Genomic DNA, 114,696 nt, shown 5'->3' with positions numbered 1-114,696 from the left:
TCGCTGACCGGTCGTGGATCTCCGAGCAGCTGCGGGCCTCACTCTTGACGGATCAAAGGGCCGATGAGAGCCTCACCGGAACCCGATGTTTACGTTAACAAGTGAGGTGCGTCGAGATGATGTTTACGCAACCATCGTCCGTATACCAGAGAAAACGGCTCGCTGACAGGGCCGGGGCGATCGTTCGGCGCCTCACGCTGGCGGCGGTCGCGCTGGTGACCGTTTCGGCCACCCTGGCGGTACCGGCCGACGGTGCTTCGACGGCGGTTTCCGGCTCCGACGCGGCCGGATCCGCGTCCGCCAGCCCGGCCAACACCCGCGAGTTCCGCGGCGTGAACTGGGCCGATCCGCGCGACAACTACGCGGCCGATGCCGTCGTACCGTCGGGTCTCAGCACCGCCGACAACTACGCGACCACCTTCCGCAAGTCGACCGGCATCCTGCTGGAGTTCCGCCACGAACTGAAGGCCAACACCGTTCGCCTGCCGATCAACCCGTCGAGCGTCGGAACCGACTGGTGGAAGTCGTACCAGGCCGCCATCGACGCGTCGATCGCCACCGGTTTCAAGGTGATCCTCAGCTACTGGGAGGCGAACAACGCCAAGGATGGCAAGGTCGACGACCCCGCGGCGTACGCCGCCATGTGGGACACCGTGATCAAGCGGTACGGCAAGAACCCGCGGGTCTACTTCGAGCCGATGAACGAGCCGTTCGGCTACACCCTGCCCGAGTGGGTTTCGCTGACTTCCGGCTGGCTGGCCCGGCACAGCCACGTTCCGCGCAAGCAGGTGGTCATCTCCGGCACCGGCTACAACGACAACGTGACCGGCGTCGGCGCCGCGCCCGAACTGAAGGGCACGCTGCTTTCCCTGCACTTCTACGGTTTCTGGGCCGCGCACACCACCGAGGCGCAGTGGCTGGCGAACCTGCTGCCGCGCATCGGCGAGTACGGCTGGCGCACGATCATCGACGAAGCCGGATCACCGATGACCACGGGGCTGAACTACGGCAATCACGAGGGCAACGTCTACACGTCGTACCTGGGCGCGTTGACCGAGACCGCGCGTGCGCAGGGCATGGGCATCGTCTACTGGCCGGGCCTGCGCAACGGTGACGCGTACTCGATGACCACGTTGGTCGGCGATGGTGACCTCGAAGTCAACAGCGAAAGCGGTCTCGCCCAGTTGCAGTGGGGCTGGGGCCTGCTCAAGAAGGAGCCGGTGAACGACCTTCCGCCGGCACCGCCCGGTGAGGTACTGCGCGGCGTGGCCAGCGGCCGCTGCGTCGACGTACCTGGCTTCTCCACAAGCAACGGCACCGCCTTGGACTTGTGGGATTGCAACGGCGGCGGCAACCAGGAGTGGAACTGGACGGCCAGCAAGCAGTTGACGGTCTACGGCAACAAGTGCATGACGGTCAACGGCACCACCGCGGGCAGCCCGGTCATCATCACCGACTGCACCGGCGCGGCCAACCAGGCTTGGGAACTCAAGCCCGACCTCTCGATCACCAGCGTCGGCCACCCCGGCCTCTGCCTCGCCGCGGCCGGCGGCGGCACCGGCAACGGAACAGCCGTCGACGTCTCGCAGTGCAACGGCGCCACGAACCAGCAATGGACCAGGTCCTGAGCGAATAAGGCACTACCCGGCGAAGTGGTCGTTTCTCTCGCGGAGACGGCCACTTCGCCGCTGTCGATAATCCGAACCGCCCGTAAGGAGATCACCGCCATGATCGATCGACGCAAGTTCCTGCTCGGCGCCGGCGCCGCCATCGCCGGCGCCGCCGCTGCGGCTCCCCCGGCCCACGCCCGCGCGCAGGCCTGGGAGACCGCCATCCCCACGACCACCTTTGGCAGCTACTCGGCTCTCGAATCCACTTGGAATTACCTTTATCCGTGGGGTTCTGACCACAACGGAACCGCCCGGATGTACGCGAGCCGGACCGACCACAATCACGTTTACCCTGAGTCCGGTGGCGTCTTGGTGTTGAAGGCGTCGCGGATCAGCTGGAATGAAGGCAACAGCAGCAAAGATCCGTTCTTGCCGATTCAGTACCACTCGGGAGCGATTCACTCGAAACTGCAGCTGACGGTCAACGACCGATACCCGAGCTGGGAGGTTCGTGGGGAATTCCAGGCGCCATCGGTACGTGGCACCTGGCCCGCGTTCTGGTTGACCGGGGCGAACAGCTGGCCGCCGGAGAGCGACATCCTGGAGTTCAAGGGTGACGCGCGGAACTGGTTCAACACCTACGACGGCGGCTGGGACAACACCATCGTCCCGGTGTCGAATCCCGGTGGCTGGCATGGATACCGCGCGTGGATCACGAAGGTGAACGCGACGGACGTTGATATCCACTACTACCTGGATGGCAAGTGGGTCGGCCAGCATCGCGGGTCGAACTTTGTGGGCAAGCCGATGCACCTGATCCTCAACCTGCAAATGGGCGGCGCGTCCGGAAGCCCGGGCCCATCCGGCGATACCTTCTACAAGGCCCGCAACGTCTACGTAGGCCGCACCAACAACGGCTGATCCATTACCCCGGGCTGGCCGTTCGTGAAGGTGGCTAGCCACGGGCACGGTGGGTTACCACCTCGGAATCCGGGGTGGTAACCCACCATCGCGTGGGCTAGCCCCTCGCAGGGCGAGTGAGTGGTCGGTTAGTTGCTGCGGGCTACCAGGAGCCAGCTGATTTGAATGTCGGGGGAACGGGTCGGGGCGATGGTGACGGTGATTTTGCCGTCGGCGCCGGCGGTGATGCCGGGGTACGAGGCGGCGGTGTTGGTGCCGGTGAAGAGGCGTTGCTGGTCGACTACCGAGCCGTTGACGGAGACCTGGGCGGCGCGGTTCGCCCAGGGCCAGGGGTCGAAGTAGCCCGCGTGCACGGTGTACGTGCCGGGTTCGAGGCCTTCGAAGGTGTAGACGAGCGGCTCGTGGTTCTTCGCGTAGCGCAGCGTGCTGTAGAGGTCGCCGGTCGCCGTACCGGCTGGAGCGCTTGCGCCGGTGTAGCCCCAGGTTTTGCCGGTCACGGGGTCGGTGCCCAGCGGTTGTTCCGGGCTGGAGTTGAGCAACGGACCTTCGGTTGCGGCCGCTTCGGCCATTCGCTTCCAGTCGGGCGTATTCGCGCCGCCCGCGTTGACGACGTACCGCAGGCCGTGCGGCACCACGACAACGGAGCGCGTGAAGGTGCGGCCGTCCGAGAGCGAGCCGCGGAGGTTCGCGGGTCCGGGCTGGGCGATCGTCGAGGCGTCCCACGTGACGTTCAGGCGGGTCGAACCCGTTGCTGTCTTGACGGATACCTGGCCCGGCAGAGTGCTGGTGTCGGCCAGCCATACGTGATCCGGCAGCACCGTGTCGACGGTCCAGCGCTGGTAGGGCTGGAGATCGCCGAGCTTCCACTCCTGGTCCGGCCCGATCGAGAGGGTTCCGCCTTCACCGAAGCGCAGCGGCAGCCACACGTACGGCGAACTCGCCAGGTCGTTCGGGGTCCAGCGGTCGCCCATGTAGATGAACTTGCCGGCCTTCGCGTCGTACGGGATCACCGAGGTGCTTTGCGAGCGGTAGGTGTTCGCCGCGCCGTCACCGCTGATCGGGTTCCCTCGGTCGGTCCACTGGCTGAGGATGCTCTGCGCGGTGGCGTACCGGGCCGGGTTCGGGTCCCAGCCGGTCGCGCCGGAGGTGATCAGGTAGTACGTGCCCTCGGTCTTGAACATCGCGGGCGCTTCGCGCTGGTTGCACGGCAGCGTACGGACGAAGTCCTTGCCCTGTACGGCGTCCTCGGGCTTCGCGGAAAGGTAGAGGTAGTCCGGCCGGAGCTTGGAGATGTACATCGTCCGGTTCTCCTCGGACGAGTAGATGATGTATCCCGAGCCGTCGTCGTCGACGAACAGGTTCATGTCGCGGGCCATCCCCCCGGCCGGGTCGAACGCCGAGGAAGTACCGCACCAGGGCACGGAATCACTCGGCACCCGGTTCAGCCGGTACGAGTCGATCCAGCGGAACGGGCCCTTCGGCGAGTTCGACACGGCCACGCCCGCTTCGGCTCGTGCGTAGGTGGAAGTGCTCGTCGGCGATGACGGACCGTCGGAGTGGACCCACATGACCCACTTGCCGGTTGCCTTGTTGTAGATCACCTTCGGACGCTCGAGGATGGACGGCTTCGCCCAGCCGTCGGTGCGCACGGCGTTCGTCGACAAGTCCCGCCAGACGATTTCCTTCTGCGCGGCGCTGTACCCCTTGTAGAGCTTGGCGAAGTACTTGTCCTGCTCGAACTGGTCCGGCGAGCTCATCGCCCGCAGCGCGAGGCCTTCGTCCTTCCAGTTGTAGAGGTCGTACGACGCGTACACATGCACGCCAGGGCTGTCGTAGTACCCCTTGCTGCGGTCTTCGCCGTACCAGTACCAGATCCGCCGGCCCTGGTCGTCGGTCGCCGGCACGAGCTGACCGCCGTGAGCCTGGATCAGCTTGCCGCTCGTATCGCGCCATTCCGCGCCGGGACGGAACGAGCTGTACGGCGCCTTGGTCTCCAAGCCGTCCGCGGCGTCACTCCCGGCCGGAGCGCCCGGCACGGCTACCTCGGGAGTCGCGACGGCGGGGGTTGTCGAGGGTGGCAGGGCGGAGGCGGTCAGCGCCGCGAGCAGTACGGCACCGCCCGCGACGAATTTTCTGAGCGGATGAGATCGGGTCGTAGGCATCTGGAGGTCCTCACGTTGCTGAACACGAGTCCGGCGATGATTACGTAAACATCGCCCGTGGTCCACAGCTCATGTTTGCGTGAACATTGATGTGACACAGGTCTCACTCAGGCGCGGCTGACCCGTCACCGCCCATAGGCCAGGCGGATCCGGTCGATCTGCGCACTGCCGTAGTTCGAGCTGTTCGCATAGAACGCGATCCCCGCGACAGCCGGCATCGCCGTGCGGAACTGCTGGTCATCCCCCACTTGAGCACCATCGATGAACAGGTCGTACCGCTGGTTCACGGTGTCCACCACCAGCCGTACGTCGTACCACCGGCCGAGTTCGTACGTCGCCACCGTGCGGGAGGAACCGCCTTCGGACGCGATGATGTTGCCCTTGTCGAAGGCGAGGCTGATCCCGGCGACCCCGGCTTCGTTGTAGAGGTACGGCAGCCCGAACCAGTTGCTTCCGGACACGTAGGGCTGGTCCCGCATCACGCGCGCCTCGATCGTCACCAGCCCGCGCAGCGGAGCCGCGAACACCTGCGCGATCCCGGTTCCGGCGGTACCTCCGGTGTTCGCCGAACGAGCGATCCGGACACTGCGATCCGCGGCCGAGGGAACTTCCACCACCTCCACGGCATTACCGAGGGCGTTGACCGTCCAGCCACCAGCGCCGTTCGGAAGCGCCCCCACGGGCTGGTCGTCGAACTCGTGCGCCTGCAACACCTCGCGTGGCCCGGCCAGCAGGAAGGCGCCCGCACTGCCAACACCCGCGGGCGGTACGACCAGGCCGGTCCGCTCGACCGGCTCACGGCCTTCGAGCCGCGCGACAACGGCGTACCCCGGTCCCATCGGTAGCCCCGGGACCCGGAAGCCACCATCCGCGCCAGACTCGGCCGTCGCCACGATCTGGCCATCGCGAAGTACGGAGACGGTGGCCCCAACCAGGGGCGCGGCCCGTTCGTTCAGCACTTGGCCGGCGAGGGACCCGTCAGTGTTCCGCAGTACGACGGTGAGGTCCCGGCGAGTGGTGTCGCCGTACCGGATCTGGACGGTGGAACCAGCCGAGTCGTATCCGCTCTTGGCCGCCGCCACCACTCCCGAACCGAACGGCACCTGCGAGATCCGGTAGAAGCCATCGGCTTGCGTCGTGGCTTGGTAGGTCCGGCCGCGCATCGTGAGAACGACGCTCACCCCTTCGACCGGATGGCCGAACTGGTTACGTACGAAGCCGTTCACCGACTCCCACGGCTGCTGCACCGGCGTTCGGTACTCGAAGGCGCCCACGTCGGGAAGGCCTCGGTAGAGCGTCGTACCGGCGTAGTCGCGACCGCCGTTGCCTTCGATCGCGAGGCCCGTTCCCACCGCGGCCGAGCCCGAACCCGGCCGGAGCGCGAGAGCTCGATCCAGCTGCGGCCCGGTGGTTTCGGTGCCGTACGGACCGGAGATGGCGCCGGCGAACAAGGGATCACCCCGGAGCGGATGCGTGTCCGGGATGGCCAATTCCGCACCGGCGTACAAGTTGTTGCTGTAGGCAATGGTTGGACTGGTGGTCAGCGAAGCGCCTGCCCGGGTGGAATAGAAGATGTTGTTCCGCAACTCGTACCGCGCTTGCAGAGAACTGCCGTAGCCGTAAACGAGGTGGTCGCTTCGATCGCTGTAGATGGTGTTGTTGTAGATCTGGGCGTTCGCCGCGCGATCCGAATGCAGGTAGATCTGATAGCGAGTGTTGGACGCGATGGTGTTGTAGCGAATCACCACATCACCGAAGGAGAACTGGCAGATCAGAATGCCGTCCCCGTTGTGATGTACGAAGTTGTACTGAACAACGATTCGCGTGGTGGCCTTGTCCGGGTCGATCGCGTTGGAGTCGGCACCACCGGCCTTCTGCTGTGTTTCGTAGACCTCGTTGTGCTGAATCACCACATCGTCGGCGTAATAGGCCTCGATTCCCGAGGTGCCCGCGCGGTACACCACGTTGCCCTCGACAAGCGCACCGCGTACGTCGGTGAGGTACATGCCGTTGCAGGCGTAGTCGCTGCCGTCCTGCTGGATGAAGTTGTTCCGGATCACCACGTTCGTGTGCGGCGTGAAGCGGACATCGCTCGCGTTGGCCCGCTCACCCCAGCCGGTCGGAACCGAGCCCGGGGTGGAGCCGGTGTGCTGCTTGATCGTGATACCGGCGAACGAGGTCCTCTTGACGGTGGAGTTCTCGATCACGATGTCGTTCAGCACGGTCGCCGCGCCAGGTGCCGCCGGATCGGCCACCGTGCCCCGGAAGACGATGCCACCGGTGTTCTTCGAACGGTCCCAGCCGGTTTTGAAGGTGACACCCGGCGCGTTGCCCGCGGGATCACCGCCGATCCAGTTCACCTCGCCGGTGACGTCATGCACGTCGACCCCGGAGATCCGGAAGTGATCCAGCCGCCCGCCCTGATCGCCGCTGACCTCGATCCCGCGCAGATCGCGCAGATTCGTTCCCGGTCCACCGGTGAGTGGATTGGCGTTGCTGATCTCGAGGTTGCGGATCTCCCAGTGCTGCTGGTTGAACAGGCGAACCGCCTCCGCCACCTGGCCACGTCCGTGCACCGCGGGTTTGGCGCCGGGCCCGTACCGATCCACAACGATCGGCCGGCCGGGCGCTCCCGAGCCCTTGGGCCACAGTTGCCCCGTCCAGGTTCGGCCCGACCGGAGCAGAATGCGGTCGCCGGGGCTGAACGTTGTCGCGTTCACCTTTTCCAGCGTGCGCCACGGCCGCGTCGGCGAGGTACCGGCGGCTTCGTCGGAACCGCGCTCGGCGTCGACGTAGTAGCTCAGCCCGGTCGTCACCGGTACCGCGACGGCCGTCGGCGCGACGAGATTGAGTGCGATCAGCGCCAGCATCAGCGCGATACCGCAGGATTTGATCCGCATCCGCCACCCCTTTTGGAAAGCCTTTTCCGTCTGGGTGGGAATCCTGCAACCGGCCCGCCCCGATGGCAATGGCCGAGGCAGAGCTGACCGGATGCGGTCAGCTCTCCGGGTCAGCGGGCGGCGGGGCGGTGCTGCTGCGGATGACGAGTTCGGTGCCGACGCTGACTGGGTCGTGGTGGTGTTCGCCGGCCTGGATCTCGTTGATCAGGGAGTCGACGCTGAGCCGGCCGACCTCCGCGAACTTCTGCCGGATCGTCGTCAGCGGTGGCCAGAAGTGGGCGGCCTCCTCGACGTCGTCGAAGCCGACCACGCTGATGTCCCCCGGCACCGCCCGCCCGGCTTCGTGCAGCGCGCGCAGCAACCCGAGCGCCATCTGGTCGTTGGCGGCGAACACCGCGGTCACTTCGGCGTCGGTGGCCAGCTTCCGCCCAGCGTCGTACCCGGAGCCCGCCGACCAGTCGCCGACCAGCGGCGGCGGCACCACACAGCCGCGATCGACGAGCGTCTGCTCCCAGGACTTGCGGCGCCGGGTCGCGGCGAAGGAGAACGGCGGACCACCGAGGTGCCACACCGTCTTATGGCCGAGGTCCAACAGGTGTTCCGTGGCAAGCCGAGCACCCTGCGCCTGATCGGTATCAACGACGGGATAGTCATAAAGCGCGCTCGAGTCGACGACCACGACCGGTAGACCCTCCGGCAACAGCACTTCGGCCTCGTCGAGCTTGTACGCCTCGATCAAGATGATGACGCCATCCACCGCTTGCTGGCCCAACCGGCTGAAGGCGTTCGAGACCGCACCCTGGGTGGCGTCGAGCACGGGCAGCAGGTTGACCGCGTAGCCCCTGATCGTGGCCGCCGCGGCAATGGCGTCGAGCGTGCGGGTGGTGCCGATGCTGGAGAGCTCGAAGACGATCACGCCGATGCTGCGGGACTGGCCGTTGCGCAGGGCCCGGGCGGCGCTGTTCGGCCGGTAACCGACCGAGCGCATCGCCGCGAGCACGCGGTCCCGGGTCGCCGCGTCCACGTTGCTGCGGTCGTTCGCGACCCGCGAAACCGTTTGACCGGACACCCCGGCCAGCCGCGCGACGTCGGCCATCGACGGGCCGCGGCGCCGTACCGGTCGCGGGATTTCGTCGCTTGCCATCGGAACTCCCCTGCACATCTTCGGACTGTGGACATGTTGACGTAAACACGCTACCGTCACCGGCGGGATGTTGACGTAAACATCGACGCGTCGCCCCGAACAGAAGGAGGTCGGCGGACCCCATGACCGAGTCCGTTGCGCTGCGCCGGCGGCGCGCGCGGTTCCGCACCGACGGCAAAGGGTGGATCTTTGTCGGTCCGTTCCTGGCCGTCTTCGCGCTGACCTTCCTGGCACCGATCGCCTATGCGATCTACCTGAGCCTCTTCCGCGATCAGGCCTTCTTCGGCGGCACGGTTTTTGTCGGCCTCGACAACTACGCCGACGTGCTCCGCGACGCGAAGTTCTGGGAGTCGTTCCTGCGGGTGCTGGCCTTCCTGGTCGTCCAGGTGCCGGTGATGCTGGTGCTGGCCCTGCTCGCCGCGCTCGCCATCGACAGCGCCCGGCTGCACGGTTCGAGCTTCTTCCGGATCGTGATCTTCCTGCCGTACGCCGTTCCCGGCGTGGTCGCCGTACTGATGTGGGGCTTCATCTACGGCAACAACTTCGGCCTGGCCGCGGACCTGAACGAACTGCTGGGCACAACCGCCGTGCAGCCGCTGAGCCAGCGCTGGATGTTGCCCTCGATCGCGAACATCGTGACCTGGGAGTTCGTCGGCTACAACATGCTGATCTTCTACTCGGCACTGCGCACCGTGCCCGGGGAGTTGTACGAGGCCGCGGCCATCGACGGCGCGGGCACGTTCCGCACCATCCGGGCGGTCAAGCTGCCCGCGCTGCGCGGCGCGATCGTGATCGCGACCATCTTCTCGATCATCGGCAGCTTCCAGCTCTTCAACGAGCCCAACATTCTTCGCACGCTGGCGCCGAACGTGATCACCACGTACTACACGCCGAACATGTACGCGTACAACCTGTCCTTCGCCGGACAGCAGTTCAACTACTCGGCCACCGTCGCCATCGTGATGGGCCTGATCACCGCGGTGATCGCCTACATCGTTCAGCTGCGCGGTTCGCGGGAGGCACTGTGAGCACGACCTCGCCCTTGACGCCCCGGCGTTCACCGCTGCTGACCGGGCTGATGGTGCTTTATCTCGTCTACACCCTGGTGCCGCTGATCTGGTTGTTGCTGAGCGCAACGAAGTCGCAGGAGGACCTGTTCTCCAGCCCGGGTCTGTGGTTCGGTGCCGAGTTCTCACTGTTCAGCAACATCCGGGACACGCTGACCTACGACAACGGCATTTTCGTGCGCTGGCTCGGCAACACCCTGCTGTACGTCGTGGTGGGTGCGGGTGGAGCCACCCTGCTCGCCACGGCGGCTGGTTACGGCCTGGCGAAGTACAAGTTCTACGGGCGGCGCGCGGTGTTCGCCGTACTGCTGGGCGCGGTCGCGATTCCCGGTACGGCGCTGGCGGTTCCGACGTTCCTGATGTTCTCGAACCTCGGGCTGACCAACACCATCTGGGCGATCATCATCCCGTCATTGATCAGCCCGTTCGGCCTCTACCTGATGTGGGTCTACGCCGCGGAGTCCGTACCGGCGGAACTGCTCGAGGCCGCGCGCATCGACGGCGCCAGCGAAGTCCGGATCTTCTTCACCGTCGCACTGCGATTGCTTGCCCCTGGCATCGTCACGGTGCTGCTGTTCGCGGTGGTGTCGACCTGGAACAACTACTTCCTGCCGCTGATCATGCTCAGCAAGCCGAATCTCTACCCGCTCACCGTCGGCCTCACCCAGTGGAGCAACCAGGCGACCGGCGTGGGCGCTCGCCCGATCTACAACCTGGTGATCACGGGGTCGTTGCTGACCATCGTTCCGCTGGTCATCGCCTTCCTTCTTCTTCAGCGGTTCTGGCAGTCGGGCCTCACCGCCGGCAGCGTCAAGTGACAGCAGTCAGTTCATGCGCTGCCAAATCAATGCAAGTGTCATTCAGTTAAAGGGGAACACGCCATGAAAAGCACTTCCCGGCGGGGCATCCGGCGTTTCGCCGTCACCGCCGCCGTCGTCACGGCCGCTTCGCTCGTGCTGGCCGCTTGCGGCGGCTCGGACGAACCCGGTGCCGGTGACCAGCCGCAGGGCTCGCCCGACGCCGTGAACGCCGCCCTGGAGAAGGGCGGCACGATCACCTATTGGAGCTGGACCCCGTCCGCGGAGGCTCAGGTCAAGGCGTTCCAGGCCGAATACCCGAACGTCAAGGTGAACTACGTCAACGCCGGTACCGGCAACGACCACTACACCAAGCTGCAGAACGCCATCAAGGCCGGTTCCGGTGCCCCCGATGTCGCGCAGATCGAGTACCAGGCGCTGCCGCAGTTCGCGCTGCCCGGTTCGCTGGTCGACCTTCGTCAGTATGGTTTCGACTCGCTCGAGTCCGCCTACACGCCGTCCACCTGGACCGCGGTGCACGCGGGCGAGGGCCTGTACGGCCTGCCGCAGGACTCGGGCCCCATGGCGCTGTTCTACAACAAGGAGGTCTTCGACAAGTACGGCCTGACCGTGCCGAAGACCTGGGACGAGTACGTTGCCGCAGGCAAGAAGCTGCACGCGGCCGACCCGAAGAAGTTCATCACCAACGATACCGGTGACGCCGGTTTCGCCACCTCGATGATCTGGCAGGCGGGCGGCAAGCCGTTCAAGACCGATGGCAAGAACATCACCATCGACCTGCAGGACGCCGGTACGCAGAAGTGGACCGGGGCCTGGAACCAGCTGGTTTCCGGTGGCCTGGTGGCGAGCATTCCCGGCTGGACCGACGAGTGGTTCAAGGCGCTCGGCGACGGCACCATCGCCACCCTGCCCACCGGTGCGTGGATGCCCGGCGTGATGGAGGCCTCGGTCAAGCCCGGCGCCGGTAAGTGGCGGGTCGCCCCGATGCCGACCTACGACGGCACCCCGGCGACGGCCGAGAACGGCGGCAGCACGCAGTCGGTGCTGAAGCAGAGCGCGAACCCGGCGCTGGCGGCGGCGTTCGTGCGCTGGCTGAACCACGACGGTGGCGTCAAGCCGTTCCTGGCCAGCGGCGGTTTCCCGTCCACCACCAAGGACCTGCAGGACCCGGCGTTCGTCGACAAGAAGAGCGCGTACTTCGGCGGCCAGCAGATCAACCAGGTCCTCACCGCGGCGGCCGGCCAGGTCGTCAAGGACTGGAGCTACCTGCCGTTCCAGCTGTACGCGAACAACATCTTCGGTGACAGCGTTGGCAAGTCCTACCAGGCCAAGTCCGATCTGAACGCCGGACTCAAGACGTGGCAGGAAGCACTGGTGGGCTACGGCAACCAGCAGGGCTTCCAGGTCAACGGCTGACGCCGGTTCCGGCAGAAAGAGACGCATGTCCGACTTCGTGATCGGTGAGTCCGATTTCCTTCTCGACGGCCGGCCGTTCCGGATCCTGTCCGGGGCCCTGCACTACTTCCGGGTGCACCCGGGGTCCTGGGCGGACCGGATCGAGAAGGCCCGGTTGATGGGGCTCAACACCATCGAGACCTACGTGCCGTGGAACGCGCACAGCCCACGCCGTGGCGTCTTCGATACCGAGGGCATGCTCGACCTGCAGGAGTTCCTGCGCCTGGTGGCGGAGGCCGGGCTGTACGCGATCGTGCGGCCCGGCCCCTACATCTGCGCCGAGTGGGACAACGGCGGCCTGCCGGCCTGGTTGTTCAGCCAGCCGGGCGTCGGCGTTCGGCGATACGAGAAGCAGTTCATGACGGCGGTCGAGGAATACCTGCACAACGTGCTGAGCATCGTGCGGCCGCTCCAGATCGATCAGGGTGGTCCCGTACTGCTCGTCCAGGTCGAGAACGAGTACGGCGCGTTCGGCGACGACCAGGTCTATCTGAAGTCGGTGGCCGAGATCATCCGGGCCGCCGGTATCACCGTGCCGCTGGTGACAGTGGACCAGCCGGTCGGCAACATGCTGGCCGCGGGCGGCCTGGACGGCGTACTGCGCACGGGCTCGTTCGGATCGCGGGCCACCGAGCGGTTCGCCACGCTGCGCGCCCACCAGCCAACCGGGCCCCTGATGTGCATGGAGTTCTGGGACGGCTGGTTCGACCATTGGGGCGGACCGCATCACACCACCAGCGTCGAAGAGGCCGCGGCGGAACTGGACGCGTTGCTCGCGTCCGGCGCCTCGGTCAACATCTACATGTTCCACGGCGGTACGAACTTCGGCCTCACGAGCGGCGCCAACGACAAGGGCGTCTATCGTCCGACGATCACGTCGTACGACTACGACGCGCCTTTGGACGAGGCTGGCAACCCGACGCCGAAGTACGACGCGTTCCGCGAGGTGATCGCCCGGTACGCGCCTGTGCCGGACGAGCGCCCTGCCCCGGCGGCACCGGCCCCGACGTACTCCGTCACGCTGGAGGAACCGATCCGCCTGCTGGCGAATCCCGGCCATTGGGGTGCCTGGAGCGACCACGCCTCGATGCCGACACTCGACGAACTCGACGCCCGGCTGGTGCTCTTCCGCACCGACATCGACGTCGAGGGACCGGCCCTGCTCACCGTCGGGGACGTTCGCGACCGGGCGATGGTGTTCCTGGACGGCCATCCGGTCGGCGTTCTCGATCGGGAGCAGCACGACAACGCGATCATGCTGCCGCGCGGACGAGGCCGGCTCGAACTCGTGGTGGAAGACCAGGGCCGGGTGAACTACGGCCCGCGGATCGGTGAGCCCAAGGGCTTGATCGGCTCGGTCCGGCTCGGTTCGCAGGTGTTGTCGAACTGGTCGGCGTGCACGATCGACCTGGACGCCGTACCGGGCTTGTGGGCAGCGGGATCAACCGATGCGCTCGGCGTGGGACCGACGGCCTGGCGCGCCTCGCTCGAGGTGGAACGGTCGGCGGATCTCTTCCTGCACACGGAAACGTGGGGCAAGGGCATCGCCTGGTTCAACGGGTTCTGCCTCGGGCGTTACTGGCGCCGGGGGCCGCAGGCGACGCTGTTCGTGCCCGGGCCGCTCGTACGGCCTGGGCTTAACGAGCTGGTCGTACTCGAGCTCGACGTGTTGGCGGATCCGACCGCCCGCTTCGGTCCTCGCCTGTCCTTGGGACCTGTTGAGCTTTAGTCCTGCTCGTGCTTTAGCCCTGCTCGTGCTTTAGTCCTGCTCGTGCTTTAGCCCTGCTCGTGCGGGTGCAGGAGAAGGCGGAGGAGTTCCACGGCGTCGCCGCGCTGGTTGCGATCGAGCGGCGCCAGGAACTGCTCATCCGCCGACAAGACCGCTTTCAGCGCCTTGTCGGCGATGTCGTTACCGGCCTTGGTCAGCGAGACTCGCACCCCGCGCCGGTCATGTTCGGCCGCCACGCGATCGACCAGGCCCGCCTCGACCAATCGGTCCAGGCGGGCGGTCATCGCCCCTGAAGTGACCAGTGATGCCGCGGCCAGTTCGGTCGGATTCGCCGGCACGGCCATCCGGCGCAACGTGTTCAGCACGTCGAAGTCGCCGAACGAAAGACCGAGCGGCTTCAGCGCGGCGACCAGGGCCCGCTCCAGGTGGCGCGCGCACAGCAGCAGCCGCCCGACCACCTCCAGCGGACTCACCTCCAACTCCGGATGGCTGCGCCGCCAGGCCTCGATCATTCGATCTACTGAATCCATGATTCGAGTGTACCTTGGTATTGAATAGTTCAACGCCAAGGGAGTTTGACGATGTTCCGCAATCTGTTCCTGGTACTGGTTCCCGACACCGACCCGGCCGCTCGCGTGGTGCATGCGGACGAGCTGTCCCATACGACGATCGTGCCGGTGTCGTCGGTGGATGAGGCGGTGGCCGTGCTGTCGTCGATCGGCCCGGTGGACCTGGTCGAGCTGTACGGCGGCCTTGGCATCGATGCGGCGGCCGCCTTGGCCAAGGCCGGCTCGGGCGCCGCGATCGGATTCGCCGGCGACGTACGGCCGGAGGTGGCGTCGGCCGTCCTGTTCGAGGACCCGAACGCCGATCCCGCCGTACATCGCTGGACCTTCGGCGGTACGACGGTGGTCGCCATCCCCTCCACGTCCGACGCATCCGCGGTGGCTGCGTCGCTGGTGGAGGCGGGCGCGAAGCGGATCGAGCTGTGCGGCGGGATGGGTCCGGTCCCGGCGGCGGCGGTTCGCGCCGCGGTCGACGTACCGGTCACCACCGTCCTGTTCGGCTTCGAGTCCATTCCGGCCGCGGCGGCCTATCGCGCGGCCTTCGAGCAGGCGGTGTCGGTCGGCGAGTAAGCCTTGAGCCACCGACGAGGTGGCCGGCCACGCACAGGACACCGCGACAGGGATCCGGCGCGGACGCCGACGGGACGCCGGTCGGAGCACTCGCGGCCGCAGGGCGGGGTGTCGAGACATGCCCCCTGCCGGGCTACCGCGCGAACAGCGGGTTGTTGCGCGGATGCCAGGTTTTAGCCCGGCCGCTGCCGGGTTGTTGGCCCACTACCCGGTTGCAGCCAGGTAGCCGTACGAAAACCCGGCAGCCGCACCGAGACCCAGCACCGCCCCGCGACAACCACCGCATTCCGCGTCCGACCGTGAGAAAGGATCCACCCGCACCACCCACCAACGACGCCACCCACCAACAAAGCCGGCCACCCAGTCGACCGACACGACGGCACGGCGGCATCGCGGCACGACGGCACGACGGCATGAAGCGCACACGTTGCCGTAAGGCGTGCGGACCACCCGCGCACCGGCATGCGGAACATCCGCGGGCCGGTCGGACCTCACCCGTCCACCTGCTGACCCACCGCACTTGGCCGGTTCGGCCGGTCGGGACAAGGTCACTCGTTTGACCGACTTTGATCGGATCAGTTCAGCCTCCGCGATCGGCTGCCTAGCGTGGTGCGTCCGAGGAACACCTGGACAGAGAGTGAACCGATGAGACTTCGACCGGCCCGGGCCGCCACCATCGCGTTGACGGCCTGCGCGGCGCTGACCCTGACCGCCCTGCAGGCCACGCCGGCCGGCGCGCGTGACCTCGCCGACACGACCACCTCGGCCGCGACGACCGAGACCAGCGCTACGAGCCGTACGGCCGGGACCACCACGACGAGCCGTACGGCGAACGCGGCGGGCAGCGGCGCGGCGGGGATGACGAGCGCGGCGGCGTACAGCTTTCTCAATCTGAGCTTCAACATCTGTGGCAACAAGTGCAACAACGGCAGGCTCGGGGTGGCCGATCACGTGGCGAACGCGATTCTGGACCGGCCGACCAGGCCCAGAACGGCCACCCTGCAGGAGATCTGCGCCGGCCAGGCCAACCGGATCGGCAACCGCCTGGCCGCCGCCGGATACGACGTGATCCACGTGCCGACCGCGCACCGCTGCGACGATGGTTCGGCGTACGGCATCGCGCTGGTGCATCGCGGTGAGCGCAGCTGGTACCGCGTCTGGGACCTGCCGAACCCGGGTGGTCACGAACCGCGCAAGATGATCTGCGCGAGGCTAGCGAACCCGGGCTTCGTGGCCTGCTCGACGCATATCGACTTCCACGGCGACGGTACGCGCGGCGCCCAGATCCGGCGGGTGGCCGGCATCCTGGCGGACTACGACGCGGCGGGTCATGCGGCGTTCGTGGCGGGCGACTTCAACGCGGAGGCCGGCGACGACCAGATGGACGTGATGTACCGGCCGGCCTATGGCGGTGGCGCGACCGGCACCCACACCGAGGGCAACGGCTGCTGCCGGCGCAGTGGTCCCGCGACCGCGGATGGTGGTCGCCAGATCGACTTCACCTTCATGCGGGCATCCCACTTCACGGCCAACTGGTCCGAGGCGGTCGCGACCTCCGTTTCGGACCACCACAAGTTGTGGGCCGGCATCACCCTGAACTGAGCTCCCCCGGCATCAGTTCAGCGCGACCCGGCGGCCGCGGTTCCCCAGACCGCGGCCGCCGGCTCTCCCCTTCCGGCCGGACCACGGGGCTGACCGGACCACGGGGCAGGTCAGACCACGGGGCAGGTCAGAATGCGGGGCAGGTCAGAATGCGGGTCAGCCGCGGGTGCGCTTGACCGTCTTGGGGTCGCCGGCGATCGTGTCGGCGACCTGCTGGGCACCCGCGCAGAACTCGTCGGCGGTGAGCCGGCCCGCGACGAGTTCGCCGATCCGGTCCGACAACGGCTTTTCCATCGTCGAGTACCAGCTGGTGAAGTAGGCGGTCCAGTTGGCATCGCCACCGGCCTTCACCAGCGCGGCGGACGAGGCCGCGCCCGGGGTCAGCTTCAACCCGTCGGCAGCACCCGGTACGACGGTCTGGGAGCCGGTGATCTCGGTGAACTTCGCGGCGGCTTCCTTCGACAACATGATCCGCAGGTATTCCAGGCCACCGGCCCGGTTCTTCGCGTTCCGCGGCACGATGAAGCCTTCGCTGGCGCTGATCTGGGTGCACTCGGCCGGCAACTTGGCGCCATCCAGCAACGGCGTGAAGGTGGCGGTCGCCTTGAAGTCCGCGGGCGCCACGGATTTCTGCTCGTTCTCCAGCCAGGATCCGCTCGGAATGAACGCCGCCTTGCGATGGCTCCAGGCCGTCTGCGACTGGATGTGGTCCAGGCCTTCAGTGCCTTGCATGATGTAGCCCTTGCCCTTGAGTTCGAGCAGGGCTTCGGCTGCCAGCTTGATCGACGGGTGTTTCCACGCGTTCGGCTCCAGGCCGTCGATCGCCTTGATGACTTCCGGACCACCGTGCTTCACCGCGAGATCGAGCAGGAACCAGCCGATGTACATCGGGAACTTGCCCTGGTGGGCCAACGGCGCGATGCCCGCCCGCTTGATCTGCTCGCACAAGGTGAGGAACTCCGGCCAGGTCTTCGCCGGTTTCCAGCCGTGCTTGTCGAACAACGTCTGGTCGTACCAGGTCGCCGTCACCGTCAGCACGTAGTTGAGAACCAGTGGTTTGCCCGAAAGCGCGGCCGCTTCGATGGCGATCGGCGCCACCAGATCCCGGACCTTCTTCGCCGGATCGTCGATGGCGGGCGCGTCGAACAACTCGGTCAGATCGGTCAGCTGGTCGTTCGCGGCCAGCGTTGAGGCGGGCATCGACTTCGCGCCGGAGTTGTCGATCACGTCCGGCGGATTACCGCCGTTGAACCGCGGCTGCAGTTGCGGCGAGATGTCGGTGATCCCGGCGTGCTGGATCTTTGCCTCGGCGAACTTCCGCTGGTAGAGCTGCTCGTGGAACTTGGCATAGTCGTCGCCGTAGCCGCCGCGGAAGATGACCACGTCGAGCGGGTCCGATGCCTTGACGCCAAAGGGATTCTCGGCCGTCTTCTCGCCACCTCCGCCCCCGCTGGACGGAGAATCACCGCCGCTGGCGCAGCCGGGCAGGATGGCGCTCGCGCCGAGGCCGAGAGCCGCGGCCATCGCAGCACGCTGCATGAACACCCTACGGGAAGTGGTCATGGGACTCCCTTTCTCGGGATCAGCGGTCGAGGCGGCCGACGAGAACTTCCCGTGACCAGTCATCGCCGGTGTGGCCGACGGCGTTCTCCCAGCCATGCAGGAGATGGCCGTACGACGCGGTGGCGAAGTACGTCTGCGTACCACTGATGTCCAGCACCGGGACCGGCGTACCGGCGATGTTGTTCCACAGCTCGTCGCGATGCCACGGCCCGTTGCCCGCGGAGTCCTGCCAACCGTGGATCAGCTCGCCGTTCACGCCGGTGACGAAGTACGTCAGCTTGAGCGCGGCGTCCTCGGACAATGCCGGATCACCCGCGACACGGTCGGCCAGTACGGCGGAGTGCCAGGGGCCCCGGCCGGGATCTCGCTGCCATCCGTGCAGCAGTTCGCCGCTGCCGAGCCGGACGAAGTACGTCATGCGGTCGTTGAGATCCTCGATCGCCTTCGGATTCCCGCTGACGCCGTCGGCCAGGTGGACCGGAGCCGACCAGCCGGTGCTCGTTTCCGTGCCGTGTTCGAGTCCGCCAGTGGCCGTTCGGGCGAAGTACGACAAGGCGCCGTTGGCGGCCCGGATCAACGCGGGATCACCGGCCACACCCGTCAGTACCGTGCTGGTCCGCCACCCCGTGGACGTCTGCCGCGCGATCAGCAGTCCACCGGCGGAGGTCCGGGCCGCGATGGCGAGCCGCCCGCCGGTGTCCACCGCCGTGGCCGGAACCGAAACGATGCCGTTGGCCACCACCGTCGAGGTCCAGCCGGTGGCGGTTCGCCGCCCGTGGTGCAAGGCGCCACCCGCCTTCAGCACGACGTACGACGATCCGTCGGCTGAGGTCACCGGATCGCTGACCGCCCCGGCGCCGATGGTGGTCGGCGTGGTGAAGGACCCAGGCCCGACTTGATCGGCCGCGATCAAGTCGCCGTTCGTCTTGCGGGCGATGTAGGTGAGGGCTTCGCCTTGAGTGAGTACCGCCGGTTTCCCTTCGATGCCGGAGGCAAGGATCGCCTGCTCGGTCCAGTCGCCACCAGGCTGGTGCTGCCAGCCGTGCCGCAGTTGACCCGAGGCAGTTCGGGCGAACCAGGTCAGGCGGCCTGACTTGTCCCGCAGCGCGACGGGATCACCGGTCACGTCACCACCCGTGGACTGCCAACCAGGCGCGCGGCCGAGAGCTCTGACCAGCGGTTCGAACCCCTGGTAGTTCGCGGCGGATTTCGGCGTACCCCAGACGACCTGGGCGAGCGAACGCAACGGCGCGAACAGGTTCGCCGCGATCTCCTCGTTGCTCTCGACCAGGCCGTCGTTCCAGACCGCGAAGCGCGCGCCTTGCAGCTTGGCCTTGGCCGGTCCGGTGACGTACACGTCGTCGCCGGCGAAATGGTCGACGGTGAACTCGTTGTAGACGATCGCCGGATCGATGTGCCGCCAGCCGTTGTCGTAGTACAGGTACTCGCTGTTGAAGTTGTAGACCTGATGTCCGGCTTCAGCGAACTGCTGCGGCGTGACCGGCGTTCGCCCGCCTGGTGTCACCCAGTGCTCGATGACGATGTCCGTGTTCAGCTGTACGACGTTGGTGGCCTCGAGTCCGTCGTTCCAGACCCGGGTGATTTTGCCGTGTGCCTTGACGATGTCGTTGACCCAGTTGATGAACCACTTGTACGCGTCTGGACCGGTCGCGCCGGGATTGCCGGTCTTCGCGCGCGCGAATGCGGCGAACTGGGGATAGCGGTTCCAGGCCGTCACGTCGCCCGGATAGCCGAGGAACTCGTCCGCGCCGGTGTGCCAGTAGGGGCCGTCGAACTTGTCGATGTACCGCTCGATCCACTGCTTGGCGTAGTCCAGCGCACCCGGCTTGGTGAAGTCGAACGCGGCATTGACCGGCGTCGGCCCACCTAGGTCCAGCGCGAGGTCGGGCCGCTCGGCGATCAACGTTTCCTCGGTCCACGACGGCATACCCAGCAGCGGGGTGATGTGGACGTGGTAAGCCCGGGCGACCTGATTGAGCTGGCTGATCTCGGCGTCGGTGAGCTTCCAGCCGAACAACATCAATTCGTTCAGCTTGAGGTAGGACAGGTCTTTGATCAGGTTCGTGAACCAGGCGACCGAAAAGTGCCGGGGCTTGTTGTCGATCAGAATGCCGCGCTCGGGATGTGCCGGCCAGTCGCGACCTGTGCCGGCTGGAATGGTGGTTGCCTGGCGCAACAGTTGCAGCACGCTGCGGGTGCCGTGGAAGACTCCGGTTTCCGTCCGTGCCGCAACTGTCAGCGCGGGGCCGCTGGTCAGCCGATAGCCCTGCGTTGCCAAAGCGGCGTCCGGGTCGCCCAAAATCAGCTGGATGTCGCCCGCGGCGGGTGCGCCAACGAGGACCTGCGGGCGCGTGCCAAGCAGCGCCTGGAGGTCGGTGGCGAGAGTACCGGCCGCGGTGCTGAGCGCGCTGGAACCGATCGCGATCCGGCTCGCGGGTCCGAACTCGTAGCTGCCGGATGCCGCGGTCCACTCGCGCAAGGCGGGCACTACGCTCGCCCGCACATCTACGATTCGCGCTTCGGTTCGGGCTTGGGCACTTTCTGCGTTGGCCGCTTGTGCTCCGGCCGCCGAAGGGCCGGTGGGCAGGGCCACGGCACAGAGGGCTAGAACCAGCGCGGTCATCGTTCGTCGTACAGCTGACATTGCCAACCTCCATGCGCTCAACTGCTCAGAGAATGGGCAGTACGAGCACTGAAGGTCAACCTTTACCGGGACCTATTCGACCACCGTGCAGTGGTCCCATCACTTCCAACGATGGACACCGTGCGGCGAGCACGACCTGCGCGGATAGGGTCAGAGGTCTATGGACGCTGAAGCGGGACCCGCGATGCTCGCTGTTCCGCCCGGTGTGGTGCTGTTGGCGGATCGGCGGACGCAACGCCGCTGGCCCGTCGGCCTCGCGCCGTACGAGCTAGCCGCGGTCCCGGTCACCCAGGCCTTCTATGCCGAGCTAACCGGGCAACGACCAAGTACGGCGACGGGCGATCGCCTACCGGTCGAGGGGATTTCCTGGCTCGACGCGGTTCGGTTCTGCAACACGTTGTCCGAGCGCTCGGGCCTCACGCCCGCGTATCACCTCGACGGCGAATCAGCCGAGTGGAACGAAACCTCCGACGGCTATCGCCTTCCCACCGAGGCCGAGTGGGAACACGCCTGCCGCGCCGGCACGACCGGTCCGCGGTACGGCGCCCTCGACGAGATCGCCTGGTATCGCGGCAATTCGCAGGAGCGGCTCCACGAGGTCGGCGGCAAGGAACCGAACGCCTGGGGCCTTTACGACATGCTCGGCAACGTCTGGGAATGGTGCTGGGACCTCTACGATCCCGTGGCCTACGGCAACTACCGGGTGCTGCGAGGCGGCGGCTGGTTCGACGAGCACTGGAGCTGCCGCGCCTCGGTACGCCGCCGCAGCCACCCGACCTACCGCATCGACGACGTAGGCCTACGCCTCGCCCGCACCCTCCGCTGACCTGCCGGGTCTTACGACTCGTCGTCAGGGCCTTCGGCCAACTGGGTGCGGACTGGTCACGGAGGTCTTCGCAACCGTACTGGACGTGGCATTGGGCACGGCGCGACCCGCTCGGGGGCTTCTTGCCGGTGAGGCGTGCCGCCGTGACCAGGGGCTCCGCAGTACCCGGCGAAGGCGGTGATGGCACCGGCCTATCCGGCCAAGGGACGCTCGGGCGCGTACGCCCGGCTTTCGCGATGTGCTGCTTGCCGAAGCCGCTCAGCGAGCGGGTCCGCACTCCGGGTAGTGGCGATCTTGGTAACCCTCGGCGAGGTGGTCAAACCTGGGCTTACGGCGGTTTGAAGTGGGTACTTGAACCGGACGAATCTGTCCGGTGGGTTAGGAATACAGCCCGGCGCCGGTCAGGACCACGAAGGCGATCCGCAGCCATGACAATCCAGGTTTCCAGACCCGATGTGATGTTCGGGCCGGCCACCGGCGTGCTGATGGAGTGGTTCGATCTCTCCCTCGAGCAAGCCGCGGCGGTACTGGCTCAGTGGGGCGAGCGACTCCAGGTCTCGGAGAGCGAACTCTCCACCGCCCTGCTGCACATCCACGCAGGCCATCAAGCCGGCTGCGAGGAGTCGCTCGTCCGCCGCTTGGAAGAACTGCTCCGCCACCTACCGGCCGAAACGTCCCCCAACCAGGTCTCCCGCGGCCTGTAGGCAGCCCAGGGCCGACGGCTAGCCGGCCCCGGACTGCTTGGTTTGAGGCTGTTATGTACCGGACCCGCTGCGGATGGCAGTGATGATGCCCTGCTGGGTCACGGTGTTGGAGCCGCGGTTGAAGAGGCCGAAGCCGTACTGGCCGTTGACGCCGTTGTCCCAGTAGACGGTTGCCGCGCCGTACTTCTTGGCGGTGGCGGTGACGGCCCGCGCGAAGTCGGCGCGGTACCGGTTGTTCGACGAATCGGCGAAGGTCTTGTCGATCGAGCCGTATTCGCCGACGACCACCGGGTAGCCCTGGACAACAAACCGGTCATACATCAGCTTCAGCTGCGAATCCAGGTAGTCCTCCTGGCCCCAGGTCGACTTCTTCGCCGGGTTGGTTGCCCCGCGCCCCCACTGCGTGATGTTGCCGTTCTCCTCGCCGGCGAAGTCCCACGGGCTGTAGTAGTGAACGGAGATCATGATGCGGCGCTCATTACTGGGAATGCTGGGCGATCGGTACTGGTCCGTCGGCACCACGAAGCCGTAGTTCCCGGCGGTGTAGTCGATGTTCGTGTTCCAGCCGGGAACGAGGAGCCAGCGCGAACTGTTCTGCCCACCGGCCCTCCGGACGGTGTCCACGAAGATCTGGTTGTAGGCGTTGATGTTCGAGTAGCACGGCTGGGTCGGGCGGCCGTACTGTCCGTCGAAGTTCTCGTTCATCGACTCGAGAATCAGGCGCTGGTCGTAGTTCTGGAACCGGGTGGCGATCTGCTGCCAGACCTTCTGGTACTTGGCCTTGATCGTGTTCTGATCTGCCGCGTCACAGATCAGCCAGGCGTAGGGAATGGACTTGTAGCCGTCGCCGTGCATGTTGATCATCACGTACAGACCGCGATGGTACGCATAGTCGACGACCTGCTGAATCCGGTTCAACCAGGCGGAATTGATCGTGTAGTTCGGCCCGGCGCCGATATGACGCAAATAGGAGACCGGGATCCGGATCGATTTGAATCCGGACGCTTTCACCTTGTCAATGAGCGCTTGCGTGACGGTCGGGTTGTTCCAGGCGGTTTCGCTGGGATATCCGTTCGAGTTGGCCTCGAGGGAGTTGCCGAGGTTCCAGCCGGCGCCCAAGTTGGCCACGATCTGCGCGGCGTTCGCCGCTGCCGTGGGGGCGGCCGACGCCTGATTCGCCATACCAGGCACGGCTACGGCGATTGTCAGCGCGGCGGCCGACAGCAGTGCCCTGATCTTTCCTGATTTCGCAGCCATATCTCTTGGCTCACTTCCTGCTCATGGGGGCGGAAACGCACGAGCCCAGGCAGAAGAACAGCCTGGGCCCGATTGTCGAATATCGATCGAAGCGCTTCGACGATGGGCGGTGAAACGGAATGGGTAATTCCGGGGCTTTGCGGGATCATAGACGCGCACCCGGTGACTAACAAGAGTGAAGATCACCTTCTCGCCAATTCGCCCGGCGCCACTTGCTTCCGGCAACTGAACCGCAACGCGAGCCACTGTCGGCCAGCACGACGGGCGCGACTGCGTGCCTGCAGGCAGGGGCGAGCAGCGCGGGGGTGCGCGCGGGCTGGTGACGCTCCTATGGAGGCCCACCGGCGACAACCGGGAGGGTGGTCAGACGTGATCGGCCGGCCCGCACGACGGCGCCGTGCATATTCGCGCACCAAGTCCCCGCCCGCCCACGCGCGGTAGCCCGTACGCGCCCGCCCACGCCCGTCCACGCGCCGTAGCCCGTCGACGCCGGTTCGTGCGCGATAGGCCGTCGACGGCGGTTCGTGCGCGGTAGGCCGTCGACGGCGGTGTGCGTGAGTGGTCGCGTGTGCACGCGGCTACTCGCGGGAGACGGGCAGGTCGGGATCGGATGTACTGCGCCGCCTTGCGGCGTTCCGGCTGGTGCGACGGGCCGCTGGACTGGGGACACGTTGTGAGGGCCGAGCGCCTCAAACGGTGTCTGAGCAGGGGTTACATCCCCTGCCAGGAAGCGGTTACCCCTGCTAGGCCTTGGTTTCCCCTTGCCCGGACCGCGAACCTAGGCCGCGGCGGCTAGGCGCGGCGACCCGCGCATCCGGCCTGCTGGATCGTCTTGGTGAGTCTGCTGGACATTTTTTCGGTCGCAGAAGTGTCCAGCAGGCTCACCAAGAAGGGCTAGTGTCCTGAGTCGGAAGTTCGTGCTTCAGCTCCGGTGTCCAGGTGCGTGCATCGCAAGGCGGAGAAGCGGTCGCGATGCTCTAGCATCGTGGCCGTTTCTCCAACGCCGCGAGGTGCGTGCCTGGGCGCCGGAGATGTGCACGAACTTCCGACTCAGGACACTAGGTACAAGGCAACGACGCGCCGAGCCAGCGGTCTGCGCCGGGTAGGCGGACGTCCGGGATAGGCGGGGCGGATAGGCGGGGCGGCCAGGCGAGCGAGGCGCAGGCGGGCATAAAGACGTGCGACGGCGCGGGCGGTGGATGGACGAGCAGGGGTGTGGGTGGGGAGACTCGGGCAAGTGGGGGAGATGCACTCGCCTCACCACTGTTAGTCGGCGTCGGGGCGAGGCTGGCCGGGGCGACGGCCCGGACGGGGGGAGTTTCGCGGCGACGCGATCGTGCGGCGGCTGGCGGCGACGCGACGCCCGCCGTGACCGGTCTCGCCGGTGGAGGTCACCGGCCGGGGCTCGACCGGATAGACGTCACGCACCGGGGTCGCGTCCTTGGCGGCCGGCGCCACCGGATCTGCCGCCTCCTTGGAAGACACAGCCCGCCAGCGGGTGGAGTCGAGCACGGCAAGAGTCGACTCGGCCTCGATCGGCGCGGGCGCGCTTTCCTTTACCTGCTGGGGCCGGTCGCGCTTGACCGCCCTCTCCCCCGGCAACTGTTCGTACAGTCCGGGCTTCCGCGGCGCAGCCTCAACTGGAGGCTTGCGCGGCTTCGGAGCCGGGAGTTTCGTGCGCAGGGTGAGACCGAGGGTGTGCGCGAGTTCGCGGATCACCGCGAGGTTCAGCGCGATGACCGGCACGCTGACCGCACTCATCAGCACGGCCTGACCACCAGCGGCCCAATCACCCGGGCCGGTTCGCCACATCGCGCCCAGCATCATCACCAGACTGATGTTGGTCAGACCGCCGGCCAACGTGGTGGCGACCGTCCACCACAGCACCGGCCCACTCAGGTCCATGTCGTCGGCGCCCGCGATCAGGCAGCCGATCAGGCCCGCCAGCAAGGGCAGGGTGTAGAGCGCGGCCAGGCCGAGCCCGGTTCCGCCCAGCACGTAGAGCGCGTCGAAGACGAGCGCCGTACCGGCCAGCGCTCCGGCGAAGCACACCACCATCGGGTGGAACGCCCGGATCAGGCTCAGCGCGTCCGCGCCGAGATTGCCAAGGGTCCGGACGATGTTGCTGGGCAAGAGGTCCTTTCCAAGAGGTCGAGGCAAAACCTGTGCACCTCAATACTGCCCCGTCCCAGCGTCGCATGGGCACATCGGCTCGGCACTCAGCGCCCGATTCATGTTACATTCTTGATGTCACATGACGAGTGGCGGATATCCGGTCAAGGAGGCAGGTATGTCCAGCACTGAGCAGGCGGTGGCCCGGCGATTGCTCGACTCGGCCGCCCAACTGTCGTACGACCCGCTGGTGGAGGTCGACTGGGACACCCCGGTGGATCCAGATCACTTCGGCATGAGTCCCGAGTGGTCCACCCTCTACGGCACTGCCTACTGGGCCGAGATGTCGCCTGCGCAACAGCGCGAGCTGACCCGGCACGAGTCTGCCTCGGTCGCCAGTACGGGCATCTGGTTCGAGATGATCCTGCAGCAGATGCTGTTGCGCGACATCTACCGGACTCCCCCGGCGGAGGCGGATTTCCAGTGGGCGCTGACCGAGATCGCCGACGAATGCCGGCACTCGATCATGTTCGCCCGGACCTGCGCGAAGCTCGGCACGCCGCCGTACCGGCCGACCCGGACCGTGCTCGAACTGGGCCGCGCCTTCAAGACACTCGCGTACGGCGAATCGGCGTACGCCTCGATCCTGGTCGCGGAGGAGGTGCTCGACGTGATGCAGCGCGACTGGATGCGTGACGAACGGGTGGCACCGTTCATCCGCACGGTCAACAACATCCACGTCGTGGAGGAATCCCGGCATATGAAGTTCGCCCGTGACGAGGCTCGCGAGCGGTTGCAGACGGCCAGCCCGTCGCGACGTCGCGCCAGCGCCTTCGTGGTGGCCGCCGCCTCATACTTCATCGTCACCAGCATGGTCAGCGACCAGGTCTACGCGAACGTCGGTCTCGACGCCCGCCGGGCGATCCGCGAGGCCCGGGCGAACGAACACCACAAGGCCTTGATGCGATCGAGTTGCGCCGGGCTGATGGACTTCCTCGGCTCGGTCGGCCTGCTCACGCGGCCCGCCATCCGGATCTACCAGCGCGCGAACCTGATCTAGATGACTTTCGCGATCACTCAGACGTGCTGCAGCGATGCCGCCTGCGTCTCGGTCTGCCCGGTCAACTGCATCCACCCAACGCCGGACGAACCGGACTTCGGCAAGACCGATCTGCTGTACGTCGATCCACGGGCTTGTATCGACTGTGGAGCCTGTGCGGACGCTTGCCCGGTTGACGCGATCTTCCCGGTGGAAGAACTTCCCGCGGCTCAAGCGTCGTACGCGGAGATCAACGCGTCGTACTACGAGGACAAGCCGGTGGTACCTGCAGCGCCTGGGCCTACCTTCCACACGTGGGGCCCGCCGTCGTTCGACCGGAACTTGCCGGCGGATTTCGCGCCCTTGCGGGTGGCGGTTGTTGGTACCGGTCCAGCGGGGATGTACGCGGCTGAAGACCTGCTGTTGCGTACGAATGCCCGGGTGACGCTGGTAGACCGCTTGCCACTTGGTGGCGGGTTGATCCGCTATGGGGTGGCGCCGGATCACCTGTCTACCAAGAGGATCGGTGAGACCTTCGAGAGGTTGTACCGGCACCCGCGGGCTCGGCTCATGCTGAACACGGAAGTCGGCAAGGACGTTAGTCACGCACAGCTGGCCTCTGACCACGATGCAGTCGTTTACGCCGTCGGGGCTACCACCGATCGCCGGTTAGGCATTCCGGGCGAAGAACTGCCCGGAAGTGTTGGGGCCAGCGAGATGGTGGCCTGGTACAACGATCATCCCGAGGCCGTCCCGATCACCTGCGACAGCGAGCGCGTTCTGGTGGTTGGCACGGGCAACGTCGCGTTGGACATCGCCCGAATCCTCCTGAGCGATCCAGCCGCCCTTGCCGGTACGAGCATCGCGCCGGCCGCCTTGCAGGCTCTAGGCGCGCTAGGCGCCGTACGCGAGGTTGCACTGCTGGGACGGCGTGGACCCGAGCATGCGGCGTACACCCCGTCTGAGTTGCTGGCGATGCGTCAACTCGCTGGAGTGGACCTAGTGGTCGACGATCACCACCCGTCTATCGGTACGGCGATCGAGGCCGGCGCGGGTAAGGCCGGACTACTGCGCGGAGTGGTTCGCGACGAGATCGACTGGTCGCAACCGCCCGAGCCGGGTCGACGGCTGGTACTGCGCTTCGGGTCCGTGCCGGAACGAGTCCTGGGGACGAACGCCGTTCAGGGCTTGGCCTTGGCCGATGGCGCGGAGATTCCGGCCGGCCTGCTGGTGCGGGCGATCGGATTCCGCGGTCGGCCGATCGCGGGACTGCCCTTCGACGATGCCACCGCGACGGTCCCGAACGAGGCGGGCCGGGTGACCGGCGTGCCAGGCACGTACGTCGCGGGCTGGATCAAGCGCGGGCCCACCGGCGGCATCGGCACCAACCGAACCTGCGCGAGCGAGACCGTCAGCACCTTGCTGGCCGACGCCATCGCCAAAGGTCAGCCCTCCGTCGCGAGGACCAAGCGCCGGAGCAAGTTGTTCAGCTGGTCCTGATCTTTGGCCGGCAGTTGGCGGATGAGGTCCTGCTCGATCTGCTGCTGGTCCTCGATGGTGCGTTCCCAGATGGCATGGCCTTCCTTGGTGAGCGTGACGAGCACCCGGCGGCGGTCGTCCCGATCGTGCTCGCGGCGTAGGTAACCCGCCCGCTCCATCGCGTCGAGCCGGGTCGTCAGCGTCGCCGGGGACAACCCGAGATGCCTGGCCAGCTCACCCGGAGTCGCCCGGTACGGCGAGCCGCCACGGCGCAGCATGTGCAGGGTCTTGAACCCCCAGTGCGGCAGCTCGTGGGCTTTGAGCGCCTCCTCGCGCCGCCGGTCGAGGTGGCGGACCAGCACCTGCATCCGGACCGCGATGCCTTCGACCCGTGGATCGATACCGGCCTGCTCATCGCGCCACAGCTCGATGTGATCGTCCACGAAGTCCTTCATAGACCGTACTTTTTACCACCTGAAGGTTAGTTGTCAAATATTTCGAGATCGAAATAACCTCAAGCCCTCGTTCACTGGCACGTCGCGAAGAGAGGCACTGAGATGGCGAAGCTCGGCATGGAGACGGTCACGACGGCGGCGGAGGGTTTGCTGCGCGGTGGCCAGTGGGAGGCGGCCCGACACCTTCTGGCGACTGCTGTGCCCGAAAACTCCGCGGAACGCCTGAAGCTCGCAAAAGCGCAGGCGGAACTCGCTGTCGACCAGGACTTCTTCCAGGGCACAGACACCGCTCCGGCCAAACTCGACGTACTAGCCGGTTTTGTCGATGCGGAGGACCAGTGGGACTTCGACCTGCTCCAACTCCGGTATGACTACTTCGACGCGCTGTTCCACCCCGACGAGCGCACGCCGGACACGGGCGACCTGCTGGCCGCAAGGGCGGCTGAGCTGCGCCAGACCGCCGTAGACGATCGACGTGCCGGAACGGTCTCGTTCTACTGCGGGCTCATTGAGGACAACCTGCGGGGTGATTCACCCAAGGCCTTCCCCTACTACAGCGAGGCCCTGGCGCTTGGGGAGAAGGCTGGAGACGATCTACTGGTTGGCTTCGCGCTTCGGCACCTTGGGGACCACGCGCACATGTCGGGAGACCTGGAGCTGGCTCGGACGCAATGGGAGCGGTCGACCGAAGTACGGCAGGCCGCCGGACACGTACTCGGCGTACTGGCCCAGCAGATCCTACTGGCGCGGCTGACCGTGGACGAGGGCGATCCAGCCGCTGCACGCGGCATTGCCACGGAGGTACGCCGGTGGGGCGCCGTACTGGAGATCGACTGGTTGGTCCGCCAGGCCGACGAACTGCTGGCCTAGGCCGCTTCTAGTGTTGGCAGTCGACACTAGGAGGACGTATGACCCCGCCGCCCCGCGATCTGAAGCAGCGCGTCCAGGACACGCTCGAGAGGCTGCAGCAAGAGGTGGATGCTTGGGTCGCGACAGCGTCGGCCGGGGACGACGTGCCCTACCTGACTCCACTGTCGTACCTGTGGGAAGACGGCACGCTGCTGCTCTCGACCGCCGGATCCACTCCGGCCGGGCGGAACCTCCTGGCCAACGGCAAGGTCCGCCTAGCGATCGGGCAGACCCGGGACGTCGTGCTGGTCCATGGGAGCACCGAGGCGATTCCGGCGGCGGAACTCGACGCCGCAACTGGGGACGCCTTCGCGGCGCGCACCGGGTTCGACCCGCGGACGCTGAGTACGCCGTACTTCTACTTCCGGGTCCGGCCGGATCGCATCCTCGCGTGGCGCGAGGAGAACGAACTGGCCGGACGGGTCGTCTTCCGCGACGGCGCCTGGCTCGCCGCCTGAGCCGTTGGCAGGGGTTGCCGGCCGGCGAGGTTGAGCCGGGCGGGAATTAGTTTGGGCTGTCGAGAAGGATCCGCGCCGCTGCGGGCAAGTGTGCATCGATCCGTCCGGTAGCGCCGCTGCCGCGGGACCCTCGGGCCCCGTCGACGGCTGAGGTAGGAGCTCGATGACCACCCTGATCGACGATCCCCCGGTCACCGGCACCGCCAGCGCCGAGGAGGCCGCCGCGGACGCCGAGGCGATCACGGCTTCGGTGCGGGACCCGGACCGCTTCACCCCGATCTTCGACCGGCACTTCGCGGCGATTCACGCGTACGTCGCACGGCGGCTGGGCGTGCAGGCCGCCGACGACCTCGCGGCCGAGACATTCCTGATCGCGTTCCGCCAGCGGCACCGGTTCGACCGGCGGCACGGCATCGCCCGCGGCTGGCTGTTCGGTATCGCCACCAACTTGATCCGGCGCTACCAGCGCGACCAGATCCGCGGCCGTCGCGCCGTCGCCCGGGTCGGGCCGCCGCCCACCGACGGCGCCCACGATGATCCCGTCGCCGCGAACGTGACCGCGCATCTGACCAGCGAACCCCTGAGCGACGCGCTCGCCCGGGTCAAACCCAAGGACCTCGAAGTCCTGCTGCTGGTCGCGTTCGCCGAACTGACCTACGAGGAGACCGCGGCCGCACTCGGTATCGCCTACGGCACCGTCTGTTCCCGCCTCTCCCGCGCCCGCCGCGTGATCCGCGACTCCCTCGGCCACGACGCCGACTCTGCTCCCGGCCCTGATGCCGACTCTGCTCAGAAGGACCTGTGATGACTGAACTGAACGATCTGCTCGCCGCCTCCCCCACGCCTGAGCCCGCCTCTCCGGACGTGGTTCGCGGCGCCCGCGGTGATCTCCAGAACCTGGTTCGCGAGGCCCGCGTCACCCCTCGCCGTACCTGGCTGACCGCGCACCGCCGCGGTCTGCTCACCGCCGGCGCCGCCACGGTCGCGATCGGCGCACTCGGCGGTTCCCTGCTGCTGTCCGGCGGGAACCCGGCCGACTCGGAACCGCCCACTCAGGCCGGACCGGCACCGGTGATCACGACGGATCGGGTTGAAACCAGCGGCCAACTGCTGCTCGCCGCGGCAACGCACGCCGAGATGCAGGCCACCTCGGGCAAGTACTTCCGGAACCGCCAGCTGAGCATCTTCCGCTCCCAGCGGGTCGGCCCCGACAAGGCGTCGTACCGGTTGGAGCAGCAAACCCTGATCGAGGACTGGACCGGCGCACCCGGCCAGAAGTCGTACTACTCCAACCGCCACCTCGGCGCGAAGCCCGCCACGGCCGCGGACCGCCAGAAGTGGCTCGCCGACGGCGCCCCGAAGCAGTGGAACCTCGGTCCGGCCGACACCGCCGAAGCGCGCGACGTGATCATCACGATGGGCCCGGGCAAGCCGCGATTCGGTGTGGCCGACGGCTCCGGCCGCTACTACCTGCTCGGCGACAAGGGCCAGACCGCCGAGGAGATCGCCCAACTGCCGACCGATCCGGCCGCCCTGCGCGCGCTCTTCCTCAAGACCAAGCCGGCCGGAGTGTCCGACGCCGGCTGGCTCGTGGGCATGACCCAGAACCTGCTGTTCTCCACGCCCGCGCCGCCCGCCGTTCGCGCCGCCGCCTTCCGCATGCTCGCGAACGTGCCCGGCCTCAAGGTCGAACCCGGCCTCCACGACCGCCTCGGCCGCGCCGGCACCGGCATCACCGTCAACGAGAACGGCGACCTCCGCCAACTCATCATCGAACCCACCACCGGCCGCCTCCTTTCCAGCCGCGCGAACAGCCAGAACCTCAAATTCGGCGAATCCCTCGCCCTCGAATCCGGCTGGACCAACGCCACCCCCAAGCCCTTGAGCACCACCGTCAAGTAGGACCTTCGGGTGCCCGAAGGCCGATCAGGCCTTCGGGCATTCACCTGCATCTGCCGCTTTAGGCGGGGCGGCGGGTTTCAGGGATGGTTGGGCGGCTTGGGTGGCCTCGGCGGCGGCCGTTGAGGAAGCGTTCGCCGGCAGCGGTGCCGGTGAAAGCGGTTTGGCGGGCCCAGTCGCGGCACTGGTCGAGCACCGGGCACTGGGTCAAGCAGATCTCGCGGGCCTTGCGCTGCTGCCGGGCGCTGGCGGTCTCGTCGTACGCGGGGGCTTGGCCGATACAGGCCGCCTGGGTCATCCAGCGGTCGGCGGGGTCGGCGATCACGGTCAGCATCGGTCTCACTGGGCAATAATCTCAACTGGATTACTGTACTTTGGCGTGCGTCTCAGCTCGCGGACTCTCGCAGCGGGCCGAAGCGGGTTATCCCGCGTGGGAATCAGGCTGAGCGGAGAGCGGTTGCCCCCTGCTGTACGTCCGTCTTTGTCTGAACAGCAGACTGGTGATCGTTTGGTTCGTCGTTCAGCCCTCACCCGCAGGAGACCTTGATGAGCTCAGCCGCTCCAGCCCAGATCGCCGTCACCGGCCTGGCCACGATGGGCCGCAACCTGGCCCGGAACCTCGCCCGCAACGGGTTCCGCGTGGCCGTGCACAACCGCAGCCAGGCCAAGACCGACGCGCTGATCGCGGAGTTCGCCGACGAGGGCGACTTCACGCCCGCGGCCGATCTGCCCGCACTGGTCGCCGCGCTGGAGTCGCCGCGCAAGGTCATCATCATGGTCAAGGCCGGGGCGCCGACCGACGCTGTCATCGACGAGCTGGTGCCGCTGCTGGACGAGGGTGACATCGTCGTCGACGCCGGCAATGCGCACTTCGCCGACACCCGCCGCCGGGAGAACGCGCTGCGCGAGAAGGGCCTGCACTTCGTCGGCGCCGGCGTTTCCGGTGGCGAAGAGGGCGCGCTGCTCGGGCCGAGCATCATGCCGGGTGGTTCGCCCGAGGCGTACGCGGCGCTCGAGCCGATGCTGACCAAGATCGCCGCCCACGTCGGCGACGAGGCCTGCTGCTCTCACGTCGGCCCCGACGGCGCGGGCCACTTCGTGAAGATGCTGCACAACGGCATCGAGTACGCCGACATGCAGCTGATCGCCGAGGCGTACGACCTGCTCCGCCGGGTCCTCGGTCTCAAGCCCGCCGAACTGGCCGAGGTCTTCCGCACCTGGAACTCTGGCGACCTGGAGTCGTTCCTGATCGAGATCACCGCCGAGGTACTGGACCAGGTCGACGAATCGAGCGGCGGTCCGTTCGTGGACGTCGTACTGGATCAGGCCGAGCAGAAGGGCACCGGCCGCTGGACCGTGCAGAGCGCCCTCGACCTCGGTATTCCCGTCAGCGGCATGGCCGAGGCCGTGTTCGCCCGTTCGCTGTCGGGAGACGTTCAGCGCCGCACGGCGGCCAGTGGTGTGCTCCCCGGGCCGGAGGACGTTCCGAGCGACGTCGACCGGGACAAGTTCATCGACGACGTACGGCACGCCTTGTACGCCTCGAAGCTCGTGGCCTACGCACAGGGCTTCGACGCGATCCGCGCGGCCAGCGACGAGTACGAGTGGAACATCGACCTGGGCGAGGTCTCCAAGCTCTGGCGAGCCGGCTGCATCATCCGCGCAAGCTTCCTCGATCGCATCAAGGAGGCCTACGACCGCGATGCGGACCTGCCATCGCTACTGGTCGACGACTACTTCAAGAACGCCGTCGGCGAGGCGCAGGACTCCTGGCGCCGCGTCGTCGCTACGGCGGCCACGGTCGGCGTACCGGCTCCGGGCTTCTCTGCCGCGTTGTCGTACTACGACGGCCTGCGCGCCGAGCGCCTGCCGGCCTCGCTGATCCAGGGCCTGCGCGATCTCTTCGGCGCGCACACGTACCGGCGAATCGACCGCGACGGCAGCTTCCACCTGGAGTGGGCCGGGGATCGCAAGGAGCACCAGACGGACTGAAGTGCTTTGAGCCGGCCGGATCCGTTCGGCCGGCATTGATTCAGCCGGCCAGGTGGCAGCTCGGGTTGAACGGGTGTTTCCAGGCGGCGGAGGCGTTGATTTCGCTTTTAGTCGAACGTGTGTTCTACTGTGAGCACAGCGCCTTCGTCGCTCCCCGTGCGGCGAAGCAGGTATGAGGAGTTCGCCGCAACCATGACTGTAGACACTCTCACCGCAGAGCCCGGTATCACCGACAGCGACACGCAGGTCACTCCGGAGTCCCAGGAGAGCGCGCCCGTGTCCGAAGCCGGTGCGTCCCAGCCCGCTGAGCCGAAGCCCGCTGCCTCCGAGGCGACCGCCGAGGTCGTGGAGAAGCCGAAGAAGCGCGCGACCGCCGGCAAGAAGACCAAGACCATGGAGCTCACGCTCACCGTCACCGGCACCGCCGATGGCGAGTGGACCGCCGAGCTGAAGCAGGGCAGCAGCTACCTGGCCCGTGGTCTCGCCGTCGCCGCCGCGGCCGTTTCGCGTGCGGCCAAGGAACTGCACGAGGACCTGTCCGGCCCGATCGACGAGGTCATCGACGCCGCCCGCGAGCAGCAGGCCGCCCGCGTGGCAGCACTGGAGGCCGAGCTCGAGGCCGCGCGCAGGACGCTCGCCGACCTCGCCGAGTAGTAGGCGGTGAGCTTGTTCGCCCGGTGATGTGGTGACGACACTCACAGTCACCGGGCGAGCCGCCTCCGCACGTCGTACGGTGTTTTCCCGGACGTCATTCGGTGTTTGCCCGGGCGGATCGCGGAGGCAGCAAATGACCACTGTCGAAGACCTTGACGGCTTGCTATTAGTGCGCGGCGCCGATGACCTCGAGCATGCCGGCGGCACTTTGTTCGTGCACCTTCACCGCGTCGCGCGGCGCTTGTCCGGCCTCGGCGCCTCCCAGGATCTTGTGCTGGCGGCGCTGGCCCATGCGGCCTACGGGACCGACGGATTCCCGTCGAGCCTGTTCGACTGGCAGACCGAGCGCGGGGTGCTGAGTTCGGTGATCGGTGCCGAGGCGGAACAACTCGTCTATCGCTATGGATGCTGCGCCCGCGAGGCCAGTTGGCCAGGGCTGGCCGAGCATCGAACCGTGCAGGACCGGTTCACCGGCGCCAGCTACGAGCTGACCGATGACGAGCTGCGGGACTTCGCGGACCTGAGCATCGTGAACGAGCTGGACGTGCTCGACCACGCGCCCGATCTCGAACCGCAATTGCACGGCTACCTCGCCGACCTGGTGCCGCGCTGGACCCACATCCTCTCGCCGGCCGTCCGCGACCACGCCCAGGAACGCCTCGGCATCCGCGCCGGCCTTACCCCCGAACCCAGCTAGCACCCTCTCCGCATTCGTCGGCCCGTCTCGGCTCTCCCCTGCCCACCAAAAGGGCGCAGGGATGAGTGCGCACTCCCGACGCCGCGACTGACGCCCAGAGGCAGCGGTGGGCACACCGGCCGCCCGAAGTGACCAACAGCCGTGTGGGAAGTGACGACCGGCCGCGCGTGCGGAGGTGGCGGCGGGCGGGTGAAGCGACGGATGGCTGGGTGGGCTGGGCAGCGGGTGGGGTGGGCGGTTAGCCGTGGGCGAAGCCGCGGGTGGCGCCTAGCCAGAGGGCGATCAGGGCGCCGCCGAGGCCTACGGCGGCACAGACCCAGATGGGCAGTGGGGTGGTGACGATCGGTACGGCGAAGGCGAGTGGGCCGCAGTAGATGCCGGCCAGTTGCGGGTTTTGCTTCGACCAGCGCAGTAGCGCGGACACGGGTGCGCCGAGCGGCGCGAGCAGGACCGCGACCACGATCGCGATTATCCAGCCGCGGCGCTCGTAGGCCAGCGCCGACAGCAACAGCCAGATCAGTGGACCGAAAACGCGCAGCCACCATGGCGGCTGCCAATCGGCGTTCCCAGTGTCAACCTGCACCACGAGCGGCGCCTCCTCCGCGCGAACCTGACCCGTCAGGAAAGAGTCTTGCAGGTGATCGGCGAAAACCTGGAAAACAGCCCCTCGCCGACAGATGATCGATACATGGCCCGCTACGAAGTCATCGCTCGCGCACAGGTCGGCCGGCAGTTGTCCCGGACCGACGCCATCGACCTCACCCTCAAGGGCCGCACGCTGCAGGAGGGAATGCGCTTCGAGCGCGTCGAGCCCCTGCCGAACGGCGAGATCGCCGTAGTGCTCAAGCGCAGCCTCAACGCCCGCAAGTCCGACCGCGCCCACGAACTCACCCAGCGCTCGTTGGCGGTCCTGGGTATTCCGGCGAGCCAGGTCAGCCGGATCGACGTACATCGACTCAGCCGGAAGAACGGCCGTGCCCTCGTTCGTTCCTGGTCAGGCCCTTCCGGCCCGACCGACCCCGGCACGGCAGGTGATCGCGAGCCACGCAACCCGCTGCCGTCCCCGCCGTATCTGCAAGCACGTCTCGACCTCCCCCGGGAGGCGTGACACCCGCTCCAACGACGGAAGCGGTTGGCGCTGACGTCTGGACGTCGGACAGGCCGGGCCGGATCATCGGAAGATGGCGCGGTACGACGTCGTCGTGCGGGTACGAACCGGCTGGCCTGTTTCAGCCTCCGGCCTTGCCCACGTGCGCCGGGTCGGCCGCCAACTGCCAGGCCGATGCCGTCTGCGCGGGATTCTCGTTTTCACCGAGGGGTTCGTCGAACTGACCTTCCGCATGCAGAGTCCGGGCCCGCAGGAGGCGATCCAGCAGGCCCGGCTACTGCTGCCCCGGTTCGACCTGCCGCGTCACACGTTGCGCCGCGTCGAGATCCGCCGCCCGCACCCTCTCCCCAGCCACCGGGCCCTCCTGGCGATCTGGCACCCGCGGCCAACTCCCACCACCCCAGGCCCACCAACCGGCACCCGAGCCGCCGCCTAAGCCCACGGGCGGCTAGTGTCCTGAGTCGGAAGTTCACTAGGACCAGCTGAGGTTGTAGAGCTCGAAGGGCGCGGCGAAGGTTGTGCCCAGCGCCGTACCGGTCTGGCGCGAGAGGCCTTCGAGGAACTCGGCCGGGTCGAAGTGTTCCCAGCCCAGGCCGTCGATGTAGGCCTTGTGCGCCTTGAGCGAGTCCACTCCGGCTTGGAAGGTGTCAGTGGTGTCGACGGCGTGACGGGCTTCGGGTGAGCCCGCGGCCCAGACCTGGCGTACGCCGCCCCAAGGCTCGCCACCTTCGCCCGGGAAGATCCAGCGGTTACCGGCATCGCGAACGGCATCCAGTACGGCGCGGCCGGTCGCGATGTGGTCCGCCTGGTTGAGGAATCCGCCCGGAAAGGTGTCGCGGAAGTTCCCGGTGATGACGATCTCCGGACGGTGCCGCCGGACCACGCCCGCGAGGATGCGCCGCAGGTCGACGCCGTACTCCAGAATGCCGTCGGGCAGACCGAGGAACTCGACCACGTCCACGCCGACGATCCGGGCCGACTCGATCTGCTCGGCCTCGCGAACCACCCGGGCCTCGTCCGGCGCGAGACCGTCGATACCGGCCTCGCCGGAGGTCACCATGCAGTAGGCGATCTCCTTGCCCTGACCGGTCCAGCGGGCGATCGCGGCGGCCGCGCCGAACTCCATATCGTCGGGATGGGCGACGATCGCAAGCGCGCGTTCCCAGTTCTCGTCCAGCGGTTCGAGCGGCTGCAGTGTCATGCCCGCAGGTTAGTCGCCGAAGACCTGCCGGGTGTAGGCGTTAGCGAACACCCGCTGCGGGTCTACCCGTTCGCGCACCGCCAGGAAGTCCCCGAACCGCGGGTAGCTGCGAGCGAGGTCGTCCGCCTTGAGCGTGTGCAGCTTGCCCCAGTGCGGACGCCCACCGACGGCCCGGGCGATCGCTTCGAAGGCGGCGAAGTACCGCTCGTGCGGCAGCCGGTGGTACTGGTGGATCGCGACGTACGCCGTCTCGCGGCCGTAGGCGGTCGACAGCCAGACGTCATCCGGCGCGGCCACCCGCACCTCGATCGGAAACGGGATGTGCTCGCCGGAGGCGTCGATCCACGCCCGCAGTTCGCGTACCACCCCGGGGAGTTCTGCCCGCGGTACGGCGTACTCGGACTCCTTGAAGCGCACGTTCCGTTCGGTGCAGAAAACCCGGTACGACGCGTCGACGTACTCGCGGGCGGTCAGGGCCCGGGAGGCGATCGCGTTGATCCGCGGTACGACGCTGGGTCGTAGCGCGCCGAGGCGGTTCGTCAGTTCGAAGACGCGGTTCGACAGCAGATCGTCGTCGAGCCAGCCGCGGAACCGCCCCACCGGCTTGGCGGCCACCTCAGGCCCGACCCGGTTGTTCCGTTTCGTCAGCGCGAGCGCGGTGTGCGGGAACCAGTAGAACTCGAAGTGGTCGTTGCCCTCGGCAAGTTCATCGAATCGGTCCAGCACGGCCGCCAGCGGCATGGGGCCTTCCTGCGCGCGCAGCAGGTACGCCGGTACACATTGCAAGGTGAGTGAGGCCAGTACGCCGAGTGCGCCAACCGAGATCCGGGCCGCGTGGAAGAGGTCCGGGTCCTCCGTAGCCGAGCACGACACCACCTCGCCGGTCGCGGTGACCAGGTTGAGGCCGACAACCTGCGTGGCGAGACCACCGAGGCGTGCGCCCGTACCGTGCGTGCCGGTGGAGATCGCGCCCGCAAGAGTCTGCTGATCGATATCGCCGAGGTTGGCCATGGCCAGGTCGAGCCCAGCGAGGCCCTGGTTGAGCTTGTGCAAGGGCGTTCCCGCGCCGACGACGACCCGGCCCGTTGCGCGGTCGGCCGCCTCGATCGACGCCAGACCGTCCAGCCGGACCATCACCTCGGCCGGTACGGCGCACCCGGTGAAGGAATGACCGGAGCCGACGGCCTTCAACCGCTTGCCCGAGGCGGCAGCGGCCCGCACGGCAGAGGCCAGTTCATCGACCGAGCCGGGCGTCAGCACCTCGGCCGGGGTGGCGGTCTCGGTCCCGGCCCAGTTGCTCCAGCGCGTCACCCGAAGTTCTTCCCTTCACCCCGGTAGGTCGGCAGCGGAGTCAGTTCGCCGTCCTCGATCGCGTACAACGTGTTGAACCGCTCGCACATCTCGCCGGCCTTGGCGTGACGCATCCAGACCCGATCGCCGATGCGCAGGCGGTCGGCCGCCTCACCGCGGAGCGGCGTCTGCACTTCACCCGCGCCTTCGGTGTTGACGAGCTTGAGACCGAGCGGCCAGCTGGGCGTGGGCAGCCGGTTCTTGCCGGCGGCGCCGCTGGCGATGTATCCGCCGCCGAACATGGTCGCGAACCCACGCCCCGGCCGACGTACGACGCTGAGGGCGAAGGCGACGGCGGGCTCGGGTTTGAAGACGTCGTACCGGTCGAAGAGGGTCGGGCCGAACAGGCCGGAACCAGCGGTGACCTCGGTGACCACCGGGTCCGCACTGCTGACCTCGAGGCTGCCACTGCCGCCGCTGTTGACCAGCGTGACGGAACCGATCTGCTTGACGGCGTCCACGACCGCGCCGCGCCGATCGGCCAGTTCCGCGACGGACCGGCGCTTCACCCAGCGCACCGCCGGGGAGGTGTCGGGCAGGCCGGCGATCTGGGCCTCGTAGAACATCACCCCGACCAGCTCGAATCGGTTGTCCTGGGCAACAAGCCGGGCGAGGGCCTGGACCTGCGCCGGCGTGCGCAACGGAGATCGCCGCACGCCGAGGTGCTGCCCGAGCAGTCGCAGCGAGGCATCCACGTCGAGGCATACCCGGATCCGGGCACCATCGGGAGCCGCCGAGCGGATCAGGTCGAGCTGCTCCTGGTCATCGACCATCAGGGTGATCCGGGCCGCGACCTCGGGATCGGCCGCCAGCTCGCGCAGCGCGGCCCGGTGCACGGTCGGATAGCCCATCAGGATGTCGTCGATACCGTTGCGGGCGAGCCAGATCGCCTCCGGCAGCGCATACGTCATCACGCCCTGGAAGCCCGGCCGGGCCAGCGCCTCGGCCAGCAGGGAACGGCAGCGCACCGATTTGGCGGCCACCCGGATCGGCGTACCTGCGGCGCGCCGGACCAGATCGTCCGCGTTCCGGCGAAAGGCCGCCATATCGACCACCGCGAACGGCGGATCGAGCTGGGCGGTCAGTGGTCCGTAGCTGCTGAAATCGGCCATGTTCGCAGTGTAGGCAGCAAGAACTGAAAGTTAATACAACTTCGACTACTTCTCCATCACAGCAGCTAATTCCTTGGCCGCTCGACGGCTCCACGCGAGGTCTGCCGCGGCCTCCCCGGTCGCACTCGCCAAGAGGCCGACGGACGAGCCCTGGACGACGGAGACCTCCATGAACGACTCGCCCCCGGCATACCGACGGATGGCAGCTGCGGCCGACTGCTCTTCCCACTGCGGCTGGACCGTGAGTTGGCCCTTGCCGCACGCGCGCATCCGCAGGCCGTAGCCCTGGAAGTACGCGGCGGCCTGTTCAGGCTTCCCGAACCGCAGCAGCAACGCGGTCGCCGGGGCACCTTTGGCGTTGCGATAGCTGCCTTGCAGGGCATGAGCGGGTACAGGCATCGCCGTGTCCGGGAGCGGCTGAGAACACCCAATAGGCAGCGCCTCGAATGCCGCCTGGTGCGGGTCTCTCCGCCGGGTCCAGGTCTTGTTGCCCTGGAATCCGACTTCCGCGCCGCCCGGGTCGTCGTACGTCTTCCAGCCACTACCAAGCGCCGTGGGCTTCGGGAGGTTCCCAGGCTTGACCGGACCCGCCGAAGCCGGTGGAGGTGCCGTGGCCTGCTCAGGCTTGTCCGGAGGCGTCGCCGCGTTAGTGGGAGTTGCCGAGGGTGCGGCGCTAGGAGTTGCCGAGGGCGAAGGCGATACCGCCGGCTCCTCAGAACAACCAGTGACAACAACTGCCAGCAGTACGGCGACAGCGCCCGCGGCCTTCATCATGGCTGGAAGTGCTGGTAGTCGGGATTACGCCACAGTGCGCCCCACACGTACGACTGAGCCAGCAGCGCCTTGGTGGGCGTACTCCCCCGGAAGAGCATGCCGGGACGGGCCGTACCGCGGTTGCGATAAGTGAGGCCGTTCTGCGGATACCAGACGCCGTTGGACGCGAGGTACGGGTTCTCGACCGTGTTGATGTCGATGGCATAGCCGTAGCTGTGCGGCGACAACGCATAGGGATTGCCCGTCACCTGGCGGCAGTTGAAGACCGAGGTGTTGTCGGCCTCCATCGCCTTGATGTCGCTACCGCCGAACACGTCGACCCGCTGCATGCGGCGAATCGGGAAGTGCGCGAGCAGACCGGCGTTCCATACCGTGATCATCTTCTGCACGGCGGCATCCCGCAGGATCAACTCGCCGCGATGCAGGCGGCCGTCGAATCCCCAGTGCGTGAGCACCAGCCGTCGCAGCTTCGACGGGCCCACCGGACAACCGGCACGGTAGGTCGACGGGATGTCCGCCGCGGTGATGGTCGAAACACGCGGGTTCAGGTAGGCGCGCACGTCGAAACTGGCCGCGCCCGAGTACTCGGCGGCGGACTCGACCGTCCGGGCCCGCACGGTCCACCGGCGCGGGTAGTTGTCCGGCACGGCGGCCCGGAAGTTGCCCTTGGCATCGATACTGACGGTGCGCAGCGCCCGCCAGGTACTACCGGCCGAGTAGTCGAGCACCACCTTGCGCCCAGCCTCGGCCGGAGTGACCTTGCCGGTGACGGCGACCCCGGTGAGGGCGACGTACGCCGGAGAAGGTCGGACCAATGCGATCGAGCGGTTGCTGATCGTGCCATAGCGAACGGGTGACAACGCGAGCGCGCCGGACCGGGACGCGCCGACGGCCGCCTGGAGCGTCGGCCGTCCGGGCGTTGGCCAGCTTCGGGTGATGCTGTACGCGCCGCCGGTGGTGGTACGGGTACTACCGCGCAAAACCCAACCGGAGCTGGTGTTCTGCCAGAGCGAGATGAACCAGCCGGACGCACCGCTGGACAACCGTCCGCGCAGCGTCACCGCCCGGTCCTCCCACTGGGCCGCGGGCTGGTCGAGCGTCAGCCCGAGCGCGACCGGCTCGACCGTCGGCTCGGGGTCCACCGGCTCGACAGGCTCAACCGGCGACGGCTCAGGCGTCGGCGAAGGCGTCGGCGAAGGCGTCGGCGATGGTCTCGGCTCCGGTGTTGGCGAGGTTGTCGGCGAGGGCGACACGACAGGCGTGGACGCAGGCGTTGAGCCAGCCGTTGATGAAGGCGTCACCGATGGTGCCGGCTCGTCCGTCAATGGTCCGGCGGCAGCCGGCGCTCCCCCGAGCAACACGATGAGCACGGTGGCAACACCGGCCGTTTTCCTGAGCATGCTCAGACCCTTCTCCCCCGGAGCCATGCGGCTCCACGCCTGTCACCTACACAGACGTTCCCCCGGCATCAAGATGTCACACGCGTTCGCGACATTTCGAAACCCCGCCTACTCCATAGACGCACGCCAGGGCCCAGAGGTTGGATCAACCGGCCAAACGTTTTGCCGCCGCGTCCACGCGCTCGTCGGTCCCGGTCAGCGCCACCCGCACGTGCCGCTCTCCCGCGGCACCGTAGAAGACGCCCGGCGCGACCAAAATCCCCAGTTCCGCCAGGGCCGCGACCGACCCGTAGGCGTCGTACGACGGGTGCGTGGCCCACAGGTACAGCCCGCCTTGCGACAGGCTGATCACCCAGCCTGCGGCGGTGAGCGCCTCGCGCAGCACCTCGCGGCGACGCAGGTATCGCCCGCGCTGCTCCTCGACATGCTCGTCATCGGCGAACGCGACGGCCATCGCGGCCTGAATCGGCGCGGGCACCATCAAACCGGCGTGCTTACGAACCGCCAGCAGTTCCGTGACCACCTGCTCGTCCCCGGCGACAAAGCCCGCGCGGTAGCCTGCCAGGTTCGAGCGCTTCGAGAGCGAGTGGACCGCCAGCAGGTTCGCGTGGCTGCCGCCGCAGATGTCCGGGTGCAGGACCGACGCGGGCTTCGCGTCCCACCCGAACTCGGCGTAGCACTCGTCGCTCACCAGTAGGACGTCGTTCGCCCGGGCCCACTCCACCGCCTGGCGGAGTTCCTCGGCGGAGGTGATCTCCCCACTCGGGTTGCGCGGCGAATTGAGGTACGCGATCCGCACGGGCCCCGCGTCGTACCCGATCGGCGTAGTCACCGGGAGGCTCGTCGCCCGGGCAAGCGCGGCACCGGCCTCGTACGTCGGGTAGGCCAGGTCAGGGATCAGAACGGTGTCACCCGCGCCAACGCCGAGCAGCGTCGGCAGCAACATGATCAGCTCCTTGGTACCGATCACGGGCAGTACGCCGCGCTGCGGGTCCACCCCGGGTACGCCGAGGCGCCGGGTCATCCAGTCCACCGCCGCCTGCCGCGCCACCGACGTCCCGAGAGTGGTCGGGTACGCCGGGGCGTCGGCCGCCTCAGCCAGCGCTGTCCGGATCAGTGGCGGGACCGGGTCCACCGGACTGCCGATGGAGAGGTCCACGATGCCGTCGGGATGAGCGGCCGCCTTCTCCTTGTAGGGGACGAGCTTGTCCCACGGGAAGTCGGGCAACCGGCTGGAGGTCTTTTCCGTCACCCCGGCATTGTCTCCCGGGCCGGCTCCGCCGCCGCCGCGACCGCCTGATCCGTGGACAGGAAGTCCGTCACCGACAGGACGACGAGCGGGTCGCGCAGGATCCGGTTGTGCCCGAGCCCTGCCGTGAGCTCGAGCCGGGCGCCCGGCCAGACCTTGGCGATCTGCTCGGAGCCCGTGTACGGCGTTTCGGCATCACCGCGGTCATGAATGGCCAGCAGCGACGGCAGATCCCGCTCCTCCACCAGCTCGTCGATGATGCGGACCACCTCGAACGTCTCCAGCGGCCGCCCGATCCGCCGGATGAACCGCCGCCTGAACCGCCGCTCGATCCGCGGGCCGAACCCGAGCATGCGCCGGAAGTGGCCGAGCGCGGTCGCGAAGTCCGTCGCGGCCGAAAGGTAGACGACCCGCCGCGCGCTCAACCCCTCCGCGAGCGCCAACGTGGTGGCCGCCGCGCCGAAGGAGTGCGCCACCACGCCGTACGCCGGACCGTGCGCGGCGATCATCGCGCGCAGGGCGTCGGCGAACTCCGGCATCGTCGAGGTACCAGGCCCGAACTCGCCGGGATCGGACGCGCCATGGCTCGGTACGTCGAACGCGATGACGCGGAATCCCGACTCGAGCAGCGGCGGAACGAACGCGGCCAGCTGCAAGGCCCAGCCACCCCAGCCGTGGAAGAGGTAGACCGTCGGCCCGGAGCCCCACGCCGTACCGCGAACGGTCCGGCCGTTCAGCGCGGCCTCGACCGGCGTCCCAGGTGGTAGCTCGACGCGAAGCCGCTGCACGTGTTCCGGCACCACCGGCAGGCGGAACCAGGCCCGGTCCAGCATTCGCGCGCCGACGCTGGGCGCGGCGTACTCCAGGGCGCGGAAGGTGGCTCGCAGGAGAATAAACCGACCGTTCGTGCTTTTCTTTGAACTCACGTCCGCGCTCCTCAGGATGGGGATCTTCAGGGGATGAGAGAGTGACAGGGGGTCAGGGCCGGCGGGCCTGGAGCAGTGCCTCGAAGGCGGCGCGGGCCCGGTCCTCGGCCTTGGGATCGGCCAGCAATCGGCTGGCCCGATGGTGGGCGAGCAGTACCCCCTCCAGATCGAAGGCGAACTGCTCGGGATCGGCGTCCGCAGCGAAGTGCCCCTCGCTGACCCCGGTGCGGAAAACCGCCGCCAGCGTGTCGATGTAGTCACGCTCGGTCTCGACCAGCCGGTCCCGGACCGCACTGGGTGTGTCGTCATCGAGCTCGGCGGAGGTCTTCATGAACAAACAGCCGCCCGGCAGGGAGAGATCTCCGGTGTCCCACCGCAGCAGCCGATCGAACAACGCGCGCAGGCGGGGCTCACCGCGCGGCACCTTGACGGCCGGCCGGACCACCACGTCGGCGAAGTAGTGGGCGCCGGCATCGAGCACGGCGACCTGGAGTTGCTCCTTGGAGCGGAAGTGCGCGAACAGGCCGCTCTTGGACATCCCGGTGCGATCCGCCAGCGTGCCGATGGTCAGGCCGCGAAAACCGACCGTGCTGGCCATCGCCATGGCCTCGCGCAGCACCGCCGTCCGGGTGGCCTCGCCTTTACTCACCCGCCCATAAAAGCACGACCGGTCGGTCGGCCGCTACCCCTTTGGCACGGTCGGGCAACTCTCCGCCGGGTCGACGCGCTCGAGAATCGCCTCGCCGATCTCCCGCAACTGGCTGATCTGCTCGGGCGTGAGGGCGTCGATCACGTATCCGCGGGCCGCCTCGACATGACCAGGCGCGCTCGCCGCGAGCTTGGCGAATCCCTCGTCGGTCAGCTCGGCCATGGTGATCCGGCCATCCTGGGCCGACGGTTTGCGCCGGATCCAGCCTCGCGTCTCCAACCGCTTCACCACGTGGGACAACCGGGACAGCGATCCGTTCGCGAACAAGGCGAGCCTGCTCATCGGCAGCATTCGCTCCGGCGCGTCGGAGAGCCCGGCAAGAACCAGATACTCGAAATGACTGAGGCCGGCGTCTCGCTGCAGCTGCACGTCAAGCGCGGACGGCAGCTTGATCAGCACCGCGGTCAGCGTCATCCACGCGCGCAGCTCATCGGGCGACAGCCAGTTCGGCGCGGCGATCTCGGATGACTCGGACATGCAGCCATCATAGCTGTCATGGTTGACGCTTCAAGTCAATCGCTCTACGCTCTGACTTGAAGCGTCAATTAATTCTCTCGCAGAAGCGGAAACGCCATGAATGTCGTGCTCTGGATCGCCGCCGGCCTGCTCGCCGCCATCTTCCTCATGGGGGGCTTGGTCAAGGCGACCCAGTCCAAGGAAAAGCTGGTCACCGACCCGAGAATGGGCTGGACCGTCGACTTCCCGGCCGGCCTGATCAAAACCATCGGGATACTCGAGGTGCTCGCAGCGATCGGCCTGATCCTGCCCGCCGTACTGGACATCGCGCCGATCCTGGTGCCGCTGGCCGCGACCGGGCTGGTGATCGTGATGATCGGCGCGATCGTCGTGCACGCGCGCCGCAAGGAATACCAGCCGGTGGTGATGAACGTGGTCCTGCTCGTACTGGCAGCCTTCGTCGCGATCTTCCGCTTCGGCCCGAACGCGTTCTGATCGCTCGGACCACCACGCCCGGGCTGCGTTGGTCAGCCCGGGTTCTCGGCGGCCTGGCGATGCCGGGCCTCCAGGTGGTCAGAGGTAGAGGCCGGTCTGGCCGTCTTCGAGGCGGCCGGCCGCGACCGCGTGCAGATCGCGTTCGCGCAGCAGCACGTAGTCGTCACCGCGGACCTCGACCTCAGCCCGGTCCTCCGGGTCGAACAGCACCCGGTCGTCGACCTCCACCGTGCGCACGTTGGCGCCGACCGCGACGACCTTGGCCCAGGCCAGCCGACGGCCCATCTGAGCGGTCGCCGGGATCAGAATGCCGGCGGAGGACTTTCGCTCGCCGCCTTCGGGATCGAGCGCGACCAGGACGCGGTCGTGCAGCATCCGGATCGGCAGCTTGTCGTCGTTCGCGCGCTTGCGAGTCGTCACCGGCGGCTCACCAGCTTGCGGATCAGCAGCAGGATGCCGATGACGCCCAGGGCGGCACCGCCCACCGCGACCAGCTTCTGGGTACGGAGATTGCCGTCGACGTCGAAGACCTGCGCCTTGGCCTGCTCGACCTGGCGCTTCGCGACGTTCTTGGGGTGGGCCTTGTCCATCAACTCGTCGACGGTCGCGGCCAGCCGGGCACGGGTGGCCGCGATGTCCGCCTCGATCTGCTCAGGGGTCCGAGCCGCTGTTGGTCTCGTGTCGCTGCTCATACCGTCATCCTCGCAGGTCGTTCCAGCACAGGTTCAATGAGCCGGGTCATGTCGGCTATGACTTCGGTCGCGATTCGCCGCTCAGGTCCACGACCACCTTGATGTCGTCCGGGCCCTTCTCCAGCGCCTCGGTCCACCGCTCCAGCGAAACCGTCCGGGTGATCAGCCTGCCGAGCCACTGCGGATCCGCCGCGGCCAGTACGTCGACGGCCTGGGCGTAGTGCCGCTTGCCCGCGTTGACCGATCCGACGATGGCGGCGTTCCGTACGACCAGTTGCCTGGTCAACGGGTCCATGGCCGCGTCGATCGTGTCGGTGCCGGGCGAGATGCCCGTGAGGCACATGATCCCGCCGGGGCCGAGCAGTCCCGCGCAGTCGAGGACCAGCTTGCCGTTGCCGGTGGCTTCGATCACGACATCCGGTACGACCTTCAGATCGCTCAAGTCGTTCAGGTACTCCCCGCCGAGGTCCTTGACCAGTTGCGGCTTGGGACCGTCGGTAGCCCGGTCGAGCACGTGGACGTAGTACCCGCGCTGCTGGGCGATCAGGGCCGCCATGAGGCCGATAGGCCCTGCGCCGGTGACAAGCACGTGCTCCGGCTCAAACCAGGAACGGGCGCCCACCTGGTCCACCTGCTCCCAGGCCTTCGTCAAGATGCTGGCGGGCTCCGTAAGTACGCCTAGGCGGCCCAGCTCGGGTGGGACCTTCACGGCGAAGTACGGATCCACCCGCCACTGCTGTGCGCCGTACCCGTCGGCCTCTTTGATCCCGCGCTCGGTGTACCGCCCGTTCCGGCAGAAATCCCAGTCGCCCCGGGCACACGCCGGGCACGGTTCCGGGTCAGGCCGCCGTACAACGCCGGCGACGAGATCACCCGCCGCGAAGCCTGAACCGGGTGGAGCCGACACCACCCGTCCAAGCGACTCGTGGCCGAGCACCATCCAGTCGGAGCCGCCTCGGCCGCTACCGAAGTCCCCGGCGGCTATCTCGACGTCCGTGCCGCAGATGCCGAGGAGGAGGCCGTCGACCAGTACGGACCCGTCAGCCGGATCTGGCTCGTCCACGTCCGTCACGGCGGCGGAATCCGGCGTCTTCGGTACTACGGTCATTGCCCGCATGAACCCACTCCACCCCCGTACGGCAGACTGTGCAAGTCACCTCGCCTGTCCCACCTGTCACATCTTGAGGGAGTCAGTCATGTCCGACCGTCTGTCCGTTGGCGATGCCGCACCGGAGTTCACGCTGCCCGACGCGGACGGCAATGAGGTCTCCCTGACCGATCTGCGCGGCAAGAACGTGATCATCTACTTCTACCCGGCCGCGATGACGCCGGGCTGCACGAAGCAGGCCTGCGACTTCCGCGACTCGCTCGACTCCCTGCAGGCCGCCGGGTACGCCGTACTCGGCATCTCGCCGGACAAGCCGGAGAAGCTGGCGAAGTTCCGCGACCGCGACGGTGTCACCTTTCCGCTGCTGAGCGACACGGAGAAGGCCGTTCTGCTCGCGTACGGCGCGTTCGGCGAGAAGACGATGTACGGCAAGAAGGTCACCGGGGTGATCCGGTCCACCTTCGTGGTCGACGCCGACGGCAAGATCGCGGTCGCGCAGTACAACGTGAAGGCCACCGGGCACGTCGCGAAACTGCGCCGGGATCTCGGCCTCTGAGTTCGGCCTCTGAGCCGCCTGGAAGTTCGGGCACCGAGTTCGGCCCGTGACTTCGGTAGCAGCGAGTAGGCATACAAACGTTTGAAGAGGAAAACCGGCTACCGTTTCATGATCGCCGGGTTACCGAACGGCCGAAATGCCGGTTCGGTACTGTGATTCGCGTCACACCGCATCTCACCGCGTGCCCACCGGGGAATTACGCAGGGTGATATATTTTGTCGAATTAGGCACTCAGTCCCTCGCATAGCCATTCATTGGTCCTGGCAAAGTCCGGATGTGGACGATTGACGCATTTGCCGACCTTGGCCGTGACCAGTGCAAACCGGGTAATCTGCGCCCGCAGTCTGCTCCGGGAGGGAGGTACTCGTCCGCATGGGACGACACAGCGCTTCGGTGACATCGGGTAACCGGAATCGTCGCACGATGGTGATCACCATCGTCGGCGCCATGGTTCTTTCGCTGGGCGCCGTCTTCATGATCAAGTCCTTCGGCACGGAGAACGCCGCCGGCGAAGGACCACTGGCCAGTACCGACTGCGAGACCCCGGTAACGGTGTCGCTGAGCACCACCCCAGAACTGAAGCCGCAGCTGGAGTCCGCCGCCAAGGCGCTGACCAGCCGCGACGACAGCCGCACGCCGTGCACCAGCTTCAACATCGACGCCGCCCACCCGGCCGCCGTCGCGCAGGCCGTCGCGGCCGGTGACGAGCAGATCCCGGACCTGTGGGTGCCGGACTCGTCCCTGTGGGTCTCCCGCGCCGACGACGGTCAGTCCTTGCCGATCGTGGCCGTGCCCTCGCTGGCGACGTCCCCGCTGGTGGTGGTCGGATCCTCGAGCACCTTCGCGGACACCTCGTCCTGGCTCGGCATCTTCTCCAAGGCGCCGCCCGCGCTGCTCGACCCGCTGAGTACGTCGACCGGCGCCGCCGCCCTGCTCGCGGTCAAGTCCGAGGTCGCCAAGACGTCGTCCTCCGAAGACCAGGTGGCCCAGGTTCTGGTTCCGCTGGCGCAGCGGCACGGTTCGATGGCCAAGGCCTACACCGATCTCAACGGCCTCTTCACCCGGGCAGCGCAGTCGGACAACCTCGTCGTACCGTCGTCCGAGCAGGCCTTCGTGAACTTCCAGGAGGCCCACCCGGACAGCGGGCTGAAGGCGATCGTGCCCGGTACCGGCACGCTGACGCTGGACTACCCGCTGGTGGTGACCGCCAAGGACGACGTGGAACGCGTCACCGAGACGGCCAAGCTGCTCGGCCAGCAACTGCGTTCCGCGGGCGCCGTCGAGGGCAACGACAAGGCCGGTTTCCGCGGCAGCACGCTCGAGCCGCTGACCGGCGGGCGAGGTGTCGGCGCGGTCGAACTGCTCGGCAAGCCGCAGCCCCAGGTGGTGGAGAAGACCCTGCAGCAGTGGGCCACGCTCGCCCTGTCGGCGCACTCGATCGCGGTGATCGACACCTCCGGCTCGATGAACGAGAAGGTCGGCAACGGTAAGCGCCGCATCGACCTGACCATCGCGGCCGCCGAGAAGGGCCTGGCCCTGTTCCCGAACAGCGCCGCGCTCGGCCTGTGGTCGTTCTCGACCAAGCAGCCGCCGGCCAAGCCACTCGACTGGCAGCCGCTGGTCCCGATCCGCAAGCTGACCCAGGCGCAGCGGATCCAGATGGTCACGGAACTGCGCAAGCTGGGCACCAAGGCCGAAGGCGGCACAGGCCTCTACGACACCGCCATCGCGGCGTACCGCACGGTCCAGGACAGCTTCGACCCGAAGGCCGTCAACGCCGTCATGATCTTCACCGACGGCAAGAACGACGACCCGGGCAGCATCAGCCTCGACGAGGCCGTCAAGACCCTGCAGAGCCTGCGCGACCCGGCCCGCCCGGTCCGCATCATCGCCCTCGGTATGGGCCCCGACGCCGACCAGTCCGAACTCGACAAACTGGCCCGAGCCACCGGCGGCCGCAGCTACGTAGCCCGCAACCCCGCCGACCTCGAAGCCGTCTTCATCGACGCCCTCCAAAACCGCTGACCCACCGCACCCCCGAACGGCCCGCCGCCCCGCGCGCGGGCCGTTCCCCATTCCCAAGCCTCCCCGGTCCCTCCGGCCCTCCGGCCCTGCCGAATGCGGCGAGCGGGTCCCTGCCGCTGCGGCGAGTGGTCGCGTACCAGCACCCGCGCCTCCCCCCTCGTCAATCCCACGAGTGGACGCGTCTGAACACCCACCCAACCGGTTCTCCGACACACCAGGCCAACCACTAGGATGTGGAGGCCAGCCAGAGTGGTGGAACGGCAGACACGCCGGCTTTAGGTGCCGGTGCCTTCGGGCGTGAGGGTTCAAATCCCTTCTCTGGCACACCAGTCCTTCGCACTGGTTACTCACTGCCTCCTTCAGCGAGTCAACCGCCTAGGAGCCTTGTTAACCGGCAGGTCGCAGGTAGTCCATCGCACCACCTGCTCGTTCCAGCAGCCATTCCGACGGCTTGCACCGCGGCAGCCTGTCCGGCCCCACATTCCGACAACGTCGGCAGAGGAAGTTAAGGCCGGATCAACGACGCAGGGTTCTATCGGAGAAGCAAGTCCACATTGAACTCTCGTAGCGTCTCGACGAGAGGATCAATAATCTTGCCGCCCAAGCGCTCCTGAGCGGTGATGAAGTCCTGCCAGACCAATCTGATCGGCGCACCTGGCCTCTGGGACGAGATAAGGCAGTCCACCAGCCCATCAAGCGTCGCACCGAAGTATCCACCAGGGCCATTGATCGCTTCGCCAAGTTCGCAGTAGAAGCTGCTCTCATTTCGAAGGTGGCTGGAATTGATGACACCCACCTCATCGGCGCCGTATCGCATCGCTTTGCGCCCCGTCTCGAACCAAGCCGTCGCCGCGACATGCAACCAACTGCCATGAGCGCCGGCCGGCAGAGCCGCCCATTCTGCCCGTTGCACAGGAATGCCAGAGGCCCAGCGACGCCAGATTTCACCGGCCGCCGGATAGGGAAAAGCATAGCCACCAAACGAAGCAGAGATCTGCGCTATCTCGCCAGCATTCCCGGGCACAGACTCGGACTTCAGTTGAACGTGTCCGATGTAGTACGACCCTATGACCGCTCCCGCGACGTTAATCACCTGCAGCTCCGCGTCAGCAAGCTCATCGCCCCGACCGGCGCGACCGCGCACGGCAGCGCGAAATAGCACCTCCGCAGGCACACTCTCGTCGGGCGCAACGAAGAACCCGCGAATGTCGTGCGCCTCGACATACACCGCCCCTGTCCCCTCTTCGACCAGTCGATAGAGCGGAACGGACACGCCTTCTTCAGTACTTCGCATTTTTATCGGCCACCTATAATAAGGGCTGCCCTTCGCCGTGGGCGAGTCGCGCTTGACTCCCCCCACGGCGACTGACGCGGTTCAGAAGCTGCTACCACCCAGCGTCAGGGAAGTGCGGGGCAGTAAATGGCTTTATGGTTCGATAGTGATCATTAGTCCACCCCATGACCGTGCGACCATCGGGCAGAGTCTTCATCAAGATCCGAGTCTGATCTCCCTTACTGCCCGGCACCCGGAATTCCAAAGCACCCGCCCAACGTTTCTCATGAACCGCTCTACCCTGGAATACGTTTTGTCGACCAGTAAGTGGGTTCGTCTGCGGAACACCATTACCAGCCCTGATATCATCGTACGCATTTACGATGCTTTTTGACATTCCGGGCGGTAGCGGGTCCGACAGGCGCCCTTCGGGGCAGTTGCTGTTGTGAACTAGGACCGGAGTCTGTCCAGCCAGCACATAGTACGTGTGGATATCGTCGACGTTCAGGTTGTACGCGGTGGTGTCTCTTGGAGCGCTAGTGATGGCCGCTCGCACGCGGACGTTGTTCCCGTCGCTGGATAGGAGGTTGTCGCCGGGGTCCAGCTGGTCGGCGCGCTGGAAGGCACCGTCGGTGGCGTTCCAGAAGGGATGGTCTTCCGTCGTGACCAGGGTCCCGCTCTCGATACGAAGGTCGAACACTGTGTCTTCGTGTACGAACACCTCGAGGACCGCACGGCCGCCTGACTCGCCGGTCTCAGGATCAGTGGCTTTGACCTGATCCCCCATCTTGATCTGGGACAGTGGCTTCGTCGTTCCGTCTGCCATCAGGACTTCGGTTTCGCCGGAGAAGCTGCACTTCTTTCCGGCTTGCTTTCCACCATCCACTGCATCGTCGGCCCACTTGAGCACGTCGTCGCCGTATTTGGCGCCCCATTTGACTCCCTTGGCAGCGGGGTTGAGATAGAAGACGCCGAGGCCGCACGTTTTGAATCCGAAGTTGTTTACGCAGTTGTACGCGTCGTTGAAGGGCGTCACCTCACCGGCGACCTTGCCGGCGGTAATTACCCAGCCCGGTGGGCGCTGGAAATTGGCACGGATGATCTCGTTGACGACGATCAGTTCGTGGCGCACGCCGAGCTGGGACGATTTGCGGGCGATCTCAGAATCGTTGGCATTCCAGGACAAGCCGATGCTCTTCGCCACGATGTACCTGAGCCGTGGCGGCCGGGATGCTGCCTTCTTGCCGAAGTTGGGATGCGTCGGGTCGCTGGTGCCTCCGTGCGAGTTGCTCTCAAACTCGGGGTCGTTGTTCCACATCAGGCCACTGGGATCGCTGAATGTGTTCGGGTTGTTGTTGCCATACGCGTACGCGTTCATAGCTTGCGGCTCATCAACGTCGATGAGCGGATCAGGCGAAATGAACCGGCCGAGCTTCGAGTCGTACTCGCGCGCGCCGAGGTGGGTGAGTCGAGTCGCTTCGTCCAGGACGCCATTCACGAACCCACGAGTGGACAGGCCCCAAGGGCCACCCACCTGCCGAACGTTGCCGAAGAGATCAACGCGTCTGCGGGAGTACGCGCCGGTGTACGCCTCCACGTTGATCTGGCCGGTGCCGTGGTGGTCGGCAAAGACCAGATCGGCCTCGGTCGCACTGGTTCGCTGGGCGAGCGTCTTGCCACCGAACTGGTAGAACCTTGTGCTCGAAACCGAGTTGCTGGCCTTGTCCCACCGGATCTCGGTCGACCCGACATAGAGGGTCGCCCCCTTCGGATCCCGTCGTACCAGGCGATCACCGTCAGCTGTGTAAACGAAAGTCGTCTCTCCTACAGAGCCCGCGACCTTCTCCAGGTGGCCTTCCTTGTCCCAGGCGAAGGTGTCAGCTGCACCGTTCTCGGACCGACTCGCCAAGTTCCCGGCAACGTCGTATCCATATGTATTGACCGTCGGGGTCGCAGTTCCGACAGCACTGGTTACCCGCGTAACCCCGTGCGGCCGCGGATCAGACGCAACCGGGTAGGTGTAGGTGCGGGTGATGTTGCCACCAGTCGTTCGGTGCTCCACCTGGCTTGTTCGGTCGCCGGCAGCGCTGTACCGATAGGAATGCCAGTACGGCGCCGGCCCGCCGAGCTTGGTGATATCGGGAGTGGCGCAAGTCTCGTCTGCCGAAGTCCACGCTTCCGCCACCCGTCGCAGGAAGTCCGTTGTGAAGCATTGGCGATCGACAGCTCCGTAGCCTGTCTGAGTCAGCGACCTCACGTTACCGGCGTTGTCGTAGGTGTAGGCGAAAAGCTCTTCACCACCGAGGTTCTCCCGGTTCACCTTCCACGTCGCCAGTCGATCTGTCCCCGTTTCGTAGGTGAACGTCTGCCAAGCCGCCCGACCGACCGTCGGACCGACGTCGTACTGCACGGGCCGACCATCGGCCATGTACGTCGTACCGGCGACGTAGGCCCCGTATCCACCGAGCTGGTAGGGCATACCCGATGCGTTGTACCGGTGTTCGAGCGTCTCCGCAGGCAGACCTGGAGCGACCGGGAGCTGATGCGTGTTGATGCTGCCATCCGTCAGATAGCTCATCGACTCGGCATAGGAGCCAGCCAGCTTGCCCTCCACAGCTGGAATCACCACCGAGCTCCCCTTGGGCCGGTACATCGTGTCGTATCCGGTGACCGCCGTCTTGTAGGCCGCGCCGTTGGCGTGGCGGGTAGAGGAAGTCAGGTGGCCCTTAGCCAAGGTGTCGTAGATCCAGGTCGCCCGCAGTGGACCTGTCGAGGACGTCTCACGCACCGCGATCGCGCGGTTCAGTCCGTCGTAGCTCGTATGGAGAACGACACCTCGTGCATCCCGAGTCGACACGACCCGGTCCGCATCGTCATAGATGGTTTCGCTGATCCCGGTGTCTGGGTCAGTTGTTTTCGTCTTGCGACCTAGAAGGTCGTACTCATAGCGCCAGACGCTGCCGCGCGCGTCTGTGATCGTTTGGAGTTCGCTGCCATTGGTATACGAATACTTGGTCGCGTTGAACGAATCGCTGAGTACCGGACCGTTGTACTGACGAAGCTCGACCTTGCGATCACGAGCGTCAAAGATGGTCGCCGTCGGAGTGCCACCACCTGGCGGCGTCACGGCGATGAAACTGCCACCGTAGTAGGTGCTCGTGCGCCATTTCTCGACGTTCCGCAGCTGGAAGGCTTCTGCGGTTGGGCGGCTGGCCCCGTCGTAGGCGAACACCGTCTCCGCAGGGATGTCCGCCTCGTTCACATAGAACACCGAATCGGTCGCGCCGTTCACACTGGAGTCGTAGTACGGACGTGACTGCGCATACTTCTCGCCGCGGTTGTTGTAGCGCGTGTCTGCCAGGATCCGGCCAACCCCGGTCGCCGAGGTCGTCTGAGTCTGGCGCTCGCGGAGGAAGCCGTCGAACAAGGTCTTCGACGTCTTGTACCCTCCGCTGGGCAGCAAAGTCTTTGTGGTGACGACGTTCGGCGAGCTCTGGGAGAGCTTGTAACCGAATGCCATCGAAGCGTTATGACCGCTGCTCCTAGAGCGATCAGGCAGCCAGACGGCCGTCAGCCGCCCCAGCGGGTCGTAGCTCATGTCCGTACGGCGCCCATTGGCGTCGATCGAGGTTCTCGCTTGCCCCCAGGCGGGATCCAGCGTCTGCGAAGTCGTGTGCCCTGCGGCGTTCGTAGTTACCGTGGCCGTGACCAAGCTGCCGCTGGCAGGCGTGTAGTCCACTCCACTGATCAGGCGGTTCAGGCCGTCGTACGTGTCCTTCACGCGACCCAGTTCGTCGTGGGTGACCCGGCTCCGTTGTTTCATCACCGGTGCCCCGCCAACCCATTCACTGGCGGCGTCGATTTTGGTGACCAGGCCGCGGGTGGGTTCAGCGTTGAGATCACTCTGGCCGTCGTAATAGGTACGCACGTCGGAAACAAGATCGTTGGCGCGGTCGGGCGTAATCTCACAGCCGACGGAGACCACCTCCTCCCGACGGACCGGCGAGAAGATCGCCAAGGCATCATTGCGTGCATAGACAATCCGCTTGCATCGGTTGTCGGTCGGATTTGCCACGTCTCCTCGGTCGTCGATCTCGACCGGCAGACCCATATTGTCGAATTCGGTGTTCGTTTCGGTGGTCCGGTAGAGGTTTTCACCGAGCCGCGTCCGCGTGACTGTCTTCTTCGTGCCGAGCAGCGTGGCACTGCTCTTGCCGTCGCTGCCGGTGGACGCACTTATCCATGGGGTGCTGATCGTCCCTGTGACTTCCTCACCGCCAGCGCCGTTGTACTTGATCTCTTCACGCACGAAGCCGTTGAGCCGCTCGAGGTCCAGGTGTTCCGTCGCCGTCGAGTCGGCCACAACAACCGTCTTCGCCCCGCCGTCCATCGTGCGGTCCGCGTGCATACCGCGGAAGTAGGTGTATCTCGTATGGGTTTGCGCCCCCGGCAGACCCACCTTGACGTTGACGGTCTGGTACCCGCGCCAGTCGCCCCAGGTGCGATCTGACATCTCTGCCAGGTCATTGCGATCGAAGCGCCAGGCCGCCGCGCCGACATACTCGTACGTTGTCCGCTTGATAGGTGCATCGGTCACGTCGTCAGTCTCATTGACCTGACTGACTGGATACTTGTGGAAGTAGTCAAGACTTTTGACATTCGTCAGCGGCTTTACCCAAATCACCGGCATGCAGCGCATACCATTGCTTGAAGGGTGAATCGGCTTTGAAGTGGGAGTGCAGTGAGCAGGTAGATAGTTGACAGTAATCAGCGAACCCGTCTCGCTTTGAATCGAGTTCACCCGGTACTTCTTCATCTCTGCCGCGCCGTCACGGATGTTGTCGACGCGGTTGTCCATCTCCACGCCCCGGAAGATGACGGGTGGGTTCGATACCGGAGGTTCGCCGACGTTTCCCTTGTGAGTGATCGTGGATAGCCACAGGGATCGCGCTGTTCCGTCACCCGTGGCAGGGAACGTGTGCGAGAAGGACCAGGTGTCAACCGCGCGAATCGCGCCTTGCCACACATTCGTGGTGAGCGAGATCAGCCGCTTGCGGGTGAAGAACGAAGGCGACTTGTTGTCGGGGCAAGTTGTGGCTGACGAGCAGATCTGATCCGCAGGCACGTCCGGCCAGTGCGATGCGGTGGATGCGTTCAGCGGTCCGGTGCAGACAGTCTCACTCGTTGTGCATCGCTCGTAGGTATTGAACGAGACCCAGACCGGAGGCACCCCTTCGGTCTCTTCGCCGCGGCGCTCACCGTACTCGATCGAAGACAAGTACGAGGCGCGTTGATACTGCGAGACCGCATCATTGTTGTTGCGCCCGTAGTAGTTGTTCTCGAGAATGTAGCGGTAGGTCATGATATTGCCGCTCAGGTCGACCACTTGATCAACATTCCAGCGGTACTGCTGCTGGCAGAACGATGCGGCGAACGTCGGTGCATGACACGGCTCCCCATCGTGATTACCGAAGACCGGAACCGTCAGAACCGAGTTGGTGCGTGCGGGTGCGTAAGCTACTGGATTGAGTCCGAAGAAGTACTTCGTACCTTCCGATGTGGTGAGCACCCAGTGCTCACCATCGAGCACGCCGTTCTCGGAGGTAGGCACCCGCGTGAGCGACGAGCCGTCGTCATCGCGCAGCTTCCACTTTTCCGGCTGGCCGGCCGGAACGCTCACCTTGATGATCTCGCTGGACCGCCCACCTAGGGACAGCACCAGCCCTTCGACCAATTTTCCGTTTGCGCCGGTCTTCCAGCACAGATCACCGGTCTTCTCGCTGTTGTTGCCGCCATCCATGTCGTCGATACAGGAGACGAACTTTCGCTCGATGAAGCCGGGCTCGAGTTGATGCCCCTGCCCCAGCCACGACGTCTGATTGTTGGTGGAGGCAACCTGTCCGTCGACCGAGCCAGACGAATAGCCGATGGACAACTCCGGCGTCGGACCAGCCGAGATGGGAGGAACTCTGAGCGGGTAACTCCAGTTGAATTCGCCGGTCTGGGGACTTACCTGCCACGTTGCCGATGGCACCAACGAGGTCGCTTTGTAGGTCCCATTGGGCCCGGAGGCCTCCGCCGTGACAGCGAAGAGACTCTCCTGGGAAACAGCTGACGAGTCTGCCTGCTGCAGGTCCAGTTCTCCTTCGATCTGTCCTGCCTTGACGTTGTTGTTCGCATCCCTCGCGATCCCAGCCGGCGAACAACCCTTCACCGAGCACGAGAGACTGACCAACTGCAGCCTTGACCCCCAGTCACCTCCGTAAGCGTGCGCGAAAGCCGAGTAGTCGACGCGTACTTTGGTCTTCAAGGAATCGGCGCCGCCTCCCGTCGGCCGAGGTGCAGTCATCGCGAAAACCAAGCCGGCGACGCCCAGGCGCTGCGACTCCTCCTGTGGCAGGATTCTGACGGTGAGCGGCCTTGCCTCTGCCGCCCGTGAGGCGGGAGCCAGCCCGACCGACACGGGCGAGACACCAACTTTTTGAACCACGCCTCTGGACAGCGAGGCTGCGGCTATCGTCGCCTTGGCCGCCCCTGGCCACCTCGGTGCACGCACCGGACCATCAGCCAGCGCCGGCCTGGGCAACTGGTTGCCAACCGGACGCTCAGTGCTACCTGGAGTGCTTTCCATCTCCTGCGTGGGCGGGCCGGTCGGACGGACCGGATCTGCGGCCGCGTCCGGAATAGCCTGACCGTTGATGCTCAGCACCAGGCTCGCCGCTACCGCGATGGCCAGCGCGGACACCAGCCCTCTCGTCTTCCTTTTCATATATGGCTCCGATCGGTGCACGCGCCCGGTCACTTTTCTTTGTAGAGACGAAAGATGGTGTGATTGTTGACATAGCCGTTGAAGACGTTGACATCGTCGATATAGCCGCGCATGTAGTTCTTCGCCGTACTCGCGACGACCGATCGCCCGATCCTGAAGCTTCCGTCTCCGTCGATCGCCGGCTTCGTGGTCCAGTTGATAACTCGGGTGCCGATCAGAACACCGTCGAGATAGAGCTCGAGACGCCTGCTCGCACCGCTGTAGACACCAGCCAGATGGGTCCAGTCGCCGTCGTAGCCCCGGCGCCCATAGGCGCAGAATTCGCTCGTTGGACTGGATGGGTCGGCCATGCAGAATTGCCACAGCACCGTTCGGTCACCGTCGTCAGCGGTTTGGCTATGGATGCCCAGGGTGAACCCGCTGACACTCGCGCGATCCTCACTCACGGCGACCTGACGGGTCAGATAGGCAGAGCTCAGCTTGAGGCGGGTCGACACCGCGAAACTCTGCGACGTGTTGACGATGTCCTTCGCGGTCGTCACCGACGTGCTACCTGTTCCATCGGTCGCGCCGTTCATGATCACGGCACGATCGGTCGGCACAACCGCCGCGTTGTCGCCCGATCCCCACGTCACACTCGGAACGTTGATCAGCGGGGTATTCGGGCTGGAGCCGAGGGTGTCATTGAGAGTTGAGCCTTGGCCTTCGTCGATTCTCCATCCGCCGGTACGAGTGGAGTCGATGATGTAGAGGCTGACATAGCTGTACGGGCTCCAGTGCCCGGCCTTGTCCTTGGCCCACACGTAGATCCTGGTCGGACCGAAGTTCGTCAGCGCAGTGGTCACCCTCGCACGTTCGCCTCCGTCCAAAGGCGCGGCCACCGAGGCTATTTCTGGCGTGTTGACGCTCCAAGCGAACTGGCTGGCCAGTTCCACTCTGGCAATGATGTCAAAGGTGATGCTTTGCCCGATTCGGTAGCACGGACCCACGATCTTCGGTTCGTCGTCCGGCACCTCCGGGCAGTCTTCTGCTGGGGTAATCAGCTTCGGGATAGGACCTGGTGGCACCGAGTTGTCGACCCTGAAGTAGCAGGGCGGCGACCATGCACTGACTGACGTGTCATCGGTGACGCGGGCATGCCACCAGTAGACGCCGTCCAGCAGATGGACCTCGTTGATCGGCGAGAAGTCGCGGCCCGGTGGGAGTTTCTCACTGAAACCGGCGAATTTCCGTGCACCGCCCGGCTCCCAGACTTCGAAGATGCCGGTGACGAGGTCACCACTGGGACCATCTTTATCCGTCAGGTACGCCTTCAGCGGTGTTGGCTTCGCCCCCGTGGTGGGGTAGTTGGTTCCCGAGGTAACACAAGGCAGCTCGGTGTTTCCCATCCCGATCGTGAGGTCGTTCGCAGTCGGCTGATCCGGAGGGGTGTTGTATTCGATGCCGAGGGTGGCGTTCGCAGTGAACCGCTTCCACACCATGGGGTTCGATTCATCGGCAGCGCGTAAGCCCAAGTAAGCGTAGTTCGCGCGGAGACCAACGCGCTCGTTCAGCAGGTTGGTAACACTGAACTCCGTTACACGGCCCGACTCGCATCCTGAACGACCGCTGCCTGGGGTGACCGCGCTCGCGACCTTGCGCAGCCACATACCGGAGCCGCTCGCGTTGCTCCAGGTTGCCGTTGAAGTGAATCGGCTCGTCTCCCATGCCTGGATCTCGCTTGAGGTGCAGCTCGCCGAATAGACCTGATTAGCGCGGAAGACCGCGCGAGTGACGTCCGTCCCGGCGATCTTCGCGATGTAGAACGAGTACATCAGGCGCTTGTGGCTCCAGGCGTCGAAGTTCTGATAACCCACGCTTTGATCGTCTGCCCAGTTCCAGTACGACGATGACGGATACGCCCTATCGATCATCGCGTGGCCGGCTGGCACGCCCGTGAAACCAGGATCGACGTGCAGCGGATAGACAGCGGCCGGGTCGTTGATCAGCATCTCTGACGGCTTGACTGAGAGGTGCCCTGCTTTGAGTTCCACGGCCATCTTGGCGACCTTGTCACCCGTGACAGGACTTTCGGTTCGGTCGTCTCCGCCCGGCCCGTCTGCCGCACCATTGCCCCGGGAGTCCCACATGATCGGCGTCGGCGCCTCGAAGACCGTGTTACCGAATTCGTCGACAGCGTTGATTCCGCCGTTCGCGGTGCGCTTCAGATCTAGATCCGGCGCGTCGACTGCCATTGATACCTGGTCGAGTCCCTCTTGCTTCGCTGCCGCTGGGGTATGCACGACCAGAACCTGCGTGAAGTGATTCGGAAACACCGAGATCTTGAGGTCAACGTCCGGCAGCACGGAGTGATACGTGAGGCTGTCGTCTTCGACCACCGGCGCGGGAAGCGCCGTCGGCCAGCGCAAGCTGAGGGTCTTACCCTCCTCGGTGAGCGTCACCAGAGGGGGATGTCCCTCCGCCCGAGAAAACCATGCCGACGGCCGTCGCCTTTGGCCGGACGAGTCCGTCCGAGCCACGCGCAAGGGTTGGATCCAGATCTCGCCAACCTTCGGCGGTTTCAACGCGCATCGGTAGAGTCGACTGCTCGAGAGTGAACGTGCCGCTGGGATTGGCGAACAGCTGCGACCGCTCTGTACGCCGGGCCATGATCTCCACCGGCTGACCGGTGGCCGCTGCACGCTCGGAGGCTTGCATCTCGGTCGTGACCACCGAGGCGCCGGTAGCTTTCGGTGCCGCTACCGCTTGCCCTTCCGGAACGCCTGCCACCAACACCGCGAGGGCCGCCGTCACGGCCCATGCTTTGGGTCGCCTCCCCCACTGCGCAAAGACGGCATCAGATCGCCATACGCTCATTCCCCACCCACCCCACCGTCAGAAGGTCAGTACATCGCTGACCAACTGTGTCGGAGCTGTGACGGGATCGGAACATACAACGGCCCATACAATGAATGTATGAGTAGCGCAGAGTAGTCGCTTTTCAGGCTCAGCCGCGCCCACGTCCGTAACGCCTGGTAATCAAAGTCGATCTACATCGGTTGCACGTGGTCCTGCCATGTCAAGTCGTGCTAGATAGATGGGAGCCCACCAGACCGGCGTGCGCCGACGGGCTCCCTCCAGATTCCCGATGCCCAACGCGCCTCCTGCTCGGCGACTGCAAGTTCGACGAGGCCTCCGATGGTGCACCGCTTCGGAGTACTACACGCTGACCAGATGTCGCCGATCTGTACTGCTGGCGTGACGAGGAGCCGCGAATGCCTTCTGCTCAAGGTGTCGGTCCTGCCCATTGCTGTATGTCGTCGGTGGACAGCACGATTTTGAATTCCGGGTAGGCGCGCGTTTTCGCCTAGCGCCATTTCGTTGGCGAATTTCTGTGAGACGAAGGTGACGTATCCGGTGTAGGTATCAGGATCCATCAGCACCGGTGCCGACGAAATGCGCGCGAGGAGCGGCGGGGCCCATGGCAGCGCGCTGGCCGCTTCGAGCGCGTCCCGGGCGAATGCGATTCCTCTCCGCATGAGAACCTCCACCTGCTCGGTAGCTGCGCCAAGCAAGGTCGAGATCGGGGATCCCGCGTCCGTTGACTGCGGATTCGTAGATGCCGATGCCAACGAAGCACGCCCTGTAGCCGAAGTACGACTCGCGAAAGGTCACCCAAGAGGCTGGCGCCTTCATCAAGCACCCAACCCGCCTCCACCACCTCGCGCAGCGGGGGATACCGGTCGGACGCTGTGACAGTACTCAGGAAGTCTTGCCCTAAGACCTCCTGAGCTTCGGCACTAACTCTTACCACGCGCATTCGCCGCTTCACCGGTCAATTGGATTGGCTAAATGTGTCCAATCGCCGTCAGTAGAGGTGGAGGTTTAGCTCAGGGTTTTGAGGTAGGACTCGGCTCGGGGGGTCAGGGTGTAGCCCTTTTCCAGGCTGAAGGTCAGGCCAAGGTTTTTTAGTTTGCGGATGTCGGATTTGAAGGGCTGGACTTCGCGGCCTACTTCTTCGGCTAGGACGGACGCCTTGACGTTGGGCTTGGCCTCGATCAGGCGGAGGTAAGCCAGGGTCCAGGGGCCGTGGGCGCTTCGGGCGTCGAGGCCGTCGAGGCTGGCCTGGAGGTCGGTCAGGTCCTCGGGCGAGAAGGTTGTGGTGTTGGCGAGTTCTTCGCGGGGGTCAGGGCCTTCGACCAGGTGGAAGACGATGCGCCAGGTCGGCAGGGACTCGTCGCCGCGGAGGCGGCGGCGGATGTCGCGGGCGTTCTCGCGGCCGGTGCCGGTGATGTCGGCGTCGACGATCAGGTCGGGATTGACCTGGCTGATGGCCTCGATCTCGATCCGGCCGGCGTTGGTGCGGTAGACGCGGCCCGGTACGACGCGGGGCTCGGCCCAGCGCCGGTAGGCGACGGTGATCTCGCCGGATTCGACGCCCAGGACGTCGGTGCCTTGGAACAACATGTCAGCTCAGCGCCTTCGCGATCAGCGGGGCGATCTCCCGCAGGGACTTACCGCGATGCGAGATCGCGTCCTTCTCTTCGACCGAGAGCTCGGCCGTGGTCCGGTCATAGCCCTCGGGCACGAACAGTACGTCGTACCCGAAGCCGCCGGATCCGCGCAGCTCGCGAATCACCGACCCACGGGCCTCGCCGCGAACGACGTGCTCCTCGCCATTGGGCTGTACGAACGCGACGGCCGCAACGAAGGCGGCACCACGCCGCTCGTCCGGAACGTCTTCCAGCTGCCCCAACAGCAGCAGGTTGTTCGCGTGGTTGTCCTTCGCGGGACCACTCCAGCGCGCGGAAAGCACGCCGGGCATCCCGTTCAGCGCGTCGACGCAGATGCCGGAGTCGTCGGCCAGTGCCGGCAGGCCCGTCTTGGCGACGGCCACGCGGGCCTTCAGCAACGCGTTGCCCTCGAACGTCGGTTCGGTCTCGGCCGGCTCCTCGTACGGGTCGACGTCGCCCAGGCCGAGGACCTCGATGCCCGGCACGATCGGCTCGAGGATGCGACGCAGTTCGGCGAGCTTCTTCGCGTTGTTCGAGGCGAGCAGGATCTTGCTCACGCCAGGGCCTCCTGCTGGATCTTGGTCAGGTCGGCCACTCCGGCGGCACCGAGCTCCAGCAGGCCGTCGAGCAGCTTGCGGTCGAACGGCTCACCCTCGGCCGTGCCCTGCACCTCGACGAACTTGCCGTCCCCGGTCAGCACCAGGTTCATGTCGGTCTCGGCCCGCACGTCCTCCTCGTAGCACAGGTCGAGCATCGGAGCGCCGTCGATGATGCCGACGGAAACCGCCGCCACCGAGCCCTTCAGCGGCTCACCCTTCAGCGCCTTGCGATCACGCAGGTACGAGACGGCGTCCGCGAGCGCGACGTACGCGCCGGTGATCGCGGCGGTCCGGGTACCACCATCGGCCTGCAGAACGTCGCAGTCCAGCACGATCGTGTTCTCACCGAGGGCCTTGTAGTCGATCACCGCGCGCAGCGAACGCCCGATCAGCCGGGAGATCTCCTGCGTACGGCCGCCGACCTTGCCCTTCACGGACTCCCGGTCCGACCGGGTGTTGGTTGCACGCGGCAACATCGCGTACTCGGCGGAAACCCAGCCGAGGCCGGAACCCTTGCGCCAGCGCGGTACGCCTTCGGTCACGCTGGCCGCGCAGAGCACCCGGGTCCGGCCGAACTCCACCAGGACCGAGCCCTCGGCGTGATCCAGCCATCGTCGGGTCAAGGTCACGGGCCGGAGCTGCTCCGGCGTACGTCCATCGATACGGGCCATGCGGAAACCCTATGCCCAACCATCATGCGCGCGGCCCAGGGCATCAGGTCTCCGGCTCTTCGGCCTACCCAGGGGATGCCTTCGCGGACCATCCAGACGGCGTCGGACCACCTGGAAGGCGCATACCCGGCGTCGCTTTCCAACCCCGGGAGTACGTCGATGGGCAGGCCTCGCGCGACCAGCTCGTCCGCGAACGAACGGGCCAGCCGGCGGTGCCCGCGCTCCCCCGGGTGGAGCCGGTCGACGCTCCAGAAGTCGCGCTGGTAGACCTCGGGCCGTTCCGCCAGGTCGATCCGGATACCGCCGTACGACGCGACCAGATCGTCGTACAGGAAGTTCACCTGCTCGATCCGGCGCCACAGCGGACGGCGGAGCCAGGCCGGCAACCCGAAGACCTGGCCGTGATCGTGGAAGCGCACCGTCAGCAGTAACGCGCCACGGGCGGTCAGGCGCTCGGCGCATTCCTGCAGGCTGTCGCGGATCTCGATCGGGTCGAAGCTGGAGCGCATGGTGTCGTTGACGCCGACGATGAGCGAGGCCAGGTCGATCCGCCCGGTCCCCGTCGTCGGCAGTTGCTCGCGGGCCACGTACGGCGCCGTGGCCCCGCTGGTGGCGACATTGGAAAACGTCACACGGTGGGAGCTGCCCAGGGATTCGGCCAGCAGCGAGGCCCAGCCTCGCCAGCCTTGCCCGGGTACCGCTCCGGCACCGGAAAGTCGAACCGCACAACCCGCCAGGGGATCTCCCACACCCACGGTGGTGGAGTCACCCAGTGCCACATAGTGGAGGTTCACATTCAGCCACGGTGACACCGTCGCCCGCCACGGCGCCGAAGCGCGGATGACGGCTGGGACAACGTCCGGCCAACGATCCCGATTGCCGACCACAACTGCGCAGACATAGGCTGGATGAACACAAACAAGCATTTCGGAGGGCCGGATGAGGCTAGGTGTGGTCGGGCTCGGTGCCCGTAGCAAGATCGCTCAGTACGCCGACCGCCCGGGCGAGAACGTTCAGGTGGTGGCGGTCTGTGACCCGGTCGAGTCCTGCCGGGAGACCGGGCTGAAGCAGTTCCCGGCCGCCAAGGCGTACGCCGATCACCGGGAGCTGCTCGAACTGGGCCTGGACGCGGTCTTCCTCACCACACCGGACCACCTCCATGAAGAGCCGGCGATCGACTTCCTCGAAGCCGGTGTCGCGGTCTTCGTGGAGAAGCCGCTGGCGATCACCACCGAGGGCTGCGACCGGGTGCTCGAGGCGGCCCGTCGTACCGGCGCCCGGCTGTACGTCGGTCACAACATGCGGCACATGCCGGTCGTGCAGATCATGCGCGAGCAGATCCTGGCCGGTGCGATCGGTGAGGTGAAAGCGATCTGGTGCCGCCACTTCGTCGGGCACGGTGGCGACTTCTACTTCAAGGACTGGCACGCCGACCGTTCGAAGACGACCAGCCTGCTGCTGCAGAAGGGCGCGCACGACATCGACGTGATGCACTGGCTGGCCGGCGGCTACACCACGCGGGCGAGCGCCTTCGGCGAACTGGTCGTGTACGGCGGGATTTCCGACCGGATGGACCGGACCGGCCAGAGGTTCGACGAATTCGTCGACGAGGCGAACTGGCCGCCGCTGGAGCAGAAGGGCCTCGCGCCGGTGATGGACGTCGAGGACCTCAGCATGGCCAACCTGCAACTCGACAACGGCGCCTACCTGACCTACCAGCAGTGCCACTTCACACCGGACTACTGGCGCAACTACACCGTCATCGGTACGGCGGGCCGGCTGGAGAACTTCGGCGACGGCCCGGGCGGTGTGGTGAAGGTCTGGAACTCTCGCCGCTCGGGTTATCGCGAGGACGCTGACGAGGTGATCGAGATCCCGACGGCCGACGGCGGCCACGCGGGCGCGGACCCCCGACTGGTGAACGAGTTCCTCACGTTCGTCCGCGACGGCTCTCCCACCCTCACCTCGCCGATCGCCGCCCGGACCGCCGTGGCCGCGGGACATGCCGCGACGGTCTCACTGCGCGACAACGGCAACCCGGTCGACGTACCGGCTCTCGATCCTGAGCTGGTCGCGTACTTCGAACGAGGTCAGACCGCCTAGATGTCGTAGACGGCATCGGGTGCGGCTGTGAGGATCTCCCCCGCGAAGGTCTTCGCAGCCGCCCTGGCCTGCGCCCGCCGGTCGAACCACGGCGGTACGTGCGTCACGATCAACCGGCCCACTCCAGCCCGCTGCGCGTGCTCTCCCGCCTCTGAGGCCGTCAGGTGCAGCTCTGGCGGGTTGGCCGGGTCCTCGTCGCGTAGAGCCGCCTCACACAGCAGTACGTCGGCCCCGCGGGCTAGCTCGACTAGAGCCGCGGCAGGACCGGTATCGCCCGAGTAGACGAGCGAACGGCCTTCATGTTCGACGCGGATCGCGTACGCCGGGACCGGGTGGATTACGGCGGCGGTACGGACTACGAACGGCCCAACCTCCTGCACCGGGCTCCACGTCGTAAACGCGAGTTGCTCGGTCATCCCCGGGTCTTCCGGCAGGTCGTACGCCTGGGCCATCCGAGCCGCCGTACCCGCTGGGCCGTAGACCGGGATCTTGGGCAGCGGCGCGGCCGGGGAGTACTTGGTGGCGACGTACAGCCCGCAGAGGTCCATGCAGTGGTCCGGGTGTAGGTGGGACAGCCCGATGGCTCCGATCCCGCTGACCGGGATATGCCGCTGCAGCGCCCCGAACGCGCCCAGGCCGAGATCCAGCACCAGGTTGAACCCGTCCGCGCTGAGCAGGTACGACGACGCGGGCGAGTCCGGACCGGGCACCGAGCCCGAGCATCCGATCACGGTGAGCTGCACATTCGCCACATTACCGACGGGTCGCCCCGTGCGTACGAACACCACGTCGAGGCCGACATCACATCGACACCGCCCCAGACCTGTGCCAACCGGCCAAACGACCAGCCGCCAAGCGGATGGACGGCTAGCGGATAGACGGCTAGCGGATAGACGGCTAGCGGATGGACGGCTAGCGGATCCAGGCGAACTGGTCGGCGCCGGTGATGACCGGGCCGAGGAAGCGCGCGCCGATCGCGGTGAACTCCGCCGGGTCACCCGTGGTGACGAACCGGTGCTTCGGCTCGGGCAGGCCTGGATCGCGGAGCAGGCCGTGCCGGGTGAGCACGGCATAAACGTCCTTGGCGCACTCCTCCGCGCTGCTGACCAGCGTGACGTTGTCGCCGATCACGTACGAGATGACACCCGTGAGCAGCGGGTAGTGCGTGCAGCCGAGGATCAACGTGTCCACGCCCGCCTCGACCAGCGGATCCAGGTACTCGTGGGCGGCCGCGAGCAGTTCCGGCCCGGATGTCACCCCGGCCTCGACGAACGGCACGAACTTCGGGCAGGCCTCGGTGATCAGGTCGATCTGCGGCGCCGCGGCGAACGCGTCATCGTAGGCCATCGAAGTGGCCGTGGCCTGGGTGCAGATGACGGCGACCCGGCTGTTGCGGGTGGCGGCGACCGCGCGGCGGGCCGCGGGCAGGATCACCTCGACCACGGGTACGTCGTACCGCTCGCGGGCGTCGCGCAACATGGCCGCGGAGGCCGAGTTGCAGGCGATCACCAGGGCCTTGACGCCGGATTCGACCAGATGGTCAAGACATTCCAGGGCGTATTCGCGGACTTCGGCGATGGGCTTGGGACCGTACGGCTGGCGGGCGGTGTCGCCGAGATACAGGATCGGCTCGTGTGGCAGCTGGTCCAGTACGGCGCGGGCCACGGTGAGGCCGCCGAAGCCTGAATCGAAGATGCCGATCGGCGCGTCAGTCACGGCCGTAACCCTACAAGCAGTCGGCCAGTTAGCTCCTCTGTAGCCAACTCAGGCCACAACACGCCGAACTTATCCACATCTTTAAATAAAACACTGGCCAACTCGGCGTGACGCACGCCACCCTGAACGGATGTGTTTCTTGCCGCCCACTACTACCGAATTCTTGATGCCATGAGCGTGGCAGTTCTCCTTGCGGTGGCTCTGAGCAGCACCGCGGCACCAACGCCACGCCCCAGTAACGCCGCAGCAGCCGCTGGTCAGGCCTCCGGACAGAGCGCCGCCGCCAATGCCGGTGACGCCGTCGGCAGTGTCGGCGCGACCGGGATGCTGGTCCTGTTCGCCCTCGGCCTGCTGGTCGTCTACATCGGCTCGCTCGCCCTGCACCCGAACGCGAAATGCAATCGCTGCAAGGGCGCCGGCCGCCACAAAGGTTCGATCTTCAGCTACGCGACCAGGCCTTGCACCAGTTGCAAGGGCCGGGGCACGCATCCGCGGATCGGCCGTCGCATCTTCTTCCGGGGAGCGAGCTGACGTGACCTGAGCAGCCGCTGACGCGGGGGAATCGCACGCACCGGGTGACCCGGTGCGGCGCTGAGCACAAACACGGAGACGGCCGGTCGCGGGCCGGCTGCTGCTGACGCATGCCCCGGGGCACCAGGAAGGTATGGCGATCCTGGTTGGTACCTCTGGCTGGGTCTACCGCGACTGGCGTGGCGACTTCTACCCGTCGGACGTGCCCCAGCGACTTTGGCTGGAGCACTACGCGAGCATCTTTCCCACGGTCGAGCTGAACAACGCCTTCTACCGCCTGCCCTCGTACGACGACTTCGCGGGCTGGCGTGCGCGACTGCCCGCGGGCCATACCGTCGCGGTGAAGGCCAGCCGCTTCCTTACACACGTGAAGCGCCTCGCCGAGCCCGAAGAGCCGGTCCAGCGAATGATGAAGGCTGCCGCGGGTCTGGGCGACATGCTCGGGCCGATCCTGCTGCAACTGCCTCCGACGATGAAACGCGACGTAGCCAGGCTGAATGCCTGCCTGGCCGAATTCCCGCGTGGAACGCGTGTAGCCGTCGAGCCCCGGCACGACTCCTGGTGGGTCGACGAGGTCCGTGAGGTGCTGCAGGCCCACGGAGCCGCCTTGTCCTGGGCCGACCGTAAATCCCGGCCGGTCGCTCCACTGTGGCGTACGGCCGACTGGGGATACCTTCGCCTGCATGAGGGAGGCGCGTCGCCCTGGCCGACGTACGGCCGCACGGCGCTGAAGACGTGGGCCGAACGGGTTACCGACGCTTGGGACGACGCGTACGTCTACTTCAACAACGACCAGCACGCCACGGCTCCCCGGAACGCGTTGAGCTTCGCCAAGCTGGTCGAGCGATCCCACGCCGACCACTGAGCCTGAGCCGCTAACGCTCAGGCCCAGAGCTACCACAGCTCAGGCCCAGAGCTGGCCGTCGAGGCGGTCCTCGGCCTCGTCGATCGTGCCCTCGTAGGCACCGGTCGACAGGTACTTCCAGCCGCCGTCCGCGACTACGAACGCGATATCGGCGGTTTCACCGTCGCGCACGCACTTGGCCGCCTGGGCCAGCGCCGCGTGCAGAATGGCCCCGGTCGAGATCCCGGCGAAGATGCCCTCGTTCTCCAGCAGCTCGCGCACCCGGCGAACGGCATCTCGCGGGCCGACCGAGAAGCGCCCGTCGATCAAGGACGGGTCGTACAGCTCCGGCACGAATCCCTCGTCGAGGTTGCGCAGGCCGTAGACCAGTTCGCCGTACCGCGGTTCGGCGGCGACGATCCGGACCTCGGGCTTGTTCTCCCGGAAGAACCGGCCAACGCCCATCAACGTGCCGGTGGTACCCAGGCCGGCGACGAAGTGCGTCACCGAGGGAAGGTCCTCGAGGATCTCCCGGGCGGTGCCGTCGTAGTGCGCGGCGGCGTTCGACGGGTTGCCGTACTGGTAGAGCATCACCCAGTCGGGGTGTTCCTCGGCGATCTGCTTGGCCACCCGGACCGCCTCGTTCGAGCCACCCGCCGCCGGGGACGACACGATCTCGACACCCCACATGCGCAGCAGCTGCCGGCGCTCTGCGGAGGTGTTCTCCGGCATCACGCAGACCATCCGGTAGCCGCGCAGTTTGGCCGCCATCGCCAGCGAGATGCCGGTGTTGCCGGAGGTCGGCTCGAGAATGGTGTTGCCCGGGCGCAGCCGGCCGTCCTTCTCGGCGTCCAGCATCATCCGCAGCGCGGCCCGGTCCTTGATCGAACCGGTCGGGTTCTGGTCCTCCAGCTTGGCCCACAACCGGACATCGGCCGACGGCGACAGCCGCGGCAGCCCGACCAGCGGCGTACCACCGACGGAGTCGAGCAGGCTGTCGAAGCGCACGTCAGCCGCCGGCGACCGCGGGCAGTACGACGACCACGTCGCCGTCCTTGACACCGGTCTCCAGCCCACCGGTGAAGCGCACGTCCTCGTCGTTCACGTAGACGTTCACGAACCGGCGCAGTTCCTCCGGCTCGCCCTCGACGATGCGCTCCTTCAGGCCCGGGTGGTTGCCCTCGACGTCGTCGATGAACTCGGCCAGCGTGCTGCCCGCACCGTTCACCGCCTTCGCGCCGCCGGTGTAGGTGCGCAGGATGGTCGGCACCCGCAACTCGATCGCCATGTCCGTCTCTCTCCTCGTGGTCGGTTCTGCCGGGTTCAACATCGGCCCTGAACCGGTCATTCCGCTAACTGGCCGTACGTGAACGCGCTGTGTGCCAAGTCGTCATTGCGCCGGCTGGTCGTACGCCGGCACGATCCGGACTTCCTCTTCGGTCACCACGCCGTCGACGATCCGGTACGAGCGGAACTCGACCTCACCGTCGTACGTGGGCGAGTCGGCGCCGTTCCGGGTGGAGACCAGCACGTAGTGCGCGTCGGGCTCCTGCGCGAGCTTGACGTCGGTCCGGGACGGATAGGCCTCGGTCGCGGTGTGCGAGTGGTAGATCACCACGGGCACCTCGTCCCGCTCATCCATCTCCTTGTACAACCGGAACAGGTCGCCGGAGTCGAACTCGTAGAACGTCGGCGACATCGCCGCGTTCAGCATCGGAATGAACCGCACGGGCCGATCCGAACCCTCCGGCCCGGCCACCACCCCACAAGCCTCGTCCGGATGGTCCCGCCGCGCATGGGCCACGATCTGCTCGTACGTCGCGGAATCGATGGTCAGCACACCCCCAACGGTAGTGGCGCCCCCGGGCACCCCTTCCGCCGTCCACATACTGGGACGCGGCTTCCTTCTGTCCGCGCGTGACGGGGTTACCAGCGGTCGTGGACCTGGGGGCGGATCAGCTCGTCGTAGACGGCGCGGACCTGGGCCAGATCGGCCGAGGTGAGCGGGGTCAGGGCCGCCGCGGCGGCGTTGCCGGTGACCTGGGCAGCGTTGCGCGCGCCGGGAATGACCACGCTGACGCCGGACTGGTCCAGGATCCAGCGCAGGGCGAACTGCGCCAGCGTCGCTCCGGCCGGAACCAGCGGGCGCAGCCGCTCGACCGCCTCGAGACCGGTCTCGAAGTCGACGCCGGAGAAGGTCTCGCCGACGTCGAAGGCGTCGCCCTTGCGGTTGTAGTTGCGGTGGTCGTCCGCGCCGAAGGTGGTGTTCGCGTCGTACTTGCCCGAGAGCAGGCCGCTGGCGAGCGGGACGCGGGCGATGATGCCGACGCCGGCCTGCTTGGCGGCGGGCAGGACCTCGTCGAGCGGCTTGAGGCGGAACGCGTTCAGGATGATCTGCACGCTGGCCACGTTCGGCCGGGCGATCGCGGTGAGGGCCTCGGCGCAGGTTTCCACGCTCACGCCGTACGCCGCGATGCGCTTCTCGTCCACCAGGGTGTCCAGGGAGTCGAACACCGCGTCGGTCGAGTAGACCTCGGTGGGCGGGCAGTGCAGCTGGACCAGGTCGAGCGTCTCGACGCCGAGGTTCTCGCGGGAGCGGTCGTTCCAGGCGCGGAAGGCGTCCAGGTTGTACGCCTCCGGGGTCTGCTCGACGCGGCGGCCCATCTTCGTGGCCACGGTCAGGCCCGCGTCCGGGCGCTCGGCCAGCAGGCGGCCGACCACTCGCTCGCTGCGGCCGTCGCCGTACACGTCGGCGGTGTCGATGAAGGTGATGCCCTCGTCGACGGCGGCGTTCAGCACGTCCATGGCGGCGCCTTCGTCGACCTCGCCCCAGTCAGCACCCAACTGCCACGCTCCGAGCCCGACCACTGCGACGTCGCGACCCGTACGGCCAAGCTTCCTAGTCTCCATGCGCACACCTTATGCACGCGGCCGGGAAGAACCTCAGCGCATGTTGTGCAGCAACGCGCCCTGGAGGTAGCCGAGCCAGTCGTAGAGGTCGTACGTCAGCCGGCGCGGATCGTCCTCGGGGAGCTTCTCCCAGAAGTCGTAGTTGTCGTCCTCGATACCGAGCCTGGCCCCGATGGCCAGGCGGAGGTCGTTCAGCGCGCGCAACCAGGAGACCTGATCCTCGGGAGCGACCGGGATGCCGTCCGCGGGCGACTCGCTCTCCTCGATCGCGGTCAGCACCCGCTTCGCGTCGGTGATCTTGCCGTCGCGCAGTCCCCGCTCGGTGAAGCGGCGGAATTCGGACGAGGCCATGTCGTCGGACTTGTAGGCGTCCGGCAACAGCCGTTGCAGCACCTCGTCCTCGGGCGGCGCGGTCGGCCCGTCGAGATCGAACATCGCGGCCAGCGGATCATCCGTGACGGCCGTCACGCGCGGCGGCATGCCGTCGTACAGCAGCTCGACCAGGTTGCGCAGCAGGTTCGACAGGATCTCCGCCTCATGATCGGCGAAGGAGACGACCACCAGGCCCTTGCGCTTGCGAAAGCGCGTCACGACTTCTCGCAGGTGGCCCACAGGCCGTAGGAGTGCATTGCCTCGACATCGCGTTCCATCGCCTCGCGATTGCCGCTGGAAACCGCGGATTTACCCTCGTTGTGCACCTGCCACATCAACTTCTCGGACTTCTCCTTCGAATAGCCGAAGTACGTCTGGAAGACAAACGTCACGTAGTCCATCAGGTTCACCGGATCGTTCCACACGATGGTCACCCAAGGTGGGCTCAGCTCGATCGCCTCGTCGGTCGACGGGCTGTCCAGCTCGCTCGGTGCAGTGGTCACTCAGCCATTCTCTCCACTAGTCCGTGGCGGCTCGCAATAGGCTGCCCTTTGTGAACGATACGACCGCGCTCCTGACGGACCACTACGAGCTCACCATGCTCCAGGCGAGCCTCGCCGACGGTACGGCGCATCGCCGCTCCGTCTTCGAGCTGTTCGCCCGCCGCCTGCCCGACGGCCGCCGCTACGGCGTGGTGGCGGGCATCAACCGGCTGCTGGACGCGCTGGAGGCGTTCCGCTTCGACGAGCAGACCATCGCCTTCCTGGCCGATCGCGGGGTGGTGGACCAGCCGACCTGCGACTGGCTGAGCGACTACCGCTTCAGCGGGGACATCGCCGGATACGCCGACGGCGAGATCTTTTTCCCCGGTTCGCCGGTGCTCGTGGTCGAGTCCACCTTCGCCGAGGCCGTGCTGCTCGAGACGGTGTTCCTGTCGATCCTGAACCACGATTCGGCCGTCGCCTCCGCCGCCTCGCGAATGACCTGGTGGGCCGGCGGTCGCCCGTGCATCGAGATGGGCTCCCGTCGTACGCACGAGGGGGCCGCGGTCTCATCGGCGCTGGCGGCCTACATCTCGGGCTTCGCGGCGACCTCGAACCTGGAGGCGGCCCGGCGTTACGGCATTCCCAGCACCGGTACGGCGGCGCATTCGTTCACGCTGCTGCACGACACCGAGCGGGACGCCTTCGTCTCCCAGGTCGATGCCCTCGGCAAGGGAACCACCCTGCTGGTCGACACGTACGACCTGACCGAGGCGGTTCGGACCGCGGTCGAGATCACCGGGCCGGAGCTGGGCGCGGTCCGGCTGGATTCCGGCGACCTGCCGTCGCTGGCCGGGCAGGTCCGGGAGCAACTCGACGCCCTCGGCGCGACCAAGACCCGCATCATCGTGACCAGCGATCTCGACGAGTACCAGATCGCAGCGCTGGCCCCGGCGGCCGTCGACGGGTACGGCGTGGGCACGTCGCTGGTGACGGGTAGCGGACATCCCACCTGCGGATTCGTCTACAAGCTGGTCGCGCGGGCCGATCGGGACGGCACCCTGCAGCCCGTCGCGAAGAAGAGCCCGGACAAGATCTCGATCGGCGGCCGGAAGTACGCGTTGCGGCGGCGGAACGCGGAAGGTGTCGCGGAGGTCGAGCTGGTCGGCGTGGGCGAGACCCCGACCGACGACGGCGATGACCGCCTGCTGCTGAAGCCGCTGGTCGAAGGCGGCAAGGTGGTCGGCCGTACGACGCCGGACGAGGCGCGGGCGCACCACCTGACGGTCCGCGACGAACTCCCCCGCAGCGCGAGCCAGCTCAGCCGCGGCGAACCGGCGATCCCGACGGAGTACATCGGCGACATCCAGGCCCGCAACCCGTACGCACCCCGGCCCCGGGCATGACCCCTCCCGATCCAGCTGGTGGGTCGGCGGACGCGGCAGCTGGTTGGCCGGCCGATGCGCCGGCAACGCCGGTGGACGTGCTGATCGCGTTGCGGCTGGCCGGACGGGCGTCGCGCAAGGCGATGGCCGAGGAACTGGCCGGCAACGGCGTACATGTCGGCCAGGAGCTGGTCCTGGTCAAGCTGGCCCACCTCGGTTCCCTGCCGGTGGCCCAACTGGCGAAAGTGCTCGACGTCGAGGTCCCGACCGCCAGCCGGACGGCGCAACGCATGGAGGCGGCCGGCCTGGTTCACCGGGTCAAGGCCACCAAAGGAGACGCCCGGCTGGTCAGCATCGAGCTGACCAGCAAGGGCGTCGAAGCGGCCGAGGCCGTCCGCGCCATGCACGAACGCGCCGGCGTACGCCTCACCCGCGGCCTGGACGAACCCGAGCGCAGACAGTTGCGCGACCTACTCTGGCGCCTGGCCACCAACGGCGACGCGATCCCAAGCTGACCTCCGCCCAAGTCAGCGCGGGGCCAGTTCGACTGTGCTGAAGGAGTCTTGGGTGGTCGGGGCGGCCGGGATGAGCGTTGAGAGCTGCAGGTTGATCGACCTGAGGCGCTCGTACTGCTCGGTGCGAATGGCCTCCTCGCCGTCGCGGATGAGCCGGCTGGCCGTCGCTGGATTGGTCATCTGGTACTGCTGGCGGCTGAGGTCCTCGAACAGGTTGATCTGGCCCACCGGAGTCCGATCCAGGACTCGCCAGCAGAAGATCTGCAGCTCCTGCAGGCGTTGCCGCAGCAGGTCCGCGTCACGGGACTCGATCGCCTCCGCGACGGTCCGCTCGTAGACCGGCAGTTCGGACCGGTCGCTCGGACTGCCGTGGCTGAGGATGAAGTCGTGGGCCTCGGCGACCACCGTCTCGGCCTGCTGGACCAGCGTCGGCCAGGTGAGTTCGTCCTCGACGGCGTCGATCGCAACCCGCAGATCCAGCACGTACTGATTGGCTTCGACCGCGACCGCGGGATCACCCGCCGAGCGCAGGGCGTTCTCCATCTTCTCGACCAGTTGTTCGTCGACGATGCGCTGCAACATCACGTCGGCGAGCGGGCTGCCAACGGACTCCTGCTCGCGCCGCACCGCGTCCAGCCGATCGCGCTCGACCTGCGCCGCGGACTCCAGCTCGTCCGTCACCGGCGCGCTCTCGGTATCGAGGCGAATGCTGTCCTCGAACTCGGCGTCGAGGATCGGCAGGTACACAGTGGTCCGAACCAGCCGGGAGATGTCGATCTCGATCGTCAGCCGCAGCTCGCTGCCGGTTGGAACCGCCCGGGAGACCTGATCACCGCGCACCTCGAGCCGCCCGATCCGGCGATTCCGGTCCGCGCGTTGATGCACGCCCTCCAGGATCGGGATGCGGATCACGCCGTTGCCCGGCCGGACCTCCTCCGTCGTACGCAGCGTGATCGAACGCCGCGCGGGCAGTCCGGCGTTGCGCTCGGCGAGCTTGTGCAGCTTGTTGTCCGCCGTACCGATACCGATGGCGTGGGTCAGCATCGGCTGGGTCTCGACCGAGCCGACGGTGTACCGCAGCTCGTCCGGACTCAACGGCAATCGCGCGCCGGTCGCGTCGGTCAGCTCGACCTGGTACTTGTTCAGGCGACCCCGCTCTGCCCGCAGTACGACAACAAAAGCGCCTTCCGCGGAGAGCTGGATCTTGCCGCTGCGCCAAGGCGGACGCGCCTCGGCGTTGACCACCTCGACGGACAACCCGGTCAGGCCGGGCCCGTCGATCCGGCCGATCACCTGCGGGTCCTCGTCCGGTCCCATTCGCGGATACTCGAAGCGGGCCGTGTACGACCCCGCGGCCGGCGCCACGGTAGGGGCCTCGGGCAACGGTTGGGCGCCCGCGAAGATCGCCGCGCCGCGCGCCACCACGGTCATCGGATCCTGGTCATACTCCAGCGGTACGCCGAGGCCCGAGGCCACCAGGTCGCGCACGAACGGCATCATCGTCTGGCCGCCGACCATCAGCACCTTGCCGATATCGGCCGGGCCCACGCCACAGTCGGCCAGCGCCTGCCGGCACAGCTCGATCGAACGGCGCACGAACGGCTCGGCCAGTCGCTCGACGTCCTCACGGCGCAGCTCGTACTCCAGCTCGAAGAGCTCACCACCCGTGCTCAGGTCCACCAGCACGTCGGTCGCGTCGGACCGGGACAGCCGGACCTTCGCCACCTCGGCCGCGCGCTTGAGCTTGCTGACCGCGACCTGCCAGCGCGGGTTGCCGCGGGACAGCCCGGCCAGTCCCGGTTCCTGCTCGATCGCGGCCGGGATCAGCAGTTGCTCGACGATCTGCCAGTCGATCAGCTTGCCGCCGAGGAAGTTGTCGCCGGCGTGCCCGACAACGGAGAACTCGCCGTCGCGCAGCTGGATCACCGCCGCGTCGAAGGTGCCACCGCCGAAGTCGTAGACCAGCCACATCGCGTTGTCGTCGGTCGCCTGGAACCCGTACGCGTGGGCGGCGGCGGTCGGTTCCTGCAGCAGCACGGGATAGCGCAGCCCGGCCAGTTCGGCGGCCCTGCGGGTGGCGTCGCAGGCGTTCAGGTCGAAGGCGGCCGGAACGGTGATGACCGCGGCCTGGATCTCCTCGCCGGTCCGGGTCCGGACGTCCGCGCGCAGCGACTTGAGCACCTCCGCGGACAGTTCCTCCGGGCTCAGCTCGCGCCCGCTGGCCGGGAACCGCTGCAGCTGCCCCGCCGTACCCATCCGGAGCTTGAACTCGGCGCAGGTGTTCTCCGGGTCGGCCTCGGAGCGGTCCCGGGCCGCGCGGCCGACGTACAACCGGTCGCGACGGTCGATCCAGATCGCCGACGGGGTGGTGTCGTCACCGTCGTTGTTCTTGATCACCTCGGTCTGTACGCCGTGCAGCATCGCGACCGCGCTGTTCGTCGTACCCAGGTCGATTCCGAAGTCGATAGTGGTCCTGCTCACGCGCTCTCCTCCTCCGCCGGTACGCCGACGATCACCTCGGCCAGCGTCAGGATGGCACCTCGCACCGACACTGCCGGGCGGACCGTTTCGAGAATGCGTTCCTGCCGCAGGCCGGCCGTCGGCTGAAAGGCCAGCACCCGGATCGCGAGACCTGGATCGAAGTCCACCCCGTCGTACGCCTGGGTCTCCACGCCCGCGTCGGTGAGCGCGTCGCGCACCGCCTGGGCCTGCCGCCGTCCGGGCGCGTCCCCGGCCAGCTTGGCGTCGAGCCGCCAGACCGCCACCGCGAGATCCGCGATGGCGCCCGCGGGCAGATCGACCGTACGGTCCGGGGGCGACGCGTCCAGGGCGCCGGGCGGGCGTGGTGGCAGCGGGGACATCGGATTCCTCACGGTCGAAGGAGTTCGGATCGATTGCTCTTCAGGGCCATCACGGTCAGGCCCCGGTTCAGATGGGCCAGCACGTCCGGATGTTCCCGGGTCCGCAGTACGGCGGCGGTGTACTGACTGCGCTTGAACCTGCGGTCGATCGAGTAATTGATCACGGCCATCGCGGCGCTGATGTAGCCGTTCAGCGCGGTACCTCCGGGCGGCTCCCAGATACTCAGCAGACCGAGCAGGAAGAAGATCAGCGTCACCGCGCCGATCAGGCCGAAGACCACGAACAGGCAGCCGAACGCGTTGTGTGGAGCAGTGTCGATTTTGTTCCGGGCGCAGTCCACACAACTGGGCAGGTACTCGGTGGGCGCATTGGAAACGTGTGTCTGCGGAGGCGGCGAGATCGCGACCGTGACCGTGACCGGGGCGTCGGCACGTCCACACCACCAGCAATCGGTGTCGTCGGCCCGGCTCGACATCCGGAACGGTGCGGGCTGAAGGGTCTCGCGCCGGAATGGCTCGGTCTGCGGCGGCTCGTCTTCCAGGTACTGCAAGGTGAACCGCAGATACTGATCGGCGTCCTCCCCGAAGGTCGTGCGCAGATTGGCCGACTGGTAGATCCGCTCGGCCGCGAGCTTCGCCTGTGCGAGCTTCAGCGGCGAGTCACCGTGGGCCAGCAGGATCGAGGCCAGGTCCTCGATGAAGTCCTGCTCGACCCCGGACACCGCCGCGGCGTCGCGCTGGAACTGCCGATGGCGCCGAAGCACCGGCTGGGCGGCGGCGATCAGGCGATCCGCGATGACCAGGGCCCGGGCCGGTTCGGCGGCCACCTTGACGAGGGCCTCGTCGGCGAGCCACCGGATCACGTTGTCCGCGACCACCGCGGTGTCGTCCTCGATCCGCGTCCTGATCTGGTCGGCCGGATCGGACATCCACGCCAGTTCGAGATAGCGCAGTACGCGCTTGCCCTGATCGCCTCGATCGGGCACCTCGTTGGCGAGCAGGTAGTTGGCGATCTTGACCGCGCACGTCCGCATCAGGCCGGCCAGCTCGTCCCGCAGGCCCATCACCAGCGTCGAGTCGTACCCGAGCATCGCGCCCAGATAGTCGAACTCCGCGTCCATGCAGGTCAGCAGTTCGTCGGCCCGTTCGTGCAGAACAGCCGGATCGTCAGCCGGCATCCGGGCCTGCTCGCAACGGGCCCGAACTCGCGCGGCCATCGGCCGGGTCACCTCTTCGAGAACCATCCGAAGCGCGACCGGGTCCGGACATGCGAGCGCCATGTGGTCGAGATGCGGATCGGACTCGCCGTAGAAGTCCTCGTTCCTTTGCAGCTCCAGCATGACGAGCTCGGCGTGCAACCGCACCAACGCGACCGGTACCTCTTTTGCGAGGCGCGCCGCCATCGCCGGGGACAGCCGGGGATCGTCCAGCGCCTTGATCCGGCGCTCGATCCAGCGCTCGAACCCGCCTTCGTTGAGCGCCTTCTTCCACCACTCGTACGTCACTAGCCAGCGGTCGAGGTCGAGCGGCGGTTCCAGCGCGAGAGCGAGTTCGAGTACGGCCAGGTTGTGCTTGGCGGCGACTCGTACGTCAGCGTCCCCGGATCCGTCGTGGGCGAGCGCCAACCACGTCCGGCGGGCCTCGTCGGTGTCCTGTCCATCGGACGGCGAAGGCCAGAACCAGAACAGCTCCTCGACCAACCGCTGGACGGGATCCCGCAATCGCAGGATCGCCGCGCGCACAGCCTCCGCGTCGGGAGGTGGATCGAGCGGCAACACCCCGGCGGTCGTCTGCACGGGAAGGCCGAGCCGTTCCGCGGCTTGCACCTCATCGCCGCGCCGGCGCATCTGCCGGGCCGTGGCGTCCACGGGCAGTCCGCTCAGGCGGAACGCGTTCCGGCGGCACAGATCGGCCGAGATTACCTCCCCCAGACCGAACAGGTCAGACCGATCCTCAGTCACCCACGTCCCCACTCCTCAACCAAGGTGAGCAGCCACGGTAACCGCCAGAAGGTCCGCCCGCAGGACAAGTCGTGTCGTTCCCCACCACAGGCAGGCACCCCAGCGAGCCGCCACCATCCTCCTCCATCTCCCCGCGAGTAGTCGCGTCTGAACGCGGCGCGCGGGCGTAGCGTGGTTCAGAGCAACCACTCACGAAGAGGGTGGGACGATTGCGCGTCAGGGCGTGGTGCAGCTGGTGGCGCCGTTGCGCCATTGGTGGTCGTAGCGGCCTGCGACCTTGGTGATGAACTGCTCGACGGCTTGGTCGTCAACCTTGTCGAGCCGTTGCAGCCGCTGCCAGCCGGTCATCGCGATCCCCCGGCCCAGCGCGGGATAGGGCGCTACGACGACGTCCCGAGGGTGTTTCCGGCCGAGGCGTTCGAGGCGGTCAATCTCGCTCGCGGGCAGGTCCGGGCCGTACTGCAGGATGACGTGCCCGTGCTCCAGGACGTGGACCTGCAACTCCTCGACGATCGGCTTGCGGTAGATGCCGGGGATGACCACTCGCGGCGAATGTGGACCCGAGGTGGGCGGATTACTGCGGTACGGATCGTGCGGCGCGCTTTCGTACGCGATGTGGCGGTCGCCTTCGAACGGCTGCGGCGTACCCGGGACCTGGTCGCACGGCAGCGCGGCCCGGTCGGTGAACTGGCCGACGAGTACGCCGACCGCGAGGCCCGACATGGTCAGCACGCTCAGGCTTGTCACCACGACACCAACCAACAGGCCCAGCCAACGACGCCTCATCGCGCAACCTTCCTGGCCTGGTAGCGATTCCGCACGATCACGCCGATCGGCAGCAACACGTTGAGCGAGGCGAAGAGCACCAACGCGATGCCCTCCCACCAGTACGCGCTGGCGAACGGCGCTCCGATCAGCACCCCGCCGGCCCAGCCGAACGTGACCTTGGCGCTGGGCCAGAGGAAGTGCCAGGCGAACCAGACCATCCAGACCAGGCCTGCCAGGTAGAGCAGGCGATACCACCGGGAGACCCGCAGATCCTTGGCGTGGGCGTTGCCCAGAATCGTGGCCTCGGCCGGATTCAGCTTGCGAATAAGGCGTTTCAGCGACAGCCGGGTCACCTGGTGGAGATTGCCGCAGCCGGTGGCCGTGGCCATCACCAGATACATGTCGGTACGCAGATAGGCCAAAGTCTGGAACGCCAGTTTCACCACCTGGCTGAACACGACCATCGCCAGGAACCGGATCAGCTCCGGCGGCAGGTCGATCCAGCCACGCGACCAGGCGAAGCGCGGCGCGACGGCCGCGAACAGCACCACGCTGTCGATCGCCATCCCCGCGAGGAACGGCCCGTAGCGGCGCTCGGGCGGTAACACCCAAAGGCCGGTCAGGTCCGTCTCCAGAACCGGGAAGATGCCGCGGCGCTCGATCCGCAGCCGCGAAGGTACGCCGACTGCGGCGCCCGCGAACGCGTGCCAGATCTCGTGGATGACCGTCAGGATGACCACCACGATGTTCGTGACCAGCAGGCTGAGCACAACATCCGGAAAGATGAAGGTGTCCTCGTACGTCGGCAGCAGCGAGGTCTCCGCGACGAACATGGCCGCGGTCGCCACCAGGCACGCGGCGTAGAACGTCCAGGCGACCCGTCCGAACAAGGGCCGCACCAAAGCCGCGGGCACTCGCGAAACCGACCAGAATCTGGCGGCCGGCCGTTCCTCGGCATCGTCGCTCGGCGAGGTGACGGTCGGGCCGGCGTTGACGATGCCGGCCTCGATCAGCACTTCGGCGAAGTCGAGGGCGTCGATCGGCTCACCGGTCTCGCGTTCGACCACCTCGGCCGCCTCGGCGAGGGTATGCCCCGCGGCGAACAGCTCGACCAGTCGCGCCCCGACCGCCGGCACGACGACGAAATTGCCGCTGGCGGGATCACCGACGACGTACTCGTCGGCATCCTCACGCCGTACGACGACGTGCGCGGCGCTGACCCGGCTGCCGGCGTCGAGCGCGATCACGGGCTTTCCCCAACCCAGCCGCAGGTCTCGCACTTGCGCCCGGGCCGCGGCGCGACGACGTAGTGATAGGTCAGATCGGTAAGGCTGAGGTGGAACATCCGCCCGAGCGTGCTGGTCGGAATGCCGGTCAGGTGGTAGACCGCGTCGAGCGCCGCGAGGTGCCCGGTGAGATTGGCCGAGGGCGCGATCACGGCATGCCCGTTGAACGGGAACAACTCCTCCGGCTCGGTTCCGTAGTGCTCCCGCAGGCGATCCCCCACACTCGGCAGGCAGTCCTGGCAGCCGGTCCGGCCCGGTACGAACAGGCCGACCACCGCCATCGGCCCGGCGTACTGCGCGAGCATCCAGGGCGTACCGGTTCGCAGCGCCGCCTGGTTCGTCCAGTCGCGGATGACGTGTCTGGGCTGGTCCGCGCAGAGCACGAGCAGGTCCCGGCCGTCCATCAACGCGGCGACGGAGTCGGTCGAATCGACCCGGGCCTCCTCGCCGGTGACCTCCACGTGGGAGTTGATCCGGCTCAGGTGCTCGACCGCGGTAGCGACCTTGGGCTTGCCGATGTCGTCCTCGCTGTACAGCAGTTGGCGGGTGAGATTGCCGGCTTCGATCACGTCGAAGTCGACGCAGTGCACCGAACCAACCCCGGCCGCGACCAGCGACGACGCGACGGCCGAACCGGTACCACCCAGGCCCAGTACGACGACCCGGCTGGCCTTGAGCTGGGCCTGGACCTCATAGCGGGAGGTGCGCGGGGTGAGATCGACCCACGCGTAGTACGTCAGGGCGCGGTCGTAGCGCTCGACCTCGGCCGGGCTCAACTCGGGCGGCGGTGGTGCGGCGGCGTCCTCGACGTACCCGGCGTCGATGATCGTCTGCATCATGTCCACGGCCTCGGTCGTGCTGAGGCTGGGCCGGGTAGCGACCAGCTCCGCCACGATCTGACCAGTGTCGCGAGTGCCGTCCATCAAGGCGAGCAGCGACCAGAGGGCACCGTCCTCATCGTCGATCTCCGCGCCGATGCCGAGCTGCCGGCCGCCGATGTTGATCAGCGTCGGGCTCAACCGCACCGGTTTGTGAATCCCCTTGATCCGTGGCCGCCTCATGCCCACACCCTCCCTAGCTCCGAACCCGGCCCTTTCGCCGGCGGCCCTTCGGCGCCGCCGATGGAACGACCGGGGCACGGCGTGAGCCGCACCCCGGTCGCCGACCTGACTAGCCGCAGACGTCGTTACGGCAGCCCGGGTCGAGAATCATCGCGGTGGTCTCCAGCTTCTCGAGCTTGCGCACGAGCACCTTCCGCGGCTCCGGCTTGTTCTCGACCTTGTTCTCCATGTCTTCCTCCAGCGAATCGGACGGAAGCGGCTGACCGCCGCATTCGGGTTATTAGAGCAGCAGCGTCATTGTTTTCCAATGCCCGGGAATTGATTTTCTGTCGATTCACAAAGGTCAATCGGACAATACCTTGAAACAAACGACTAAATACCAGCCATTCGCCATTGCCGTCCGTAACCCACCAGTCGCCGACCGCGAGCAGCGCGCTCAACGCCCCACCAAACAAGGCGAATGCACACCGCCGCCACCTCGCCAATAGGTACCAGCCACCCATTTTCCGCGCACCCACCCCGCACCAAAACCCGGTTTCCCCACCCACAAATCCGGGTAATCCCCACCATCCCCCCCGCCGCCAAGCCTGCCACCCTACCCACCCAGAATTCCCCCGGCGTGTCGCCGTTCATCGGACTCTTGTGACCAGGCGTGTCGCCGTTCATCGGACGCTTGTGACCACTAGGGGATGAGCGCCAGGCCGGCAGTCACTCCAAAGGATGACTTCGCACGGCGCGCGTCACTCCTTCGACGCACGGGTGAATGCGACCTTCCGGCGATGTGTCGCGGCCATCGAGGCGGCAGGCTCGCAGGCAGGGGTTTTCCTTGCCCTGGGCACCATTCCGCCACTTGCCCTCGGCAAGTAATCATCCGGAGGACGATCCGTGTCAATGCTGGTCGCGACCAGGCCGCCCCCGGCGCCCGGCAGGCGCTCGAAGGCGGCGCCGCGCGTCCGGCTGGCGATCGCGACGTTCCGCCCGGCCCGTACGACGACCTGGCTGGCCGCCGCGGTCTCGTGCGTCTTCGCCATCGTGTACGTCGTGTACTCGCTCGGGCGGCACCGGGCATTCGCCACCACGGGGTTCGACCTGGGCATCTTCGAACAAGCCGTCAGCAACTACGCACACGGGCACTGGCCAACGTCGAACCTGCGCGAGCCCGGTCTCAACCTGCTGGGCGACCATTTCCACCCGATCCTGATAGTCCTTGCCCCCTTCTACCGGCTATTCCCATCCGCGGAGACGCTCCTAGTCGCGCAAGCGCTGCTACTGGCCATCTCCGTCTTCCCCGTCACACGGATCGCCTGCTCTGCCTTAGGTCGCGGCCTCGGCATAGCGATCGGCGCCAGCTACGGCCTGTCGTGGGGCCTGCAGAACACCGTGCGGTTCGACTTCCACGAAGTCGCGTTTGCCGTTCCCATGCTGGCTTTCGCCCTGGAGGCGGTGCTTCGCGGCCGGTACCGGGCCGCAGTGGCCTTCGCGGCTCCACTGGTGTTCGTGAAGGAAGACCTCGGTCTAACGCTTGCAGCCCTTGGAGTCGTGCTTGCGCTCCACCGGCCAACCAGGCGGCTAGGCCTACGTACTGCCGTCGCAGGTGGTCTGGCCTGCGCACTGACCGTCCTAGTGGTCATACCCGCCTTCAGCGCGGATGGCGTCTACCGGTACCTCTCGTCCGGCGGAGTGAACCCGTACGGCGCAGCCGTCGGCGACCGCTTCGACAGCGGCAAGCTCTGCCTCCTGTTCCTGCTGCTGGTCCCAACGGCTTTCATCGCCCTACGATCACCCCTCCTGATACTGGCCGTCCCAACACTGGCCTGGCGACTGCAGGGCACCAACCGGGCTTACTGGACCCCCGACTACCACTACGACGCCGTGCTGATGCCCATCCTGTTCTGCGGGCTCGTCCACGCCCTAGTGCTGCTCCGGCCACGCCTGATGCGAATCACCCGGGGAACCGCCGGAACCGCCTGGGCCCGCGCCTTCCTGGCCGCCGCACTTCTGATGATCGGGCCGTACGCCGGGACGCCGACGCCGTTGCGAGGCCTTACCGACGGCAACTTCAACAACCCACCCGAGTACGCCGCGGCCGCCAAACGCCTCATGGCCGAGATCCCCGACGGCGCTTCCGTCGCCACGGACAACCTGCTTGCTTCGCAACTCACCAGCCACACCAACGTCTACCTCCTGCAGCACACAGACAAGGCCGAGTGGATTCTCGCGTTCGCCAGCCAGTCGAAGGGCCTCTGCCACCTGACAGCGAGCGAAGTCGTCACCGACGGCCCACTCGTCCTCATTCACCAGACCTGGCCCACCAACCCTGCCTCGATTCCCGACTGTTGAGGGCCGGCTCGTGCTGGTCTCGACCGATCTGGCCGAGCGGGGTCTCGCCGGTTCCTGGGCGTACGGCGCCGCGAAGGCCGGGTTGCACGGTCTGGTGGCGAGTCTCGCGCACGACCTCGGGCAGGACGGCGTACTCGCGAACATCGTGATGCCCGGCGTCACCCTGGAGAACGGCACGCACCGGGTGATTCCCGGGCCGGCGCTGGCGGAGTTCGCGAAGAGGTTCACCGCCCAGCGGCTGCCGGACGCGGCCGACGTGGCGGCGGCAATCGTATTCCTCTGCTCGGCGCGAACGACCGCGACCACCGGCGAGATCCTGCGCGTCACAGGCGGCGTTCTGAACGCGGCCTGATCCGAGCCACGGGCGGGCCTGACGGGTACCGTGGTTCGCAAGAGCCAGTCGGCCCACGAAGGAGCGGAACGATGACCCGGGCACTGATCGTCGTCGACGTGCAGAACGACTTCTGCGAAGGTGGCAGCCTCCCCGTCAGCGGCGGCGCCGATGTGGCCTTCCGGATCGGCACCCTGCTACACGCCTGGCAGGAGGCAGAACCCGAGGACAAGCGGTACGACTTCATCGTGGCCACCCGGGACCACCACATCGATCCGGGCTCGCACTTCTCCGCCGATCCCGACTACACCGACTCCTGGCCGCCGCACTGCGTGGTGGGTACGGACGGCGTCAGTTTCCACCCGAACCTGGACCCGCAGCCGTTCGACGCCATCTTCGACAAGGGTGAGTACGCCGCGGCGTACTCGGGCTTCGAGGGCAAGAACCACGACGGGCAGCAGCTCGCGGAGTGGCTGCGGGCCAAGGGCGTCACCGCGGTCGAGGTCTGCGGTATCGCCACCGACTACTGCGTGAAGGCGACGGCCCTCGACGCCGACCGGGCGGGTTTCGCCACCACGGTGCTCACCGAGCTGACGGCCGGGGTGGCGCCCGCCACCACCACCCAGGCCCTCGCCGACCTCGAGACGGCCGGTATCACCCTGCGCTGACGACCACCGGCGTGCCGTTGGCGGTCAGCTTCCAGTCCGTGCTGGCGAAGGTGGCGGGATCGATCTCGCCCTTCGCCGTCACGTAGTCGATCATCAGCTGGCGGATCTCCACCTGACGGTTGTAGATCACCGGCGCGGATTTGATGTGCGGGAAGTTGCCGCCACCGGACTGGCGGTAGTTGTTCACCGCGACGACGAACTTGTCCTCGGCCGCGACGGCCTTACCGTCGTACGACAGACCGGTGATCCGCGCGCCCGGGGCCTTCGCGATGTCGATGTCGTAGACCAGCGGCTTGGTCAGGCCGCCGAAGATGTCGTAGTTGTAGTCGGGCGTGCCCTTCGGGGCGGTCTCGGTCGGCGCGTTCGTGACCTGGTCCGGGGTGAACGGCCCAGCGCCGGTGACCTGCTTGAAGTACCGCGCGGAGTACTCGAGGTAGTCCTTGAGCTGCGCGCCCGTCATCGTCACACCGACCAAGGTGTTGTCGAAAATGTAGAGGCCCGCCACGTCGCGCACGCTCACCTCGCCGGCCGGGATCGCCGCGGCCCGGTTGAACGGCGCAGCGATCGCCAGAACCGGCAGTGCCGCCTCGGGCGTACCCGCGATGGCCTTGCTGACCGCGTCGGCCTGGACGAAGTTCACGAAGTCCAGGGCGGCAGTGTCCTCCCAGGCGGCGGTAGCGGCCGACATCGCCGTCTTGTTCCGGCCGATCTTCGAGTTCACATAGCCGACCACCGTGTCGTGGTCCTTCTTCAGCAGCCGTTCGACCGCCGGGTCGGCCTCCACGGTGTTCGCGTTCAGGACCTGGCCGTGGCGGCCGACGACCTTCCAGCGGCCCCGCACCTTCTCCAGGTCCAGCTCCATCAACGCGAGCCGCATACCCCACTTGAGCGGGTCGACCAGCAGTACCTGCTCACCGGTCTGCTTGTTCGTCACGAACCGCTCGGGGATCTCCACGTGCGCATGCCCGACCAGTACGGCGTCGATGCCCGGGACTTCCTCGGCCATCAGCCCGGCGGCGTTCTCCGGGAAGGGCAGGGCGTCGCCGTACGACGAGGACAGGTCCATCCCGGTGTGCGCCGAGACGATCACCACGTCGGCTCCCGCGGCGCGGACGCGCGGTACCCAGACCCGGGCCTGCTCGACGATGCCGCCGAAGCGGATCTTGCCGTCGACGATCGCCTTGTCCCAGATCGCCGTACCCGGGTTGGTCAGGCCGAGAATGCCAACCGTGATCGAGCCGCCGCCGGGAACGCGCACGCGCTTCAGCACGAACGGCGGGAACACCGGCAGGTTCGTCGTCCAGTCCTGGGCGTTGGCGCCGAGCAGCGGGAAACGCAGCTGGCGCTGGAACTTACGCAGGATGTCGAGGCCGTAGTTGAACTCGTGGTTGCCCAGCGCGGCCGCGTCGTAGCCGATCTGGTTCATCGCGGCGGCCATCGGGTGCACGTGGCCACCGGTGATCGGGTCGATCTTGGCGTAGTAGTACGCCAGCGGTGTGCCCTGGATCGTATCGCCGGCGTCGAGCAGCAGCGGCTGAGGCGTACGGCGCTCGCGCGCGAGGCGGTGCCGCACGGCCGAGACCAGGGTGGAGACCTTGGCCAGGCCGATGTCGTTGTGCGCGGAGTCGTCGTACTCGGCGTTCTTGAAGTAGTCCCAGTTGAAGACGTTGCCGTGCAGGTCGGTCGTGCCCATCACGGTCAGGCGAACCGTCTTGCGACCGGCCGGTCCGGCGAGCGCGGGCGCCGCCTGGAAACCGGACGCGGCGAGCGCGGCAGCCGCGGCCGTTCCGCCGAGAATCGCACGCCTGCCCATGGTCGGCCGGTCACCTCTGTTGTCGCTCATTGTCTGCCTCACGCATCGTTTACCAGGTCCCGAGCACGATAACTCGCTGCCATGACAGGCGTCTTACCAGGGATTCACCGGCCGATGCGGAAAGATGCCCGAATGACCTCGCCGCGCGGCCGCCTTCTACTCGTCGCCGCCCTCCTGGCCGGAGCAGTCCTCGCACAGGCCGGTCAGCCCGCTGCAGACCGCTCCAGCACCTCGGACTCGGTACGAGTCGCCCGGCCCGCTCCGAAGCCCGTGACCACTCCCGGCCCGGGCAAGCGCACCCCGGGCAAGGGCACCCCGGACAGGCGGAAGCACGCGCCCGGCGGGAAGCACGTTCCCGGCTCAGGCAAGCACGTGGGCGGCAAGAAGCAGCGGCAGGGGACCACTCGCAAGGTGATCTACCTGACCTTCGACGACGGCCCGCAGCGCGAGTACACCCCGAAGGTTCTAGCCGTCTTGGCCCGTCACCACGCCAAAGCCACCTTCTTCATGCTTGGCCGCGAAACGGCGCCACACCCGGATTTAGTGGCTCAAGTTCGACGAGCGGGCCACACGATCGGCAACCACTCGTACGGGCATCTCATCCTGAACAAGCTGTCCCCGGCCCGACTCCGGTCGGAGCTCGTCCGCGGCCCTAAGTCGAAGTGCTTCCGGCCGCCGTTCCGGGCCACCAGTGCGCAGGTCCACCAGGCGGCAGCCGCACTCGGTCAGCGCGAGATCCTCTGGGACATCGACACCAGTGACTGGTCCAAGCCCGGCGCCGCCAAGATCGAACGGGCCATTCTCCGCGGCGCACACCCGGGCGCGATCGTTCTGCTGCACGACGGCGGCGGCGACCGCAGCCAGACCGTGCAGGCACTCAACCGGGTACTGCCCAAGCTAGCCGCCAAGGGTTACACCTTCGCCGCCATGGACTGCTAGTACTCCCGCAGGATCATGACCCGGCCTTGGGAGTAATGCTGCAACGCCTGGTCCAGCTCCAGCAAGGGCGTTGCCAGCGTCCCAGGCAACAACCGGGGTCCACGTACGCCGAACAGCCGCATCCAGCGCAAACCGGCTTCGGCCTCCTCCAACCCCACAGTGACGGGCAGATCCGGCTTCACGCCTAGCTGCAGCCCCAGCACGATCCGCGGCCTGCGCAGGTTCCCGGCCAGGGTGAAACCCGTGACGGCCTCCCACGGGTAGTAGGCCTTCCCAACCGTCAGACCCTCGTCAGTCAGGCGCAGCGCCTCGAACGAGGCAGGCGGTGTCCTCCACGCCTGGCAGCGCCGGAGGATCACGAAGTACGAGGCGGACAGGCCGAGCATGGCAAGCGCCAGCACGATCCCGGCGATCGCGAACCCCCACGAGCCGCCCCGAGCCGCAGGAATCACCCGAACCGGCAAACCGACTACCCCCAGCGCGAGCCACCCCCAAGCGGCAAAGCGGTTCCGCTTGAGCAAATGCGCACGTTGAGCCCACAGGGCCTGCGGGTCGAACAGGACGCTGTAGGGCTCGTTCATCGCAGGATCGCCGTACGACCGCCCGAGAAGGTCCGAAGCGCCTGGTCGATCGCCTCCAACGGTTGATCCAGTGCGGCGACCGCGACGAACCCGGGCGACTTGAGCATCCGGTTGGGCTGGAGCGCGGCCTTGGCGGCAGGGTGATCCAAACCCGTCGCACCGACTCCCCCGCCCGGGTTCAGCGCGATCTCCAGTACGGGCTCCCCGAACCGCTCCCGCACCTTGAACCCCTTGATCGCCTCCCACGGCAGTACGACCGGAGTGGGCGCGCCTTCACAGCCGAGCTCCAGCGCGGCCGGCGACATCCGCATGGCGAACGGTGGCAGCTCGGCCGCGGCGTACCAGCGCCGGCGATCGGCGGTGAGCCGTAGCGACTGGGTGGTGATGAACGCGAGCGGCAGCAGGCTCAGCAACATCAGCACGGCGAACGGCCACAAACCGGCGCCCGGGTGGATGAACCCGGCGTACAACACGAACACGAGCGCCAGGCTCGTACCGATCGCGGCCAGGATCGCGCTGATCCAGCCGCCGATCCACTGGATCTTGCGGACCAGCGCACGGCGCCGCAGCACCGTCTCCCGGTCGAGGCCGACGACGAAGGTGGTCCCACCCGCTGACTCGGTCATAGCAGCAGGATGCCGTGCCGCGACCTCACTCGCGGTGACGACCCGCCCACGTCCAGGCATAGACGCCATCATCCACCGCGCGGCCGCCCTCGCCCAGTTCCAGCGGACGGAAGGTGTCGACCATCACGGCGAGCTCCTCGAACCGCTCCGCGCCCAGCGAGGCCTCGATCGCCGACGGCTGCGGGCCGTGGGCGTAACCACCCGGGTGCAGCGAGATCGAGCCGAGGCCGATCCCGGACCCCTTGCGGGCCTCGTAGTCGCCGCCGCAGTAGAACATCACCTCGTCGGAGTCCACGTTCGAGTGGTAGTACGGCACGGGCACCGACAGCGGGTGGTAGTCCACCTTGCGCGGCACGAAGTTGCAGATGACGAAGTTGTAGCCCTCGAACACCTGGTGCACGGGCGGCGGCTGGTGGATCCGGCCGGTGATCGGCTCGAAGCCGCTGACGTTGAACGTGTACGGATACAGGCAGCCGTCCCAGCCGACCACGTCGAACGGATGCGTCGCGTACGTCATCCGGCTGCCGACGATGCCGCTCGGCCCGTGGCCGCGGTGCTTCACCAGCACCTCCACGTCATTGCCCTCGGCAATGAACGGCTCGGCCGGCGCGTGCAGGTCGCGCTCGCAGTACGGCGCGTGCTCGAGGAACTGGCCGTACCGGCTCAGGTAGCGCTTCGGCGGCGCGATATGGCTGTTCGCCTCGATGCAGTAGGCGTGCACGCCGTCCGGCCCGGGCAGCCAGCGATGCGTGGTGGCTCGCGGGATCAGCACGTAATCACCCTCGCGGGCCTGCAACACCCCGAAGACGGTCTCGACCGTGGCCGAGCCCTTCTCGATGTACACACACTCGTCGCCGATGGCGTTGCGGTAGTACGGCGAGACCTCCGCGGCCACGACGTACGAGATCCGGACATCGCCGTTGCCCAGCACGAGCCGGCGATGTTCGACCACGTTGTTGCCCGCGGCCCCCGCACCGAACAGGTCGTGCAGTTTCAGGTGCCGCGGGGTGAGCGGGTGGTTCGCAACCGTGCCGAGATCGGGCAGTTCCCAGACCTGGGAGTCGACGATCGCCGACGGCACACCCGAGTGATAGAGCAGGGACGAATCCGACGAGAACCCCTCCTCCCCCATCAGCTCTTCGTAGTACAGGCCACCGTCGGGTCGCCGGAACTGCGTGTGCCGCTTGGGGGGAACCTCGCCGAGCTGTCGGTAGTACGCCATCATCTCTCCGATTATCGAACGCTTGTGTCCGCTTACCGAAAGCATCCGCTAGGCTCGGAGCCATGTCAACCGTGCCCCCACTGTTCCGGCGGCTCGTGGACGATGCCGCCATGTTCCCGCCAGGCGAGTTGCCCCTGGCCGAGGCCGTGCGCGCGCACCGCCGCCACCGCGAGGCGCCGTACGGCGAACTGGTCGGTCCGTTCGTCTGCACCGACGAAAACCTGATGGACGTCGCGAACGAACCCGGCGATACCCCGCTCGACGTGTCGGTGGTGATCACCGGCGGCGCGGGCGGTATCGAACCCGCCGTGAAGTACGGCGATCGCTCGGACCGGGTCAACGTGGTCGCGGTCGAGGTCCGGCTGCGCGACGAGAACGACCTGTCCCGCAACGCGCTGCGCGTCGTCCGGGCCTGCGACGACACCCTCGACGAGGAGAACGCGTTTGTCGAGATCGGCCTCGACGGCGGCTGGGAACGTGCACTCGACGTCATCGCCGACGCCGGGTACGCCGCGAAGCTGCGCACGGGCGGTCTCGACCCGAGCCTGTTCCCGACCGCGGATCAGGTGGCGTCGTTCATCATCGCGTGCCTCGATCGTGAGCTGGCCTTCAAGTGCACGGCCGGCCTGCACAATGCGGTTCGGCACGCCGATGCCACGACCGGTTTCGAACACCACGGCTTTCTCAACGTGCTGCTCGCGACCCGGGCTTCGCTCGACGGCGGCGGGCCGGACGACGTCGTGGCCGTGCTGGAGAATCGCGACGGTAAGGCTCTCGCGGCGCAGGCCAGGGCACTGACGCCCGAGCAGGCCAAAGGAACGCGCCGGTGGTTCACCTCGTTCGGTTCCTGCAGCATCACCGAACCACTCGATGATCTGATCGCACTCGACTTGATGGAGGACCCGCGGTGACCTGGATCGACCTGCCCGAGGACTCGCCGTTCGGCCCGGACAACCTGCCGCTCGGCGTCTTCCGGCTCGGCGACGAGGAACCGCGCATCGGCGCCGCCATCGGTGACCACCTGATCGATCTCGCGCCGGTCGCGTCCGCGCAGATGCTGGACGGCGCGCAACTGTTCGCCGAGCCCTCGCTGAACAAGTTCCTCGCCCTCGGTCGCCCCGCCTGGCAGGCGACCCGGACCTGGCTACTCGAACTGGTCCGCAACACCAGCGAACGGGAGACGGTGGAGCCGCACCTGATCCGGCGTGACGCCGTCACCATGCTGATGCCGTTCGAGGTCGCGGACTACGTCGACTTCTACGCGTCCGAGCACCACGCGAGCAACGTCGGCAAGCTTTTCCGCCCGGATGCCGAACCACTGCTGCCGAACTGGAAACACCTGCCCGTCGGCTATCACGGCCGGGCCGGCACGGTTGTTGCCAGCGGCACCGACATCCTGCGCCCGTCCGGTCAGCGCAAGGCCCCGGACGCGGACGCCCCCACCTTCGGCCCGTCGCAGCGCCTCGACATCGAGGTCGAGCTCGGCTACGTGGTCGGCACGCCCTCGGCCCTCGGCCAGCCGGTCAGCGTCGACGCGTTCAAGGATCACGTGTACGGCGTGGTGCTGGTGAACGACTGGTCCGCACGCGACATCCAGGCCTGGGAGTACGTGCCACTCGGGCCGTTCCTCGGCAAGTCGTTCGCCACCTCGATCTCCCCCTGGGTGGTTTCGCTCGACGCGCTCGAGGCCAGCGCCGTACCGCTCGGCCGGCAGGATCCCGCCGTACTGCCCTACCTGGCCGGGGAGAACCTCACGAACTTCGACATCACCTTCGAGGTCCGGTGGAACGGCGAGGTGGTCAGCCGTCCGCCGTACCGGACGATGTACTGGTCGGCGGCGCAGATGCTCGCGCACCTCTCGGTCAACGGCGCCTCGGTGCGAACCGGTGACCTTTTCGCCTCCGGCACGGTGAGCGGCCCCGAGCCGGACCAGCGTGGCTCCTTCCTGGAGCTGAGCTGGGCCGGCCGGGAGCCCGTCACGGTCAACGGCGAGCAGCGCACCTTCCTGCTCGACGGTGACGAGGTGACGATCAGCGCGTTCGCCACCACCGCGACGGGCACCCGGATCGGCCTCGGTGAGGTCAGCGGCCGCATCGTGCCCTGACCCCACCAAGGGCCAGCCCTACTTCAACCGGTAGGCGCGGATCGTCGTCTGCTTGACGGTGTTGCCGCCGGCGTCCGCCGCGGTGGCCCGCAGCGAAACGATTCCCGTCTTCGGATGGACGAGTGCGGCCTGCCAGGTCCGGCCCGTCTTGCGGATGGGCACGGCCTGCCAGGTCTTGCCGTCGTTGAACGAGACCTCGACCTTCTTGAGGTTCAGCGCGCCACCGGTCGTACCCTGCTGCCGGTCAACCCGCACGGGCAGCAACGCGCGCTTGCCACCGCGAGCCCAGTTGTACAGATCCACCTGCGGCTCGAAACCGACCGCCAGCAAGGGCAACGGCTTCGCGACCGACGTATGCGCCGAACCGAAGGTCCACTCGGCCTGAACGCGCGTGGCCAGCGGCCAGAGCGGGCTGTTGCGCCGAACCTCCGACGTCAGCCGGTACTTGGCGTTGCCCGGCTTGACCTCGAACACCCCGTCGCCCGGTACGTTGCTGGCGGCAACGAGTTTGCCATCGGCGTACAGCCTGGTGGTGCCCTGGTCGAAGTAGCTGTAGTCCTCCGGCCGGGTCGGACCCGAGTGCCGGTCCGAGTCGGAGAACAACGGCAGCAAGGCGTCGATCGTGTCGCCGTCACGATAGACCAGGTACGGCGCCCGCTGGCGATCCACGTAAGCGGGCGTCGTCAGCCCAGGACTGAAGGCGGCCCGGTTCCAGTCGACCTGGACCTTCTCACCGGCCCGGTAGACGCGCTCGGTCGCGCGGTACCCCTGCTCGTGCGCCGGCTCCTCACCTTCCGGGGGCGCCACCCGGACCGACGTCTCCCAGGCCAGTCCCGGCGAGTAGTAGATCTTCCGGGCCAGCGGCAGCTGGATCTGGTTCGACCACAGGTTGCTGCCCAGCCCGAACCGCCCCACGGACGTTCGATAGTCGACGTACGCCACGCCGCCACGCTCGAGCAGGGCGTGGTACTTGGTCGAGTGCTCGGCCAGATCGCGGTTGCGCGGACGGTAGGTCAGGTTGGCCGGGATACCGCCGACCTCCGGAATGGCCAGCTCATAACGGTACGGGCTGGCCGGATAGCCGGTCAGATTCACCTTCGCACCCGTCAGTTCCGCAAGCTTCGCGCCCGCCGGAGCCTGGGTGTAAACGGTCGGAATCTCCGGGCCTTCGACGCTCAAGCTGATCAGGTCCGAGAAGTAGAACAGCGTGGCGGCCGCACCGGCCTGCGCCAGGCTGGTGACGCGCTGATCGAAGACGTCACCGTCGCTCGCGCTGAGGGTGAAGACCGCCAGCTTGCCGCGAAGATCCTTACCCTCAAGGTCTTCCGGCCTGGCGCGCCCGACATGCACCGCGTCCAGCGTCTTGGTACCGACGAACTGCTTCGAGTCCGGCGCCCAACTGACCGGTACGTCGAACGCCTCCGGAGCCGTCACCTTGGCGTCAACCCCGCGCCGCTCGATCTGTGCCCGGCTGTAGTAGGCGAAGAACGGATGCTTGCCCTTGGTGGGAACGGCGAACTGCTGCTCGGCGAAGCTGCTGACGAAACCCCACGAGACCTCGCCGGATTCGACCAGCATCCCGGTCAGGCCCACGTCCAGCTTCGCCCTGTCGGCGCTGACCGCCACCGTGGTCCGCACGCCTCGACGGGCGTCCAGGGTGACCGTCTTGTTGGCGCGCAGCTCGACCAACGGTTCCGCGATGGCCGTATTGGACGGCATCACCTGCCCGGCGATCGGCGTGTGCACGTACGACATCACCGCGTACCGGCCGGCCGGCAACCGGATCTTGCTGGAACCGAACAACTCGGAGCCGATCATCGGGTCGTCCAGGTTCTGCACCACCGTCATCGCGAAGTCGCTGTTCGGCGGCAGTTCGGTACCGGCGCGGTCGATCGTCTTCAGCGACAGGTCGTAGCTCTCGACCTCCTTGTTGACCCCGATCGGCACCTGCAGCGAGACCCCACCGTTGCCGGTAGCAACCAAACGGCCGGTGGCGTTACCTGTCCCCGTCTTCGCCGGATCGACCGTCAACCGGACGGGCACCTGACCACCCGCGGGAATCGTCACGGTCGGCACATCCGCCCTGAACAGGCCGGCCGGCCCTTCGAGCTTGAGATTGAGCGTGACGGCGGCGGCTCCACTGTTGCGCAACGTCACCACCTTGGTCCGGGGCTCGGCGTTGTGATGCGGCCACGCGTACTGCCCGAAGCTGAGGCCGGCCGGCTCCGCCGTCACCTGCTGCTTGATCGCGCGCGCCAGATCGATCCGCCCGGCGCCCTGCTGGAACGCGGTGGCCTGGATCGGATGCGCACTCGCCATCAGCGCGGCCTTCAGCTGCGGGGCCTTCCAATCCGGGTGCTGGCCCGCGAGGATCGCGGCAGCGCCCGCCACATGCGGAGTGGCCATCGACGTACCGGAGATCTTGGCGTAGTTCTCGTCGACGGCGAACTCGTCGAGCGTGTCCTTGGCCCGCGCGGCGATGATGCCCGAACCAGGCGCGGCCACGTCCGGCTTCATCGCGAAGTCGCCGATACGTGGACCAACCGACGAGAAATCGCTCAGCTCGTCCTGCTTGGTCACGCTCGCCACCGCCAGCGCCGCATCGGCCGCGGCGGGGTTGGAGACCTGACCGGACGGGCCGTCGTTACCGGCGGCGACGACGAACAACGCGCCGCTCGCGGCCGTCAGCCGGTTGAGCTCCAGGGACAGCGGATCGGTGCCGTCCGACGCACCACCACCCAGGCTCATGTTGATCACGCGGGCGCCGCTCTCGGCCGCCCATTGCATGCCCGCGATGATGTCGTCGAAGGCGCACCAACCGCCGTCGCAGACGCGGCCGACCAGGAGCTCCGCGCCCTTCGCGACGCCCGTGTACTTGCCGCTGGACGCCGTCCCCCGACCGGCGACCGTCGACGCGACGTGGGTGCCGTGGCCGTCGGTGTCCTGAATGCCCGTTGCCGAGCCGGTGAAATCCTTCTCTGCCTTGACCACGCCCTTCAGATCAGCGTGCCCAGGGTCGTAACCACCGTCGAGTACGGCGACCTTGACGCCGGCCCCGGTCAGACCCGCCGCCCAGGCCGTTGGCGCGCCGACCTGCTTGGCGCTCTCGTCCAAGGTCGGACGGGCCTTGCCGTTCAGCCAGATCTTGCTCAGGCCTCCGGCGAGGCGGGTCCGCCCCGCGGCCTGGACGGCCAGCTTCTCGAACGACGCACCCGTCTTCGGCGCGGCAACCGCGGTCAGCTTGGCCTTGGGCAGCTGGCGCACCACCCGGCCGAGCGTAGGCGTGGGCGCCTTCGCGTTCGAGGTCTGGACCAGAAGTGGAATCTCCTTCGTACGCGCGTCGTCGAGGCCTTGCCGCAGCAAGCCCGTCACGTCGAACAACGCCCGGTCCAGCACACCCGCGCGGACCAACGGCATCGCCGCGGCCGGGATCACGGTCACGCCGTGGGGCCCGGCCTGCTGGAAATGGCCGCCGCTGTGGTGGCCTATCCGCCGGACCGGGTCCACGCGAACGTCCCAGCCGGTGCCCTTCGGCGTCAGGTGCACCTTGTCGCCGGTGATCAAGGTGACAACGCCACCTCGCCTCGGCGTTTCTGCCTGTTTTGCTGGGGCTATCGCCTTCGCTGCCGTCCCGGTTGGCAGTTCGGCCGCGGACGAGGCCGTCGCGCCGGTCGAACCGGCGACGACGGCCAAGACCATGGCCTGGGCGATCAGCCTGCTACTTCGTGCCACGCTCGCTCCTCACATCGGTTGAGCTTGCCCTCACGTCTGTCGCATGTCCGGCTGACGCCCTTTCATTACCGAAAGTTCGAAACCTGTTTCAATCCGTAGGCGCGCATCGTCGTCGGTCAGCCCCGGCTTGGAACCAGTAGCGCCAACCTGACGATGGACCGGTTGCTGCGGGGCATGCGCTCTCCTCACGGGTCCTTCGTGCGTCCGATGTGTGTGTTGAAGGAGGACAAGAAGGCAGCGGCCGGTGGGCCCGCTTGCAGTTTGTTGCAACAAAGAGCATGGATCCTGTTCATAGATGTTCGTTTCTATTGACTAATGCTCGGTCTTGCGCAGAGAATCCTGGGATCTCCCACCCGTCCACTCAGGGAGTGCGTAGTGACGATTCCTCTCCGCCCAGCGGCTCTGGCCGCCACTCTCGCCCTAGCCGGCGCGGGTCTTGCCGTGCCTGCGCAGGCCGATACCACCGACGTGCTGGTCCTGCGTTCGCCACAGCTGACCGTCGAGGTCGGTACCGACTTCCCCCGCGTGATCGGTTATGCCGACAACGCCACCGGCAAGACCCTCGGCGGCCAGCCGAACGCGATCAGCACGGTCACCGTGAACGGCGGTCCCCGCACCGCCCGCCTGCTCGCCGATCCCGCCGTCAGCGCGGACCAGACCAAGGTGAGCTACCGCCTCGGCTTCGACGCACTGCCCGGTGTCGAGCTCGACGCCAGCCTCGCGCTGACCGGCCGGGTGACCACCTTCCGCGTCGACGCGGTGCGTGACACCGAGACGTCCCGGGTGCACACCCTCGACATTCCTGAGCACAACCTGGTTTCGGTGGCCAGCACGGACGCCGGCGCGACGACGGCCTTCACCACGCTCGACCCGGACTCCACCCGTACGGCGGACCGCATCACCCCGGTGACCACGTCCACCGCCGCGGAGGCGAGCCCGACCGGAGCGGCGTACGCCTTTGTGAACACGGCCGGCCTGGCCGCGGGCATCGAGTCGAACTCGGTGTACGACAAGCCGTCCGGGCAGAGCGTCGACGACGGCGCGCGGTTCTGGCACCAGGCCCGCAAGGCGGCGGACGGCACCGTCCGTGTCGGCGTCTGGAGCGGCCAATGGACCTACCGCGCGGACACCTCGCCGTACACCGAGCCGTTGCCGTGGGCAAAGGTTGTGGTGACGCCGGACGCGAACGCCGACAACACGGTCGACTGGCAGGACGGCGCGATCGCCTTCCGCTCGATCATGACCAAGCCGACCGGCGGTGAGCTGACCAAGGACCGGGTGATCACGCACATCCCGTTCAACTTCGCCAGCCAGGCCACGCATCCGTTCCTGCGCACGCTCGACGACGTGAAGCGGATCTCGCTCGCGACCGACGGCCTGGGCCAGCTCGCCGTACTCAAGGGTTATGGGTCCGAGGGGCACGACTCGGCGCACCCCGACTACGGCGGCAACTACAACACACGCGCCGGTGGACTCAAGGACCTGAACACCTTGCTTGCCAAGGGCAAAGAGTGGAACGCGGCCTTCGGCGTGCACGTCAACGCCACCGAGTCGTACCCCGAAGCGAACGCCTTCAGCGAGGACCTGGTGGACAAGTCCGCCAAGGGCTGGAACTGGCTGAACCAGAGCTACTACATCAAGCAGCGCCCGGATCTTGCCTCGGGCAACATCATCAAGCGGTTCCAGCAACTGCGCGACGAGACCGACAAGAACCTGCAGTCGCTCTACATCGACGTGTACTACCAGTCCGGCTGGCTCGCCGACGGTCTCGCCCGCCGGCTCGGGGACCAGGGCTGGCAGATCGCGACCGAGTGGTCCGACCGGTTCGAGCGCAGCTCGCTGTGGTCGCACTGGGCCAACGACCTCAACTACGGCGGCGCCACGAACAAGGGCCTGAACTCGAAGATCATCCGCTTCGCGCGCAACCACGAGAAGGATGTCTGGAACAACGACCCGATCCTCGGCCAGAGCTCCCTGGTGGAGTTCGAGGGCTGGACCGGTGAGGTCGACTGGAACGAGTTCTACGCCAACATCTGGCAGCGCAACCTGCCCACCAAGTGGCTGCAGCACCACCAGATCACCAACTGGAACGGCAACGAGATCACCTTCACCGACGGCGTTCGCGGTGCCGTTGCCAACGGCAAGCGAAGCCTGTACGTCGGCAACGCGAAGGTGCTCGACGGCGACAAGTACCTGCTGCCGTGGAAGGGCCAGAAGCTCTACCACTACAACCCCGAAGGTGGTCTGACCGCCTGGCGGGTGTCGCTTCCCGGCGTCTCGCGGTTGAACGTCTACAAGCTTACGGACAACGGCCGCGTGAAGGTGGGTGCCGTGTCGGTCCGCAACGGCGTGGCCACCATCGACGCCGACGCGGGTCAGCCGTACGTGCTGTACCCCGCGACCGCTCCGACCCAGCCCGCCGCCGACTGGGGCCACGGCTCCAAGCTCAAGGATCCGGGCTTCAACGCGACGGGCCTGACCGCCTGGTCTCCGACCGGCTTCACCCGCATCGACGAGCTGGAGAACGGCCAGCACGTCGCCGCCTTCGGCCCGGGTACGGCGGCACTCAAGCAGCGCATCACCGGTCTGATCAAGGGCAAGACGTACAGCGCCTCCGCCTGGATCGAGGTCGAACCCGGCAAAACCCGGCCGGTCACGCTCTCGGTCGACGGTTCGGCGGTCAAGGTATCCCGTAGTTCTCTGCAGAACCGGGTCGCCGCCGACGACAAACACGGCACGTACTTCCAGCGTGCGCGAGTGACCTTCGTTGCCGGTGGCAACAGTGCCCTGCTCACGATCGCGGCCGCCGACGGTGATGCCCGGGTCCGGGTGGACGACGTACGCGTGGTCGAGACGACCCGTGTCGCGGTCGAAGGCTTCGAGGACGTCGACCAGGGCTGGGGCCCGTTCGTGAAGGGCGATGCGGGCGGTACGACGGACCCGCGCACGAGCCTCGCCCGCAAGCACGCGCCGTACACCCAGGCCGGCTGGAACGGCAAACTCGTGGACGACGTCATCACCGGCGATTGGTCGCTCAAGTCCCACGAGGAGAACGCCGGCCTCGTCTACCGAACCGCCCCCTGGACCGTCGGTTTCACGCCGGGCCACAAGTACCGGGTGTCCTTCGCCCACGAGAACGGCCGCGCCGGGCAGTACACCTGGGTGCACGGCGTCGACCGCGTCGTCGACGGAAAGCCCAAGTCGATCGAGGTCAACGCGACCCCGATGCCCGAACAGCGCACGCCCAAAACCTTCAGCCAGGAGTTCGTCGCAGGCTGCGGCGGCGACTACTGGGTAGGCCTGCGCAAGCTGAGTTCGGGTGGTGACCAGGCCGACTTCATCCTGGACGACTTCACCGTCACCGATCTCGGCCCGAGCACCGAGGCGCCTTCATGTACGACGCTGAGCCTGTCCGGTCCGGACCTGAACAACCTGGTCCCGGGTGAAGCCGGCACGGTCGTGAGCACCTTCACCAACAACGACATCACCCCGGCCACCAACGTCGAACTCGGCCTCACCGCCCCCACCGACTGGACCGTCACGCCGACCGGCCCGGCCACCCACGCCACGGTCGCCCCCGGCGCCAAGGTCACCACCACGTGGACGATCACCCCGCCCGCCACCACTGCCGCCGGCCGGTATCCCCTGGTTGCCACCAGCAACAAAGGCCCGGCCTTCACGATCGACGCCACGGTCCTTCCGCCCGGCACGATCCCGCAGTCCCGGATCAAGGTGGTCGACGTCTCCAGCGACGACCCGGGCACGGACGGCCCAGCCTCGGCGGCCCTGGACGGTAACCCCAGCACCTTGTGGCACACCGCCTGGTCAGCAGTACCGACGCCGGCGACCTACCCGCACCACATCACGCTCGACCTCGGTACGACGTACCAGGTGGACGGGTTCGGTTACCTCCCCCGCCAAACCGGCACGAACGGCATGTTCAAGGGCTACGAGCTCTACGTCAGCACCGACGGCCAGAACTGGGGCACCCCGGTCAAGACCGGCGAGTTCCCGAACTCCCGCGAACTCCAACGCCTCACCTTCCCCGCCAAACCCGGCCGCTACCTCAAATTCGTAGGCACCAGCTCCCTCAACGGCGCCCCCTTCGGCGCCGCCGCCGAACTAACCCCCCACGGCACCCGCTAACACCCCATCCGGCCTCGCCCTCCCCGGAGGGCGAGGCCCCCTACCTCCTCAGGTCGTGCGACCGTCGGAAGGTCGGTCGGCTCGCCAACGAACCGACCGCACGGCGACCCGACTGCAAGACTGCACGGCGGCCCGCCCCACGGGCCCTCTCGCTGCACGACCGCACGGCGGCCCGGTCCACGGGCCCTCTCGAGAGTGGCTGGCCACTCCGGAGGTGGGTTACCACCTCGGATTCCGGGGTGGTAACCCACCATGCGAGGGGCCAGCCACTGCCAGGTATCCGACCCACCCGCGCAACGGTCCCACGGCGGCACGCTGCCGCCAGGTCGGGCAATCTGGACGGCCGATGCCGGGTTTCTGCACGGCTACCGGCTTTTGGCGCGGCCGCTGCCGAGTTGTTGCGCCGCTACCCGGTTGCAGCCAGGTACTCGCCGCAAAAGTCGGCAGCCGACCCCCACCCAACCACCTGACGGCGACGCCGCACCCGGCCCGCAGGGCACCCACGCCACATCGCCAACCCCGCGCACAGCGCATCGCCCCACGGCTCCCGCATCGCCCCCGGTCATACGGCAAACTCGACGCGCAGCGGACCGCCCCCACGGTCATACGGCCGACCCGACGTGCAGCGCACGTCAAACCTCGCACACGCCACGGCAACCCGACGCGCAGCCGCACATCCCCCACATCGCACACCCGGTGTACGACGCGTAGCCCCCCGAATGGCGCGCAGCGTCACCGCAGGTGATTGAGAACCCTTGACGCGGCCCGGACCAACCTGACAATTCGAAAGACTCAGGGGGACGGTTGCCAACCGGAACCACCCCGCCCTACAAGGAGCCGCGATAAGCCCAGCGGCGCCGACTCCCTCCCCAGAGATAGGCGCCGCTGGTCGTTCAGGAGAAGGCCCTACTTGACGACGGTGATCTTTACCGCGGCCGAGGCGACCTTGGCGGTGGCGGTGCGGTAGTACTGCGCGCCGACTCGCCCGCTCTTGACGCGGATCGAGTACGCGCCCGACTTGGTCGTCACGGTGGAGGCCGGGAAGGTGACCCACTTGTTCGATTCCCAGCGCTGTACGACGACCTTGGTGCCGGCCTTCGCCCCAGTGGCCTTGCCGCTGAGCACGAACTGCTGCCACACCTTGACCGTCGTCGGCTTCCCCGTGATCGACAACGTAGGCGCAGCCACGGACACGGCCGCCGCACCAGCACCAGCCGAGCCAGACGCCTCGGCAGTAGCGGCGTTAGCCGGCAGCGCGGCAGCAACACCAAGTGCCAGAACGACGCCGGCGACACCAGCAACGGAACGACGAACAACCTGAGAACGAACGCGCATTTCGATTTTCCCCTCGAGTATGAAACCGGGCCCCCTTGAGCCCTCCGCCTCAATAGACGAAGCCTGTAAGGGAAAAGTTGACCCCGAACATCACGAGTCGATGTCAGTCCGTTCCGGCAGTTCGAGCCGGGCCGACGCGCCACCCGAGGCCGCCGTACCGAAGATGAGCCGCGCACCGAGCACTTTCGCGTGCCCCGCGGCGATGGTCAGCCCAAGACCGTGCCCGACGCCGCGTTCCGCCGAGCCGGAGCGGAATCGGCGCGGGCCTTCGAGCAACAGCTCCTGCGGATAACCGTTGCCGTGGTCAACCACCTCGATGGTCCGCCCGGTGACCGTCAGTTCAATCGGCGGTGCACCGTGGCGCAGGCCGTTGACGATCAGGTTGGCGAGGATGCGTTCGACCCGGCGGGGATCGGTGACGACCACCTCGTCCGGGCCGACCCGGTGCACCTCGACGCTGCCCGGCGCGAGGGCCTGTTGCATCCGCAAGCGCGCGACGGCCGAGTCGACAAAAGCGCCAAGGCCGACGTGCTCGAGATCGGCCTTCTCCAGGCCGGAGTCGAACCGCGCGATCTCCAGCAGGTCCTCGACCAGGCGGCGCAGCACCTTCGCCCGGTCCCTGACCAGCTCGCTCGGACGCCCCGGCGGCAGGAGTTCCGCCGCGGTAAGGAGACCCGTCACCGGCGTACGGAGATCGTGCGCGACGTCCGCGGTGAACCGGCGTTCCGCGTCCAGCTGCCCCCGTAGCGACGACGCCATCGTATCGAGCGCCGTCGCGAGCGAGGCCACCTCGTCCTTGCTCTGGCCGACCTCGGCCACGGCCGACGCGTCCAGATCCCCCGCGGCGATGCGGCGCGCCGTACCGGCGACGGCGACGATCCGGCGGGACAGGCTGCCGGCCGCGACGACACTGACCAGCGCGACCAGGCCGACCGTGCCGATACCGCCGACCACCAGGGCCTGGCGCAGCGCGTCCATCGAATCGTCGGTGGGCGTGTAGGTCTCGACCACCGACAGGATGCGGCCGTCGTCGACACCTTGGGCGGCCCAGATTTCGGCGTTCGGCGAGCCACCCGTTTTGTAGGTGGCCCGCTTACCGTCCTCGACGGCCCGGCGCAGCTCCGCTGGAATACGCGGGTTGTCCAGCTCGGCGCCCAGCGTGGGCATGCCGGTGATGTTGTAAACCTCCGCGGCGTCCTTGATCCGCTCGTCCGCGCTGGACCTGGTCCGGTCCAGCCGCGCCGCCGACGAATGGTTGTACACCGCGACACTGAGCACCAGGATCGCCAGCGAGGAGACCGCCAGGAAGATCAGGCCCAGTTTGCTGCGCAGGCCCATCTCACGCTCGCAGCTTGTATCCGAACCCGCGCACGGTCTCGATCCGGTCGGCCCCGATCTTGGTCCGCAGGCGCTGGAGATGTACGTCGACCAGACGGCCATCGCCACCCCACTCGTAATCCCAGACGCGCTGCAGCAACGTCGAACGGCTGAGCACCACGCCGGGGTTGTTCGCGAACTCGATCAGCAGCTTCAGCTCGGTCGGCGTCAGCTGCACGGGCTTACCCGCGCGGCGGACCTCCAGCGCCTCCCGATCCAGCTCCAGGTCGCCGAACGCCTCCACGCCGGCATCGGCCGACGGGCTCGGGCGGTCCGGATCGGACACGGCCCGGCGCAGTACGGCGCGCAGGCGGGCCACCAGTACCTGGGTGTCGAACGGCTTGGTCACGTAGTCGTCGGCGCCGGCCTCGAGACCGAGTACGACGTCGAGCGCGTCGCCGCGGGCCGACACCATCACGATCGGCACGGTGCTGGTCTCGCGGATGCGGCGGCAGACGGAGATCCCGTCCAGGCCGGGCAGCATGACGTCCAGCATCACGGCGTCCGGGTGGAGCTTCTCGAAGCTCTCGATCGCCTCGAGACCATCCTCTGCGGTGGTCACGTCGTAACCGTGCCGCTGCAGCGTCAACTGCGTCGCCTCACGGATCACCGCGTCGTCCTCGACCATCAGGATGCGCGCGGCAGGCTCTTCAGATGTCACAGCGGTTCTGCTCCCTAACCGGAACTATTGGTTCAGTTTCACCATCCCGCTCCCTGACCACCGGTAGACCTCTACCTTGGGACCGGATGAGCAGCAGACCTTGTCGCCCTGCCCGAACACTGAGGATTCCACAACCAAGGTGGAATCCTTGCCCACCGACACGGTCAAACCGTCACCCTGTGTCTGCCACACCACCTTCGGGGAGGTGGTCAGGTCGTCGATCAGCAGTACGACGAACGCACCGCCGGTCACCGTACTGATCGTGACAGCTTGTTTGGGGGTGGTTTTCTCCGGGGTGAGCACGGCCACGGACTTCACACACGGGAACTTGCAGACCCGGACGAGGTTCTTCATGTCCGTCGGCACCCGGCGGTCCGTCAGCAGTACCTGGCGCAGGGCCGGGATAGAGAGTTTGCGAACGTCGGCGGCCTTACCGATCGAGCGGTCAGGTGTCGGGCTGGCCGTCGGTGAGGTGACGGGAGTGCCGGCGCCCTCGACGCGCAGTCCTTCACCGGACCCGCAGGAAGCGAGAACGCCGATCAGCAAGGGCACTACTGCCAGTAACGGCGCTACAGAGCGTGCTCTCATTGATGACCTCCTCACTGACCTCGTCCGGTGGAACTCGCGTCCCCAGGGCGGAGGACGGCGTTGGTGAGGCCAGCCAATCACAGACTCAGGGCCGCACCGGCGACACGCTGTGACGATCTTTCGCAGCGGCCGTTCGATACCCCCAATGGTGCTCGCGCCACGTCACGGTGCACAGCCGCCACAGGTGTTCTCTGCCCTGCAGTTGTGTTGCGGCACCGTCACGGCACAACTTTGCCCGGATTCAGCAGTCCCAGCGGGTCGAGCGCTTGTTTGATCGAGCGATGTACGTCGACGCCGACCGGGCCGATCTCCTTCGCCAGCCACTGCTTCTTCAGGACGCCGATTCCGTGCTCACCGGTGATCGTGCCGCCCAGCTCCAGGCCGATCGCCATGATCTGGTCGAAGGCGGTCTGCGCCCGGGCGGCCTGCAATGGATCGGTCGCGTCGAACACCACCGTCGGGTGCATGTTGCCGTCGCCGGCGTGACCGACCACGCCCACGGTGACGCCCACTTCCACCGCGATGCGCTCGACCCCGGCGATGAAATCGGCCAGCCTGGATCGCGGTACGCAGACGTCGTCGATCATCGTCGTACCGAGCTGTTCCAGCGCGACCAGGCCGGCTCGTCTGGCCTCCAGCAGCAAGTCGCCTTCAAGCGGGTCGTCGGCCACGATGCAGTCGGTCGCGCCCGCGTCGGTGCAGAGCTGGGCCACCTTCGCGATGTCCTGGATGGCGGCCTCACCGCCGGTGTCGGACTGCGCGATCAGCATCGCGGCGGCGTCGGCGGGCAGGTCCATCCGCTTGTACGCGTTGACCGCCGCGATGGTGGTGCCGTCCATGATCTCCAGCAGTGAAAGCGAAACCCCGCTACGCACGATGTCGACGATGGCCTCCCCCGCCGTCACCGCCGAGTCGAACAAGGCCGCCATCGTGTGCGGGCGCTGGGCCTGCGGACGCAGCGCGAGGGTGGCCTCGGTGATGATGCCGAGCGTGCCCTCGCTGCCGACGAACAACCTGGTCAGGTCGTAGCCCGCGACGCCCTTGACCGTGTTCCGGCCGGTGCGCAGGATCTCGCCGTTGGCCAGCACCACCTCGAGGGCGAGCACGTAGTCCGTGGTCACGCCGTACTTCACGCAGCAAAGGCCACCCGAGTTCGTCGCGAGGTTGCCGCCGATCGAGCAGAACTCCCAGCTGGACGGATCCGGCGGGTAGAACAACCCGTGCTCGGCAACGGCCCGGGAGAGTACGGCGTTGAACACCCCGGGCTGGGTCACAACGTACTGATCGACGGGCTCGATCCGCAGGACCTGGTCCATCTTCTCCAGGGAGATGACCAGGCCGCCCTCGATCGCGTTGGCGGCGCCGGACAGGCCGGAGCGGGCGCCTTGCGGTACGACCGGCAGGCCTAGTTCGGCGGCGACACGAACGGCCGCCTGCACGTGCGCGGTCTCGCGGGCAAGCACCACCGCGGCCGGAACGCCCGCCGGGCAGAACATCGCCCGGTCATAGCGGTAGCTCTCGATCCGGTCCGGATCGGACAGCACGACAGACTCCGGCAGCACCTGCCGGAGTCGGTCCACCACGTCCATAGGGCCGGTCAGCGCACCTTCGCGGTCTGACCCTTGGCCACGCTCGCCCAGCCGTTGTTACTGCCGTTGTACTCGTTGCCGATCGCCAGGAACGTCAGACCACCGTTCGGGTCGGACACCGAGGCGGTCGCGCACGTCCGGGCGGACCCGGCCGGCACCTCGCACGACAGGTTCGTGCCGATCTTGTCGTTCCCGCGGTAACGCAGCAGGAACGCCTTGAACTTGGTGAACTTGACGACCTTGTCGTAGGCGATGACCTCGGCCCAGTAGTTCGAGCAGGCATCACGTTTGAGCTGGATCGAGCCGACGGCGGCATTCGAGCCCCAGTTACGCCGGACCGGCGCCGCCGAGATGATCTTCACGCCCCCGCAGTTGGCCTGCGCGGCCGTACCTGGTGACGGCGCGGCATGCGCGGTGACCGGCAATACGAAGCCGGTGCTGGCCAAGCCCGCCGTACTGAGCAGTAAGCCCAGAGTTTTCATCGGTAACCCTTCCTGAGTGAACGCCCCGACGTGCACTCATCACCGCAGGTTACGCCAACCCCGCCCGAAGGCCCAGCATGTCCGCATATCGAACGATTAACCGGCGACGCCCGCCTCGCGCGGCGGCGGAGACGGGCGTCGTACGGGTGCGAACTGCGTAGGTTCAGAGGTTGCCGCGACGTTCCTGCTCGCGCTCGATCGCCTCGAAGAGGGCCTTGAAGTTGCCCTTGCCGAAGCCGAGCGAGCCGTGGCGCTCGATCAATTCGTAGAAGACGGTCGGCCGGTCGCCGATCGGCTTGGTGAAGATCTGCAGCAGATAGCCGTCCTCGTCGCGGTCGACCAGGATCTTGCGCTTCTGCAGTTCCTCGATCGGCGCGCGCACATTGCCGATCCGCTCGCGCAGCTCCGGGTCCTCGTAGTACGAGTCGGGCGTGTCGAGGAACTCGATGCCGTTGGCCCGCATGATGTCGACCGTACGCAGGATGTCGTTCGTGGCCAGCGCGATGTGCTGGGCGCCGGCGCCGTCATAGAACTCGAGGAACTCGTCGATCTGCGACTTCTTCTTCGCGATGGCCGGCTCGTTCAGCGGGAACTTCACCCGGTGGTTGCCGTTGGCCACCACCTTGCTCATCAGCGCGGAGTAGTCGGTGGCGATGTCGTCGCCGATGAACTCCGCCATGTTCACGAAGCCCATCACGCGGTTGTAGAAGTCGACCCACTCGTCCATCCGGCCGAGTTCGACGTTGCCGACGACGTGGTCGATCGCCTGGAACAGCCGCTTCGGGTGTCCCTCCGGGCGAACCACCGTGGTCGAGGCCGCGACGAACCCGGGCAGGTACGGGCCGTCGTACCGGCTACGGTCGATCAGCGTGTGCCGGGTGTCGCCGTAGGCCGCAATGGCCGCGCGGCGGATCGTGCCGTGCTCGTCGCTGACGTCGTTCGGCTCCTCCAGCACAGTGGCGCCCTGGGCGCGGGCGTGCTTGATGCAGCGATCGACGTCCGGCACCTCGAGCGCGATGTCGACCACGCCGTCACCGTGCTTGCGGTGGTGGTCGAGCAGCGGGCTGTCCGGCCGGACGCCACCGGTGATCACCATCCGGGCCGAACCGGACTTCAGCACGTACGACTTGCTGTCGCGCGCGCCGGTCTCAGGGCCCGAGTACGCGACCAGGTCCATGCCGAAGGCGAGCTGGTAGAACTTCGCGGTCTGGGTGGCGTTGCCGACCACAAAAACGAGGGCATCCATCGAGGTGACCGGAAACGGGTCGGTGCTCTGGTCGTACGGCACCAGGCCGACAAGCTGCTTCAACTGGTCCAGGTCGAGGTCCGCGTCGAGCTCGGCGGGGGTGAGGTCGGTGCTGGTCATCGAGATCCTCCTGGGTCTGCTGGTGCCGTTGAGCATGCTCAGGTACGACACCTTGCGCAACACCTTCGTTCTTGGTTGAGCAGTTTGATCAGTGCTGGCAGGATTGGCCGGACAATAGTGGTCACCCTGTAAGGAAGGAACCCGGCCGTGGCGGTGGACGAACTGGACGCCCGCATCCTGGAGTTGTTCGCGACCGAGCCGAGGGTCGGCGTACTGGAGGCCTCCCGCCGGCTCGGCGTGGCCCGTGGCACGGTCCAGGCGCGGCTCGATCGGCTGAACCGGGACGGCGTTGTCCGGGGGTGGGGGCCGGACCTCAGTACCGAGGCGATCGGCTATCCGGTGACCGCTTTCGCGACGCTGCAGATCGAGCAGGGCACGGGTCATACCTCGGTGGCGGCGGCGCTCGCGCGGATCCCGGAGGTGCTGGAGGTCTACACGATCACCGGCGCCGAGGACCTGTGGTGCCGGATCGTGGCCCGCTCCAACGCGGATCTCCAGCGGGTGATCGACCAGGTGGTCGTCGTACGTGGTATTCAGCGGGCCTCGACGGTGATCGCGCTGGCCGAGCAGATCCCGCACCGCACCCTGCCGCTGCTGCGCGCCGCCACTTCAGGTCAGCCGGCCGTGGCCGATCAGCCGGCGGCTGACTAATCGGCGGTTAACTGATCGGCGGCTGGCTTAGGGATCCGGCGAGGCGCTCAGGCGGCGGCGAGGACGCGCTCAGGCGAGGCGTTTGGCGACTTCGACCGCGGCGCGGGCCACGCGGGGACCGACGAAGTCGCGGTCCAGCTTGCCGAGTACGACGACGCCGATCGAGGCTTCGACGCCCGGCACGCCGAGCACGGGTGACGACACGCCTTGCGCGCCGGCCTGGAGCTCGCCCGCGGTGATGACAAACGGCCGTCCGGCCGGATCGGGCTTGCGGCGCCCGGCCAGAATCGCCTTGCCCGCCGCGCCCTGGTCGAGCGCATGCCGCGAGCCCATCCGGTACGAGACGTGGAAGTCGGTCCAGCTCGGCTCGATCACCGCGATCGCCAGCGCCTCCTCGCCGTCCGCGACGGTCAGGTGCGCCGTAGCGCCGGTGTCCTCGGCCAGCGAGCGCAGAACCGGCAGCGCCGCGTCCCGCAGGGTGGGCTGCACCCGGCGGGAATAGTGCAGTACGGCGAGGCCGAGGCGGGCCCGGCCCTCGCTGTCGCGGCGGACCAGGCGGTGCAGTTCAAGCGTGTTCACCAGGCGGTACACGACCGTACGGCTTACTCCGAGGGACGAGGCCAGCTCGGTGATGGACAGGCCGTCCGGGGCGTCCGCCAGCAACTCGAGAACGGTCAGTCCTCTGTCGAGCGTCTGGGACGTCTCTGCCGGCACACGGGAAGCGTATCCGTTTTTCGGCCGCGAACCGACGGACCCCGTATCTTGCTGCCGTGCGAAACTACTGGTCGCTCTTCCCCTTGGTCATCATCTGCGTCTTACTCGCACTGATCTACGCGGTTCCCACCCTCATCCGGCCGCAGCTGACGGCCAATGTGCTCGCGGTGTTCCGCCCGGTCGGGCACGACGAGAATCGCGCGCCGCTGACGGAGCGCCAGCAGCGTTCGCGCCGGTTGGGCGCGATCGGCGTACTGATCGCGATGGTGGCGCTGATCGGATTCAACATCTCGCTCAACCGCGAGGCCAACGGGTGTTACCTGGTCGCGAAGGCCTGGGGTGCGGACGACAGCAAGACCTACGACGACCCGTGCCTGGAACAGCTGATCGGCGAAATCGAGGACGCGGACGGCAAGTGGTACGAGAAGGACCCGCAGCCGGTACCGATGTACCAGGTCGTGAAGGGCAAGAAGCCGAAGTACCTGCGGTGGATCTACGGCCGGCCGACGTACGAGGCGGACGTGCTGTTCGGGGTGCCGTACAAGTGCGGGTACGAGGTCAAGGTGAAGGAAGAGCCGGACAAGGTCGTGGTGCTGTACGACATGACGGCGCCCTGCCCCACGGACAGCAAGATCCGCCTGCTCGCGACCGAGCTGGAAAAACCGCTCGGCGATCGCAAGGTGGTCACCGTCGGCGACAAACCGCTCAAGCAGATCGACCCCGAGATGCCCTCCTGGGGCGCCGTACTCAAGGCCCTCGTCACTGGCGGCTAAGCCTTCCCTTTCCCTGCATTCATCGATCCGAATCCGCCCTCCCACACCGCCGACCGGTACCGGGCCGGGACGCGAGAGTACGCGGCTCCGGGTTGCGCGGCTTGTGGCGACGCGGCACCCGGGCTGCACGGTTTTAGCAGATGGCGCGACTGTTTTAGCGGATGGCGCGGATGCGGGAGTCGTACTGGCGGAAGGGGCGGTTGACGGCCAGCAGGACGAACAGGCCGATCAGGCAGGCGATCGCCCCGCCGAGCAGCGCGATGGTCGGGGTGGTGAGTGAGGCGGTGCTGCCGGCCACGAAATCGCCGAGGCGAGGTCCGCCCGCGACCACCACGATGAAGACGCCCTGCAACCGTCCGCGCATCGCGTCGGGAGCGGCCGACTGCAGGATCGTGCCGCGATAGGACGAGCTGAACATGTCGGCCGCGCCGGACAGGGCCAGCAGCGCCACCCCGAGCCAGATCGTGCGGGACAACCCGAACAACCCGATCGCGACGGCGTACGCGGAAATGCAGACCACGATCGCGAGCCCCTGCCGGCGGACCCGCCCGACCCAGCCGGAGAACAGCACCGCCACGATCGCGCCGATGGCCGGAGCCGCCTGCAACAGACCGACCGTACGGATGCCGCCCGCGAAAAACGAACCGGCGACGGCGGGGAACAACGCCCGCGGCTGCGCGAACACCATCGCGAAGATGTCCGCCACAAACGTTGCCAGCAGCACCGGCGCCGTTCGCAGGAACGCGAACCCCTCGACCACCGAGCGCAGGCCCGCCCGCCGTACCTCGCCGATGGGTGGCACGGACGGCAGGCGGATCAACGCGTACAGCGAGGCGGTGAAGGTGAACACGTCGACCAGGTACGCCGCGGCGAACCCGTGCCAGGCGATCAACGAAGCGCCGAGCAAAGGTCCGACCGTGAAGCCGAGGTTGTACGCCGCCGAGCTGAGGGCGTTCGCGGCCGGGAGCAGCTCCGGCCTGATCAGCCGCGGCACGATCGCCGCCCGGGCGGGGCTGTTCATCGCGAAACAGGCCGACTGGCACGCGATCACGGCGTACAGGATCCAGGTCCGTTCCAGCTCCAGAATCGCCTGCGCCGCCAGCACCATCGACAACAACCACAGCCCTGCCGACGAGACCAGTGCGAGCGTACGGCGATCGACCGCGTCGGCCATCGCGCCGCCGTACAGGCCGAACACGGCGAGCGGGACCAGCGCGAACAGTCCGACCAGCCCCACCGCGAAGGTGGAACCGGTCAACGCGTACACCTGGATCGAGACGGTGACGGCCGTCATCTGCTGGCCGAGCTGCGACACGGTCGAGCCGAACCACAGGCGCCGGAAATCCGCGGACTCCCGCAGCGGCCGGATATCCGTCAGCCAGGAGAACGCGCGCGCCACTCCCGCACGTTATGCCATGGCACCGGATCGGCCCGAGCCGCGTCAGTAAGTGGACGACTACACCTTGGAGTGATCATGACGAACCAGCCCGGTGACCAGACTCCGCAGCTGATCTGCCCGTTGTGCCGGTGTGGCCAGTTCCAGCAGGAGGAGGCCCGCAGCGACTCGCGCTGGGGATTCACCTCCCACCGGATGACGCTGATGATCTGCGTCAACTGCCGCTTTGTCCTGCACTTCTACGACAACCACTCCGTCTTCGACTTCGACTGAGTGGTTCCTCGGTTTTGGCGACGAGTGGACACGTTTTGCCGCTCGTCCGCTCCCTGCCAGGTGCAGGCTCGACTCGTCGCCAAGAACTCAAGTGGGGGTTCACCAGGCCAGTTGGCCGGATTCGGCGTACAGGCGGCCGGTTGGGGCCTTCGCGGGCAGGGTGGCCAGGTGGACCGCGACGGCCGCGCCCTGGGCCGGCGTACGTGGCGCGTCCCAGCCGCCCATCTCGGTCTGGCAGTTGCCCGGATCGGCCGCGTTCACCGCGATACCGGTGTCGCGCAGATCATTGGCAAGCATCACCGTGACCATGTTGACCGCGGCCTTGGACGAGTTGTAGCCGAGCATCCGCATCTGCGACATCGGCGAATCCGGATCGCCCACGCTGGTCATCGTCGCCAGTTCGCTGGACAGGTTCACGATCCGGGCCTGCTCCGCCTGACGCAGCAACGGCAGCATCGCCTGGGTGACCGCGACCAGGCCGATCACGTTCGTCTCGAAGGCCTGGCGCAGTACGGCGGTGTCGATCTCGGGTACGCCGTTGTCGCCGGGCGGGATGATCGCCGCGTTGTTCACCAGTACGTCGAGCCGCCCGTGGCTGGTCTCGATCTCCTTCGCCGCGGCCTCGATCGAAACCTGGTCGAGCACGTCGAGCCGCACCTCGCGAGCGTCGATCCCCTCCGCGGCGAGCTCGGCGGCCGTCGTACCGCCGGGCTTGCGGGCCCCGACCAACACCGTGTGCCCGAGCTGGCCGAGCTGCCGGGCGATCTCCTTGCCGATACCTCTGTTGGCGCCAGTGACCAGCGCGATCTTCGTCGTCATGCCCCCAACCTCGCCGCTCCGCGCCCGCCCCGGCAGAGCGAGCCCAACCTAGGACCAGGCGTCCCTGGTTGGCGGTTGGGCGGGCTGGGATGCTGGGAGGCGTGGACAGGGCACAGCTGGCGGAGTTCCTGCGGATCCGGCGCGAGCGGCTTCGGCCCGACGACGTGGGACTGCCCGCGGGTTTCCGGCGCCGTACGCCCGGGCTTCGCCGCGAAGAGGTCGCGAGCCTCGCCACCATGTCCACGGACTACTACACGCGCCTCGAACAAGGGCGCGGCCCACGCCCGTCCCGCCCGGTGCTGACCGGTTTGGCCCGGGCGCTGCGATTGACCGACGCGGAACGGGACCACCTGTTCCGGCTGGCCGGCGAACAACCCGGACCACCGCCGGGACCACCCGCGGACGTGCGAAGCGGCGTACTCAACATGCTCGCCCGTCTCGATGCGCCCGGTCTCGTGCTCGACGCCAAGTACGACGTACTCGCGTGGAACCCGTTGGCCGCCGCCCTGCTCACCGACTTCTCCGCCGTACCGCGCAAGCAGCGGAACCTGCTCCGGCTGCGGTTCCTCGACGGTACGACTCAGGCCGACCGCTTCGGCGCGGCCGCGACCGAAACCTTCGCCCGGGAGGTCGCCGCCGACCTGCGCGCAACCACCAGCCGCTATCCCGACGACCCGGCCCTCGCGAAACTCGTCAACGACCTGGTCACAGGCAGTCCCGAATTCGCCGCGCTCTGGGCCGCCCACGAGGTCGAAACCCAGCAAAGCCTCTGCCAGACCATCCACCACCCACTGGTCGGCCGGATCGACGTCAGCTGCGAAATCCTCGTCATCCCCGAACGAGACCAACGCGTCATCCTCTACACCACCGAACCCCACACCCCCTCCGAAGCGGCCCTCAACCTCCTCACCGTCCTAGGCACCCAAAACCTAACCCCAACCCGCTAAGCCGCCAGCCCCCCGCACAGTCAGATCCGCGGCCCCCTCCCGCAAGTGGTCACGGTTGTGGAAACCCCTGCCACGGTCGGACGCGAAATACGGCGCGGTCGGCGGTTGTGCAAAACCCCGCGACGGTCGGACGCGAAATACGGCGCGGTCGGACGTTGTCAAGCTGTGTGGAGTCGTTTGGTGGTTTTTGGTGGTTGGTCGGGTTTGGG

At 67.1% G+C, this 114,696-nt stretch carries 100 protein-coding genes and 1 tRNA gene; 41 read left to right on the top strand and 60 right to left on the bottom strand.

What is annotated here, in order from left to right; translation table 11 throughout:
• Nucleotides 1-215: 215 nt before the first annotated feature.
• Both ACFFGN_RS03270 and ACFFGN_RS03265 read left to right on the top strand, forming a co-directional pair.
• Nucleotides 216-1,628, top strand: coding sequence for a ricin-type beta-trefoil lectin domain protein (locus ACFFGN_RS03270; RefSeq protein WP_380043755.1), 1,413 nt, complete (start codon nt 216-218; stop codon nt 1,626-1,628).
• A 99-nt stretch (nt 1,629-1,727) separates the two neighbouring features.
• On the top strand, nt 1,728-2,531 hold the full coding sequence (locus ACFFGN_RS03265) for a glycoside hydrolase family 16 protein (protein ID WP_380043754.1): 804 nt from the start codon (nt 1,728-1,730) through the stop codon (nt 2,529-2,531).
• A gap of 128 nt (nt 2,532-2,659) precedes the next feature.
• Here the strand turns inward: ACFFGN_RS03265 and ACFFGN_RS03260 are convergent, their stop codons facing one another.
• The 3 genes from ACFFGN_RS03260 to ACFFGN_RS03250 form a co-directional block, all read right to left on the bottom strand.
• A complete protein-coding gene (locus ACFFGN_RS03260) occupies nt 2,660-4,693 on the bottom strand; it encodes a glycoside hydrolase family 43 protein (protein ID WP_380043753.1) in 2,034 nt (677 codons plus the stop codon).
• Between the two features lie 125 nt (nt 4,694-4,818).
• Nucleotides 4,819-7,593: a carboxypeptidase regulatory-like domain-containing protein gene (locus ACFFGN_RS03255; protein ID WP_380043752.1), complete on the bottom strand. Its 2,775-nt coding sequence runs from the start codon at nt 7,591-7,593 to the stop codon at nt 4,819-4,821.
• A gap of 97 nt (nt 7,594-7,690) precedes the next feature.
• Nucleotides 7,691-8,737 carry a LacI family DNA-binding transcriptional regulator gene (locus tag ACFFGN_RS03250; RefSeq protein ID WP_380043751.1) on the bottom strand — a complete coding sequence of 349 codons (1,047 nt, stop codon included), beginning with the start codon at nt 8,735-8,737 and terminating at the stop codon, nt 7,691-7,693.
• A 122-nt stretch (nt 8,738-8,859) separates the two neighbouring features.
• On the opposite strand from ACFFGN_RS03250, the gene ACFFGN_RS03245 reads away from it, so the two are divergent.
• From ACFFGN_RS03245 to ACFFGN_RS03230, 4 genes are all read left to right on the top strand, one after another.
• Complete coding sequence (locus tag ACFFGN_RS03245; RefSeq protein WP_380043750.1) at nt 8,860-9,765, top strand: carbohydrate ABC transporter permease; 906 nt, start codon at nt 8,860-8,862, stop codon at nt 9,763-9,765.
• Nucleotides 9,762-10,622 carry a carbohydrate ABC transporter permease gene (locus ACFFGN_RS03240; RefSeq protein WP_380043749.1) on the top strand — a complete coding sequence of 287 codons (861 nt, stop codon included), beginning with the start codon at nt 9,762-9,764 and terminating at the stop codon, nt 10,620-10,622. Before ACFFGN_RS03245 ends, ACFFGN_RS03240 begins: the two co-directional genes overlap by 4 nt.
• Before the next feature lie 63 nt (nt 10,623-10,685).
• Nucleotides 10,686-12,038: an ABC transporter substrate-binding protein gene (locus tag ACFFGN_RS03235; protein ID WP_380043748.1), complete on the top strand. Its 1,353-nt coding sequence runs from the start codon at nt 10,686-10,688 to the stop codon at nt 12,036-12,038.
• Between the two features lie 25 nt (nt 12,039-12,063).
• Entirely contained in the window at nt 12,064-13,806 is a 1,743-nt protein-coding gene (locus ACFFGN_RS03230; RefSeq protein ID WP_380043747.1) for a glycoside hydrolase family 35 protein, read from the top strand.
• A gap of 47 nt (nt 13,807-13,853) precedes the next feature.
• Here ACFFGN_RS03230 and ACFFGN_RS03225 read toward each other — a convergent pair whose 3' ends face one another.
• Complete coding sequence (locus tag ACFFGN_RS03225) at nt 13,854-14,336, bottom strand: MarR family winged helix-turn-helix transcriptional regulator (protein ID WP_380043746.1); 483 nt, start codon at nt 14,334-14,336, stop codon at nt 13,854-13,856.
• 51 nt (nt 14,337-14,387) lie between these two features.
• Between ACFFGN_RS03225 and ACFFGN_RS03220 the strand changes: the two genes are divergently transcribed.
• Together ACFFGN_RS03220 and ACFFGN_RS03215 are read left to right on the top strand one after the other, a co-directional pair.
• On the top strand, nt 14,388-14,942 hold the full coding sequence (locus ACFFGN_RS03220) for a DUF6506 family protein (RefSeq protein WP_380043745.1): 555 nt from the start codon (nt 14,388-14,390) through the stop codon (nt 14,940-14,942).
• A 645-nt stretch (nt 14,943-15,587) separates the two neighbouring features.
• Nucleotides 15,588-16,544, top strand: coding sequence for an endonuclease/exonuclease/phosphatase family protein (locus ACFFGN_RS03215; protein ID WP_380043744.1), 957 nt, complete (start codon nt 15,588-15,590; stop codon nt 16,542-16,544).
• A gap of 156 nt (nt 16,545-16,700) precedes the next feature.
• Here ACFFGN_RS03215 and ngcE read toward each other — a convergent pair whose 3' ends face one another.
• The gene (ngcE, locus tag ACFFGN_RS03210; RefSeq protein WP_380043743.1) at nt 16,701-18,107 is read right to left on the bottom strand and encodes an N-acetylglucosamine/diacetylchitobiose ABC transporter substrate-binding protein; all 1,407 of its coding nucleotides are present in this window, start codon (nt 18,105-18,107) and stop codon (nt 16,701-16,703) included.
• A gap of 19 nt (nt 18,108-18,126) precedes the next feature.
• Entirely contained in the window at nt 18,127-20,631 is a 2,505-nt protein-coding gene (locus ACFFGN_RS03205) for a DUF8189 domain-containing protein (RefSeq protein WP_380043742.1), read from the bottom strand.
• 301 nt (nt 20,632-20,932) lie between these two features.
• Between ACFFGN_RS03205 and ACFFGN_RS03200 the strand changes: the two genes are divergently transcribed.
• Together ACFFGN_RS03200 and ACFFGN_RS03195 are read left to right on the top strand one after the other, a co-directional pair.
• Entirely contained in the window at nt 20,933-21,598 is a 666-nt protein-coding gene (locus ACFFGN_RS03200) for a formylglycine-generating enzyme family protein (protein ID WP_380043741.1), read from the top strand.
• Nucleotides 21,599-22,026: 428 nt separating this feature from the next.
• Nucleotides 22,027-22,302 (top strand): hypothetical protein, encoded by a 276-nt coding sequence (locus ACFFGN_RS03195; RefSeq protein WP_380043740.1) that lies wholly within the window; start codon nt 22,027-22,029, stop codon nt 22,300-22,302.
• A gap of 51 nt (nt 22,303-22,353) precedes the next feature.
• On the opposite strand, the gene ACFFGN_RS03190 is transcribed toward ACFFGN_RS03195, so the two are convergent.
• A complete protein-coding gene (locus tag ACFFGN_RS03190) occupies nt 22,354-23,559 on the bottom strand; it encodes a glycoside hydrolase family 5 protein (protein WP_380043739.1) in 1,206 nt (401 codons plus the stop codon).
• 1,266 nt (nt 23,560-24,825) lie between these two features.
• Nucleotides 24,826-25,692, bottom strand: coding sequence for a DUF2231 domain-containing protein (locus tag ACFFGN_RS03185; RefSeq protein WP_380043738.1), 867 nt, complete (start codon nt 25,690-25,692; stop codon nt 24,826-24,828).
• Between the two features lie 157 nt (nt 25,693-25,849).
• Between ACFFGN_RS03185 and ACFFGN_RS03180 the strand changes: the two genes are divergently transcribed.
• Entirely contained in the window at nt 25,850-26,731 is an 882-nt protein-coding gene (locus ACFFGN_RS03180) for an AurF N-oxygenase family protein (protein WP_380043737.1), read from the top strand.
• Nucleotides 26,732-28,210, top strand: a complete 1,479-nt coding sequence (locus tag ACFFGN_RS03175) for an FAD-dependent oxidoreductase (RefSeq protein ID WP_380043736.1) — start codon at nt 26,732-26,734, stop codon at nt 28,208-28,210. It begins immediately after the preceding gene.
• On the opposite strand, the gene ACFFGN_RS03170 is transcribed toward ACFFGN_RS03175, so the two are convergent.
• Nucleotides 28,156-28,644, bottom strand: a complete 489-nt coding sequence (locus tag ACFFGN_RS03170; RefSeq protein ID WP_380043735.1) for a MarR family winged helix-turn-helix transcriptional regulator — start codon at nt 28,642-28,644, stop codon at nt 28,156-28,158. The genes ACFFGN_RS03175 and ACFFGN_RS03170 overlap by 55 nt on opposite strands.
• A gap of 102 nt (nt 28,645-28,746) precedes the next feature.
• Between ACFFGN_RS03170 and ACFFGN_RS03165 the strand changes: the two genes are divergently transcribed.
• The 4 genes from ACFFGN_RS03165 to ACFFGN_RS03150 all read left to right on the top strand — a co-directional run bounded on the left by ACFFGN_RS03165 (nt 28,747) and on the right by ACFFGN_RS03150 (nt 31,913).
• The gene (locus tag ACFFGN_RS03165; RefSeq protein ID WP_380043734.1) at nt 28,747-29,514 is read left to right on the top strand and encodes a hypothetical protein; all 768 of its coding nucleotides are present in this window, start codon (nt 28,747-28,749) and stop codon (nt 29,512-29,514) included.
• 38 nt (nt 29,515-29,552) lie between these two features.
• Nucleotides 29,553-30,011, top strand: a complete 459-nt coding sequence (locus ACFFGN_RS03160; RefSeq protein WP_380043733.1) for a pyridoxamine 5'-phosphate oxidase family protein — start codon at nt 29,553-29,555, stop codon at nt 30,009-30,011.
• 163 nt (nt 30,012-30,174) lie between these two features.
• Nucleotides 30,175-30,816 carry an RNA polymerase sigma factor gene (locus ACFFGN_RS03155; protein ID WP_380043732.1) on the top strand — a complete coding sequence of 214 codons (642 nt, stop codon included), beginning with the start codon at nt 30,175-30,177 and terminating at the stop codon, nt 30,814-30,816.
• Nucleotides 30,816-31,913, top strand: a complete 1,098-nt coding sequence (locus tag ACFFGN_RS03150; protein WP_380043731.1) for a CU044_5270 family protein — start codon at nt 30,816-30,818, stop codon at nt 31,911-31,913. Before ACFFGN_RS03155 ends, ACFFGN_RS03150 begins: the two co-directional genes overlap by 1 nt.
• Nucleotides 31,914-31,971: 58 nt before the next feature.
• Here the strand turns inward: ACFFGN_RS03150 and ACFFGN_RS03145 are convergent, their stop codons facing one another.
• Nucleotides 31,972-32,244, bottom strand: coding sequence for a WhiB family transcriptional regulator (locus tag ACFFGN_RS03145; RefSeq protein ID WP_380043883.1), 273 nt, complete (start codon nt 32,242-32,244; stop codon nt 31,972-31,974).
• Nucleotides 32,245-32,456: 212 nt separating this feature from the next.
• On the opposite strand from ACFFGN_RS03145, the gene gnd reads away from it, so the two are divergent.
• The 3 genes from gnd (at nt 32,457) to ACFFGN_RS03130 (ending at nt 35,253) form a co-directional block, all read left to right on the top strand.
• The gene (gnd, locus tag ACFFGN_RS03140) at nt 32,457-33,902 is read left to right on the top strand and encodes an NADP-dependent phosphogluconate dehydrogenase (protein WP_380043730.1); all 1,446 of its coding nucleotides are present in this window, start codon (nt 32,457-32,459) and stop codon (nt 33,900-33,902) included.
• Nucleotides 33,903-34,094: 192 nt separating this feature from the next.
• Nucleotides 34,095-34,556, top strand: coding sequence for a DUF6319 family protein (locus tag ACFFGN_RS03135; protein WP_380043729.1), 462 nt, complete (start codon nt 34,095-34,097; stop codon nt 34,554-34,556).
• Between the two features lie 133 nt (nt 34,557-34,689).
• Nucleotides 34,690-35,253, top strand: coding sequence for a DUF6817 domain-containing protein (locus tag ACFFGN_RS03130; protein WP_380043728.1), 564 nt, complete (start codon nt 34,690-34,692; stop codon nt 35,251-35,253).
• A 238-nt stretch (nt 35,254-35,491) separates the two neighbouring features.
• On the opposite strand, the gene ACFFGN_RS03125 is transcribed toward ACFFGN_RS03130, so the two are convergent.
• Nucleotides 35,492-35,839, bottom strand: a complete 348-nt coding sequence (locus ACFFGN_RS03125; protein WP_380043726.1) for a hypothetical protein — start codon at nt 35,837-35,839, stop codon at nt 35,492-35,494.
• Between the two features lie 102 nt (nt 35,840-35,941).
• Here ACFFGN_RS03125 and ACFFGN_RS03120 point away from each other — a divergent pair, with 102 nt between their 5' ends.
• Both ACFFGN_RS03120 and ACFFGN_RS03115 read left to right on the top strand, forming a co-directional pair.
• Complete coding sequence (locus ACFFGN_RS03120; protein ID WP_380043725.1) at nt 35,942-36,361, top strand: hypothetical protein; 420 nt, start codon at nt 35,942-35,944, stop codon at nt 36,359-36,361.
• A 73-nt stretch (nt 36,362-36,434) separates the two neighbouring features.
• On the top strand, nt 36,435-36,797 hold the full coding sequence (locus ACFFGN_RS03115) for a hypothetical protein (RefSeq protein ID WP_380043724.1): 363 nt from the start codon (nt 36,435-36,437) through the stop codon (nt 36,795-36,797).
• 36 nt (nt 36,798-36,833) lie between these two features.
• On the opposite strand, the gene ACFFGN_RS03110 is transcribed toward ACFFGN_RS03115, so the two are convergent.
• The 10 genes from ACFFGN_RS03110 to ACFFGN_RS03065 all read right to left on the bottom strand — a co-directional run bounded on the left by ACFFGN_RS03110 (nt 36,834) and on the right by ACFFGN_RS03065 (nt 45,559).
• On the bottom strand, nt 36,834-37,562 hold the full coding sequence (locus ACFFGN_RS03110; protein ID WP_380043723.1) for a PIG-L deacetylase family protein: 729 nt from the start codon (nt 37,560-37,562) through the stop codon (nt 36,834-36,836).
• A gap of 9 nt (nt 37,563-37,571) precedes the next feature.
• The gene (locus ACFFGN_RS03105) at nt 37,572-38,873 is read right to left on the bottom strand and encodes a D-arabinono-1,4-lactone oxidase (protein WP_380043722.1); all 1,302 of its coding nucleotides are present in this window, start codon (nt 38,871-38,873) and stop codon (nt 37,572-37,574) included.
• Nucleotides 38,870-40,024: an amino acid deaminase/aldolase gene (locus ACFFGN_RS03100; RefSeq protein ID WP_380043721.1), complete on the bottom strand. Its 1,155-nt coding sequence runs from the start codon at nt 40,022-40,024 to the stop codon at nt 38,870-38,872. The genes ACFFGN_RS03105 and ACFFGN_RS03100 overlap by 4 nt, the downstream gene beginning before the upstream one ends.
• 45 nt (nt 40,025-40,069) lie before the next feature.
• Nucleotides 40,070-40,798, bottom strand: coding sequence for a hypothetical protein (locus ACFFGN_RS03095; protein WP_380043720.1), 729 nt, complete (start codon nt 40,796-40,798; stop codon nt 40,070-40,072).
• Nucleotides 40,795-41,940, bottom strand: coding sequence for a M15 family metallopeptidase (locus tag ACFFGN_RS03090; RefSeq protein WP_380043719.1), 1,146 nt, complete (start codon nt 41,938-41,940; stop codon nt 40,795-40,797). Before ACFFGN_RS03090 ends, ACFFGN_RS03095 begins: the two co-directional genes overlap by 4 nt.
• A gap of 28 nt (nt 41,941-41,968) precedes the next feature.
• Nucleotides 41,969-42,235 (bottom strand): hypothetical protein, encoded by a 267-nt coding sequence (locus tag ACFFGN_RS03085; protein ID WP_380043718.1) that lies wholly within the window; start codon nt 42,233-42,235, stop codon nt 41,969-41,971.
• A gap of 108 nt (nt 42,236-42,343) precedes the next feature.
• Complete coding sequence (gene dapC, locus ACFFGN_RS03080) at nt 42,344-43,450, bottom strand: succinyldiaminopimelate transaminase (protein WP_380043717.1); 1,107 nt, start codon at nt 43,448-43,450, stop codon at nt 42,344-42,346.
• On the bottom strand, nt 43,447-44,373 hold the full coding sequence (locus tag ACFFGN_RS03075) for an alpha/beta fold hydrolase (protein ID WP_380043716.1): 927 nt from the start codon (nt 44,371-44,373) through the stop codon (nt 43,447-43,449). The genes dapC and ACFFGN_RS03075 overlap by 4 nt, the downstream gene beginning before the upstream one ends.
• 52 nt (nt 44,374-44,425) lie before the next feature.
• A complete protein-coding gene (locus ACFFGN_RS03070; protein ID WP_380043715.1) occupies nt 44,426-45,022 on the bottom strand; it encodes a TetR/AcrR family transcriptional regulator in 597 nt (198 codons plus the stop codon).
• Nucleotides 45,023-45,055: 33 nt separating this feature from the next.
• Complete coding sequence (locus ACFFGN_RS03065) at nt 45,056-45,559, bottom strand: MarR family winged helix-turn-helix transcriptional regulator (RefSeq protein ID WP_380043714.1); 504 nt, start codon at nt 45,557-45,559, stop codon at nt 45,056-45,058.
• A 96-nt stretch (nt 45,560-45,655) separates the two neighbouring features.
• On the opposite strand from ACFFGN_RS03065, the gene ACFFGN_RS03060 reads away from it, so the two are divergent.
• Nucleotides 45,656-46,033 carry a DoxX family protein gene (locus ACFFGN_RS03060; protein WP_380043713.1) on the top strand — a complete coding sequence of 126 codons (378 nt, stop codon included), beginning with the start codon at nt 45,656-45,658 and terminating at the stop codon, nt 46,031-46,033.
• Between the two features lie 78 nt (nt 46,034-46,111).
• Here the strand turns inward: ACFFGN_RS03060 and ACFFGN_RS03055 are convergent, their stop codons facing one another.
• From ACFFGN_RS03055 to ACFFGN_RS03045, 3 genes are read right to left on the bottom strand one after another with little or no spacing between them, the layout of a single operon-like run.
• Complete coding sequence (locus ACFFGN_RS03055; RefSeq protein WP_446685162.1) at nt 46,112-46,453, bottom strand: GroES family chaperonin; 342 nt, start codon at nt 46,451-46,453, stop codon at nt 46,112-46,114.
• The gene (locus ACFFGN_RS03050; RefSeq protein ID WP_380043712.1) at nt 46,450-46,725 is read right to left on the bottom strand and encodes a DUF3618 domain-containing protein; all 276 of its coding nucleotides are present in this window, start codon (nt 46,723-46,725) and stop codon (nt 46,450-46,452) included. Before ACFFGN_RS03050 ends, ACFFGN_RS03055 begins: the two co-directional genes overlap by 4 nt.
• Nucleotides 46,726-46,780: 55 nt before the next feature.
• Complete coding sequence (locus ACFFGN_RS03045) at nt 46,781-47,833, bottom strand: glucose 1-dehydrogenase (protein WP_380043711.1); 1,053 nt, start codon at nt 47,831-47,833, stop codon at nt 46,781-46,783.
• An 88-nt stretch (nt 47,834-47,921) separates the two neighbouring features.
• Here ACFFGN_RS03045 and bcp point away from each other — a divergent pair, with 88 nt between their 5' ends.
• The 3 genes from bcp (at nt 47,922) to ACFFGN_RS03030 (ending at nt 50,738) form a co-directional block, all read left to right on the top strand.
• Nucleotides 47,922-48,389, top strand: a complete 468-nt coding sequence (bcp, locus tag ACFFGN_RS03040) for a thioredoxin-dependent thiol peroxidase (protein ID WP_380043710.1) — start codon at nt 47,922-47,924, stop codon at nt 48,387-48,389.
• A gap of 423 nt (nt 48,390-48,812) precedes the next feature.
• Complete coding sequence (locus ACFFGN_RS03035) at nt 48,813-50,414, top strand: VWA domain-containing protein (RefSeq protein WP_380043708.1); 1,602 nt, start codon at nt 48,813-48,815, stop codon at nt 50,412-50,414.
• 243 nt (nt 50,415-50,657) lie between these two features.
• Nucleotides 50,658-50,738 (top strand) — tRNA-Leu (locus ACFFGN_RS03030).
• Nucleotides 50,739-50,946: 208 nt separating this feature from the next.
• On the opposite strand, the gene ACFFGN_RS03025 is transcribed toward ACFFGN_RS03030, so the two are convergent.
• The 7 genes from ACFFGN_RS03025 to ACFFGN_RS02995 form a co-directional block, all read right to left on the bottom strand.
• Nucleotides 50,947-51,708, bottom strand: a complete 762-nt coding sequence (locus ACFFGN_RS03025; protein ID WP_380043707.1) for a barstar family protein — start codon at nt 51,706-51,708, stop codon at nt 50,947-50,949.
• Nucleotides 51,709-51,799: 91 nt separating this feature from the next.
• Complete coding sequence (locus tag ACFFGN_RS03020) at nt 51,800-58,456, bottom strand: polymorphic toxin-type HINT domain-containing protein (RefSeq protein WP_380043706.1); 6,657 nt, start codon at nt 58,454-58,456, stop codon at nt 51,800-51,802.
• A 29-nt stretch (nt 58,457-58,485) separates the two neighbouring features.
• The gene (locus ACFFGN_RS03015) at nt 58,486-60,897 is read right to left on the bottom strand and encodes a LamG domain-containing protein (protein WP_380043705.1); all 2,412 of its coding nucleotides are present in this window, start codon (nt 60,895-60,897) and stop codon (nt 58,486-58,488) included.
• A gap of 1,423 nt (nt 60,898-62,320) precedes the next feature.
• Nucleotides 62,321-62,902, bottom strand: a complete 582-nt coding sequence (locus tag ACFFGN_RS03010; protein WP_380043704.1) for a hypothetical protein — start codon at nt 62,900-62,902, stop codon at nt 62,321-62,323.
• 1 nt (nt 62,903) lies between these two features.
• Nucleotides 62,904-63,506, bottom strand: a complete 603-nt coding sequence (gene rdgB, locus ACFFGN_RS03005; protein WP_380043703.1) for an RdgB/HAM1 family non-canonical purine NTP pyrophosphatase — start codon at nt 63,504-63,506, stop codon at nt 62,904-62,906.
• Nucleotides 63,503-64,219 carry a ribonuclease PH gene (gene rph / locus ACFFGN_RS03000; RefSeq protein WP_380043702.1) on the bottom strand — a complete coding sequence of 239 codons (717 nt, stop codon included), beginning with the start codon at nt 64,217-64,219 and terminating at the stop codon, nt 63,503-63,505. Before rph ends, rdgB begins: the two co-directional genes overlap by 4 nt.
• On the bottom strand, nt 64,174-64,998 hold the full coding sequence (locus ACFFGN_RS02995) for an SGNH/GDSL hydrolase family protein (RefSeq protein ID WP_380043881.1): 825 nt from the start codon (nt 64,996-64,998) through the stop codon (nt 64,174-64,176). Before ACFFGN_RS02995 ends, rph begins: the two co-directional genes overlap by 46 nt.
• Nucleotides 64,999-65,158: 160 nt before the next feature.
• On the opposite strand from ACFFGN_RS02995, the gene ACFFGN_RS02990 reads away from it, so the two are divergent.
• Complete coding sequence (locus ACFFGN_RS02990; RefSeq protein WP_380043701.1) at nt 65,159-66,322, top strand: Gfo/Idh/MocA family protein; 1,164 nt, start codon at nt 65,159-65,161, stop codon at nt 66,320-66,322.
• On the opposite strand, the gene ACFFGN_RS02985 is transcribed toward ACFFGN_RS02990, so the two are convergent.
• Both ACFFGN_RS02985 and murI read right to left on the bottom strand, forming a co-directional pair.
• Nucleotides 66,319-67,065 (bottom strand): MBL fold metallo-hydrolase, encoded by a 747-nt coding sequence (locus ACFFGN_RS02985; protein WP_380043700.1) that lies wholly within the window; start codon nt 67,063-67,065, stop codon nt 66,319-66,321. The genes ACFFGN_RS02990 and ACFFGN_RS02985 overlap by 4 nt on opposite strands.
• A 169-nt stretch (nt 67,066-67,234) precedes the next feature.
• Nucleotides 67,235-68,038, bottom strand: coding sequence for a glutamate racemase (gene murI, locus ACFFGN_RS02980; protein WP_380043699.1), 804 nt, complete (start codon nt 68,036-68,038; stop codon nt 67,235-67,237).
• Between the two features lie 171 nt (nt 68,039-68,209).
• Here murI and ACFFGN_RS02975 point away from each other — a divergent pair, with 171 nt between their 5' ends.
• A complete protein-coding gene (locus ACFFGN_RS02975; protein ID WP_380043698.1) occupies nt 68,210-68,569 on the top strand; it encodes a hypothetical protein in 360 nt (119 codons plus the stop codon).
• Nucleotides 68,570-68,702: 133 nt separating this feature from the next.
• Entirely contained in the window at nt 68,703-69,434 is a 732-nt protein-coding gene (locus tag ACFFGN_RS02970) for a DUF72 domain-containing protein (protein ID WP_380043697.1), read from the top strand.
• A gap of 39 nt (nt 69,435-69,473) precedes the next feature.
• Here ACFFGN_RS02970 and ACFFGN_RS02965 read toward each other — a convergent pair whose 3' ends face one another.
• The 6 genes from ACFFGN_RS02965 to clpS all read right to left on the bottom strand — a co-directional run bounded on the left by ACFFGN_RS02965 (nt 69,474) and on the right by clpS (nt 73,198).
• Complete coding sequence (locus ACFFGN_RS02965; protein ID WP_380043696.1) at nt 69,474-70,421, bottom strand: PLP-dependent cysteine synthase family protein; 948 nt, start codon at nt 70,419-70,421, stop codon at nt 69,474-69,476.
• Between the two features lies 1 nt (nt 70,422).
• Entirely contained in the window at nt 70,423-70,701 is a 279-nt protein-coding gene (locus ACFFGN_RS02960; protein WP_380043695.1) for a MoaD/ThiS family protein, read from the bottom strand.
• A 102-nt stretch (nt 70,702-70,803) separates the two neighbouring features.
• Nucleotides 70,804-71,253: a M67 family metallopeptidase gene (locus ACFFGN_RS02955; protein ID WP_380043694.1), complete on the bottom strand. Its 450-nt coding sequence runs from the start codon at nt 71,251-71,253 to the stop codon at nt 70,804-70,806.
• 86 nt (nt 71,254-71,339) lie between these two features.
• Nucleotides 71,340-72,323, bottom strand: a complete 984-nt coding sequence (locus tag ACFFGN_RS02950; RefSeq protein ID WP_380043693.1) for an aldo/keto reductase — start codon at nt 72,321-72,323, stop codon at nt 71,340-71,342.
• A 33-nt stretch (nt 72,324-72,356) separates the two neighbouring features.
• Nucleotides 72,357-72,914, bottom strand: coding sequence for a DUF2017 domain-containing protein (locus tag ACFFGN_RS02945; RefSeq protein ID WP_380043692.1), 558 nt, complete (start codon nt 72,912-72,914; stop codon nt 72,357-72,359).
• A complete protein-coding gene (gene clpS, locus ACFFGN_RS02940; RefSeq protein ID WP_380043691.1) occupies nt 72,911-73,198 on the bottom strand; it encodes an ATP-dependent Clp protease adapter ClpS in 288 nt (95 codons plus the stop codon). The genes ACFFGN_RS02945 and clpS overlap by 4 nt, the downstream gene beginning before the upstream one ends.
• Before the next feature lie 50 nt (nt 73,199-73,248).
• On the opposite strand from clpS, the gene ACFFGN_RS02935 reads away from it, so the two are divergent.
• Together ACFFGN_RS02935 and ACFFGN_RS02930 are read left to right on the top strand one after the other, a co-directional pair.
• On the top strand, nt 73,249-74,583 hold the full coding sequence (locus ACFFGN_RS02935) for a nicotinate phosphoribosyltransferase (protein ID WP_380043690.1): 1,335 nt from the start codon (nt 73,249-73,251) through the stop codon (nt 74,581-74,583).
• Nucleotides 74,580-75,077, top strand: a complete 498-nt coding sequence (locus tag ACFFGN_RS02930) for a MarR family winged helix-turn-helix transcriptional regulator (RefSeq protein ID WP_380043689.1) — start codon at nt 74,580-74,582, stop codon at nt 75,075-75,077. The genes ACFFGN_RS02935 and ACFFGN_RS02930 overlap by 4 nt, the downstream gene beginning before the upstream one ends.
• A gap of 12 nt (nt 75,078-75,089) precedes the next feature.
• Here ACFFGN_RS02930 and ACFFGN_RS02925 read toward each other — a convergent pair whose 3' ends face one another.
• The 6 genes from ACFFGN_RS02925 to ACFFGN_RS02900 all read right to left on the bottom strand — a co-directional run bounded on the left by ACFFGN_RS02925 (nt 75,090) and on the right by ACFFGN_RS02900 (nt 83,014).
• Nucleotides 75,090-77,558: an Hsp70 family protein gene (locus ACFFGN_RS02925; protein ID WP_380043688.1), complete on the bottom strand. Its 2,469-nt coding sequence runs from the start codon at nt 77,556-77,558 to the stop codon at nt 75,090-75,092.
• Nucleotides 77,555-77,938 (bottom strand): hypothetical protein, encoded by a 384-nt coding sequence (locus ACFFGN_RS02920; protein ID WP_380043687.1) that lies wholly within the window; start codon nt 77,936-77,938, stop codon nt 77,555-77,557. The genes ACFFGN_RS02925 and ACFFGN_RS02920 overlap by 4 nt, the downstream gene beginning before the upstream one ends.
• Before the next feature lie 8 nt (nt 77,939-77,946).
• Complete coding sequence (locus ACFFGN_RS02915) at nt 77,947-79,899, bottom strand: hypothetical protein (protein WP_380043686.1); 1,953 nt, start codon at nt 79,897-79,899, stop codon at nt 77,947-77,949.
• 216 nt (nt 79,900-80,115) lie between these two features.
• Entirely contained in the window at nt 80,116-80,685 is a 570-nt protein-coding gene (locus tag ACFFGN_RS02910; protein WP_380043685.1) for a thioredoxin-like domain-containing protein, read from the bottom strand.
• Complete coding sequence (locus tag ACFFGN_RS02905; RefSeq protein WP_380043684.1) at nt 80,682-81,914, bottom strand: hypothetical protein; 1,233 nt, start codon at nt 81,912-81,914, stop codon at nt 80,682-80,684. The genes ACFFGN_RS02910 and ACFFGN_RS02905 overlap by 4 nt, the downstream gene beginning before the upstream one ends.
• Complete coding sequence (locus tag ACFFGN_RS02900) at nt 81,911-83,014, bottom strand: HesA/MoeB/ThiF family protein (protein ID WP_380043683.1); 1,104 nt, start codon at nt 83,012-83,014, stop codon at nt 81,911-81,913. Before ACFFGN_RS02900 ends, ACFFGN_RS02905 begins: the two co-directional genes overlap by 4 nt.
• Before the next feature lie 891 nt (nt 83,015-83,905).
• Between ACFFGN_RS02900 and ACFFGN_RS02895 the strand changes: the two genes are divergently transcribed.
• From ACFFGN_RS02895 to ACFFGN_RS02885, 3 genes are all read left to right on the top strand, one after another.
• Nucleotides 83,906-85,354, top strand: coding sequence for a DUF2079 domain-containing protein (locus ACFFGN_RS02895; protein ID WP_380043880.1), 1,449 nt, complete (start codon nt 83,906-83,908; stop codon nt 85,352-85,354).
• Nucleotides 85,355-85,364: 10 nt separating this feature from the next.
• Nucleotides 85,365-85,706, top strand: coding sequence for an SDR family oxidoreductase (locus tag ACFFGN_RS02890; protein ID WP_380043681.1), 342 nt, complete (start codon nt 85,365-85,367; stop codon nt 85,704-85,706).
• A 71-nt stretch (nt 85,707-85,777) separates the two neighbouring features.
• Nucleotides 85,778-86,353, top strand: coding sequence for an isochorismatase family protein (locus ACFFGN_RS02885; RefSeq protein ID WP_380043680.1), 576 nt, complete (start codon nt 85,778-85,780; stop codon nt 86,351-86,353).
• On the opposite strand, the gene ACFFGN_RS02880 is transcribed toward ACFFGN_RS02885, so the two are convergent.
• Entirely contained in the window at nt 86,340-88,166 is a 1,827-nt protein-coding gene (locus ACFFGN_RS02880; RefSeq protein ID WP_380043679.1) for a bifunctional metallophosphatase/5'-nucleotidase, read from the bottom strand. The two genes, ACFFGN_RS02885 and ACFFGN_RS02880, sit on opposite strands and share 14 nt — an antisense overlap.
• 132 nt (nt 88,167-88,298) lie before the next feature.
• On the opposite strand from ACFFGN_RS02880, the gene ACFFGN_RS02875 reads away from it, so the two are divergent.
• Nucleotides 88,299-89,105 (top strand): polysaccharide deacetylase family protein, encoded by an 807-nt coding sequence (locus ACFFGN_RS02875; RefSeq protein ID WP_380043678.1) that lies wholly within the window; start codon nt 88,299-88,301, stop codon nt 89,103-89,105.
• Here ACFFGN_RS02875 and ACFFGN_RS02870 read toward each other — a convergent pair.
• From ACFFGN_RS02870 to ACFFGN_RS02860, 3 genes are read right to left on the bottom strand one after another with little or no spacing between them, the layout of a single operon-like run.
• Nucleotides 89,102-89,686 carry a hypothetical protein gene (locus tag ACFFGN_RS02870; RefSeq protein WP_380043677.1) on the bottom strand — a complete coding sequence of 195 codons (585 nt, stop codon included), beginning with the start codon at nt 89,684-89,686 and terminating at the stop codon, nt 89,102-89,104. The two genes, ACFFGN_RS02875 and ACFFGN_RS02870, sit on opposite strands and share 4 nt — an antisense overlap.
• Nucleotides 89,683-90,312 (bottom strand): hypothetical protein, encoded by a 630-nt coding sequence (locus ACFFGN_RS02865; RefSeq protein WP_380043676.1) that lies wholly within the window; start codon nt 90,310-90,312, stop codon nt 89,683-89,685. The genes ACFFGN_RS02870 and ACFFGN_RS02865 overlap by 4 nt, the downstream gene beginning before the upstream one ends.
• A 25-nt stretch (nt 90,313-90,337) precedes the next feature.
• Nucleotides 90,338-91,534 carry a homogentisate 1,2-dioxygenase gene (locus tag ACFFGN_RS02860; protein WP_380043879.1) on the bottom strand — a complete coding sequence of 399 codons (1,197 nt, stop codon included), beginning with the start codon at nt 91,532-91,534 and terminating at the stop codon, nt 90,338-90,340.
• Nucleotides 91,535-91,596: 62 nt separating this feature from the next.
• Here ACFFGN_RS02860 and ACFFGN_RS02855 point away from each other — a divergent pair, with 62 nt between their 5' ends.
• Nucleotides 91,597-92,445 (top strand): hypothetical protein, encoded by an 849-nt coding sequence (locus ACFFGN_RS02855; protein WP_380043675.1) that lies wholly within the window; start codon nt 91,597-91,599, stop codon nt 92,443-92,445.
• Nucleotides 92,442-93,638, top strand: a complete 1,197-nt coding sequence (gene fahA, locus ACFFGN_RS02850) for a fumarylacetoacetase (RefSeq protein ID WP_380043674.1) — start codon at nt 92,442-92,444, stop codon at nt 93,636-93,638. Before ACFFGN_RS02855 ends, fahA begins: the two co-directional genes overlap by 4 nt.
• An 18-nt stretch (nt 93,639-93,656) precedes the next feature.
• Here the strand turns inward: fahA and ACFFGN_RS02845 are convergent, their stop codons facing one another.
• Nucleotides 93,657-97,370, bottom strand: a complete 3,714-nt coding sequence (locus ACFFGN_RS02845) for a S8 family peptidase (RefSeq protein ID WP_380043673.1) — start codon at nt 97,368-97,370, stop codon at nt 93,657-93,659.
• A gap of 375 nt (nt 97,371-97,745) precedes the next feature.
• Here ACFFGN_RS02845 and ACFFGN_RS02840 point away from each other — a divergent pair, with 375 nt between their 5' ends.
• Nucleotides 97,746-101,516 carry an endo-alpha-N-acetylgalactosaminidase family protein gene (locus ACFFGN_RS02840; RefSeq protein WP_380043672.1) on the top strand — a complete coding sequence of 1,257 codons (3,771 nt, stop codon included), beginning with the start codon at nt 97,746-97,748 and terminating at the stop codon, nt 101,514-101,516.
• Nucleotides 101,517-102,422: 906 nt separating this feature from the next.
• Here ACFFGN_RS02840 and ACFFGN_RS02835 read toward each other — a convergent pair.
• The 7 genes from ACFFGN_RS02835 to hppD all read right to left on the bottom strand — a co-directional run bounded on the left by ACFFGN_RS02835 (nt 102,423) and on the right by hppD (nt 108,914).
• A complete protein-coding gene (locus ACFFGN_RS02835) occupies nt 102,423-102,851 on the bottom strand; it encodes a hypothetical protein (protein WP_380043671.1) in 429 nt (142 codons plus the stop codon).
• A 90-nt stretch (nt 102,852-102,941) separates the two neighbouring features.
• Nucleotides 102,942-104,189 (bottom strand): HAMP domain-containing sensor histidine kinase, encoded by a 1,248-nt coding sequence (locus tag ACFFGN_RS02830; protein ID WP_380043670.1) that lies wholly within the window; start codon nt 104,187-104,189, stop codon nt 102,942-102,944.
• A 1-nt stretch (nt 104,190) separates the two neighbouring features.
• Entirely contained in the window at nt 104,191-104,889 is a 699-nt protein-coding gene (gene cseB, locus ACFFGN_RS02825) for a two-component system response regulator CseB (protein ID WP_380043669.1), read from the bottom strand.
• A 24-nt stretch (nt 104,890-104,913) separates the two neighbouring features.
• Entirely contained in the window at nt 104,914-105,477 is a 564-nt protein-coding gene (locus ACFFGN_RS02820; protein WP_380043668.1) for a hypothetical protein, read from the bottom strand.
• Between the two features lie 218 nt (nt 105,478-105,695).
• On the bottom strand, nt 105,696-107,066 hold the full coding sequence (locus tag ACFFGN_RS02815) for an FAD-binding oxidoreductase (RefSeq protein WP_380043666.1): 1,371 nt from the start codon (nt 107,064-107,066) through the stop codon (nt 105,696-105,698).
• Between the two features lie 8 nt (nt 107,067-107,074).
• Nucleotides 107,075-107,548 carry a hypothetical protein gene (locus ACFFGN_RS02810; protein ID WP_380043665.1) on the bottom strand — a complete coding sequence of 158 codons (474 nt, stop codon included), beginning with the start codon at nt 107,546-107,548 and terminating at the stop codon, nt 107,075-107,077.
• A 163-nt stretch (nt 107,549-107,711) separates the two neighbouring features.
• A complete protein-coding gene (gene hppD / locus ACFFGN_RS02805; protein WP_380043664.1) occupies nt 107,712-108,914 on the bottom strand; it encodes a 4-hydroxyphenylpyruvate dioxygenase in 1,203 nt (400 codons plus the stop codon).
• Between the two features lie 147 nt (nt 108,915-109,061).
• On the opposite strand from hppD, the gene ACFFGN_RS02800 reads away from it, so the two are divergent.
• Nucleotides 109,062-109,565: an Lrp/AsnC family transcriptional regulator gene (locus tag ACFFGN_RS02800; RefSeq protein ID WP_380043663.1), complete on the top strand. Its 504-nt coding sequence runs from the start codon at nt 109,062-109,064 to the stop codon at nt 109,563-109,565.
• A gap of 69 nt (nt 109,566-109,634) precedes the next feature.
• Here the strand turns inward: ACFFGN_RS02800 and ACFFGN_RS02795 are convergent, their stop codons facing one another.
• Nucleotides 109,635-110,279 carry an IclR family transcriptional regulator gene (locus tag ACFFGN_RS02795; RefSeq protein WP_380043662.1) on the bottom strand — a complete coding sequence of 215 codons (645 nt, stop codon included), beginning with the start codon at nt 110,277-110,279 and terminating at the stop codon, nt 109,635-109,637.
• Nucleotides 110,280-110,335: 56 nt separating this feature from the next.
• Between ACFFGN_RS02795 and ACFFGN_RS02790 the strand changes: the two genes are divergently transcribed.
• Nucleotides 110,336-111,052, top strand: coding sequence for a hypothetical protein (locus ACFFGN_RS02790; protein ID WP_380043661.1), 717 nt, complete (start codon nt 110,336-110,338; stop codon nt 111,050-111,052).
• Between the two features lie 154 nt (nt 111,053-111,206).
• Here the strand turns inward: ACFFGN_RS02790 and ACFFGN_RS02785 are convergent, their stop codons facing one another.
• Nucleotides 111,207-112,451, bottom strand: coding sequence for an MFS transporter (locus ACFFGN_RS02785; RefSeq protein ID WP_380043660.1), 1,245 nt, complete (start codon nt 112,449-112,451; stop codon nt 111,207-111,209).
• Nucleotides 112,452-112,526: 75 nt separating this feature from the next.
• Between ACFFGN_RS02785 and ACFFGN_RS02780 the strand changes: the two genes are divergently transcribed.
• Entirely contained in the window at nt 112,527-112,721 is a 195-nt protein-coding gene (locus ACFFGN_RS02780) for a hypothetical protein (RefSeq protein WP_380043659.1), read from the top strand.
• 99 nt (nt 112,722-112,820) lie between these two features.
• Here the strand turns inward: ACFFGN_RS02780 and ACFFGN_RS02775 are convergent, their stop codons facing one another.
• Nucleotides 112,821-113,540 (bottom strand): SDR family NAD(P)-dependent oxidoreductase, encoded by a 720-nt coding sequence (locus tag ACFFGN_RS02775; protein ID WP_380043658.1) that lies wholly within the window; start codon nt 113,538-113,540, stop codon nt 112,821-112,823.
• A gap of 101 nt (nt 113,541-113,641) precedes the next feature.
• Here ACFFGN_RS02775 and ACFFGN_RS02770 point away from each other — a divergent pair, with 101 nt between their 5' ends.
• Complete coding sequence (locus ACFFGN_RS02770; RefSeq protein ID WP_380043657.1) at nt 113,642-114,487, top strand: helix-turn-helix transcriptional regulator; 846 nt, start codon at nt 113,642-113,644, stop codon at nt 114,485-114,487.
• The last annotated feature ends 209 nt before the right edge of the window (nt 114,488-114,696 follow it).

The organism is Kribbella deserti (genome assembly GCF_042434725.1).
Lineage (GTDB): Bacteria > Actinomycetota > Actinomycetes > Propionibacteriales > Kribbellaceae > Kribbella > Kribbella deserti.
Note: the sequence above shows the minus strand (reverse complement) of the source record. Positions and strands in the feature narration are given on the sequence as shown.

Excerpts from the sequence above, each read along its gene's own strand:
- ACFFGN_RS03265 (WP_380043754.1), top strand. The coding sequence starts at position 1,728 with ATGATCGATCGACGCAAGTTCCTGCTCGGCGCCGGCGCCGCCATCGCC.
- ACFFGN_RS03260 (WP_380043753.1), bottom strand. The coding sequence starts at position 4,693 with ATGCCTACGACCCGATCTCATCCGCTCAGAAAATTCGTCGCGGGCGGT.
- ACFFGN_RS03255 (WP_380043752.1), bottom strand. The coding sequence starts at position 7,593 with ATGCGGATCAAATCCTGCGGTATCGCGCTGATGCTGGCGCTGATCGCA.
- ACFFGN_RS03250 (WP_380043751.1), bottom strand. The coding sequence starts at position 8,737 with ATGGCAAGCGACGAAATCCCGCGACCGGTACGGCGCCGCGGCCCGTCG.
- ACFFGN_RS03245 (WP_380043750.1), top strand. The coding sequence starts at position 8,860 with ATGACCGAGTCCGTTGCGCTGCGCCGGCGGCGCGCGCGGTTCCGCACC.
- ACFFGN_RS03235 (WP_380043748.1), top strand. The coding sequence starts at position 10,686 with ATGAAAAGCACTTCCCGGCGGGGCATCCGGCGTTTCGCCGTCACCGCC.
- ACFFGN_RS03230 (WP_380043747.1), top strand. The coding sequence starts at position 12,064 with ATGTCCGACTTCGTGATCGGTGAGTCCGATTTCCTTCTCGACGGCCGG.
- ACFFGN_RS03225 (WP_380043746.1), bottom strand. The coding sequence starts at position 14,336 with ATGGATTCAGTAGATCGAATGATCGAGGCCTGGCGGCGCAGCCATCCG.
- ACFFGN_RS03220 (WP_380043745.1), top strand. The coding sequence starts at position 14,388 with ATGTTCCGCAATCTGTTCCTGGTACTGGTTCCCGACACCGACCCGGCC.
- ACFFGN_RS03215 (WP_380043744.1), top strand. The coding sequence starts at position 15,588 with ATGAGACTTCGACCGGCCCGGGCCGCCACCATCGCGTTGACGGCCTGC.
- ngcE (WP_380043743.1), bottom strand. The coding sequence starts at position 18,107 with ATGACCACTTCCCGTAGGGTGTTCATGCAGCGTGCTGCGATGGCCGCG.
- ACFFGN_RS03200 (WP_380043741.1), top strand. The coding sequence starts at position 20,933 with ATGGACGCTGAAGCGGGACCCGCGATGCTCGCTGTTCCGCCCGGTGTG.
- ACFFGN_RS03195 (WP_380043740.1), top strand. The coding sequence starts at position 22,027 with ATGACAATCCAGGTTTCCAGACCCGATGTGATGTTCGGGCCGGCCACC.
- ACFFGN_RS03190 (WP_380043739.1), bottom strand. The coding sequence starts at position 23,559 with ATGGCTGCGAAATCAGGAAAGATCAGGGCACTGCTGTCGGCCGCCGCG.
- ACFFGN_RS03180 (WP_380043737.1), top strand. The coding sequence starts at position 25,850 with ATGTCCAGCACTGAGCAGGCGGTGGCCCGGCGATTGCTCGACTCGGCC.
- ACFFGN_RS03175 (WP_380043736.1), top strand. The coding sequence starts at position 26,732 with ATGACTTTCGCGATCACTCAGACGTGCTGCAGCGATGCCGCCTGCGTC.
- ACFFGN_RS03170 (WP_380043735.1), bottom strand. The coding sequence starts at position 28,644 with ATGAAGGACTTCGTGGACGATCACATCGAGCTGTGGCGCGATGAGCAG.
- ACFFGN_RS03165 (WP_380043734.1), top strand. The coding sequence starts at position 28,747 with ATGGCGAAGCTCGGCATGGAGACGGTCACGACGGCGGCGGAGGGTTTG.
- ACFFGN_RS03160 (WP_380043733.1), top strand. The coding sequence starts at position 29,553 with ATGACCCCGCCGCCCCGCGATCTGAAGCAGCGCGTCCAGGACACGCTC.
- ACFFGN_RS03155 (WP_380043732.1), top strand. The coding sequence starts at position 30,175 with ATGACCACCCTGATCGACGATCCCCCGGTCACCGGCACCGCCAGCGCC.
- ACFFGN_RS03150 (WP_380043731.1), top strand. The coding sequence starts at position 30,816 with ATGACTGAACTGAACGATCTGCTCGCCGCCTCCCCCACGCCTGAGCCC.
- ACFFGN_RS03145 (WP_380043883.1), bottom strand. The coding sequence starts at position 32,244 with ATGCTGACCGTGATCGCCGACCCCGCCGACCGCTGGATGACCCAGGCG.
- gnd (WP_380043730.1), top strand. The coding sequence starts at position 32,457 with ATGAGCTCAGCCGCTCCAGCCCAGATCGCCGTCACCGGCCTGGCCACG.
- ACFFGN_RS03135 (WP_380043729.1), top strand. The coding sequence starts at position 34,095 with ATGACTGTAGACACTCTCACCGCAGAGCCCGGTATCACCGACAGCGAC.
- ACFFGN_RS03130 (WP_380043728.1), top strand. The coding sequence starts at position 34,690 with ATGACCACTGTCGAAGACCTTGACGGCTTGCTATTAGTGCGCGGCGCC.
- ACFFGN_RS03120 (WP_380043725.1), top strand. The coding sequence starts at position 35,942 with ATGGCCCGCTACGAAGTCATCGCTCGCGCACAGGTCGGCCGGCAGTTG.
- ACFFGN_RS03115 (WP_380043724.1), top strand. The coding sequence starts at position 36,435 with ATGGCGCGGTACGACGTCGTCGTGCGGGTACGAACCGGCTGGCCTGTT.
- ACFFGN_RS03110 (WP_380043723.1), bottom strand. The coding sequence starts at position 37,562 with ATGACACTGCAGCCGCTCGAACCGCTGGACGAGAACTGGGAACGCGCG.
- ACFFGN_RS03100 (WP_380043721.1), bottom strand. The coding sequence starts at position 40,024 with ATGGCCGATTTCAGCAGCTACGGACCACTGACCGCCCAGCTCGATCCG.
- ACFFGN_RS03095 (WP_380043720.1), bottom strand. The coding sequence starts at position 40,798 with ATGATGAAGGCCGCGGGCGCTGTCGCCGTACTGCTGGCAGTTGTTGTC.
- ACFFGN_RS03065 (WP_380043714.1), bottom strand. The coding sequence starts at position 45,559 with ATGTCCGAGTCATCCGAGATCGCCGCGCCGAACTGGCTGTCGCCCGAT.
- ACFFGN_RS03060 (WP_380043713.1), top strand. The coding sequence starts at position 45,656 with ATGAATGTCGTGCTCTGGATCGCCGCCGGCCTGCTCGCCGCCATCTTC.
- ACFFGN_RS03050 (WP_380043712.1), bottom strand. The coding sequence starts at position 46,725 with ATGAGCAGCGACACGAGACCAACAGCGGCTCGGACCCCTGAGCAGATC.
- ACFFGN_RS03045 (WP_380043711.1), bottom strand. The coding sequence starts at position 47,833 with ATGACCGTAGTACCGAAGACGCCGGATTCCGCCGCCGTGACGGACGTG.
- bcp (WP_380043710.1), top strand. The coding sequence starts at position 47,922 with ATGTCCGACCGTCTGTCCGTTGGCGATGCCGCACCGGAGTTCACGCTG.
- ACFFGN_RS03035 (WP_380043708.1), top strand. The coding sequence starts at position 48,813 with ATGGTGATCACCATCGTCGGCGCCATGGTTCTTTCGCTGGGCGCCGTC.
- ACFFGN_RS03025 (WP_380043707.1), bottom strand. The coding sequence starts at position 51,708 with ATGCGAAGTACTGAAGAAGGCGTGTCCGTTCCGCTCTATCGACTGGTC.
- ACFFGN_RS03020 (WP_380043706.1), bottom strand. The coding sequence starts at position 58,456 with ATGAAAAGGAAGACGAGAGGGCTGGTGTCCGCGCTGGCCATCGCGGTA.
- ACFFGN_RS03010 (WP_380043704.1), bottom strand. The coding sequence starts at position 62,902 with ATGTTGTTCCAAGGCACCGACGTCCTGGGCGTCGAATCCGGCGAGATC.
- rph (WP_380043702.1), bottom strand. The coding sequence starts at position 64,219 with ATGGCCCGTATCGATGGACGTACGCCGGAGCAGCTCCGGCCCGTGACC.
- ACFFGN_RS02990 (WP_380043701.1), top strand. The coding sequence starts at position 65,159 with ATGAGGCTAGGTGTGGTCGGGCTCGGTGCCCGTAGCAAGATCGCTCAG.
- ACFFGN_RS02975 (WP_380043698.1), top strand. The coding sequence starts at position 68,210 with ATGAGCGTGGCAGTTCTCCTTGCGGTGGCTCTGAGCAGCACCGCGGCA.
- ACFFGN_RS02970 (WP_380043697.1), top strand. The coding sequence starts at position 68,703 with ATGGCGATCCTGGTTGGTACCTCTGGCTGGGTCTACCGCGACTGGCGT.
- ACFFGN_RS02960 (WP_380043695.1), bottom strand. The coding sequence starts at position 70,701 with ATGGCGATCGAGTTGCGGGTGCCGACCATCCTGCGCACCTACACCGGC.
- ACFFGN_RS02950 (WP_380043693.1), bottom strand. The coding sequence starts at position 72,323 with ATGGAGACTAGGAAGCTTGGCCGTACGGGTCGCGACGTCGCAGTGGTC.
- ACFFGN_RS02930 (WP_380043689.1), top strand. The coding sequence starts at position 74,580 with ATGACCCCTCCCGATCCAGCTGGTGGGTCGGCGGACGCGGCAGCTGGT.
- ACFFGN_RS02920 (WP_380043687.1), bottom strand. The coding sequence starts at position 77,938 with ATGTCCCCGCTGCCACCACGCCCGCCCGGCGCCCTGGACGCGTCGCCC.
- ACFFGN_RS02910 (WP_380043685.1), bottom strand. The coding sequence starts at position 80,685 with ATGAGGCGTCGTTGGCTGGGCCTGTTGGTTGGTGTCGTGGTGACAAGC.
- ACFFGN_RS02900 (WP_380043683.1), bottom strand. The coding sequence starts at position 83,014 with ATGAGGCGGCCACGGATCAAGGGGATTCACAAACCGGTGCGGTTGAGC.
- ACFFGN_RS02895 (WP_380043880.1), top strand. The coding sequence starts at position 83,906 with ATGCTGGTCGCGACCAGGCCGCCCCCGGCGCCCGGCAGGCGCTCGAAG.
- ACFFGN_RS02885 (WP_380043680.1), top strand. The coding sequence starts at position 85,778 with ATGACCCGGGCACTGATCGTCGTCGACGTGCAGAACGACTTCTGCGAA.
- ACFFGN_RS02880 (WP_380043679.1), bottom strand. The coding sequence starts at position 88,166 with ATGGGCAGGCGTGCGATTCTCGGCGGAACGGCCGCGGCTGCCGCGCTC.
- ACFFGN_RS02875 (WP_380043678.1), top strand. The coding sequence starts at position 88,299 with ATGACCTCGCCGCGCGGCCGCCTTCTACTCGTCGCCGCCCTCCTGGCC.
- ACFFGN_RS02870 (WP_380043677.1), bottom strand. The coding sequence starts at position 89,686 with ATGAACGAGCCCTACAGCGTCCTGTTCGACCCGCAGGCCCTGTGGGCT.
- ACFFGN_RS02865 (WP_380043676.1), bottom strand. The coding sequence starts at position 90,312 with ATGACCGAGTCAGCGGGTGGGACCACCTTCGTCGTCGGCCTCGACCGG.
- ACFFGN_RS02860 (WP_380043879.1), bottom strand. The coding sequence starts at position 91,534 with ATGGCGTACTACCGACAGCTCGGCGAGGTTCCCCCCAAGCGGCACACG.
- ACFFGN_RS02855 (WP_380043675.1), top strand. The coding sequence starts at position 91,597 with ATGTCAACCGTGCCCCCACTGTTCCGGCGGCTCGTGGACGATGCCGCC.
- ACFFGN_RS02835 (WP_380043671.1), bottom strand. The coding sequence starts at position 102,851 with ATGCGCGTTCGTTCTCAGGTTGTTCGTCGTTCCGTTGCTGGTGTCGCC.
- ACFFGN_RS02830 (WP_380043670.1), bottom strand. The coding sequence starts at position 104,189 with ATGGGCCTGCGCAGCAAACTGGGCCTGATCTTCCTGGCGGTCTCCTCG.
- ACFFGN_RS02820 (WP_380043668.1), bottom strand. The coding sequence starts at position 105,477 with ATGAGAGCACGCTCTGTAGCGCCGTTACTGGCAGTAGTGCCCTTGCTG.
- ACFFGN_RS02815 (WP_380043666.1), bottom strand. The coding sequence starts at position 107,066 with ATGGACGTGGTGGACCGACTCCGGCAGGTGCTGCCGGAGTCTGTCGTG.
- ACFFGN_RS02810 (WP_380043665.1), bottom strand. The coding sequence starts at position 107,548 with ATGAAAACTCTGGGCTTACTGCTCAGTACGGCGGGCTTGGCCAGCACC.
- hppD (WP_380043664.1), bottom strand. The coding sequence starts at position 108,914 with ATGACCAGCACCGACCTCACCCCCGCCGAGCTCGACGCGGACCTCGAC.
- ACFFGN_RS02780 (WP_380043659.1), top strand. The coding sequence starts at position 112,527 with ATGACGAACCAGCCCGGTGACCAGACTCCGCAGCTGATCTGCCCGTTG.
- ACFFGN_RS02775 (WP_380043658.1), bottom strand. The coding sequence starts at position 113,540 with ATGACGACGAAGATCGCGCTGGTCACTGGCGCCAACAGAGGTATCGGC.